Origin of the sequence: Tenacibaculum sp. AHE14PA (genome assembly GCF_019278465.1) — a bacterium.
In the GTDB taxonomy this organism is placed as follows: domain Bacteria; phylum Bacteroidota; class Bacteroidia; order Flavobacteriales; family Flavobacteriaceae; genus Polaribacter; species Polaribacter bernardetii.
The window spans coordinates 115,343-230,685 of the sequence record NZ_CP058983.1 but is presented as its reverse complement, the minus strand read 5'-3'; the positions used below and the strand labels follow the sequence as shown (position 1 = coordinate 230,685).

Genomic DNA, 115,343 nt, shown 5'->3' with positions numbered 1-115,343 from the left:
GGCGTTATTTCTCATGGTCGTTATCGTAAATTTAATAATTTACAAATTGAAGGAATGGATATTCTTCGGAATCTTCCTGACAAAAATGTATTATTCATTTCTAACCATCAAACTTACTTTGCGGATGTAGCTTCTATGTTTCATGTATTTAATGCTGCTTTAAAAGGGCGTGATGATAATATTAGAAACGTAGGTTATTTATGGAACCCTAAATTAAACTTATATTATGTTGCTGCAGGTGAAACTATGAGATCAGGTATACTTCCTAAAATATTTGCATATGTAGGTTCAGTTTCTGTAGAAAGAACCTGGAGAAGTGAAGGAAAAGATGTTAAGAGACAGGTAAAAATGTCTGATATTTCAAACATAGGTAAAGCCTTAGACGATGGTTGGGTTATTACTTTTCCGCAAGGAACAACAACGCCTTTTAAACCTATTAGACGCGGTACAGCTCATATTATAAAAACGTACAACCCAATTGTTGTTCCTATTGTAATAGATGGTTTTAGACGTTCTTTTGATAAAAAAGGATTGTTAATTAAAAAACGAAATGTTTTACAATCAATGGTTATAAAAGAGCCTTTAAAGTTTGATCATGAAACTGAAGATGTAGCTAGTATTGTTGAAAAAATAGAATATGCTATAGAACAGCATCCATCATTTTTAAAAGTACTAACTCCAGAACAAATTAAACAAGAGCAAGAATACCGTGAAAAACGACGTTTTTGGGGAGCTGACTCTTACAAAGAAGAAGAGGAATAATTATAACATTACAATTTATGACTAAAAATAAATCAATCTTAAACGATAAATCAATCGATTTCTTAACTAAATATTTAAATAATGCTGCTCCAACTGGATATGAATGGGAAGGACAGAAAATTTGGATGGATTACCTTAAGCCTTATGTTGATGAATTTATTACAGATACTTACGGGTCGGCTGTTGGAGTAATTAATCCAGATGCTAAATACAAAGTAGTTATTGAAGGACATGCTGATGAAATCTCATGGTATGTAAACTATATTTCTGATGACGGATTAATTTACGTGATTCGTAACGGTGGTTCAGATCATCAAATAGCACCAAGTAAAATTGTTAATATTCATACTAAAAACGGCATCGTAAAAGGTGTTTTTGGATGGCCAGCAATTCATACTCGTAATAAAGCAAATGAAGAACCTCCAAAGCCTGACAATATTTTTATAGATACAGGTTGTGCTACTAAAAAAGAAGTTGAAAAATTAGGAGTGCATGTTGGTTGTGTAATTACGTATCCAGATGAATTTCATATTTTAAATGGAGACAAATTTGTGTGTCGTGCTTTAGATAACAGAATGGGTGGATTCATGATTGCTGAAGTTGCTCGTTTATTAAAAGAAAACAAAAAGGAATTACCTTTCGGATTATACATTACAAACTCTGTACAAGAAGAAATAGGTTTACGTGGTGCTGAAATGATTGCTCAAACAATCAAGCCAAATGTAGCAATCGTTACTGATGTTACCCACGATACGACTACACCTATGATCGAGGAAAAGAAAGCGGGACTTTTAGAAATAGGAAAAGGACCGGTAATTGCTTATGCTCCTGCTGTGCAACAAAAGTTACGTGATTTGATTATTGATGCTGCTGAGGCTAACAATATTCCTTTTCAACGTTCTGCATTATCAAGAGCTACCGGCACAGATACCGATGCTTTTGCATACAGTAACGGTGGTGTCGCTTCTGCGTTAATTTCTTTACCATTACGTTATATGCATACAACGGTTGAAATGGTTCATAGAGATGATGTTGAAAATGTAATTAAAATGATTTACGAAAGTTTATTAAAAATTGAAGACGGAGAAGATTTTTCATATTTTAAATAAGCTATAAGTTTTATTGCGAACGTAGCGAAGCAATCTCTACTTCAAAAAAGAGACTCCTTCTTCATGCTTCATCGGAATGACATCTTTATATCAAAAAAAACCTCGAAAACAATATGTTTTCGAGGTTTTTTATAGTTGTATAACTATACTATTTTACAGCTTCATTTCTTTTTGTTTTACGTCATTCTCTTTGCCTACAGATAACATATTTGCAAATAATTTATACGCTCCTGAAACTCCTACAGGTAATTCTCTAAAGAAACTTAAGCCGGTGTATATATAATTTCCTTTTCCGTATTTAGCAATTAATAAACTACCTTCTTTAGCTGTTTCTCCTTTATCATTCATTAATAATATCGGAGTGTACTCTTTACTCCATTGATTCGGAAAATACAATCCACGTTCTTGAACCCAACCTTTAAAATCAGCTTCAGTAACTTTATTCGGGTAATTTAAAATAGAATGTTCTTTGGCTAATAAAGTAACTTTTGCATCCTCATCTGTTACCCTGTCTCTCGATAATTTCAACTCAAACGGTGCTTTTACGTCTACTCTTCTATTCGTGTTATACTGTACAATCATATTTCCTCCTTTCTTTACAAATTCTAGCAAATATTTTTGCTTAAACTGTAATTCTGGCAAGGTATTATATGCACGAATTCCTAGAACAATAGCATCAAAATCTTGTAAATTTTTATCATTTATATCTTTAGGATTTATTTCTGTTACCTCATACCCTATTTGACGTAAACTCTCTGGAATTGCATCTCCTGAGCCTTGAATATAGCCTATTTTATCTCCTCTTTTTTTAATGTTTAAACGAACAAGCTTTGCTTGTGATGGTAATAAAATAGATTGTTTAGGAATGTGATCGTAATTAATTTCGATCAACTCTTTACTATATGTTTCGTTACCAATTGTTGCTATTGCCTTTAAAACTTCTTCTGATTGATTTTTTGGTGGCGTAACTTTAAAATATACTATTTGTTTATCTCCTTTTTGTTCGATATTAAAATCAGCTGTTTTAGGAGAAACCTGCCACCCATTAGGAACCTGTAAAGAAACACTTCCTATTACATTTTTATCTCCAGAACGAACCTCTAAAGACACTTTTTGAGAAACATCATCAGAAAAAATAATAACCTTACTTTTTAATTTAGTCGTTACTTTAGGCAACACCTCAAAAGGTTCATAAATTTCGCCTTTATCGCTTTTAGAATACCTGTAAACAACCGGAATTTTAAATGATATCGGTTCATTTTCAATAATCAAATTATAAACGATGTTAATAGGTCTTTCGCTTTCCGGATTTCCTATTAGTTTTTTGTTATCAACAGTATACATTCCTAAATCCCATGGTTTTGTTAACCAATAAGGAGATGAATAACCAATGTTTTTAATCGCAATATTTTCTTTAAAATTTTGCTTTACATTGGGTGCTAATGCTAAATTTTTAGCAATTATATTTTCGTTAGGTAATGTTTTAATAGATACTAATTCTATTGAATTAACACTTCTATTTAACGCTTCAAAATTAACTTCAAAATTACTATTTGACGTGGTGCTAGATTTGTTTGCAGAAGCTTCTAAATACAAACCTGCACTAGCTTTAATTACCTCTTGTAATTCTGTTGTTTTTATGTTTTTCCAATGTGCATCTTTTAAGTTCTGAACCAACTTATAAGCTTTCATTAATTCAGGTAAATGCTTTGAAGGATTTACAAAATCGAAATTCTTTTCAATTTCATATAAAATATCACCAATTTCGCCTCCGCCTTCTACTCTGTTCCACGTAGTATTTATACCAGAAAAAATATCTTTTTTATCCTTTGGAAAATCACCTTTTAAAAATTCAACATATTCGGTTTGACTTCCACGAGTTGTTAGACGACCAAAACCTTGACATAAGTGTTGGCTACTAGCCATAGATGCCAATTCGTTGTTTGACAAGCCTTTTAACGGATAATAAGCACCAATATCAAAACTTAGCATCTTGCTTTTATCTGCTTTATCGAACTTTTCTTGACTACCATAAAACCACCAAGAAGTGTTAAAAAATAAGCGTTGTGGTTGCCAAATACTGGTATTTTTAAGCTGACTAGCATATTTTGTTTTATCATTTGCTAAATCAAAAGCTTCCATACTTAAAATTGCCGATGAAGTATGATGACCATGTGTGGTACCTGGAGTTCTGTGATTAAAACGATTTATAATTACATCTGGCTTAAAAGTTCTGATAGCCCAAACTACATCTGCTAAGACTTCCTCTTTATTCCAAATTTTTAAAGTTTCATCCGGATGTTTAGAATACCCAAAATCGTTAGCTCTAGTAAAACGCTGTTCTCCTCCGTCGACTCTTCTGGCTGCTAATAACTCTTGCGTACGAATTACGCCTAATAATTCTCTCATTTCTGAGCCAATTAAATTCTGACCTCCATCACCACGAGTTAATGATAAATAACCTGTTCTTGCTTTTTCATGGTTTGATAAATAAGCGATTAAACGGGTATTTTCATCATCTGGATGCGCTGCAATATATAATGCAGAACCTAAAAAGTTTAATTTTTGAATTTTCTCAAAAATCTGATTAGAATTTAATTTTTGAGGTTTTTGAGCATTTATTGTCGTTGAAATACAAAAAATACCAATAATAGAAAGTGCTCTTTTAAACATTATAAAGATTTAATTGAACAACAAATGTACTTTTTTTAGTACTAAAAAAATTTATAATATGTTAATTGTATGCAAAAATTATAATTTAATAGTCCATTGAAAAAAGTATAGGAAATCCATAAGAAACATTCACTTTTTTACCATTATGTTTTCCTGGAATAAACTTTGGAAGGGTTTTTATGATCCTGATAGCTTCTTTTTCCAAAATATTATTACTTATTTCATTACTTGAAGCTTTAATGTTTATTACTTCTCCGCTAGTATTAATTATAAAATTAACTAAAACAGAGCCTTCAATATTATTTACTAATGCTTGTTCTGGGTACTTTAATTGAACTTTAATATGTTCAGCCATTCTTTGATTAAAAGAAATATTATTATTTGGCATTGGAAATGAAGGTACATTTGATACTTCCGCAAAAGAAACTGTTCTTTTAAAATTAGTTAAGTTAATATCTTCTTTAACTTTCAATTCTGATTGAATTAACTCGTTATTAACTTTATTCGCAACTAAAGCTATACTTTTCACACTGTTTCTAATTAACTTTTCTTTATTAGAAATAACTTTAGGCTCATTAATTAGCATTACAAGATTTTCTATTTCACTTTTAGCTACCTTAAGTATTGTTTTATTTAATGGATTTTTTACCCTATTACTAGATCTTCTTTTCTTTAAATATCTTTTGCTAAATGTTTTTGATGTTGTTTCTGAGTTTTGAATAACAGCTCTAGATGATTTGTTTTCACATTTTTTTACAGATATACTATTTAAATCTACGTAGTTCGACTCAACTTTGTCTTCACAAACTTACTGAGCGATAACTACTTGAGTAAAAAAGACTAATAATGCTAATGTTATATTTTTCATGCTAAAAAATTTACATTCATATATTATAAATGTATCAATAACACAAGCATCTTCAGTTTGTTTTTCGATAAACGATCTTATATGTATAGATGAAAACCTTTTTTAATGATTTAAAGCGTATTTTATTAAAAAACAATTATTTACTCTAAAAAGCAATCGTCTTTAAAGCCTATTAAATATAATTTATCTTGCGCTCTGGTAACTGCAGTATATAACCAACGTAAATACTCAACACTTGGTCCGTCAGGCAAATAAGGCTGCTCAATAAAAACGGTATTCCATTGTCCACCTTGTGATTTATGACAAGTCATCGCGTAAGAAAACTTTACCTGAAGCGCATTAAAGTATTTATTATTTTTTACGCCCATAAACTGCTTATATTTCGATTTTTCATCAGCAAAATCTTCTTTTACAGCTTGGTATAACTTATTTGATTCTTCATAGCTTAAAGAAGGACTTTCACTAGAAAGTGTATCTAAAAGTAATACTGTTTCAAAAGGACTCATATCAGGATAATCAATCATACGAACCTCTACTTCAGCAAATTTAAATCCGTATAATTCTTTTATATTACTAATTCGCATCACTTCACAGATATCACCATTTGCTATAAAACCTGCGGAAGAAGAGTCTTTTAACCAAAAGTAATTGTTCTTAACAATCATTACATAATCTCCTGTAGAAATCTCATTTTCTTGACCACGGATTTTAGTTCTAATTTGATCGTTGTATTGATTAGCTCTTTTATTTGATCGTACAATAAAAGCGGTATCTTCTACCCCAATATCACCATCGTACGCCTGTGTAATAGCATCCTGTATGTCGTAACTGTCTTCTAGCCTGATGATATCTAGATAATTTATATCAAACTTAAAGTCGGTAACATTATTTTGTATTAATAAACGTAAATCAGTTGCATTAGCTAATATTCCTGAATTTTGTTGCTGACGCACTACTTCATCTAACTCAATTTCGGTAACATCTTTATTAAAATCAAAAGAAAGTTTATCTGCCTCTAAAGCAGGGCTCATTGTTAATTTAACCGGTGGCAACTGTGCTGTATCTCCTATAAAAACAATTTTACAGTTTTTACCCGAGTACACAAAAGATATTAAATCATCTAATAAAGAGCCGTTTTCAAACAGTTTAGAGTTTTGACGAGCATCTGATATCATTGAAGCCTCATCAACTATAAAAACCGTGTTAATATGCTTATTAGGCTGCATCACAAAGCTAACACCCCCATTACCTTCTTTTTTAGGAAAGTAAATTTTTTTGTGTATTGTAAAGGCTTGCTTTTTAGAATAACCAGAAATTACTTTTGCTGCCCTACCTGTAGGTGCTAAAAGAACAGCCTTTTTACCGGCTTTCCATAAATTATTAACTACGGTACTAATTATCGTTGTTTTACCCGTACCGGCATATCCTTTTAATAAAAACAAAGCGTTGCTATTAGTGTCAAACAAAAAGTCTGTTAACTTATCTAATAACTCATTTTGCTTCTGAGTGGGTTGGTACGGAAATTTCTCGAGAATTTCTTTATAAAACTTAGGTGCTGATTCTATCATATTTTAAATAATAGCCAAAGATAAATGTATTTATAGATAAAAATTTTCATGATTGAAAAAAAATTGTAGATTTGCGTATATCATATATTAAAACAAAAAAAATGAATTTATTATTAATGATTTTAGCAGCTGTTGTAGTTGCAATTCTTTTAGCTGTAATTATAGTTAAGTTTGTGCCATTGAAAATGAGATGGTTAGTCTCTATTTTATTATTAGCAGCTACTGTTCTCTTAGTGGTTAAAATTTATGGAGGTATCATGGAACCTATTCATTTTGCTAAAGAAAAAGAAGTACGTTTTGCTAAGGTTATTAAGAATTTAAAATTAATTCGTGATGCTGAAGTTAAATATAAAGAGGTTTATAGAACTTATACTAACAGTAAAGATTCTTTAATTAACTTTATTGAAAACGGTCAATTAGCTTTAATTGAAACTAAAAACATCGAAGAGAAAGTTGATAGAGGTGGTGGTATTTTTATTACTGTTTCTAAAAAACAAGTTGATACTATAGGGTACGAACCTGTAGCAAAATATTTTGAAGGTGAAGACTATAAAGGTATGTTTAATGTTCCTGGAACAGACAAGCAGTTTGAAATAGCTACTGGTGAAGTTGAAAAAGTTGCCGGATTATTAGTTCCTGTTTTTGAAGTTAAAGCAGATAAAACAGCTATCTTAAAAGGTATGAGTACTTCTTTAGTGAAACAAGAATTAGAAGCTTTAGAAACTGATCAAATTAAAGGTGCTTATGTTTCTGTTGGTTCTTTAGATGAAGTAACTACTGGTGGTAACTGGCCTCCTTCTTACGATAAAGGTGAAGCCGTTGTTAAAGAAGACTAAAAAAACTAGCGTAATAACGCAAAATAAAAATCTATCCATCCAATTTAGTTTGGATGGATTTTCTTTTTGTATCTCTAATTCAGATACAAGAGAAACAATTTTATTTACCGAATATATATTTGAGGCTTCATTGACTTCTCCTGAATATTTATTAGATAAAGTTATTAGTATTTTTGCTACTGATAAAGATTTACAGCAAGACTTTAAAAGTGTATTTGCTATTCATCAAAATAACTTAGCAACACTTGTACCCAACGAATATTTTGATAGAAGTTATTTAGAATCTTATTTAAAATACACCGTTAAAACCTTAACAACAGATTTTATTACATATGATGCTTTAGATATGATGGAAGCCAATACGGTATACATTCCTTATGTAAACATCAATAATTATCTGTTTCAAAATTTCGGAGAATTCGAATATAAACATCACTCAACTATTTTAATAGATAAGTTATTAAACTACTCTAAAGAAGATTCTGAAAAACAATTTTTCGTACACGTATCTCCTAATCAATTAGATATTGTTGTTTGCCAGCAAGGCATTTTAATTTTACATAATTCATTTTCTTACGCTACAAAAGAAGATTTTTTATATTACATTTTATTTGTAGCAGAACAATTACAAATGGATCCTGATAAATTTCAATTAACTTTCTTAGGTAATATTGAAAAACAGTCAGACCTTTATACGATTACCTTTAATTACGTACGTAATATTCATTTTTTAAAACCTATCTTAAACTTTTTTACAGATAGTGAAGAGTTTTCTAATCATTCTAATTTCATCTTAGTACACTAATGAGAATTATATCAGGAAAGTATAAAAGCAGACGACTTTCTGCTCCGAAAAAATTACCTGTTCGTCCTACGACCGACATGGCTAAAGAATCGTTATTTAACATCTTAAACAACAATTATTATTTTGATAGTATCGCTGTATTAGATCTTTTTGCAGGTACTGGTAATATCAGTTATGAGTTTGCTTCTCGCGGAACCTTAACAATACACGCTGTTGATGCTCATTTTGGCTGTATAAAATTCATTAACGAAACCGCTAAAGAGTTAGATTTTGATATAAGCACCTACAAAAGCGATGTATATAAGTTTTTAGAAAAAACAACTATAAAATCGGATGTTATTTTTGCAGATCCTCCATATGACTTTGAAGAAGAGCAGTTTTTAAAAATTGCTGATCTTGTTTTTGATCGTCAACTTTTAAGTGAAGAAGGAACTTTAATTATAGAACACTCTAAACACACCGATTTAACAAAACATCCAAAACATAGTTACGACAAACGTTACGGTGGTAATGTTTTTAGTTTTTTTGAAACAGAAACAGAAGAGTAAACATAAAAAAAGGAAGCTAATTAATTAGCTTCCTTTTTTTATGTGATAATATATCTATTAAGAATACATTTTCTTTCTTAATTCCTTAACCTTAGGATCAGATAAATAATCATCGAAAGTTGCGTATTTATCAATCACTCCTTTTGGTGTTATTTCAATAACTCGGTTTGCTACTGTTTGTGCAAACTCGTGATCATGAGTAGAAAACAATATGGTTCCTTTAAAGTTAATTAAAGAGTTGTTTAATGATTGAATAGATTCTAAATCTAAGTGGTTTGTTGGTTCATCTAATAAAAGAATATTAGCTCTTGTCATCATCATACGAGACAACATACAACGAACTTTTTCTCCTCCAGAAAGCACATTACTTTTCTTTAATGCTTCCTCTCCTGAAAAAATCATTTTACCTAAAAACCCTCTTAAAAACACTTCTTCTCTTTCCTCTTCTGTCTGTGCATACTGACGTAACCAATCTACTAAATCTAATTCGCCGTTTTGAAAAAATGATGAATTATCTGCTGGCAAATAAGATTGTGTCGTTGTTACTCCCCAATTATACTTTCCTGAGTCTGCTTCTTCATTTCCTGAAATAATTTCATAAAAAGTAGATACTGCTTTAGAATTCTTTGAAATAATTGCAACTTTATCTCCTTTGTTTAAGTTAATGTCAACATTGGCAAATAATGGACTTCCTTCAAAGTTTTTAGTTAATCCTTCTATATTTAATATCTGATCTCCTGCCTCTCTATCTCTATCAAATATAATAGCTGGGTAGCGACGACTAGAAGGTTTAATTTCATCAACATTTAACTTATCTATCATCTTCTTACGAGAAGTAGCTTGTTTAGATTTTGCCATGTTTGCAGAAAAACGACGAATAAATTCTTCTAATTCCTTCTTCTTATCTTCTGCCTTTTTATTTTGTTGTGCTCTTTGTTTCGCTGCTAACTGACTAGATTCATACCAGAAAGTATAGTTACCTGAAAAGTGATTTATTTTTGCAAAATCGATATCAGAAATATGTGTACAAACAGCATCTAAAAAGTGACGGTCATGCGATACAACGATTACCGTATTATCAAAATTAGCTAAAAAATTTTCTAACCAAGCAATTGTTTCAAAATCTAAATCGTTGGTAGGTTCATCCATTATCAGCACATCCGGGTTACCAAATAATGCTTGAGCTAATAAGATACGTACTTTCTTTTTAGATTCTAAATCTGCCAATAAAGTATAATGATCTTCTTCTTTAATACCTAAATTCGATAATAAAGTTGCAGCAGCAGCATCGGCATTCCAACCATCCATTTCTTCAAAACGAACTTGTAACTCCCCTATTTTTTCTGCATTTTCATCAGTATAATCTGCATATAAAGCATCTATTTCTGTCTTAATTTTATGCAACTCTTTATTCCCCATTAAAACAGCTTCTAAAGTAGTATACTCATCAAAAGCATAGTGATCTTGAGTTAAAACCGACATTCTTTTACCTGATTCTAAATGAACCTGACCAGATGTTGGTTCTTGCACTCCTGATATTATCTTTAAAAAAGTAGATTTCCCTGCTCCGTTTGCTCCGATAACACCGTAGCAATTTCCTTGAGTAAACTTTGTGTTTACTTCATCAAATAAAATACGCTTACCAAACTGAACTGATAAATTAGATACTGATAACATTTATGACTTTTTAAATTGGCTGCAAAAGTATAAAATATACTGACTTAAAAAGAATTTGCAAGGATAAATTTAACATCATACTTTTGGCGCTTTTAATTCTTTTAACAGCTAATTAACAACTAGATTATACAGAGATGTTTATTTTTGAGCATTATTTCTTTATAAAGAGAAAAACAAGATATGATTAAGTATTTAATACCTTTTATATTAATTTTATTCATTGGTTGTAATGAATCGGAAACCCCAAAAAACACTTATTTTGGAGGTAAGATTATAAACCCAAAATCTAGCTATGTAACTTTATCTGATAATTATGGTTTTAACGACACTATTTATTTGAAAAAAGACAATAGCTTTTTAGGCACTTTTAAAAAGTTTAAAGATGGATTATACATGTTTGGTCACGGGCCAGAACATCAATATGTATATCTAGAGGCTAATGACAGTTTGCTTTTTAGGTTAAATACTTGGAGCTTTGATGAGTCGCTTGTTTTTAGCGGTAAAAACGCCGAAAGAAATAACATCTTAATAGAATCATTCTTACAAACAGAAATAGATGATAAATATTTTTCTAAACATCAGAACCTAATACAAGAAAATTTTATAAAAAAAGCAGATTCTATAAAAAGAGTTAAGGAGAATATTATTAACACTTACAAAAACAATACAGATGATGTTTCTAGTGATTTTTTAGAAATACTAAACATTACGATGCTGTATCCTATTTATACCAATTTAGAAGAATATGCTATTTATAATTATAATAATAAAAAGTCTATTCCTTTAATTGATTCTTATTTTGATTATCGCAATAACATCAACACTAAGAAAGACTCTTTAATTTTTTACGAACCATATTATAAATATATGATGGATAAGTTATACAATGATGTATATCTTAAGAAAGAAAAATCAGAAAACTTTACTGTTGATTTACTTTATAGCATAGACGCAAATATTACTTCAGAAGAAATAAAAAACAAGTTACTATATAACACCGTTATGCGTCGCTTTTTTAAAGAGCCTAGTCAAAAAAATAACGACCAAGCATTTTTTACTTTCTTTAAATTAAATACTAGTATTGATCAGAAAAAAAATGTACAACGCTTAATTAACGATCTAAAATTATTAAACACAGGTGATAAATTACCTTCATTTAATTTAGTGAACGCTAAAGGAGAAGAAAAGAATATTTCTAAAATAGTAAGTAACAAGAATACTGTTATTTTATTTAAAGACTACAAACATGCATCTGATGAATGGATTGCTTCTCGTACTAATTACCTTATAAGAAACAACCCAGATGTTAATTTTGTTGTAGTTAATTTATGTACATCATCTAAAAGATATACCAAAAACATAGATATTAAACACCAATACACATTACCCAAAAAAAGCAGCTTGTGTGAGTTTTCTACTAGCAAGTTTCCGCGTGTTGTTTTAATTGATAGTAAAGGTATTATAACAAACGGATACACTAGTTTATCATCAAAAAGAATTAATGTAGAAGTGGGTAATTTACAAAAAAACAAATAATCTTCTATAATCTATTTAATTTATCATACCTTTGCGGGATTTTATTTTCGAAATAAAATGAAATTTAGATTATTAACTACCAGATTATTAGCCATATAATCTATTGTCCAAATTAAGAATCAGGTTTACAGATACTGGCGTCTGTGAATCTAAAAAGAACACAGACGTATATATGTCAACATTTTTAGATTTAGGTTTAAAAGAGCCTATCAACAAAGCATTAACAGATTTAGGTTACGAAAAGCCTACTGTAATTCAAGAAAAAGCAATTCCACAAATTATTTCATCTACGGCAGATTTAAAAGCATTCGCCCAAACAGGTACAGGAAAAACAGCTGCTTTTAGTTTACCAATTATCGAGCAAATAGACTACTCAGATAAAAACACACAAGCTATTATCTTATCTCCTACTCGTGAACTTGCAGTTCAGATAGGAAACAACATTAAAGAATTCGCTAAATACATACCAGACTTAAAAGTGGTTACTGTATATGGTGGTTCTAATATCGAAGAGCAAATTAGAGGTTTAAAAAGAGGTGCACAAATAGTTGTGGGAACGCCTGGTAGAACTGTCGATTTAATAAATCGTAGAGCTTTAAGATTAGGAAACGTAAAATGGTTAGTTTTAGATGAAGCAGATGAAATGCTTAACATGGGGTTCAAAGACGAACTTGATAAAGTATTAGACGCAACTCCTGAAACAAAACAAACTTTATTATTTTCAGCAACTTTTCCTAGAGAAGTAGAAGCTATTGCTAGAAATTATATGGATAATCCTGTTGAAATTACATCAGGAGAAAAAAATCAAGGTTCAGATAACGTTACTCACGAATACTATGTAGTAAACGAAAGAACTCGATACCAAGCATTAAAAAGAATTGCAGATGTAAATACTGATATTTACGCAATTATTTTCTGTAGAACAAGAAGAGAAACACAAGAAGTAGCCAATAACTTAATAAAAGATGGTTATAGCGCAGATTCTTTACATGGAGATTTATCTCAACAACAAAGAGATAGCGTTATGGGTAAATTCCGTAAGAAAACTATCCAAATTTTAGTTGCAACTGATGTTGCTGCTCGTGGAATTGATGTTAACGATTTAACACACGTTATTAACCATAAATTACCAGACCAAATAGAAAACTACAATCACCGTAGTGGTAGAACAGGTAGAGCTGGTAGTAAAGGTATCTCTGTAGTATTAGTAAATAACAAAGAGAAAGGTAGATTACGTTCTATTGAGCGTATCATCAAAAAGAAATTTGAATCTAAAAAAGTACCTACAGGTAAAGAAATTTGCCAAAATCAATTAATGCACTTAATTGAAAAGGTTAAAGCTACTGAAGTTAATACGGAACAAATTGAAGAATTCTTACCTAGTATCTATGAAAAATTAGAAGATTTATCTAGAGAAGAATTAGTTCAGAAATTCGTTTCATTAGAATTCAATAAATTTTTATCTTACTACAACAAGTCTGACGATTTAAACGATGTTTCTAATAGAGATAGTTCTAGAGCTAGATCTAATGATGAAAACATGACTCGTTTCTTTATCAACTTAGGTAGAAAAGACAAATTAAATCCTGCTGCATTAATCGGATTAATAAACGATCAAAAAATTGCAGATAAAATAGAAATCGGAGCGATTGATATTTTAGATACTTTCTCTTTCTTTGAAATTGATAAAAACTTTGAAAAAGAAACATTAGATGCTTTTGGAGCAAATGACGCTGACTTTAACGGACGTACTGTAAATATTGAAATTACTAAATCTAATCGCGGTGGCGGTGGAGGCGGAAGAAAACCTCGTGGTGGCGGTGGTGGATTCAGTGGCAAAAGAAGAAGCGGTGGAAATGATAGAGGACCAAGAAGCTCTAGTAGAAGAAGTGATTCTAGTAGAGGGGAATCTTCTAACAGAAGCGATTCTAGAAGACGTAGTAGCGATAGTAGTTCTTCTCCAAGAAGAAGCAGTGGTGACGGTAATGCTTCTGCTGGTTTTGGAAGAAAGCGTAAAAGAGACTAAGCAAAGAATCTTATATATTAAAAAAGCAACTCATTATGAGTTGCTTTTTTTTGCTTAAGTTTTAATAAAAATTATTGATCTCCTAAAATAATTGGCATTCCGCTTTTACCTGCTCCAATCAATACCACTTTACTGTTTGTTGACTGAGATAACTTTAAAGTAGCTTCAATACCTTTATCCTGTAAGATTTTATCAGTTAAAGAAGCACTTAAAATTTTATTTGCATCAGCTTTACCCTTTGCTTCAATAATCTGTTTCTCTGCTTCTTTTTGGGCAGTAACTAATCTAAATTCATACTCTAAAGATTCTTGTTCTTGCTTTAACTTACGTTCAATAGCAGTTTTAATTGTAGGAGGCAATGTTACATCTCTTACCAAAACTTCGTTTAATTGAATGTACTGCTTGTCTAAAATCTTTTTTGTTTCATCAAAAATTTCAGTTTGAATTATATCTCTTTTACTAGAATATAATTGCTCAGGTGTATAACGACCAACAACACTACGAGCTGCCGAACGAATAGCTGGCTGTATAACTCTAGAAACATAATTCTCTCCTTTTTCTTGATGTAGAGAACCTATTTTATCAGATTGTGGTTGAAACCAAATAGAAGCTTCTAATTGAATTTCTAATCCGTTTGATGATAAAACTTGCATTTTTTCATATATTTCTTGTTGACGCACTTCGTAAATAAAAACTTTGTTCCAAGGCGATACAATCTGAAACCCCTCACCCATTGGTGGTTCGTCTGTTACTACTCCGCCTCCAAAAGTTCTATACAAAACACCTGCTTGACCTGATTTAATAGTTACGGTTGCTTTTGTAAAAGCAATAATTACGATTACTGCTAAAACACCTAAAAGAATACCGCCTTTTGGTAATTGTAAATCTAATTGTCTATTGTTACTCATTTCTATGATTAAAATTTATAATTATTATATTCAAATGTACAGAATTAATCACAATTACCTTAATATAGTCTGATAACTCTGTTTTTGGTAATTATGATTCGTATTTTTTATAATTTAATTAAAATCCCTGTATTAAAAACAAATCCATCTGTAGGTGCCCAAATATCAGTAAAAATTGGATTGTTATGTGGTGCCTTTACCATTGATTGATAATTTTGCTGTTTGGTATCTGTAAAATTCTCAAAATTTGTATATAAACTAACTTTCCCAAAAGTACGCATTACCATAAACCCCATTGTCCAGTAATTTGGTGTAGCAGTTAAATCATTTCGTAACTGTGAACTTTTATAATACGCTTCATAACCAATTCGCCATTTATCGTGTACTTCATACATTAAAATACTACCAATACTATGTTTGGGTGTTAATGCTTTTTGTGTATCATTCAATTCTACATTATTATATGCGTAATTTGTAAACAGTATAAAATCTCTGTATTTAAACTTTAAATTAGTTTCTGCTCCATAACTATTTAACGTACTTGTAGCATTTACAAACTCATAATTAATTCCGGTTTGTTGTAATAAAAGCGAGTTTTTTAACTGAGTATAAAAAACTAATTGATTAAATGACATTGAAATATTATCATTAAATATTCTGGTTTTATAATTCACATCAGCATTAAAACCTATAGAGGTTTCTGCTTTAAAATCAATAACGTTTATTGGCATTACATTTTGATATGAACGCAACTCAGCATCTTCGGTAAAAATAGTTGGTATTTTATAACCTAATCCTCCCCCTATTCTACTTGAAACGGCATCATTATATTTTATAAATAATGATAATCGAGGTAATACAAAAGTTCCGTAGTTATTATTATAATCAGCTCTAAGACCACTTTCTAAAGTCATGTTCTCAGTAAACTTCCAATTATTTTGAGCAAAACCACCAAAGGTAAATTGATTATAACTACGATCTATATTTGTAGGTTTATCTTCTTTAAAATTTTCGGTGATAATATTACCTCCAAAAACCCAATCAGATTTATCCTTATATAAATTGTACGTTCCTTCTGTAAACGTTGCTATTTAACTTCCATCAAATTGAAATGTAGGTAAACTTAAATCACGTTTAAAATAACTTATACTATTTTTAAATGTTAGTGTTTTATCTTCAGAAATATCATTGCTATATGTTAATTGAGATGCATAACGTTGTGTTTTATTTTCTTCAAAGAAGTTATGTTCAGGTGAAGTATTATTGTCTATAGCGTCAATATCTCCTCCGGTTCTTTTTTCAACTGATGCGTTTAAACTTAACCGTAATTGTTCTTTTTCATTTGGATAATAAAAAAAAGAAGGATTAAAGCTAACACTTCTTACTTTGGGTATATCAGTAAAATGATCATTATTTACATCCGTAGCATTTTGATGATTAGCAGAGCCGTATAATGAAAGTCCAAATTTATCAAATCGTTGACTATAAAAAGCATTTAAAGTACTTCCGTTGCGAGATGTTTGATCGAACATTAAACTAACTTCTGGTAATAGCGTTGGTTTTTTTGACACTAAATTAACCAAACCTGCAATTGCGCCACCACCATATAATGTAGATGAGCTTCCTTTTATTATTTCAACTTGTTTTAAATCTAAAGGTGGAATTTGCATAATGCTCAATCCGCTTGAAAAACCTCCAAACAGCGGAAATCCATCTTTTAACAACTGCGTAAAACGTCCATCCAGCCCTTGTATTCTTATAGATTGGTTTGCGGAGTTGGCCGAAGTTTGTTGCATTTGTATTCCTGTACTTTCACGCAGAACCATAGCTATATTTGCCGAGTTCATAATTGCTTTTTCCCCTAGTTCTTCTGATGAAATAACTTCAATACGTGTTGGTAATTCAGCAATACTTCGTTTACTCCTTGTAGACTGAATTACAACTTCCTCTAAAGACTCTTCATCTTCATGAAGTTGGATAGTTAGTTGTTTGTTTAAGGTTGGGAATTGAATTACCTTCTCTACTGTTGTAAAACTTATAAAAGATATTATAAATGTTTGTTTACCTGAGGGAATATTATTTATAGTTGCTAATCCATCTAAATTAGTTTCGCTACCTATTTTTGTGTTTTTTATAAATACTGAAGCTCCTGGCAAAGGATCTTTTTCATCTGAAGTTACTTTAATCGTAATTGAATTCTGCGCGATTATATTTATCGCAAATAACCATAGAGATATGGTTAAAACTATATTTTTTATCATTTTTAAATGATTTAATTAATTATAATTGTAGGTGTGTAGTTAGACATCTTTTTATGTAAAAAGATGTGTTTTTTTCAATAAAATTGAAAAAAAATATAATTAATTAAACTCTAGGAGGCTGAAAAAGTTGATCTAAATAGCCAGATGTATTTAGAACTTTGTGGAAGTGATTTTTCTTTTTTACTTGAAAATATTTAATAAACCGAATTTTAAATTCCGAATTAATTATAGCACTCGATATTACTAAAGAAACACAGTGATGGTGGTGTTCTGTATTTTTTTCTTCGTCTGTATCATTTTGATGATGCTTATTTAAATGTGCTTCATCCATTATATCAACATGAACTTCTGTTGCATTATTATCATCAAAAATCACAGCATCAGCATGAGCTTGCACCGGTGGCACAAACAACAATACTATTAATATAAGGATGATAATATTTTTCAAATCATAGACTTATGAAATACAAAAGTATAAAAAAAATAGACAGGTTTATTATTTTAACCTGTCTTTAGCATACTCTACTTTTGTCTTTCCATGTGCAAAAGGGTTTCCAGCATCATCTAAACTAACCATTATAATTTTGTCGATTGCTATAATTGTTTTGTGAGTAATTTTATTACGCACTTCACAGTTTAAGGTAATAGAAGAGTTACCAAATTTTTCAACTTCTATACCAATTTCGATAATATCTCCTTGTTTTGCTGAGCTTACAAAATCTATTTCTGACATAAATTTTGTTACCGTTTTAGGAATTTCTAATTGAATAATAGCATATAAAGCTACCTCTTCGTCAATCCATTGTAATAAACGGCCTCCAAATAAAGTTCCGTTAGGATTTAAATCTTCTGGCTTTATCCACTTTCTTGTATGAAATTTCATATTTTATTGTTCTATGTTAATCGCTTCAAAAGCGGTTAGGTTATTATTTTCAAAATGAATTGTTAACTGTATTGGATTACAACAAGTTTCGCAATCTTCTATATAGGTTTGAGAAGCACTTGCATCTAAAATCATAGAAATTGTTTCCCAACAATATGGGCATTGAAAAAAATGTTCTAAAGTCATTTAAAGTTCGTTTTTCATATTGTTTTCTATACGTTATCAAAAAACATTTTTAAAAAAAAATCTTTTTTGATAACTTTTTACAAAGTTCAGAAACTATTACTCTTTAAACGAATAAAACCTATTTGTTTTTTAAATTTTACCATAATATTTTCTGATAAACCATTCTAAAGAGAATAAAGTAATGGTTAAAAACAACACCCATTTCCAATCTATTAAATTTTGATTTTTAGTACTAGATTTCTGAACAGTATAATAAGAAGTATCTGTTGTTAATTCTTGTAGTAAATTTTCTATTTTATCAGTATAAAATAATTTTCCTTTCGTTTTTACAGCTAATGAATTTAGTTTTTTATGATTTGCATTTGTAAACTGTTCTTCTATTTGATAATCGGTTATTTTAAATTTACCAAAGCTATTTATATTCTGATTTGCTACCGAAACTTTATATGAATATTCACCTGCTAAAAGACCTTCTACCGATACTTGATATGAATTATTTATTAACGAAAACGGAATTACCTTCTTACTCTTTGTTTTAGTATTTGTTACTGTTAATTCTAACGAAGCTCTATTATCAAACTGATAATTTTTATCAACATAAAAAGCCGATATATTTATTGGCGTATTTGCGGTGTATAAATTCTCGCTTTTAACCTCTAATCTTTTTCTTTTTTTATTTGATGCTAAATACTGCACTAAATTTCCTAAAAAAGCATCAAACGTTTCAAAGTTTTGTTCTTTTAAAAAACTAGCAGCTCTCCATTTCCAAATTCCTTCACCAAATAAAACAGCATGCTTTTTATCGTTTTTTTCAATCGTTGTTAATAATGGTTGTTTAGTTTCTACTCCCGCAAATTTTTGATACAGTAATGTTTGAGCATCATTTGTTAAGTCAACTGTTCCGAATTTATCTCGCAAAGGCGGAAATTCGTTAAAACCAATATCCTTTTGTAAAAAAGTTAAAAAATCGGTGTTATAAATCGCTAAATAATTTTCTGTTTGATTGATTGCATCTTTGGTAAATCCTAATTGCTGTGTATTTAAAAATCTCCAATCTGTTTTTGTTCCTGAAATCACCAAATAATTAGAAGGTATTTTTTCAAATACTTTTTTAAAATAACTATTAGGTTGATAAAAAACAAAAAACTGATAATCAGCATAATTGATTTTTTTATCATTAATTAAAGCAATTGTTACTTTGCGTTGCTTATTACTTTCTATTGCTTTTTTTATAGCACCTAAATCAGGGTGTAAAAACGAGCTTAAAACCAATACTTTCGTTTGCTCATCTATAACTTCTACCGAAAATTTTTGGTAATTATTTTTGGTGTTTTTCTCGTTTTCTATTTTACTAATTGCGCTACTATAATATTGAATTCCTTTTTTATCCGAAGTTAAATTTGTTAAAACCGTTTGTACAGGATTTGAAGGAGAAAATTGAAGTCTTTTTGAAAACACTTTTTTTCCGCCATTAGAAATTGAAAAAGTTGCACTTACTTTTTCCTTTCCTTCATAATAAAGCATGGCTTCTACAGGAAATTTATTTTTTATATAACTATATTTATTAACGTTTAACTGTGATATTTGTAAATCTTGATACAAAGTGGTATCACCAACTACTATTGGATATATTTTACTTTTAGCATTTATATATTCATAATCATTACCCGTAGTTTGATTTCCATCACTAATTAAAATACTTGCATTTAACGTATTTTTATTTAATTCGTTAACCGATTTTATTGCTTGTGAAATATCTGTTTGAGTTTCTGAAAAAGACAAACTATCTAAAACAACAATTTTAGCTCCAAAAGAAAAAAGCTGAACATTAAATTTATCTTGTAATTGTTTATGTTCTTGTATTTTTTTTAAAATAGATGCTACTTTTTTATCCTCTTTAAAATATTTTATAGAAAGTGAATTATCAGCCAAAACAGATAAAATAGGTTTATTATTTACTTTTTCTATCGTTTCTATTTGGGGATTTATAAATAATAAAATCAATAAAAAAAAACTCGTTGCTTTTAAAAAAAACAGTAAGATGTTTATTTTAGAATTATTTTTCGCTTTGTAGAAATATTGAAAAAAAGCAATAGCAATGCTTAACAAAATTGCGATGATAATATAAATAAGGGTTCTAGTTTCCAACAAAAGTATTTTAGATTGTGAAGATAAAAAAACTATCAAATAAAATGAATCAAACTTCTTTTTACTTTATGATTTAGGTCATAAAACAAATAACCAATTGGCATGTAACTTTGTAATAAAATAAATTAGGCATGGTAACAACAGAGCAATTATTCGTAAACAACACAACTTTTAAGTTTTCTAAATTTAATTTTATAAGTGTTATAAATAGTAAAATCGCACAAGAAGAAAGCAACGCTTTTGTAATTTCAATAGTTTTATTAATGGCTAGTAGTATGATTGCTTCTTTTTCTGCAGCATTGGCTGTTCATGGAGAAGTAAATTTATTTGCTTTGGTAATTACTTGTATTTCTGCTATGGGCGCAAATGCAGTAGCTATAAGTCAGCGTTCTTTAAAAACAGTAGTTTGGTCATTCTTTTTTGCTGTTTTAGCAAATATAGCGCTGATAATTTATCAGCTTATACTTTAGGTTTCGCGTCAAACATTCTAAAAAAGAGCATCGATGCAATATTCCTTGCTCTTTCTTTTGCTTCGTTTACTTTGGTTCCTACAAAAAGAGCATCTAAAGTTTCGAACCACAATTGCAACCATCTACCAAAATGCTCTTGAGAAATAGTGTGGTTAAAATTGCGATCTAAATCCTTATGTGCTTTCATCGGATTTCCTTTAAAATTCCTAACAAAAAAAAGATTTGTTTCCCAAAAATCAGTTAACTTTTGCAAGTGAGGCTCCCATTTTTCTTGGGGAATTGACTCTAAAAAAATAGGTCCTATAAAATCATCTTTTTTAATTTTATTGTAAAAAGTTGATACCAATAAATACACATCTTCTCTATTTTCTATTTCTTTTTTATCCATCTAAAAAACATTTTTATTCACAGCAAAAGTATATCTTTATACACTTGCAATTTATGACTTAAATCATAATGATACCAGAAGAACTTTTACGCAATTTTAACGCACATTATAAAGACTATAAAAAAGGAGAGGTTATTTTTACTGAGAATAACACAGCCTTTAATTATTATCAAATTAGTAGTGGCATTGTAAAAATGAACAATTATAATGATGCCGGAAAAGAATTTATTCAAGGTGTTTTTTATAAAGGCCAAAGTTTTGGTGAACCACCTTTATTTATTGATGTAAAATATCCTGCTAGTGCAGAAGCTATTTCCGAAAGTATAATATTAGTTATTTCTAAAGAACAATTATTTAAATTACTGCAAGAAAACCCTTTAATTCACTTAAAAATAACGCAAAGCTTAGCTAAAAGATTGTATTACAAAGCAATTATAGCATCAGAAATTTCTAGTCAAGAACCTGCACATAGAGTACTTCGTTTTATAGATTATTTAAAAAATGATGTTTATAAAACAACAGGTGATTATACTTTTAAAGTTGACTATACACGCCAACAAATAGCAGATATTTTAGGTTTACGAGTAGAAACTGTAATTCGAGTAATTAAATCATTAGAGAAGGATAAACAACTTAAAATATTAAAACGAAAAGTTTATCGTTAAAATTCCTCTAGCAATAGCCGTAAATAAAATAAGTATTCTCTATTTTTGTAGCTTACAACACAACATAACATGAACTTAACACAATTAAATGCCATCTCTCCTATTGATGGTAGATACCGTAATAAAGTTGCCAATTTAGCCAACTATTTTTCTGAAGAAGCTTTAATAAAATATCGAGTAAAAGTAGAAATAGAGTATTTTATTGCTTTATGTGAAATTCCTTTACCACAATTAGCTGACTTTAATAATGAGTTATATGCTAATTTACGTAAGATATATGAAGATTTCTCTACCGAAGATGCTCAAAAAATAAAAGATATTGAAGCGGTTACAAATCATGATGTAAAAGCGGTTGAATATTTTATTAAAGAAAAATTTGATGCTTTAGATTTACAGAAATACAAAGAATTTATCCACTTTGGATTAACCTCTCAGGATATTAATAACACTGCTATTCCGTTATCCATTAAAGATGCAATGGAAGAAGTGTATTATCCTGCTTTAGATGGTTTAGTATCTAAATTAGCAGATTTAGCCGAAGAATGGGATAATATCCCTATGCTAGCACGTACACATGGGCAACCGGCTTCTCCTACTCGTTTAGGAAAAGAGTTTTTTGTTTTTGTAGAGCGTATTAACAACCAAGCAATACACATACAACACACACCTCATGCCGCTAAATTTGGTGGAGCTACAGGTAATTTTAATGCACACAAAGTTGCGTATAAAGATATCGACTGGAAAAACTTTGGAACCCATTTTGTGGAAGATATTTTAGGTTTGCATCATTCTTTTCCAACAACTCAAATAGAGCATTATGATCATATGGCTGCTCTATATGACGGTTTAAAACGTGTAAATACTATTTTAATTGATTTAGATCGTGATATTTGGACATACGTTTCTAACGATTATTTTAAACAAAAAATAAAAGAAGGCGAAGTTGGTTCATCAGCAATGCCACACAAAGTAAATCCGATTGATTTTGAAAATTCTGAAGGAAACTTAGGAATTGCAAATGCTATTTTCGAGCATTTATCAGCAAAACTTCCAATATCTAGATTACAACGAGATTTAACAGACAGTACGGTTTTACGTAACGTAGGTGTTCCTTTTGGTCATACATTAATTGCCTTTGGTGCTACTTTAAAAGGATTGAATAAATTATTATTAAATGAAGCTAAGTTTGCTGAAGATTTAGAAAATAATTGGGCTGTTGTAGCCGAAGCTATTCAAACAATATTACGTCGTGAAGCATATCCAAATCCTTATGAAGCTTTAAAAGGATTAACACGTACCAACGAAAAAATAAACAAACAATCAATTGCTAATTTTATTGATACTTTAGAAGTTTCTGTTGAAATTAAAGAAGAATTAAAAGCAATTACACCTGCTAATTACACCGGAATTTAATGAAGTATTTACTTAGTTTTTTAGTCACTTTTTTAGTATTTTCTTGTACTCCTGAAAAAGAAGGAAATTCATTGCGTTTTAAAAAAGGAGTTTTTGAAATTAAGGCTACAGATGATTTTGTTAAAGAAACTATTATTAGAAAAGATAGTATCCAAATTAGCAAATATGGCAATGAAATAGATACTCTTTCTATAAAATGGAAGAATAACTTTTTTTATACGTTGCGTTACATCAATCCAAAAAATGATTTACAAAAAGATCCAATGTTTGTTCAAATCAATAAGGTAAGAGAAAACTCTTACGATTTTACTGTAAAAATTGGTTATTCAAATTACAAACAAAAAGGAACCATATATATAAAATAAAAAAAATGGAAATATTCTTACAACCAGACACTTGGATTGCATTATTAACCTTAACTTTTTTAGAAATTGTTTTAGGTATCGATAATATTATATTTATTTCTATAGCATCTAATAAGCTACCTGAAAGCAAACGAAAGAAAGCAACTAATATAGGGCTGATATTAGCTATGGTTTTACGAATTATATTGTTATTTGGTATTTCTTATTTAATAGCAATGAAAGCACCTTTTTTCCATATAGATTTATCATGGTTTAAAGCTGGTATTACTGGGCAAAGCTTAATTTTATTTATAGGTGGACTTTTTCTATTATACAAAAGTACACAAGAAATACATCATAAAGTTGAAGGTCATGAAGAAGATGATTTAGATGGTAAGCCCAAAAAAGGCTATACTATGAAACAAGCTATCTTACAAATAACTTTAATAAATATAGTTTTCTCTTTCGATTCTATTTTAACAGCAGTCGGAATGACAAATGGTGTTGAAGGAGCAATGCTTATTATGATTGTTTCAGTTATATTATCGATGTTAATTATGATGTTGTTTGCAAATCCTGTTGGTAAATTTGTAAATCAACATCCAACAATACAAATGTTAGGTTTAGCCTTTTTAATTTTAATAGCTTTTATGCTAATTGCAGAAGGAGCACATTTATCACACGCCGAAATTTTCGGCCAAACGGTAGGTATTATTCCTAAAGGATATTTGTATTTTGCTATTGCTTTTTCTTTAGGTGTAGAAATGCTTAACATGCGAATAAGAGGCGGGAAAAAGAAGTCTTAACAAAAAATTAAGAATTTAAGTAGATAGCTGATAGTATTAATACTATCAGCTATCTATTTTTTTTATACATTTGCGTCGAATGTTTAAATTTAGAACATACATATCTACTATTTTCTTGTTTGCCCTGTTATTACCATCAGCAATACAAGTCCTTCATGCTTTTGAAGAGCATGAGCACATAGCCTGTACTTCTAATATTAATCAACATTTACATGAGTTAGATAAAGATTGTGGTGAATTACATTTACAATTAAAGGTTTTTTATTATGAATTGTACAGTCCAAGTATTTTATTAAACAATAAAGTTTTTGCTAAAAATACGCTTCATAAACCACAGCAATTAAAAACTTATTACTTCTCTAATAAATCATCTAGAGGGCCTCCTATTGTAATAATTTAATTAAAATTATACATAATTATAAAATTACAATTAAACTCTTAGATGAATCTTAAAAGTATTATTTTAATACTTTTACTAAGCTGTTATGTTTCTTTAGTAAACGGTCAAAATTGTAGTTATACATTTTCTGGTATTGTAGAAGATTTTCATGATAAATCTGCGATTGTAAACGCTACAATTTATATTAAAAACCAAAATAAGTATACTACAAGTAATTTAGACGGAGAGTTTACTATCGATAATGTATGTGCTGGTAAAATTATTGTCGAAATTTCTCATGTATCTTGTGATAAACAAATCTTAGAATTAAATGTTTCAAAAAACATTTATAAAATTATAGATTTAGAGCATCACATAGAAGAATTAAATGAAGTTAATGTTAGGAGTACAACTGGTTTAAAAACCAAAACAGCTCAAGAAACGTTATTAAAAACTAAAACTCTAGATAACTATAGCGCAGCATCATTAGGCGATGCTATTAAAAACATCTCGGGTGTTTCTTCTATAAATACAGGTAGTACTATTGTAAAACCAATTATTAATGGCTTACATAGTAGTAGAGTATTAACTTCTTTTAATGGTGTTCGATTACAAGATCAAGAATGGGGAATAGAACATGCTCCAAATATTGATATAAACGCAGCTGGAAGTGTTTCTGTAATTAAAGGAGCAAATGCTTTACAATATGGTGGTGATGCTATTGGCGGGGTTATTATTGTTAATCCTTCAACTGTAATAACTAAAGACACCTTGTTTGGTAAAACAATTACATCACAACAGAGTAATGGTAGACTATTTTCTGTTTCATCAAGCTTAAATAAAAGTTACAACAGCGGTTGGTTTATTAATGGACAGGCTTCTTATAAAAGAGCTGGTGATTTTGAATCACCTAGTTATAACCTTACCAATACTGGTTTAAATTCTAGGGCTTTTACTATTCGTAGTGGGTTTAAAAAATTTAATAAAGGGTTTGAGCTTTTTTATAGCAATACATCTAATGAAACAGGCATTTTAAGAGCATCGCACATAGGTAATATTTCAGATTTAGTAAGAGCTATAAATAGTAATTTACCACTTGTTATAGATGAGTACAGCTATGCTATTAATAATCCAAAACAAGATGTTACACATCAACTATTTAAGGCTAAAGTTTATAAGCGACTAAAAGGTGTTGGTAAATTATCTTTTCAATACGACTATCAACAAAACAAAAGATTAGAGTTTGATGTTAGAAGGGGAGATAAAAAATTCGTTGCAGCAACAAATTTATTGCTAAGAACACATTCTTTTAAAAGCGATTTAGACATAGATGCTAATAAAGAAAATACTTATAAATTTGGTTTAAGCGGTGCTTATCAAAATAATTTTTCAGATCCAAAATCAGGAGTTAAGAGAATTATACCCGATTATAATAAGTTTAACCTAAACGGATATGCTATTACTAGCTTTAAATTTGACGATATTTATTTAAATGCTGGAATTAGATATGATTTTGAACAAGTTAACGCAAAGAAATTTTACGATAAATCAAGATGGAATTCTTTAAACTACCAACAAGAATTTGGTAGTCTTATTATTGAAGATTCGTCTACACAGTATTTAGTAAACCCAGTTTTTACTTATCATAATATTTCTGCTTCATTAGGCGGTTCTTATAGTCTTAACGATAATAGCACATTATTGGCTAATTATGGTTTATCTAACAGAGCGCCAAATGTTTCTGAATTATTTAGTGACGGTTTGCATCATTCTGCTGCAAGAATAGAAATTGGTGATTTACGAATGCAAGCTGAAACATCTAATAGATTTTCTACAACGTATAAATTTAATAACAACAAATTTGATATCGTTTTAGAAGGATTTTATAATTATGTAACCGATTTTATTTACATAGAACCTACAGGAGTAGAAACTACTTTAAGAGGTGCATTTCCTGTTTGGTCATACAAGCAAACAAATGCCCATTTATTTGGTTTAGATTCTAATGTTAGCTATAATGTAAACACAAATTTTAGTATTACCAATAAGATGTCGCTCATTAAAGGACGTGACTTAACAAACAAAAGAACTTTAATAGATATACCTCCTTTTAAAACCACAACAACTTTATTTTTTAAGAAAGAGAATTGGAAAAATTTTTATGCCTCTTTAGAAAGTGAGTTTAATGCGGAACAAAACGAGTATCCTAATAACAATTTCATGGCTTTTATTCCAGATACAAACACCAATGAACTTGTAGATATTAGCACTCCACCAAAGGCTTATCATTTATTAAATTTCTCTTCTGGATTCGAATTAAACATGTCTAAAACAAAAATTAATCTTAGTTTTTCAATAGATAATGTTTTAAATCAATCATACAGAAATTACTTAAACAGGTTGCGTTTATATGCAGATGATTTAGGGAGAAACTTTCAAATTCAAATTCAAATTAATTATTAAAAATTAAAAACATGAAAAATTTCAAAATTATAGCATTATTATTTATTTCTTCAATTATATCAATATCTTGTTCTGATGACAATCCAGAGATTATAAATGGCGAAGAAGTAATTACAACAATTAAAGTCGTGTTAACTCCAAAATCAGGAACAACTGTTACTTTAGAAAGTAAGGATTTAGATGGTGACGGACCAAATGCACCTGTGATAACAGGAGGAACATTAGCAGCAAATACTTCTTATAGCGCCGTTATTACTTTATTAAACGAAACAGAAAGCCCTGCTGAAGATATTACTTTAGAGGTTGCAGAAGAAGCTGATGAACACCAGTTTTTTTACAATGCTACTAATTTAAACTCGACTTTTAGTTATGCCGGTGAAAATGATTCTAACGGAAATCCTGTAGGAATTAACTTTACAGTATTAAGTGGTGATGCAGCTTCAGGTAGTTTTACTTTTACATTAAGACACGAACCTAGTAAATCTGCTGAAGGTGTTGCTTCAGGTGACATTACAAATGCAGGAGGAGAAACAGATATTGAAGTAACAATACCTGTTACAGTTGAATAAACTTAAATAAAATCTCTAAAAAAACCTCAAACTATTAAATAGTTTGGGGTTTTTTATTAACTAAAAATCTCCCTAATATAAATATTAAGGAGACACATATATAAACAAACTTCAACCTAACAATTTTTACCTCTAATTTTGTTTATTTAATCAATTCAGGAAACCTCTTTTTAAATCTATTTAACCTTGGTACAGATATATTTTGAATATATGGGTGTCGAGGGTGTAATTTTTCGAAATTTTGATGATATGCTTCCGCTACATAAAACGCATCTATTTTTTTAACCTCTGTTACTATTTTTCCATTATAAACTTCGCTATTTAGTTTATCAATTTTTTTATTGATAATTTCCTTTTCAGCAGCATCAGCATAAAAAGCTATAGATCTATATTGAGAACCATAATCTGGATATTGTCCATTTTTTGTAGTAGGATTATGTGAGCCAAAATAAACATCAACCAATGTTTTAAAACTTATTTTATTTGGATTGTAATATACCGCAACTGCTTCTGCATGACCTGTTCTGCCAGTATTACTACTTTCATACGTCGGGTTTTTAGTAAAACCTCCTGCATAGCCAGAAACAACATCCTCTACTCCTCTTACACTTTCAAAAATTGCTTCTACACACCAAAAACAACCGCTTGCAAAATAAGCTACTTTGGTAGTATTTACGGTTTTTGTATTTAAATCAAACTTATTGGTAGTAAAATTAGTAAAAATAAACAATGATAAAAGTGCAATAACTAAAGCTGTACGATTTGTAAATTTCATGATTTTTATCTCTTATATGCAGTTGGTCGGATAAAAAAACAACTTTTTACAATTGTTTACAACTTTAGGTTTTCCTTAAGAAAATAGTTTGTGAATTGTAAGCTGTTTTTCTATTTTTGTTAGCATAAAAAGTAAAGATTAATGGAGCATTTTATAGTATCGGCACGTAAATATCGTCCTCAAGTTTTTGAAGACGTAGTTGGGCAACAAGCCATAACAAATACGTTAGAAAATGCTATAAAAAATGACCATTTAGCACAAGCACTACTTTTTACTGGACCTCGTGGAGTTGGTAAAACATCGTGCGCACGTATATTGGCTAAACGTATTAACCAAGAAGATGCGACTACTGATGATGAAGATTTTGCTTTTAATATTTTCGAATTAGATGCGGCTTCAAATAACTCAGTTGATGATATTCGTAATTTAACCGATCAAGTCCGTATTCCGCCACAAACAGGAAAGTATAAAGTATATATTATTGATGAAGTTCACATGCTTTCTCAAGCTGCCTTTAATGCTTTTTTAAAGACTTTAGAAGAGCCACCGGCACATGCTATTTTTATTTTAGCAACTACCGAAAAACATAAAATTATACCCACGATATTATCTCGTTGTCAGATTTTCGATTTTAAGCGTATTGGTGTTTTAGATGCAAAAGAGTATTTAAAAACAATTTGTGTTAAAGAAAATATTACTGCAGATGATGATGCTTTGCATGTAATTGCTCAAAAAGCAGACGGAGCAATGCGAGATGCTTTATCTATTTTCGATAGAGTTGTTAGTTTCTCGGGAAGTAATTTAACTCGTGAAGCAGTTACTCAAAACTTAAATGTATTAGATTATGATGTGTATTTTAACATCACTGATTTATTATTAGAAAATAAAATTCCGCAAGTCTTAATGGCTTTTAACCAAGTTTTAGGTAAAGGCTTTGAAGGACATCATTTTATAAACGGATTAGCATCTCACTTTAGAGATTTATTAGTTGCTAAAGATGTTGCTACTATACCTTTATTAGAAGTTGGCGATACTACTAAAAAGAAATATTTAGAGCAAGCTAAAAAAGCGAATATGCAGTTCTTAATGCCAGCTATTGACAAAGCTAACGATTGCGATTTAAAATATAGAGCTAGTAAAAACCAACGACTGCTGGTAGAATTAACTTTAATGCAAATAGCCTCTATCAATTTTGATGGAGCAAAAAAAAAATCTAACAACTACATAATACCGGCTACCTTTTTTACTTCTTTATCACCTGTTGTGAAGAAAACCAAAGTAGCACCAACGGCTAAAGTTCTTAATAAAATTGAAGTAGAAAAAGTTGTTGTTAAAGCAACAGCTCAACTACCAAAAAAACCTATTTTAAAGAATATAAAGCGTCGGGCTTCAGCTTTATCTTTAAAAAGTATTCATCAGAAAAAGGAAATTAAAGTTGTTTCAGATGATGATGAAAGCTATGAAAACCATCCAAGAACACCTTTTACTCATGAAGAGTTAAAAGATGCTTGGAAAAAATATTATTTCAAACTACAAGAGCTTGGTGAACGCAGTATCGCTGCTATATTAGCTTCAGGTGAGCCGCAATTAGGAAAACCTTTTACAATTATATTTTCTTTACCTAACGACTTAATGAAAACCCAATTAGAACGTGGTAAATCTAAACTAACACGGTTTTTACGTGAAAAATTAAATAATTACGGTATTCAAATAGATGTTATCGTCAATGAAACTGTTGAGAAAAAATTCGCTTACACTCCTCAAGAAAAATATGAGAAGTTAAAAGAGAAAAATCCGTTTATAGAAAAACTAAAGACCACCTTTGGGTTAGATCTTTAAGTCTTTACCTATATAAACTAGTTTCCAATCTTCTATTACCGTTACATTTTTCTCAAATTCAGCAATTAATAAAATTTCGTTGCTATTGTTTTTAACAAAAACCGGTATTGATTTTACCTCTGAGTAAATTTCAGTAATCTTCTCCTTATATTCCTCTATAGAATTAATTTGTGTTTCATGAATTTCAGGAAACTCTCTTACCGCTTCCATTAAACTTAAATAATCATCTTTAATAGTAAATAACTGATCTTTATCCTCATATTCATTTGTAAGCACTTCTTGAGAACTTACTAAACGATAAGCACCTTGCTCTCCAAAAATTGGTGAAAAATTAGATATTGCATATTTATTTATAGAATCACTACCTGTTATAGCTAATAAATATCCAACATCATTTAACTCTATATTATTACTTAATGCATCATCATAAACATTAACTTCAAAAGATTCTAAGCCTTGTTTTTTAGCTTTATCTATATTGTCCTTATTAGAGTCAATCAAAACAACCCTTCTATTATTATTCTTTAAATAAACACCTATAAGGCGTGCTAAATCTGATGCTCCTATAATTATAATTGCATTAGATCGCTTTAAGAAAACACCTATTACTTTCGCAAATAATCTTGCCGTAGTTGCATTTAATAATACGGTTCCTAAAACAACCATAAAAACAAGTGGCGTTATGTATTCGGCTCCTTCAACACCTAATTTAATCAATTTACTACCAAATAAAGAAGCGATTCCTGCTGCAACAATACCTCTTGGACCAACCCAACTTATAAAAAGTTTCTCGTTGGTTTTTAAATTCGATTTATAAGTACTTATAAACACAGCTAATGGTCTTATAACGAAAACTATTAATGTAAAAAGAAGGGCTGTTTCCCATCTATATAATAACATTAACTCTTTAATGTCCATATTAGCAGCTAAAAGAATAAATAGCATTGAAATTAATAAAACACTTAATGATTCTTTAAAGTATAGTATATCTTTTAAGTTTTTTAATTTACTATTACCTAAAACCATACCCATAACTACAACAGCTAAAAGACCTGATTCATGAGCAAACAACTCAGATAATACAAATACTAAAAGAACTGTTGATAAAGAAACTACATTTAATAAGTAATGTGGCACCCATTTTTTGTTGAAAATAAATATTAAGGCATGTGCAAAGGTAAATCCGAAGGTAGAACCAAATAAAATAATCTTTAAAAACTCTAATAAAGCTGTTTGTGTAAAGCCTGCTCCACCACCAACACTTATAAACTCAAAAACCAATACAGCTACTAAAGCTCCAATTGGGTCTATTAAAATCCCTTCCCATTTTAAAACTGCTGATACGTCTTTTTTTAACGGTATATTTCTTAAAATAGGCGTAATTACAGTCGGACCTGTTACAATTATTAATCCTGAAAACAGAAAAGATAGTTCCCAACTCAAATTAAAAAGATAATGCGCTATGATACCCGCTCCGAAAAAAGTGATACTAGATCCTAATGTTATTAACTTGGTAATTACGGGACCAATATTTTTAATTTCATCTCTACGAAGCGTTAAACCTCCTTCAAAAAGAATAATACTTATGGCTAAAGAAACAAAATAATACAGTGCTTCGCCTGGGAAAAGTCCTTTTGTACCATTCCAAATAGGCTCAATCCACTTACTTCCATCTTCATTAAAAAATTCGGCAGCAATTGGCCCTACAAATAGCCCTATTAATATTAAAGGTAATATAGCCGGAATTTTAAATTTCCAAGCAAACCATTGCGCTAAAATCCCTAGTATTACAATTCCTGCTAATTCTATCATCTAATATTCTGTTTTGTGTAAAAGTAATATTTTTTAAACAACAAGAAAATTATATCTTCGAGCGTTTTAAATTTTTATACTTTGATAAAAAATATACTTATTGGTATTGCTTTCTCTCCAAATTTAAAAGCAAACTTATTTGAAACAATTCGTTTATCAAATATGTTTAATGCTCAGTTAATTGGAGTTCATGTTGGTCAAAAAACTAACGAAAAAGAAAAGCAATTGCATGAATTATTAAAAGATGCTCCTGAATTAAAATTTCCATTAAAAGTAATTTGGCAAGAAGGTAAACCTGTTGATGTTATTTTAGAAGTAACAAAACAAGAGTGTGTTAACTTATTAATATTGGGGGCACTACAAAAAGAAAAACTCTATAAATATTATGTAGGTTCTATTGCGAGAAAATTAACTCGTAAAGCACCTTGCTCGGTATTATTACTAATAAAACCATCAACAGAAAGAGTTCCTTGTAAACACATTGTTGTTAGTGGCTTACAAGATGAAAAAACAGAAGAAACAATTAAAGCTGCTTTTAATTTATCTAAAAACTTAGACTGCAAAAGAGTAACTATTGTTGAAGAAATTAGTCAGACTGAATTAAATGTAAAAGTAAATGATGATGTTTCGCTGCGTAAAGCAACTGACTTAAAAGAACAAATACAAAAAAGCGAAGATGCACGTGTTAATAAAATGCTACAATGCATCGACACGAGTGACATAACTGTAAAAACGCAAAGCATTTTTGGTCGTAGAGGATATTCTATTGGTCATTATGCAAAAGTAAAAAGAGCCGATGTACTAGTTATGAGCGCTCCTAAAAAAACAGGGGTTCTAGACAGAGTTTTTCCGCATGATTTAGAATATATTTTATCAGAATTACCAACCGATGTTTTAATTGTTAAGTAAAAAGTAGATGGGAAAAGGTTTTAAAACATTTTTAAGTGAAATGCCGCAAAATATATTTGCTGGTTTTGTAGTATCATTAATTGCCTTGCCATTAGGCTTTGGATTAGCGTTAGCTTCTGGTGCACCACCAATTTCTGGTGCTATTGCTGCAATTGTAGGTGGCGTTGTTGTTGCGATTTTAGGAGGTGCAAATGTAACTATTACTGGGCCTGGTAATGGTTTAGTAGTTGTAGTATTAGCCGCTATAACAACATTAGGTGCTGGCGATATGCAACAAGGTTATCTATATACCTTGGCTGCCATTGTTATTTCGGGTATAATTATGGTAATTCTTGGATTTCTTAGAATGGGATCACTGGGTGACTTCTTCCCTTCTTCAGCAATTCAAGGAATGTTAGCTGCTATTGGTATTGGTATTTTTGCCAAACAAATACATGTAATGCTTGGTAATTTAGATGCAAAAGGAAGTATTGTAGACTTACTGATACAAATGCCAAAAGGAATCATAAACTTAATTCAGACTGACAGTACTAGTGTTTTTTACGCCGGATCTGTAGGGGTTATTAGTTTACTAATTATGATTTTTTATAGTAAAATACGTAATAAATATTTTCAGTTAATTCCGGCTCCAATGTGGATTGTTGTTTTAAGTGTTGGTATGTATTATTACTATGATTTGGTATCATCATCTGCATATCCGATAGATAAAAGTCTCTTAATTAATTTACCTGAAGATGTTTTATCTAATTTTGCTTTTCCTGATTTTAGTAAAGCTTATAGTTTCGAATTTATAAATGCAGTAATTGCAATAACTTTAATTGCAAGTATAGAGAGTTTATTAAGTATTAAAGCAGTGGATAAATTAGACACCTTAAAACGACGCTCTAACGTAAATAAAGACATTCGAGCCCTAGGGTTAGCAACTGTAATTAGTGGTTTTTTAGGAGGGTTAAATGTTGTTACAGTAATAGCTCGTAGCTCGGTAAACGTAAATAATAAAGGAAGCAATCGTTCTGCTAACTTTTTTCATGCAGCTTTTTTGGTTATTTTTATTTTACTTTTTGCTACAGAATTACGTAAAATTCCTTTGCCAGCATTAGCCGCCATTTTAGTATACACAGGTTATAAACTAGCTTCACCAGAAAACATTAAAAAAGTATTTAAAATAGGTAAAGAACAATTAATTATATTTTTAGTAACCTTATTAACTACTATCACAACAAGTTTAATTACGGGTATTTTAGCAGGTATCTTTATAACATTTGTTATTCATGTTATTATTAATAAAAACCTAATGTTTTTCATTAAAAACGTATTAAAACCTAACGTTTTAATGTTTAAGGAAGATGATAAATACTATGTTTCTGTCGAGAATTTTTCTAGCTTTTTAAATTTTACAAAACTAAAAGCTAAACTAGATCAAATACCCGAAAATGAAGATGCTATTATCGATTTTTCTTTGTGTGACTTTATAGATCATTCTGTTATGGAGAATCTTAATAATTATGCTGAAAGCTTTAACAGAAAAGGCGGGCATTTTGAGGTAATTGGTTTAGATGGATATAAAACAGGAAGTGAACACCCGTTTGCTTTACGTAAAAATAATCCTATTCAAGTGGAAGAAAACACCAATTCTAATACTTTAACAAAAAGACAAAAATCTTTACAAAATATTTGCACAGAACTAGGCTGGAAATACGAAGCCACTCCTGAAGAAGAAGTTACTAAAATTCCGCATTTTGGGTATTTTAAAACCCGAAAAATAAGTAAAGTATCAAATATATTATCAAATGAAAATTGTTCTTTATTTGATGTTGAATTCTCTGAAGGTGAACTTATTGCCAAACAAGTAATTAAGGTAACCATGATGTATATTGATATTGAAAAATACACTCCTGAATTTACGTTAGATAAAGAAGGCATTTTCGAATATATATACCATTTTGCAGGTTTTAAAGATATTAACATCGCTAATCACCCTGATTTTTCTAAACGATTTTATCTCTCTGGAAAGAATGCTACTGAAATAAAGAAGTTTTTTACAGATGAACTTGTACTGTTTTTTGAAAGCAATAAATACTATCACATTGAAGGAAATAAAAAAGGCTTATTAATTATTGGTAGAGAACGATTGGCTGGAATTAAAGAAATTAAGACACTGGCTGATTTTGGAGTTCGATTGAAAAAAACGGTTTGTGATAAAAAAATAGCACTTTCTATGTATTAATAAAATTCCTAGCCCCAGATTGCAGCAATTGTTTGAGCTCCTCGCAGAGAGCGAGTGCGTAAAGCGGGAAATAGCTTCTGATAATTAATTTATAATATTTCTAAAAATCGGGTTTTCTCGTTTCCTAAATTATCAATCACAATAATTTTGTGATTACCACTTTTCGGAGTTATCGCTTGTTCGTGATATTGAGAAGTTTTACCTATAAAAACATCGTTTAAATACCAATACAAAACAGCATCTGCATTGGCATGAGTAACTTTTAATATTACAGGATTTACTCTATTATTTAATCCTTTGGTTAACGATATTTTAGATCGATATTTTGTTGGAAACACAAAATCCATCGTATTATTTTGCGCCTTATTACAATCATTTCGGTAGTTTGGCAACACACTATAACTTGCGTTTTTTTGTTGGTAATAATGTGCCATTAAAGGAGGTAATACAAACCATGTTTTCGTTTTCATATTTGTAATCGACTCACAATTAGAGTTCACCTGAAACTTTTCTGAAGTGTCAACAGTAATTTGTTGGTGATACGGACACGGCCTTGCTCTCACTCCGTTTTTGGGTATTCTTTTTTTAACAGATTTACAAATAGGCAATGCCAAATAGCCGCTTTTTTCACAAATACTTTCTTCTACCAAAGCCTCATAAGGCTCTAAAAACCAATCTGATTTTGGTAACACATCAAATACATTAAACATCAAGGGTGCCGCACTACCAACACCTGTTAAATCGGGTCTTCCTTCTCCGTCTGAATTGCCAATCCAAACTCCAACGACATATTTAGGAGTCGTACCAATTGCCCAAGCATCTTTATTACCAAAACTTGTACCTGTTTTCCATCCTATTTTTTGCGACGAATCAAAATATTTCCAAGCCTGATCGGTAAATGGTCTGTTAACTTCAGTTAGCGTATTTAAGGTTGTAAAAGCTACGCCGGCATCTATATGAGTTTCATTTTCCTGAACGTTTCCAAAAGATATTTTATCTGATTTCATATAACTAGGTTCGGTAAATTCATTCGAATAATAATTATGTTTTGTTTCTTCATAATGATTTATAACTCCGGCATAACTTGCAAAAGTTTTACATAAATCCCACAAGCTAGCTTCTGCGCCACCTAAAATTAATGACAAACCATAATAATCGGCCGATTTATTAATATCTCGAATCGAATATTCTTTTAAATCTGCTCTAAATTTCTCTAATCCGTATGATTGTAACATTCGAACCGCAGGAATATTTAACGATCGTGTTAAAGCCTGATTAGCCGGCACAGCTCCATCAAAAGTTAAATCGAAATTCTTAGGTGTGTATCCTGCTATTTCGGTAGGTACATCTGCCACTAATTGTGTTGGTAAAATTGCTCCCGTTTGTAACATTTGTGCATATAAAAATGGCTTTAAAGTACTTCCTGTACTTCTTGCAGAAACCACGTTATTTACATCTTTTTGATGCGCTTTATCTGTTGGTGAATTTCCTACATAACTTAGTACTTTTCTGGTTTTAACATCTAAAACTAAAACCGCTATGTTAAAAACTTCGTTTTGTTTTTGACGTAAATAATGTTGTTTTACTAAGTTATTTACTTGTGTTTGTAAATAAATATCAATAGAACTTTGTAGGTGTTTTCCTTCGTGTTTATTTGCTACTTCTTGTACAAAATGTGTTGCTAAAGTTGGTAAAGTATATGGTTTTTGTGGGAGTTCTTCTAATAATGATAGCTCAAAAGTAATTTTATCAATAATGGTTTCTTGATATAATTTTTTAAGTAATCGGTTACGCTTTTCTTTTAGTTTTTGTTGATTTTTACCCGGGTAAATTAACGAAGGAGCGTTTGGTAAAACTGCTAAGGTTGCTGTTTCTGCCCATGATAATTGATGTGGTTGCAAACCGAAATACCGCCAAGATGCCATTTCTAAGCCTACCACATTACCACCAAAAGGAGCGTGAGAAGCATATAAGTTTAAAATTGATTTTTTTGATAATCGAAATTCTAATCGCGTTGCCAAAATCAATTCTATTATTTTTTCTTGATAAGATCGTCCTTTATTTTTACGTGATAATCGAATTACTTGTTGCGTAAGTGTACTTCCGCCACGAATCACCTTTTTAGCTTTTATGTTTTCTAAAAATGCTTTTCCTATTGATATCGGATTAAATCCGAAGTGTTTATAAAAATGTGCATCTTCAAACTGTAAAATACATTGTTCGAATTTTGTTGGAACAGAATCTAATTCAGGAAAACGCCATTGCCCATCTTTAGCAATCACAGCACCTAACAACTCGTTGTTTTTTGCAGTAACAACAGTAGCTGTTGGTGTTACAAACAGTTTTTTAGGCAAACAATAATAGTATGCAATCATTAAAAAAAATATAATGATTGCCTTTATTTTATGCTTTTTTAAGAAGTTAAAAACACTTTTCATTAACAATTTATCTATTTCAAAAGTATAAAGTTTAACTTTAAAATATGAAGGATAAGTAAGTTATATTTGCAGCTTATTACATACTATGAGTTTTACTTTACTTTCATCACCTTTACAAGGCTTTACCGATTTTCGTTTTAGAAATGCACAGCATAAATACTTTGGTGGTATTGATACTTATTACGCCCCATATATCCGTTTAAACGGAAAAATGAAGATTAAATCGAGTTATGAACGTGATTTATTACCCGAAAACAATCATACCTTAACTGTAATACCGCAAGTAATTACAAACGATCCTGATGAGTTTTTGTTTGTTGCAAAGTACGTGCAAAGTTTAGGTTATAAAGAATTGAATTGGAACTTAGGTTGCCCATACCCAATGGTTACAAAATCGGGAATGGGATCTGGTTTGATTTGTAATCCTGCTAGAATTGACGAAGTTTTACATAAAGCGCATAACGAAACCGACATTTTAGTTTCTATGAAAATGCGAATGGGCTATGAAAATAGCGAAGAAATATTACACTCCTTCCCTATTTTAGAGAAATATCCGCTTAAAAATGTTGCTATTCATGCTCGAATAGGAAAACAATTATACAAAGGTGGCGTTGATTTAGACGCTTTTCAGAAATGTATCGACGTATCTAAACATCAATTATATTACAACGGAGATATTACTTCTGTGGCCGGATTTAAAGCGATGCAAGAACGTTTTCCGAGTATTACCCACTTTATGATTGGTCGTGGTTTAATTGGCGATCCGTTTTTACCACAAATGATTAAAAATAACACAACCGAATATCCGAAAGATAGATGGCAACGTTTTGGTGAGTTTCATGATGAAATTTATCATCAATATGATGCTGCTTTATCTGGGCCAACACCTATAAAAATGAAAATGTTAGGGTTTTGGGAATACTTTTCTAAGTCTTTTTCAGATCCTCGCAAAACATATAAGAAAATTAAAAAAGCTACCAATCCTAAAAAATATCAAGCAGCTGTTAAAGAAATTTTGAGTAGCGAAAAATAAAAAAAAGGGTATTTACAATTTGTAAATACCCTTTTTATTTTATCTATTTAGACTAAGCTAAAGTAATACGCACTTTTTTATTCTTTAAACGAGTATTATTTAGTTCTTCAATTAACTTTTTTGCTTCACTTACAGGCACTGCTATAAAAGCGCAATCTTGTTTTAATTCGATTACACCTAATTGTTCTTTTGTTAAATTTCCTTTTTTAAAGAATAAACCTGCAATATCTCCTTTTGATATTTTATCTTTTCTACCTCCAGAAATAAATAAAGTTTCCCAATAATGCGCTTTCAATTTTTCTTTCTGAGAAATATCTGTATTTGGAATATTAGCAAGAAATTCTGGCAAACTTTCTTTTTGCCATTTTAAAATATATGCCGTTCCTTTTGCATTTACTCTTGCCGTTCTACCATTTCTATGTGTAAACTCCTCTATTCTTTCTGGTAATTCATAATGAATAATATATTTCATTTCAGGAATGTCAATTCCTCTTGCAGCCAAATCGGTTGCAATTAAAACTTGACTTGTACCATTTCTGAATTTAATTAATGAACGTTCACGATCTCTTTGTTCCATCCCTCCAGAAAAACAACTATGTGCTATTTTATTTTTTGTTAAGAATTCACTTACGTGACTGATACTATCTTTTAAATTACAAAAAATAATCCCTTGATGATTTCCTATATGTTGTAACAAATTAACCAATGTTTGGTTTTTGTTTTTGATAGGAGAAACAACTGTTTTTAAAGTTAATTGCCTAGATTTTTTTCCTGTCAAGTAATTTAATACTGTAGGTTTATGTAAACCTACAAATGCAGGAATTTCAGTTTCTTGCGTTGCAGATGTTAAAATACGTTTTTTAAGATTTGGTAATTGATTTATAATACCTCTCATTTCAGATTCAAAACCTACTTCTAACGATTTATCAAACTCATCTAAAATTAAAGTTTTTATACTGTCTTTAGAAAAGCGTTCATTTGCAAAATGATCTAAAATTCTTCCTGGTGTACCAATTAAAATACTTGGTATATGTTTTAATTCGGTTTTATCTTTCGTCATCGAACGACCACCATACACTGCGTTTACTTTTAACCCAGTTCCCATTTCACGAATTACCTGCTCTATTTGAATTGCTAATTCTCTTGATGGTACTAAAATTAAAGTTTGAATTTCTTTATTTTCAAAATCTATTAATTTTAACGCAGGTAATAAAAAACCTAAGGTTTTTCCTGTCCCTGTTGGTGAAAGTATAACCGTATTTGCATTCGTATCAATTACCGAAATAGCTTTTTGTTGCATTTCATTTAACTCATAAATATTTAATTTTGCTAAAATATCTTCTTGTGTTTTCATTGTCATTGCCATAATATTTAAATATCTATGAAGTTTTTATCGACTGCAAAGATAAGTAGTCTTTTACAGCTTTTAAAAATAATAGAGCTAATCTATAAAAAGATATTTCAGCTTCATCAACTGAATTAAAACTATATATAACACATTATAAAAACAACACATATCAATCACTCGGTAAATCCATTTTTTAAAGCATAGACCGCTAAACCCACTCTCGATTTTAATTCTAATTTTTCAAATAAGCTATCTCTGTAATTTTCGACAGTTCTTGGGCTGCAAAACATCTTTTCTGAAATTTCTCTATAGTTCATCTCAGTAACTGAATATTTCAAAAATTCTATCTCACGATCAGACAATTTTATTTTTTCATTGTTAGAGTCATTGCCAATACTCGCAAATATTTTGCTAGAAGCCCATTCAGGAAAAAAACGTCCTTTTTCAATCAACCCTTTCAACGCTTTTTCCAAATCAGTAGGATATACATTTTTCAAGAGGTATCCTTTTGCGCCATTTTTAATCATTTTAATTAAGCTCGACTCATCATCTTGCATACTCAAAGCCATAATTAAAATAGTAGCATGTGTTTCTTTAATCCACTTCGCAGTTTCAAAACCATCCATAATAGGCATACTTATATCTAATAAAACGATGTCAGGAATCCCTTTTGTTTTTATTTTATTTTGAAAATCTACACCATTTTCACATACATATAGTACTTCAAATCCTTCAAAATTTGAAATAATATTACTCAATGCTTTGGCTATTAAAACATGATCGTCAACAATAACAATTGTCTTTTTCATTTAAATGGGGATTTCTATAATTAATTTCGTTCCTTTATTTTCTTGACTTTCTAATTTCATTTTTCCACCTACTAATTCTGTTCTCTTTTTTATATTTTTAAGACCGATACCATCAGGTTTTATCGTTTCAGAATTAAAACCAATACCATCATCTTCTAGAGTGAACTTGATAGCGTTATTAGTTGTATCTAAAGAAACTAAAATGTTTTCACAGGCAGCATGCTTCATACTATTTTGAAGGAATTCTTGGGTAATTCTAAACAGAATACTTTTAATTTGATACGATTGTAATTCCGTTTCAATAGTACTTGAAAAATAAACATTCCATTTTTTTAAATCATTAATTTTTTCACATTCCTTTTCAATTAAATATAAAAGAGTATTGTTTTTAATAGAATCGTCTGTCAACGATTTTGATAACTGTCGAAGTTCTTGTAAAGACTGATTTATAATATCATTAATCCCTTCAATAGTTTCGTTTACTTGAGGAGCCTTATTTTCAAAAATTAGCTGTTGCGTATATATACTAGCTAATGTTAATTTCTGACCAATATTATCATGAATTTCTTGTCCAATATATTGCATGGTCTGAGTTTGAATTTCAAGTTGAGTTTCTAGTAATTCTTCTTTATGTGTTTCGTCAATAGTAGAAATTTGATGTAAATGCGCTTTCTTTTTTATACGGTATTCACGAATAAAGATTCCTATCCCTACTAAAAAAGCAATAAAAATTATATTAAATAAAACTATTATTATTACGATTGATGTTTCCCCCATATAAAAGATGCTGCAAATAATAAATACATAATACTACTAGATATTAATAAATATAAATAGTAAGCATTCCATATATCTAGATATTGTATTTTTATTAATTCATTGTAAAAAGCAATAAAAGGATAAGTGCCTATATAAAATAATGTGACCCCAATATTTATATAAAACATTTTATTTTCCTTAAACTTTAAAATATTATCATTTTTTATTTGTTTTAAGAATTCTAAAATTATTAGAATAATCAATAAGACACTTCCTGTCGTTAAATTCAAAGAATATAGTGTTCTGACTTTATCTTTATAAATTTCCAAAGGAATAAAAGATATTAAATAAATAAAACAACAAAAGATAAATAACTTAACATTTTTTTGAGATCTATAAGCGTATAACCAATAAAAAAAAAAATATTGAATTGGGATACCAAAAAAAGCATAATAATCTTGTTTTCTTATTGATAAAAAGACGTGAAAAAAATTACCATACAGTTCTTGTATAAAAATAAATATTAAATAAATAGAAAACCATTTCCAATAATTATATTTAACTTTTTTATAGTAGAAAAAAGCAACTAGAGCAGATAAAAATTCTGCTACTAGTAATACTTTATTCATATATGGATATAACTCATGCATATATTAAAAACCTTCACCTCCTCCATCTACTGGAGGTATTAATCCTCCATGATTTTGAGAACCTATGCTATTAGAAGAACCTCCTGAATTTCTACCTCCACCTAATGCTGCAGTTCTAGTTTGAGAACCATTGTTTAGATATGCTTCGTTTTTCTTTAAACTTGTAGTATACGTTTTTTCGTCTAAAGGATTAAAATCGAAATCTGTTTCTCCCCTACGTATTGTTGGTATCATTACTAAAGTATGTAACTTCTCGTATTTTTCAGTGGTAGAGTTACCTAAAAAATCAGATAAATCAGTATACGGTCTTTTCCATGTTTCTTTTTCAGGATAACGAGAATAGTAGATACGTAAGCCTAAATCTTTACTTGATATCTTATGCTTTTTAGCATTCATTTCTGTGTGGTAGATAAATGCTTTCAAAGTTTCTAGCTCAAATCTTATAGAATGGGCATCGTCCATATTTAAACTACTATTAATCTTTGCCAGTTGATTGTTTTTGTAGCCATTTACCATTTCGTGAACTAAAGGCACACTGAGTTGGTTCATTGGTTCCGCAGAATAATCTAAACAAATGCTGTTTTTAGATGTGTCTGTTGGTTTTGTTGGTGGAAACTTATAAATATAAATTCCGAAAGCAATAACTGTAATTGCTAATAATAAAGGTGTAATCATGGTTCGTTAGTTTTAAGCGTTAAATATACTTTATTCAGCTACAAAGAAACAATTTTCTTCAAATTCCCTTCAAAATTATACAACCTAAGTTAAGAAGGTTAAACAACCCTAAAATCTCAGGTTGGTTTATATGGCTATTTACGTTAATCACACGTCTAAAAACCATGTATATATTTTAAAATTTGTAAACACAACAGTACATAACTGTCGTATAAATAGTAACCAAAAACATAATACATGGAAAATACTGTAATTATCAACTCTATAGGAACCGCTAATCCGAGTGTTTCAAAATTATTAGCCGACTCTTTTAAAATGCCACAAGAGTTCATTTTAAAAATGCTCTACAATGCTCCTGCTGTTTTATTTCAAAAAATAGATTTAGACTTAGCTGAAAAAGCAGCTTTAACATTATCTAAACTTGGTTTAGAGGTGCAAATTACTGATGAAAAAGAAAAAATAAATCTAGCTAAAGAACAAGTAGAAATCAGTATTTATTTTGAAGATATTTTAAAACTACCTAAAGTAATTAATCAACTGTCAGAATTTTTAGGTTGCAAACCATCAGAATCATTAAACATGTTATTGGCACAACCAGGTATTGTATTAGGTGGTGTTTCTGAAGCTACCGCAATTGCACTTCAAGGGCGTATAGATGCTTTAGTATGTTATTCTAATCCTAGAAAAGATGTGTTTACAATATATATTAACAATGATTTTCCTAAAAGTGATTTAAAAAGACTTATAGCTAAAATTAAGCAACCAATACAAACTTTAAAAGACGGAACAGTTATTATAAAAAATCTTAGTTATGCCGAAAGCAGTACTATTTGGAGAGAACATCAATCTAAAAAAACAATCCGTGTTATCAACCAAACACATCAGTTAATAAACATTCATTTAACTTCATTTGATATCAATAATAAAGAGCATACTTCTTTTTTAACTGAAAAAATTGGAATGCCTGATGCTATTCTTCCAGAGTTAAAGGAACATTTACCTATCACACTTTTTGAACGTATAAGTCATGAATCAGCAAAAGATATCATAGAAAATTGTGAAGGATTGGGACTTCAATTTTCTGTAGAACACAACTTTAAGGCAACTAGAAAATTAGCGATAAAGAAAATTAAAGAACATGCTGCCGTTAAAAACGTATTAGCGCAATTTATAGAGGTAAGCTCTTTTAAAGAAAACACTAGTGAGTGGGAAAGTAGTACTGAAATTCCTGATTTAATTGCCAATTACTTATATGCACAGTTAATACTATTAAACTGCGAACCAACAATCATTTAAATTATGGAAAATAAAAAAATGTTGCATTTCAGAATTGCTGAACGTGGTAAAATGCATGCGCTAGACAAAAACTATAAAGAGGCTTTACGACACTATAAAGAAGCTTTACGCTTAACTCAAACACAAAAAGATAGTGAATTATTTTTTCAACATTATAGCCAATGTGTTATGGAATCATTAGAGCAATTAGGTTCGTATGACGAGGTAATTTCTTTTTGCGAAAACTACAGAGCTTTTTTAAATGATAAAGAAACTAATGTGTTGGTAAAAAAACACAATGCTTTTGTTAGCGAACGACAAGCCATTCAGCATATACTTAAAGAAGAGCAAGAAGAAGCCAAAGCATTACTAACAAGTGTACAAAAAGAAATAGGAAAAGGCAAACATCCTATAACTGATGAATTGTTAAACTGGATTTTAAGAGGTTATAAGATCAATAAAGATCAAGTTACCCGATTACAGAAAAAACACAATTATTTTATAGTGAGAAAAGAATCTGTAAATCCAAAAATAGCCATGGATTTACCAGATGGAATTTCTCCTTTTTAACCATTAAAAACAATTAAATATGGCAGACATTAAAACACTTGACCAAGGCGCCAAAATACTTCAAAACGTAGACGTTGGAAGTATTGTAACAGGGCTAGCACTTGGTATTGCAGACGCTCAAGAGCGTTTAGACACCAACTCCGTTAAACAAATCACGAGACTTTCTGAAGTAGAAGTTGGTGGTAAATCATTATTAGAACTCGGGTTTCAACCTGCATTTTATGCCTTTGAATATGCAGATGTTTCTGCTTCTATCAATTTAAAAATGACAGTTCAAGAAGAACTAGAAATTGATTTTAGCTTAGAATATGACTCTACTAAAAAGAAAGGATATACAGATGTAAGCATTCAAGAAGTTGAAAACAATTATCAGGAAGAAAAGTACAAGGAATTTAAAAGTAGCCGAAAATATTGGACAACAGCATCTAATGAGCATACACTAAAGGTAAACCAAAGTACTGTAAATACAAGTAAAAAAACAGGCAGTATTGATAGATTAGAGGAAACTGCTGAAAACTTATCTTCTGACTCTGAAGTACAACGTGTAGATTCTAAAATAATTGAAACAAAAGATATTGTTAGTACAGACAGTACGAATGAGGTAAAAACGCATAACTATAATGGGTTTGGAATGTTGTCTTTACTAGATTATTATAAAGAAGATACTGGTATTCTTAAATTTAAAAACTATACCAATGTTAGTATTAAAATTAAAGGTACGAATACCGCTTCTACTATCTTATTAGATAAATCGAACCTCGCAGATAATTTGAATGTTATTACTAACAGCACTTTTAAATTTGGATTAAAAGACAGCGATAAATTAAATATATACTTTGATTTTTCAAAACACCACTCGTTAGATTTTAGTTATAACAAAGGAACAAGTCCTAATAATACAGAGTTACTTAAAGACAAATTAAGAGCTTTAGCCTTTATTCTGGTTCATGATACCGATGTAACAATTAAAATTATTGGTCATACAGATAGTGTTAGTGGTGATAAATTTAACGAAGATCTTGGTTTAAAAAGGGCCAACACTATTAAGAATTACTTAATCACTTTAGGTGTTAATGAATCTCAAATAATCGAAATTAATTCTGAAGGAGAGCTAAGTGCTAAAACGAATGTTGGTGATAATCAAAATAATCCTGATTATAGAAAAGCAGTAATTAATATTGATACCAACGGAAACGAATACATTTTTGTAGAAGGTGGCGATTTTAGTAATACGCAATCTGTTGCAATTGTAGCAGATTGGTCTATAACCAATTCAGGAATATTACAAAAACACGCAAAAACAACTGTTAGTATTACCAAAAAACTTAGTATCGAATCTGGCAGTGATACCTCTTTAAATGAAACAGTAAAGAGCCTATCCGAAATAAAAACAAAACTTGATAATAGTACAAAATTCTATTCTCAAATTTCTGGCGATGTTGTTTATCTTTTAAGAAAAGATGCAAAGATAGAGTACACGTTATTTTCTAATAATAATGAAGAAACGACTATAGAAGATAAATCTTCAAATACGCAAAACACATCTAATAATAACGATACTTTAAATATACATAAAGTAATTAACAGTAAATACTTTGCAAAATCAGACTTAAAAAGTATTAAAGATCCAAAAGTATCTGCTTGGAGCGGTTCTTTAGATGTGCGTTATGCCCGTCAGTTTGGTGTATCTGTAGAAGGAAATGCTTCTGTTTCTGCGCGTATGATTTCTGTGCCACCACCAACTGGTTTAGAAAACTATATTCAATCTTTAACTGGTAACACAACTTCTGGAAGCTAGAAATTATGAGCGCAGTACCACAAGTTATACAACAAATTACCAATGCTCCTCTACCATTTATGTTAGAGAAACTAGGCGCTTCTATTGCGAATGCACAAGCTGCTTTAGATGCCAATTCTATTCGCTTAGCAAATGAAATGGCAACGATTAAAATAGCTGTAGGTGATGAAGATTATAATTTAATTAGCCTTGGGTTTGCTCCTACTTTTTATGCTTTTACAGAAGCTTCTTTTGAAGTAAAAATGGAGTTTTCTGTTGCAGAATCTGAAAGTTATGGCGGTTCATTAAGTTTAAATTATGGGAACAGCTCTAGTTCAAATAATGCAACAAGTGGAAGTGCTAGTAATGCTAATAATAATTTTAGTGCGAATAATGATAATACAGAAACCCAAATGTTTGGTATTGCTATTTCTGCTCATTATGCACGTAAATTTTCTGTTTCTGTAGAAGCATCTTCATCTATAGCTGCAAAAATTGTATCACTACCTGCACCAGATATTTATTATGAATTTTTAAAATCAACAATAACAAAAGACAAATAAAAAATATGTTTAGAAAAAATCCTAGTATAGGACAAGAATTATTGGACGTTCCGATGGGCGACATGATTCGACAAATGGCTTTTTCTATAGCCGAAGCACAAATGGCATTAGACTCTAACTCTATTGAGGTTGCTGAAATGATGGGCGGACTTAAAGCTGTAAAAGAAGAATTGAATGGAGAAGAATTTATAAATTTTAAAGATAGTCGTGTATTCTTTGGTAAAGAAAAGGTACAATTAAGAGATGCTGTAGAATTGTATAACTCTAATACTGACCAAGCATATAGAGCAGCTATCGATGCTAAACTTGGTAATGACACCGAAGCTGGTTACGACAAAGAAGTTGTAGATGTAAATAAGCTTCCTGCTGTATCCGATAAAACCGTAATATTTACGCCTGATGACCAAAGAAACACAGAAGTATATTATAGAGATCAAACCAATATTAATTCTATTAAATGGTATAAGTATATTGGCGAGGTATATACTTTATTAGACGGTGTACCAGCGACTTCAACTGCTCCTCCAACACCAGTTCCTGGTAGAAAAATGGTTAAACCAGGTTTAGGTACACGTGAAGTAATGTTACCACAACGTTTATCTATGTTAGAATTAGGATTTTCTCCTACATTTTATCAGTTTGTAGATACGATGATACGTGTTAGTATTTCTATCAAATTTACCAGAGAAGGATCTTCTTCTTTTTCGGTTGATAGTAAATCAGAAAGTAAAGATAGAAGTATCGGTTTTAGTTGGCGTAAAGGATTAAAAGCAAATAAAACAGTAACAACTACACAGGTAAATGCTGGTTTTTCTCAAAAATATAGTTATTCAGCAGAAGGTTCTAGCATACTGCAAACAAAATTAGTTCCTATTCCACCACCAGCAATTTTAGAAGAACGTATCCAACAACAAATGGAAATTGCGCGACAAGAAGCTGAATCTTAAATTAATACCACATTAAAATGGGAAGTATTACTAGAGAAATTTTAAATGCACCTTTACCAGAAATGGTAAAAACACTTGGTGTCGGAATCGCTCAAGCACAACGCGCCTTAGATAAAGTATCTATGGAGTTGGCGAAAGAGTTGGTAGATACAAAAGTGGATATGGGAGGCGAAGAATATAGTTTGCTTTCCCTTGGTTTTACACCTACATTTTATCAATATGTAGATACTGTTCTAGAGATGAAAATGTCTGTTTCTATGAGTCAAACCAAAGAGTTTGGTGCTTCAGTTTCTGTAAGTGCTGGTGCTAGTGTTGGTTTTGTTGCAGTGAGTGCTTCTGTTTCTGCTAGTTATTCACAAAAATATCAATACTCAGCAGAAGGTAGTTCCATGCTACGAACAAAGCTAGTAGCTGTACCAAATCCGCCTGTATTTGAACAACGTTTACGTGCGATGATAGCAGCTGAACTAGAAGACAAAAGAAATGATTTAATTTAAAAAAACTCCTTAAAATGGCTAAACATTGGAAACAGCTTTTAAAACAAGAGGTTACTACTAAAAAACAAGTAAAGGAAGAAGAAAACGAAGACTTCTCTCTATCTGATTTAATACAACCTAATGTTACTAATGATGAACAATCATTAGACGATATTGCTGCATCTAATATTAATTTAAAAAGCTTATTAGAGGAGCAAAAAGAACTAGAACAAAATATGAATGCTCTTACTGGTAAAACAGCAGAGCATTCTTCTTCCAAGAAACAATATGATAGTGAGATAAAATCTGTTTATCAAAAAAGAAAAGACGCTAAAAAAGAAGAAGAAAAGAAAAATAAACTTCTTAAAAAAAGAAAAAGTAGCACTCAAGAAAACATCAATTGGAATAAAAAAGGGAAAAACTTTTTTAGTGTAGATACTACTAGAAAAACACAAAATAAAATTCCTAGTTTACTTCCTAAAAAGAAAAATATAGAAAAACAGTTTATCAAAAAACAACAACCCAAAACTGTTCTTAAAAATTTTGAAAAAGCAAAAAAAATAGCTAAAAATATAACGACACTTCCTGAAAAATTTTTACAAATAAACAGCAAGAAAACAAAAACGTCAAAAGAGTTAAAAAAAATAAACAACATATTAAATACTACTTCTAAAATAAGTAAAGAAGTAGATAAAAACATCACAAAATTCTCTGATGAGCTTGTTCAAATTAACAAAAGAAAAACAAAAGTATCCGAAGGAATAAAAAAAACAACGAACACAATAGATACTGCCTCTAAAACAATTAAAAAAGTAATTACTATAACTCATGATGCTTCTCAAGGCTTACATAAAATAAGTAGTTTGCTTTCTGATACTCTTGATAAAAAAGAAAAAACAACTGGTAATAAAAAAGATGTTTTAGAAAATAAAACTTTTTCTACCATCACTGAAACAGCTAGTAAAATTATTAAAACTGCTAAAAAGACACAAGTTACTTTTAATAAAATAGATTCAAAAAGAACAGCATTTATTAAAACTATAGCGCAACAAAAAGAAAACGGATTTAAAAACACGTTACCAACAATAAAAAGTGATATCAAAGACACAAATGCTTTGAGTGAAAACTTAAATAAAGTAAACAACTTTTACAACAACACGAAAAAACATTTAGAAAAAACAAACAAAACAGTTAAAACCGTTGACAACTTACTTACTAAAACAAATCAATTAAAAAAACCTGAAAAGAAACAAGATGTTTTAATGACTTTAAATTCTTTAGATAAAATTTTCACAAAAAAGGAAGAAAAAGAATCTAAAGGCTTTGATACTATCAATGTCTCAGAAATTTTTTCTGCTGCAAAAAAAATCAAAGAATTTGCAGATGAACTTCCTACTAAAAAGAAATCAGCATCAAAAAAAGATCCATTTTCATTATAATTTACATACCAAATGAGCACACAAAACACATCCATCACCTTAAAAGAAATATTACTCGGAATATCAGAGAGTTTAAATGAAGCGCAACATCAACTTCGTAATGCTGCTCCTTATGATGAATATGGTCGTCCTAATACATTATATACCTTACCTTATTTAGATTTCACCTTACAAGTAGAAACCGAATTAGAGACTTCTTCAACAACAGGCGGAACTTACGACCAAAGTAGTGGTTATGGAAAATATGCAATGGCAGAAATGCCATACTCTCCTGCTCCAATGATGACGTATCGTCCGGTAAGTAAAACAAGTAGCACAGCTGAAACTGATAAAATAACAAGTAGTATTTCTGGTCGTTTTGTAGCCGTTATGCCTAATGACGGTTTACCTCAATTAATTATTGAGGCAATTCCTAAACAAACCAATATTTCAAATATTTATGATATTGAAGTGGCTGTTTTTAATTCTGCTGGTGAAAAAATTCCAGGTGCTTTAGTAGAGTTTAATTATAATAGAGATAAAACTATTTTATTAAATACAAACAGTGTTTTAAACCACAATACCAACTTTGTAAAACAAGGAGAGGTTACTACCGATGTTAACGGACTTGCAATAAATACAATTCAAATAGATACTACAGATTATGATGCTAAAAACACCATACAAATAGATATCAATATAGGTACAGTTTTTACTAAAATTTCAATTCAAAAACACTAATTATGGCTACTAAATACCGCTCTTTACTTTTTAAATGTGACTTATTAGCTGCTAATAATACCTCTTTAAAATCCTATTCAATAGATATTGAATTTTTAGATATTAAAAACAGAAAATGGGAAAAACTTGTGATGGGAATTGAAACCAAAAAAGGACTACTATCGCATGCTTATGAAATTCCAGTAAGACTTGCTAAAGAAGAAGTTATTACCCGACTTGTACGTGATTGTATGAGTGAAGGTAGTTTACCTATGTTTAGAATTGTAAAATCTAATGAGCAAGAAACACTAATTCTTTCAGAAGCACCATCTTTATTTTTTGATGAAGAAAATTTAGAAATAGTAATTGACTTTAATAAATTATGGCTTTTGGATGATTCTTTAATCACTAAAAGAGGTGCGAGTACTATTATCGCTTCTCCTATTTACTTACATCATTTTCAAAAAGAGTTTTTTAAGTTACAAGAAGAAAATAAAAGCCTTACTTCATTAACCAAGCTACAAGAAATTAATTTTAAAAAAATCAATGAAAAATTTAGTATTCAACTTAAAGAATTTAATGCGCATTTAAATGAACATGAAGAAACAGAAGCTTTATTAAAACAATCTTTAGAAAATAGTCTTAATGAAATTACTAATTTAAAAGAACAGTTGAATTACTCTTCTAAAGATGATAATTCAGAAGAATTTAACCAACTTTTAAAAAAATTGGAAGATAAAACCAATGAAATTGAACAATTATTAGAAAAACTAAACAAGCAAGACGAACAGGTTTCAATTTTACAAGAACAATTAGAAATTTTAAAATCTTCTTCAATAATAAATGATGAATTAACTGTTCGTATTGCAGAATTAAAAAAATCAGTAACGGAATATGAAGAAAAAACAATTGTTCTTCAGCAGTATTTAGAAGAGAAAAATCAAGAAATAAACCTTCTTAAAGAAGCGTTATCTAAATTAAAAAATGACTCTATTGAAATTAATAAACTTAAAGAGTTTTTATTAGAAAAAACAAACGAAGTTAAAAATTTACAACAAACAAAAAACAAACTTGAACAAGAAAATAAAGCAATTATTTTTGAAGTTGAAAAAACAAAAAACGCCTTACAAACACAGCAAAATTCTATTGATGATTTAGTTGAAAAAGTAAAAACATCACAACAAATTGTTTCTGAAAAAAACAGTGAAATTGTCGCACTTGCTCAAAACACTTCCGTAAAAGAAAGTGAAATCACAAAACTACAAACTAAAGTAACAGAAATACAAAGTTTTGTTGATGCTGAAAACCCGAATAAATTAGATGCTAAAAAAGTATATAGTAGTATTATAAATGACATTGCTGTAGCGGATGCGGAAATGGATACGTCCAGATTTAAAATGGCAAACATTTCTTTAAACTTAAAGGCTACTATAGAAAAAGGTCCAGAAGGAACATTATTTGGTTTGGTTGATTTTGAATCTGCTAAAGATATAAATGCCGCTGCAATTAGCAATATTAGTATTGATGTTGTTCCGAATACAACAAGTGTAAAATATCAAAATAATGTTCCAAATATTATTGGTCTTACAGAAACAGCTGCTAGAAAAATCATTACAAATTACGGATTAAAATTAGACGTTATTTACCAGCCAACTGATAATCCAAATTTTATAGAAGGACAAGCAATTAAACAAATACCAGGAGCAGAATCAGAATTAATTCAAGGACAAGAAGTGATTGTAATTTTTGCAAAACCATTAAAAAACTAAAACCATGTCAAACAATTCAAATGATTATTTAAAAGATGCTTTTGCTGCACCTTTAGGAGATTTTATTGCTTCAATTGGCGAAGGCGTTGGCGAAGCACAAGCAGCATTAGATAAAGGTTCTTTAAGACAAACCTTAGAAATTTACAATACAAATCCAGATAATTCTGAAGCTTCTTTAAAATTATTGCGTGAAATAGGTTATCAACCTACATTTTACACGATTCCAAAAACCACTGCAAAAGCTAAAATATCTTTATCCTTATCACAACAATCGTCTAGTATTTTAAATGGCAGACAAGCTTTTCGTACTAAAATGTATGCTACTCCTGTAAATGCAACAAATACGAATAAATACAATATGAATTTAAATGCAAGTGCAGAAATTCAATTTGATATTGTTCCTGTTCCTCCTACTGATACTCAAATTATTCGTTTTTTACCTAACCTAATAGAAAAAACGATTACAGACAACGAAGGGAAAACAACAAATGAAAAGAGAACTTTTGGTGAAATAAAAACTCTATTAAGTGAATACAATTTAAATTATGCTTTTGGTGAAAACACAAAAGAAAGTGAGTTAAAAAATGAATCGACTTTTTCTGAACAAAAGCCTACTTATATTCCTGGTAGTACTCAAGTAATACGTGCCGAGGATGTTATTGTTTTGAGTATATAAAAAAATATTTTTATATAAGAATTGTATATAATAGGTATAAAAAATAAAATATTTTTTATACCTATTATTTCATATTTTAAAAATAATTATATTTAGTTGCGCTAATTAAATTAAGCCTAAAACCCTACTTATTAGTTGTTACTATTTTAAAATTGTACATCTTTTTATTCATTTTTATTAATTAGTTAAAAATTTTAACAAATAAAGTTGATAAATTAAATTATTTTTGCTCGGATTAAAAAAAATTAAAGGTTTGTTAAACTACTATTCTTACGAACATGCTGTTTCTACCCAATGGGTAACATTTGTACATGGTGCTGGTGGTAGTAGTGCTATTTGGTACAAACAACTTCGTGATTTTAAAAAACACTTTAATGTTTTAATTTTAGATTTACGTGGCCACGGAGATAGTAAATCTGTTATAAAGTCTACTTTTAATAAAAAATATACTTTTGATGCTATTACAGAAGATATTTTAGAAGTTATTGATTATCTAAAAATAAAAAAATCGCATTTTGTAGGTATTTCTTTGGGTACAATTTTAATACGAAATTTAGCTGAAAAGAAACCTAGTTTAGTGAGTAGTATGATTATGGGAGGCGCCATTATTAAATTTAATTTACGCTCTCGTTTTTTAATTTTTGTAGGTAATTTATTTAAATCAATTGTACCATATATGTTGTTATATAAGCTTTTTGCTTTTATAATAATGCCTAAAAAAAATCACAAAAATTCTCGCTTATTATTCGTTAACGAAGCAAAAAAACTATATCAAAAAGAGTTTTTACGTTGGTTTAAATTAACATCAGAAATTAATCCGTTATTGCGATTATTTAGAATGAAAGATCTAAAAATACCTACGCTATATATTATGGGTGACGAAGATCATTTATTTTTACCTTCTATAAAAAATGTGGTTGAAAAACATGTAAATTCTTCTTTGGTTGTTCTAAAAGAATGTGGTCATGTGGTTAATGTAGAACGTGCTACAGTTTTTAATAAAAAAACGATCACATATATAAATTCGATATCTTAAAAGTTATTCAAACTGGTAGTTAAAAATGAATTGAAGACCTTTTCGACTTGTACAACAGTTTAATCTAAAATTTCGTAATCTATATTTAGTTTTCGTAAAATTCTTAAAGCAGAACCTGAATTTTTATCTTCAATTTCAATATCAACTGCATCTCCTTCTAAAAGAATACTTGTAAGTTCATTTGCTAAAGACGCATCAATATTAAATGATACCTCAGCAATACAATTAGCTATTGCTCTTTTATCTGGCCTTTGAGCATCACAAGACAATAAATTTAATTTCATAATAATAGTTTATGAATGCAATATAGTTGAATAGAATTACCTCGTATCGTTCTTCTTCTTTTATTTAGTGAGGATTACTATTAACTCAAAAACTAAAAACCTCTTTAATCACAATAATACTTGTGTTATTTTCTATTTAAAGGACGACCTCTCGGTTCATTTGCTTCTTGAAGTACAGCATCTGAATGTAAAAATTTTACAGCCTCTGCAGACCCTTTTACTTTTGGTGCACTACGCACCAACATTTCTGTTTCAAAAGCTGTTAATACGCTTTCTCTAATTCCAATTTTTCTCCATTCTGATAAAGGCCTACATCCTTTAGATATTCCTCTAGCCAATGCCAAGGCATCTAATAAAGCCTGATTCGCTCCTTGCCCTTTAAACGGACTCATAGGATGTGCTGCATCACCAATTAGTGTTACTTTTTTTTCTTCGGATAATAAATCTGGTTTTAATAATTCTCTATCATACACCGGATATCCCGAAATATTACTTTCATCAGTAGCTTCTAAAATTTGTGGAATAGGATTATGCCACGGAGTTCTGCGACAAGCTTCTTCTTTAAGTGCTTTGGGTCCTTTTTTGCTTAATTGTTTTGCAGCTTCTTCTGACATCGGAAAACTAAGTTGCCACATAATAGCTTCTGATGTAAATGGCATCATATAAATTCGTTCATTACCATTCGCTGTTTGAAATACAGTAGCAGAATCTAACAAAGAGCTATCAATATTTTTAATATCTTTTAAAGGACAAATACCTAATATTACAATACAACCTAAGTAACGCAGCGGCGTAATATCATCACCTATTAAAAGCTTACGAACCGAACTACGAATTCCGTCAGCACCAATTACTAAATCTGCCTTTGTTTTTTTTATTTTTCCATCAACTTTAAAACTCAATTCAATAAATTCATCATCAGAATCATTAAAATTAATTAATTGATGTCCCCATTTTACAGATTTATGATCTCCTAATTGCTCTAATAATTCAAACCGTAAAGATTGTCGTGCTATATGCACATTTGTTCGTTTTGGGGAAGTTTTAACTTCAGAATCCATCCATTTTCTCATTCCCCATTCTCCGATAACTTTTCCTTCGGGATTATGAACCACATGCTTTGTTGAAACAACGCCTTCTTTCAACTTAAAAATACCCAATCCTTTAATAGCATTACTCGCTTGTTGTAGCGTAAGTCCGTAACCTTGTGATCTTGAATTAAAACTATCATCTCGTTCATAAAGTGTAAACGGAATTTGACGATGCAAACACGCCACAGCAAGTGCCACGCCACCAATACCGCCGCCAATTATAGCTAAGTGAGGATAATTTTCTGTATCTGCTATAGGATGCTTATCAGCTTCTAATAATCCTGAGCCTTTACATTTTAAACAAGAATATTGCACAGCCTTAGGTCGAACAGGCGAGGCTCCTTGCTTATCTGTTTTTTCATAAGCAGCTGATGCTGTTTGATAACGAAGTTTTACATTTTTACGTATTCTTTTGTTTCTTTTACCAAACCCTTGGCATTCTTTACAAATCGTAAAACTTGATGTAGTATTTTTATCCGCTTTCAATTATTTTTTATTTTTCAGGGAATTCTTAATTAATTTATAAGCTAATAATAACGGAATTAACGTTAAAAACCCTACGCTATTTTTTATTACGCTATAAATTATTATACCTATTAAAAAACCAATAAGTGCTGCATTGATTATTAAATTATGTTTTAACTTCTTACCTCCTTCTAAAAATTCTTTAGCTGTGAATTCTGATGGCTCTTTTTCTTTCATATTTTGAGTATTTTAATTTGTATAGAAGCCTTAATTATACTTCTATGTCCTATCAGTTTCATTTCTCAAATTATATATAATCTCTACTTCACTACTTTAATCCATTCGCCTTTTGTTCTGGCTATATAATCATTATCATACATAGCCTCTACTTGCACGCCTGGTAAATAATAGGTTCCTAAATACGATGCATTTAACAGCACTCTAAACGTTTTACTCTCATACTTTTTAAGTGTAAAATAGTTACTAATACTAGCATCACGAATATCTGTAAAATCTACTTGAGAGGATGTTGTGTTGTTTCCGAAGTCAGTAAAACGAGTATTTATAATTTCCCAACCTGAAGGAATAAACTGTGTTAATGCTAAGTTTTCTACGTTATCATTCGTAGTATTTTTCACTGTAACTTCTGCTACAAAATTTTTTCCTTGCGATAAATTATCAGGCCTTATACGATTACCATCCTTTGTTTTATAAATAATTGTTGTTTCTAAATTATTCTGAAATACTTTTTCTTCTCCGACAGGTAAAATTCCTTTATTAAAAATACGTACATAAAGTACTCCGCTATTTTTATTCGTTACTTTAAAAGTGTTTTCTTTATTAATATCTTCAATATCCTCAGCATACAATGCTTTTGATATTTCAATATTTTTTGAGTTTTCATTTAAAGTATAACTCGCATTAACCCCTGTACTTCCACCATTTTGAAGCGCATATTTACTCATCGCTAATAAACTATAAGCAGTTGTTTGTGTACTCATCCATTTATTGCTAGATAAACTTTCAGCGATTTCTTTTGCCAATTTAATAGCTTTTGTTTCTTCCTTTAATAATGTATAAGTAGCTAATGCCATGGCTTTATTACGAGTTTCAGATCCGTAATTAGAATAGCGCCTTTTACTATAATCATTCGCTGTTAAACCATTTAAAATTCCTTGGGCTATCGACTGTTTACCAATTAATGCATAGGCACTTGCCAATCGCATTTTTGCTTCGCTAGATATTCCTTTTGTTTCTCGTAAACGATTCATTGAAGCGATATCTGCACTGTTTGCCAAACTTAATGTATACAATCTGTATGCTTGTGATAAGGCATTGTTATAATAGGTTGAATTATTTCGCCAATTACGTGCTTGTTGTTTTTGGTAACCTATCCATTTCGATTTAAACCCTATTGGTAAAGCATATCCTTTTTTAGCTGCTTCAATCATAAAATGACCTGCATATGAAGTTCCCCAACTGTTTGCACTACCGTTTCCTTGCCAATAAGACAATCCGCCATTTGATACCTGAAAATCAGATAAACGCTGAATTGTAGCTTTTATATTTCGCTCTATATCTTGTTTTTTTTCTTCGGATAATTCAAAAATTTCTGCTAAATATAACTGCGGAAAAGCACTAGAAGTTGTTTGTTCTACACAACCGTGTGGATATTGAATTAAATATCCCATACGTTTGGTAAAGTTCATTGGTGGCAATGTAGATAATTCGATACTTGCTGTATTAGTACCTTTTGTGCCAAAGCTGTTAAAATTAAGCAACTTTTTTTCGTTTGATTTTAACACTAAATCTTTTACTTCTGTGGTTACAGGATTCGGATTTAAAACATCTATTTCTACTTCGTAGGATGCTTTTTCACGACCAGAAACGGCATCAATCTTTACTTTACCTATTCCTTTAAAATCATTTACTTTTAAGGTGAAATAAGCCATCTTTTCATCTGGTTCATTAAATGATAAAGTTTGAGTCTTATCGCCTACAATTGTAAACGATTCGTTTGGTTGTACTGTAACTTTCACCTTTTTTACTGAAGGTAACATCGCAAATACAGTTACAGGAAGTGTAACGGTTTCCTGTGGTGTAATCTTACGTGGTAATGATGCTAAAATCATTACGGGTTTGCGTACAAAAGCAGTTTTTTCATCACTACCGTAGGCATCATTTTTAGCATCCGTTGCTACCACCATCGCTCTTACAGAACCAACATATTTAGGTATTTTAATTTGATGCTCTTTTGTAGCTCCTTTTGCTAAGTTAAACGGTCCTAAATAGGTTACCATCGGTTTAAAACGATTGGCTTTTTTATTTTTACTTCCAGCTTCGGCTTCATCACCACCAATACTTAATATTTGGTTTACTTTTCCGCCATAGGCGCCAATTACATCATCAAAAACATCCCAAGTTTTTACACCTAATGATTGACGTGCGTAAAAGGTATTCCAAGGATTTGGAGTTTTAAAACGTGTTAAATCTAACAATCCATCATCAACCAAAGCAATTGTATAGGTCATTGCTTTTCCGTTTTTCTCTTTTACTTTAATATTAGCAATTGATTCAGGTCTTAACTCGTCTGCTAACTGAATTTCAGGTGCTAATTTCGTTGCAGGATCGTTTACCAACATGGGTATAGAACCGTACATACGAATTGGTAAATCGTTTGCTGTTTGACTGTGTTTTTGTAATAACGAAATATTTACAAATACGTTGGGTGTATAATTAGCCAATACTGGGAATTTAAATTCCGTTTGTTTTGCTGTTGTTGTTACCCAAAAGTGATTTAATACTTCGGTTCCGTTTTCAATTGTAATTAAAGCTCTTGCTACTTCAGAAGAAGGGAATTTTACCGTAGCTGTTTCATTTACTTCATACGATTCTTTATCTGTAGTAAAAACCAACATCGTGGCATTCGTTTTATCTTGACTTCCTTTTTTCTTTCCGTACCAAGATGGCCAATCGAAATAAGCAATATTAGAAGTAATGTGTTTACTTTTCTTATCGGTTACTTTTATAAGGTAACGTCCCCAATCATTTTCACTTATTTTTAAATCGAACGAACCTTTACCACTAGCGTTTGTTTTTACTTGTAGTGTTTTATACGTTTGATGATGGCGCGTACCATCGTAATTAGAAAGTCCGTTATCAGCAGTGCTCCACCACCAACGCCATGATAATTTATATACTTTTACTTCTAAATCATTTGCTACTCCTACTCCGTTTTCAGTAACTGTTGCTACATTAAAGGTGTATTTCTCATCTGTAAACAAATAATTTTTAGATTGTTGTTCAGCTGCATTTAATAACCCTACATAAGTTTTATATGGAGATACTTTTTTAGAAAAAACATCGGTACTAAAATCACCTCCGTTTTCATATACTTTAGTTATAAAACTAGCTTTTAGCATTCCAGGAGCTTTTTTATCTAACATTGGCTTTACAGAGAAGCTTGTTTTTCCTTCGTTATTTAAAGTTCCTTTTAATACTTTAAATTCTTCTGTACCAAACCTACGCGTAACATCATCAAAATTATAGTTTTTGAATTTTGAAAATTCGGTTTTCGATTGCGTAAATTTCCCATTAATGTCTAATTTCAAATCTCTAGCAATTGCTCCGTGTAACCATTTTACATCCACATCTCCTTCAATTGGTGTATTGGCTTTTATAAAGTCTGCTGCTGTTTTTAATTTTATCTTTAAACGATTTGGTTTTATTGTTTCTATTTTAAGTGTTTTATTAAAAACGGCACCACCAACGCTTACTCTTAATTTCCAATTTCCGGTAATTGCATCTTGATTCGTTTTTGGAGCATAAGCATACACATTATTCGTATTCTTAAAAAGTACTTTTCTTTCTATAATTTTTCCTTGCGGATTTAACAACTCAAATTTAATAGGGTGGTTTTCTGGTATTGGATTTGCATTGTCATTAAACACAAAAGTTAAAAATAATTGATCGCCTGGTCTCCAAACACCACGTTCGCCATAAATATATCCTTTAATTCCTTTTTGTAATTTTGTTCCAGAAACATCAAACTTACTCATAGAAAGTGCGTTTCCATCATTCAATTTAATGTAAGTTGTGTTTTTATCTTTGATAACTACGGCAAAAAAAGCATTTTTAATTCCTTCGAAATTAGCAATTCCATCTTTATCTGTTTTTACATTTACAATAGGTTGTTGTTGTAAATTATATAGCGTTACGTTAGCATCAGAAACCGCTTCGGTTGTTACTAAATTAGTTACCGCAATAAAAGTTGTGTTGTTATTCCCTTTTTTTACAATTGCTCCTAAATTTGTAGCTAAAATATTGGTGCTTTTATTTTTATTATAATAGTAAGAAGTTGAGCATGGATTATCTCTTTCATTCCATCGATAACTATAATAGTCGTTATTATAGTAATTAGGATTGTCGTACTGTTTGGTATCTATTTCTTTTTTACCATAAACTATTGTACTATTATTAGTAGTTTCATCACATGAATAATTAGAATATTTTTGGTTGAAAGAAAAATCAACTCGATACATTGCTCCGTCTTCAATTGTTAAAACTTCAGCCAAATCTATCGCAAAAGCGTTTTCTTTAGTTAAATCCACTCCCTGATTCGTAAGGTTTACCGTGTATTTAGCTTCAGGACGCCCAACATAGCGCAAATTACCTTGGTTGCCTAAATTATTATTTTGTAAAAACTGTAATACATTTTCTTTATAAATTTTAAATACCGTTACATCAACAGCTTTTAAATTAACTGCATTAAAATTGATTTTAAGATTTTTTGAATTTGGTAATATCGTTCCGCTTTTAATAAAGCTTACCGAAGGTTTTAATTGCTGAAAATGTAATGTTTTACTATATGATTTTTTTAAAACATAGTTTTCGGCATTTTTTATTCCTTTAAATATTTCGATATTTACCTTATCCTTAAAAGATGATTGCGGATAAATAGTTACTATATTGTTGGTGATTTTATAGGTGAATTTTCTTTTTTGAGTATCTGCAAACTGAATTAAACCTTTTAAATCTTGTGATTTTTTTATTGGGTCAGAAAAACTAATCTCTATTCGTTGTTTATCGGTATTGGCTACTTCTACATTTAAAACTTTAAAATTATTTTTTCCTGTAATTGTTATCTCTCGCTCTCCTTTTGAAGTAGATTTTATAGCATCACCAATCCAAGATACTTTTAAGTTTTCATCTTCAACAAATCGTTGTAAACTATCTATTTTAAAATATACTTTAGAAGCTAATTTCTCGAAGGTTTGAAACTTTACTTTTGCTTTGCTCCCTTTATAATTTATCTTTACTATTTCTGATAATTTTTCTTTTTCAACAACATCACTTGCCGTTAAAACTCCTTCTACAAAATACCAATCTTTACTATATACTGTTGGCGATTGTAAAGCCACATTAAAAAACAACTCTTTTGTTTTTACTTCGACGCTAAAATCTTTTAAAGCAACATCAATATCATCATATAACTTTGATAAATGAAGTGTTATTTTATATTCTTTATTGCTTTCTAATTTTTCATTCGGCACAAAGGAAACCACATTATTATTTAATGTTACCGATCCTTTAATATTTGGTGTAATTGTAATTAAATCATTAGTAACCCTGGCATCTTTTATATGCTTTTTTAAAAGAAAATCGAGTTTTGGAGTAACAGAAATTAGTTTTTCTGGAAAAACAGTAACATACTCATTGTAAGCGTTTACATCGCTTTCTTTATTTGTATTTTTCTTACAAGCATTACCAATAAACACCAGTAAAACTAAAATAATTAGTTTTATATTTTTTTTCATAGCAAAATATTTTTGAAATCCCTCAAAGTTAACATTTTTATATATTTCTATTCCTTTTTTAATAATCAAATACCTAAATAATAAAACAGTACTTATTTTAAGTAAAAAAAAGAGTACTAATACTTACTTAAATTTAATAATCGTTAGTTTTGCAAACGAAAAATGAATTTAGATTATGTTAGGATTACAATTCGAAACTAAAACCTCTTGGGCTGATATTGCTAAAGATAACTTACAGCAAATATTAACAGATCATGCTTTTTTAGAGCAAAAAGCGGCTTCAAACGCTGTTTCTATAATTATAAATTATTCTGAAGAAACCGAACTTGTACAAAGTATGAGTGAAATTGCTATTGAAGAAATGGAACATTTTAAAATGGTTCATGATTTTATGGTAAAACGCGGAATGGTTTTAGGAAGAGAGCAAAAAAACGATTATGCTATTCAACTACAAAAATTCTTTACAAAAACAAAAGACAGAACCAACGCACTTGTACAACGCTTATTAATTGCCGCTTTAATTGAAGCAAGAAGCTGTGAGCGTTTTAAAGTTTTTTCTGAAAATATGGAAGATGAAGAGTTGGCTAAGTTCTACAAAGAATTAATGATTTCTGAAGCCAATCATTATACTGTTTTTTTAGGTTTTGCGCGTAAATATCAAGACAGAAATATTGTTGATGAAAAATGGGAAGCTTTGGTTGCTTTTGAAGCTGAAATGATGAGAAATCGCGGTAATAGCGCTAAAATACACGGGTAATGTTTAGTAAAGAAGAATCAGCACAATTACGTAAAGAATTTTGGACAAGCTTCGGAAAATCATTCCCAAGAAAATGGCTGTTATATAACACTAAAATAAAAGGATTTGCTTTTAAATTTCAGGCAGATCGAAAAAAAGCGTCTGTTTGTTTAGATTTTGAACATTTAGATGAAGTTGCTAACGAGTTATTATACGATCAATTATTATCGTTAAAAACCATTTTAGAAACAGAATATTTACCAGAAGTAATTTATCACGATAATTTCGAATTAGATAATCGAAAAATTATCCGTCGTATATATGTTCCTTTTGATAAAAAATTTAGCATACACAATAAAGATACTTGGAGAGATTGTTTTGAGTTTTATGTAGAAAAAATGAATCAATTTGAATTATTTTTTTATGAATACGAAGACTTTATAAGACAAGCTATTTAGCATAGGAAAAATACCCTTTATACTCATAATCAGTAATTTAAATTTTTATTTTTATTGATTTAGTGTAAATTTGCAGTGTTTGTATTAAACCCCTAAACCCCCTAAGTAATGTATAACCATCACCTAAGGTTATTAATAGTGTTATGTTCACTAATTATAACTTCTTGTTCTTCAAACAACGAAATCGAACTAGCTGAAAACAATTCTGAAACAGCTATCACTTTTACTGAAAAAACTATCGAATTAAATATCTTAAACCTTGTTAATGATTATAGGGTTGCAAATGGTTACTCACTTTTAAATAAGTTAGAAGTAATTAAAACCCAAACAAGTAGTCATACTAATTATATGATAGATAATGATAAGATCTCTCATGATCTTTTTTATCAACGTAAAGATTTTTTAAACAAAAATACCAATGCTACAAGTGTTGGTGAAAATGTTGCTTATGGATATTCTTCTGCCGAATCTGTAGTTAACGCATGGTTAAAGAGCGATGGTCACAAAAAAAATATAGAAGGCGATTATACACACTTTGAGATTACCGCAGAGAAAAATACTGATGGAAAATGGTATTTTACTAACATTTTCGTAAAAAAATAACTTGTTTGTATATTAATTATTAATCCCTTAGTTTTAATTTTTAAACTTAGGGATTATTTTTTTTATTTAAAGTTGTTTAATATGATGAACTTCGAACCTCTGTTTTCTGAATGTTATTCTTCCGAACATTCTACATCACTCATACACTTATTTACTAATTATTCTTAAGTAACTTTTACTTCAATTAACTTATCACTATAGTTTTACATTAGATAATATAAAAATTATTATAATTCTAAATGTCTGAACCAAAAATACCTTCATTAAATTTTTCTTTAGACCTTTAATTAGAAAACAAGATTATTCATTTTTTTACGAATAAGAATATTTAACATAACAGCCTATTCAACTCAGGAAAAACACCCTTTATACTTATATTCAGGTGTTTAGCTTTTATTTTTCAATAATTTTAATTAATTTAGAGAAGTATTTATTAACCCTCTAACCCCCCTGAGAAATGAATAAAACCTACCTAAAGTTATTAATAGTGTTCTATACACTTTTTTTAACATCATGCACTTCAAACAATGATATCGAAAAATTAGAAAACAATTCTGAAATACCTATCTCTTTTGTCGAAAAACCAATTGAATTAGATATTTTAAACCTAATTAATGACTACAGAGTTTTAAATGGTTATTCTCTTTTGAGTAAATTAAAGATTATAAAAAGTCAAACTACTGACCATACTAATTATATGGTAGATAATAATGAGATTTCACATAAATTTTTTCAAAAACGCATGAATTTTTTAATTCAAAATACCGATGCAAAAGGTGTAGGTGAAAATGTTGCTTATGGATACTGTTATGCTGAATCTGTAGTAAAAGCCTGGCTAGATAGTGAAAGTCACAAAAAAAATATAGAAGGTGATTATACACACTTTGAGGTTACCGCAGAGAAAAATACTGATGGAAAATGGTATTTTACTAACATTTTCGTGAAAAAATAATTTGTTTGTATATTAATTAATAATCCCTAAGTTTTAATTTTTAAACTTAGGGATTATTTTTTTTATTTAAAGTTGTTTAATATGATAAACTTCGAGCGCATAATCTTCTGATGTTCCTCTTCTGTACAAGTTATATCATTTTTACATTTATTAACTATATTTTTTTCTCCGTAACCAATAGCGCTTTGTATTCTATTAGAAGTAATGGCGCACGAAATAATATGATCTCTTGCTGCTTTTGCGCGTTTATCAGATAATACTTCATTATATCTATCACTACCTCTACTATCTGTATGTGCTTCTATTTTTTTTAGCTTTAAGTTCAGTTTTACAATTTTTAACCTTAAGCTCTGAAGAATTTGAATCTTGTACATTAATTAAAAAAAAACATACACAGATACATAAAAAAGCAATAATTTTTCCAATAATTTTTATTTTTAATAATCTAAAATTTTAACCCTGGAAGTTGAATTACCAAGTTAATTTCTACAATTGGGAATAAAGGGAAATACAATAAAGGGTTATGTATACTACATATAACACAATAAATTGCGCTATTATACATTACTAAGTTTTTAGAGGAAAGAATAAAAAACTATTTAGGGATAGTATTATTCTTAGAGGCTTACCATTTTTATGTTCTTAAAATAGTTTTATCAAAAGTAATGTATATTTTTATTCTTATAAAACTAAAAACCAAAATAGGGGATTTTCCCCTTAGGCGTTATAGGAAAAAAAATCCTCTCCAATAAATGATATATTTTAATTGTTAATCGGTAATTTTGTAATATGATTCAAAACGATACAATTATTGCTATGGCAACTCCATCTGGTGTTGGAGCTATTGCTGTTATTAGACTATCAGGAGAAAATGCTATTACTATTGTCGATAGTTTTTTTAAATCTGTAACCAATAAAAAGTCATTATTGAATCAGAAAACACATACCATTCATTTAGGCCAAATTGTTAATAATACAACTGTCTTAGATGAAGTTTTAGTCTCTGTTTTTAAAAACCCACGTTCTTATACTGGTGAAAATGTAGTAGAAATTTCGTGCCACGGATCTGTTTTTATTCAGCAAGAAATCATTCAGTTATTTTTAAAAAATGGCTGTAGAATGGCAGATAATGGTGAGTTTACAATGCGTGCTTTCTTAAACGGAAAAATGGATTTATCGCAAGCGGAAGCTGTAGCAGATGTAATTGCATCAAACTCTGCTGCAAGTCATCTAATGGCTATTCAGCAAATGCGTGGCGGAATTACCAATGAATTAAAAGAACTACGTGTACAATTATTAGATTTTGCTGCTTTAATAGAACTAGAATTAGATTTTTCTGGTGAAGATGTTGAATTTGCTGATAGAACCAAATTTAAGCAATTAGTTGCTAAAATCACTTTTGTTTTAAAGCGATTAATCGATTCTTTTGCTTTTGGTAATGCTATGAAAAACGGAATTCCCGTTGCAATTATAGGAGAACCTAATGTTGGTAAATCAACTTTACTAAACACACTTTTAAACGAAGAAAAAGCCATTGTATCTGATATTGCTGGTACTACGCGTGATGCTATTGAAGACGAATTAATTATAGACGGTGTTGCTTTTCGTTTTATAGATACTGCAGGAATTAGAGAAACTGAAGATATTGTTGAAAACATCGGTATTAAAAAAGCATACGAAAAAGCAGAAAATGCACAATTGATTATCTTTTTAATCGATTCTAATAAATTTTCTCATGCTAGTGAAGAATTTTTGCAAGAAATAGAAACAATACAAAAACGTTTTCCTAACAAACGTCTATTAGTAATTGCAAATAAAATTGACACCTTGTCTTGTCATGACTCTGCTGTTCTACAATCAGAAATTGAAAACCTAATTTTACTTTCTGCTAAACAAAAAACAGGCATTGATGAGTTAAAGACAGAATTAACTTCTTTAGTTAATACAGGAGCCTTGAGTAATAATGAAACTATTGTTACCAACTCCCGTCATTTCGAAGCTTTAAATAATGCTTTAACCGCTATTACTTCTGTGCAACAAGGAATCGATTTAGAAATTTCTACCGATTTATTTTCTATAGATATTCGTGAATGCTTGCGTCATTTAGGTAACATAACAGGTGAGTATGATGTCGACAAAGATATTTTAGGGCATATATTTGGTAACTTCTGTATTGGGAAATAGCAACTATATTTTTTCACTATTTACCTTTACATTTTTATTAATATACTATTTACTAAACGTTTAGTATCTTTGTTATTCATATGAAAAAAATTCTCCATAAAACAATATCTTTTTTAATGGCTTTGGTAGTCTTACTATCTACAATGTCGTTTACTATAGATATGCACTTTTGTGGCGATACTTTAGTCGATACTGCATTATTTCGCAAAGCAAAAACATGCGGAATGAAAATGCAAAAAGCACCTATTAAAGAATGCTCTATTACAAAGAAAAATTGTTGTAACGATAAACAAATTGCTTTTGAAGGTAAAGATAACTTACAAGCATCTTTTAACTCTCTTAGCTTTGAGCAACAGCAATTTATTACTTCTTTTTTATATACATACATTAACCTTTTTAAAGGGTTTAATAATAACATTTCTCCTTTTAAAACATACAAACCACCACTCGTCACAAAAGAGTTATTTAAATTAGACGAGACGTACTTAATTTAATTTTTAAAACAATAAACTGTATTGTCCTATGATTTTATCATTAGGATAATTTCTTGTATTCGGTATTCTTATAAATACCATTATCTAATTGTTTTAAATATTAAGTGTATGCTAAATAAAAGCATTAAGTTTCTAATAGAAAATAAACTCGTAGCAGTATTATTACTAATTCTTTTTATAGGTTGGGGGACTGTAAACGCACCGTTTAATTGGAATATTGGTTTTTTACCAAGCAATCCTGTTGCTGTAGATGCGATTCCTGATATTGGTGAAAATCAACAAATTGTATTTACCAAATGGGATGGTCGATCTCCTCAAGATATTGAAGATCAAATTACCTACCCTTTAACCACTTCCCTACTCGGTATTCCTGGCGTAAAAACCATTCGTAGCTCGTCTATGTTTGGCTTCTCGAGTATCTATATTATTTTTGAAGAAGACATTGAGTTTTACTGGAGCCGCAGTCGAATTTTAGAAAAACTAAATTCACTACCAAATAATTTATTACCAAATGGCGTAAACCCTGCATTAGGACCTGATGCCACAGGACTGGGTCAGATTTATTGGTATACGCTAGAAGGTCGTGATGAAAAAGGTAATGTTACCGGTGGTTGGGATTTACACGAACTTAGAAGTATACAAGATTACTATGTTAAATATGCCTTATCATCTGCAATTGGTGTTTCAGAAGTTGCTTCTATTGGAGGCTATGTTCAGGAATATCAAATTGATGTAAATCCAGAATTAATGCGTCAATACAATATTGGCTTAAATCAAGTTGTAAAAGCTGTTAAAAGTAGCAATCAAGATATTGGAGCACAGACTTTAGAAATCAATAAAGTAGAATATTTAGTTCGCGGTTTAGGATACGTAAAATCCGTTGAAGATATAGAAAATGCAGTGGTAACATCCGAAGAATATACCGCTATTAAAATTAAAGACATTGCTAAAGTCTCTTTAGGTCCAGCAACCAGAAGAGGTTTATTAGATAAAGAAGGTGCAGAAGTTGTTGGAGGTGTTGTAGTAGCTAGATACGGAGCTAATCCGATGGAAGTAATTACCAATGTAAAAGAAAAAATTACAGAACTTAAAGGTGGTTTGCCTACTAAAGTATTGGCAGACGGACGCACCTCTCAATTAACAGTTATTCCTTTTTACGACCGAACTGAACTTATTGAAGAAACCTTAGATACCCTTAACGAAGCTTTAATATTAGAAATATTGATTACCATTTTAGTAATTATTGTGATGGTTTTTAATTTAAGAGCCTCTTTATTAATTTCTGGATTATTGCCTGTTGCTATTTTAATGGTTTTTATTACCATGAAACTATTTAATGTTGATGCTAATATTGTGGCATTATCAGGTATTGCAATTGCTATTGGAACGATGGTAGATGTCGGCGTCATACTTGCCGAAAATATGATTCGTCATCTCGACGATAAAAAATTATGTCTTCGTAAAGACGGTACAACATATACAATAAACGAAGTAGTTTATAATGCTACATCAGAAGTTTCAGGCGCTATCTTAACTGCTGTTTTAACAACCATTATAAGTTTTGTACCTGTATTTACAATGATTGGTGCCGAAGGAAAACTTTTTAGACCTTTAGCTTTTACAAAAACAATGGCCTTAGCAGCTTCTTTAGTAATTGCTTTGTTTTTGATTCCGCCATTTGCAGCGTATTTATTCAGAAAAACAACACTTAAAAATTCGTTTAAACATATTATAAATGGAGCATTAATTATTGTAGGATTTGCAGTTATTATAAGTGGTAATTGGTTAGGTATTGTTGTAATTGCTTTCGGAGTTACAGGTTTACTTGGTGTTCTAGAAAAATTAGATACAAAAAAAGTTAACCTTACAAACATCTTAATTTCTTCGGCAGCTATTGTGTTTCTGCTTGCAGCATATTGGAGACCATTAGGTTTTAATCGTAGCATTTTAATTAACCTAGTCTTTGTTGCTATTATTTGCTTCGGAATTTTAGGCGTATTTTCTGTTTTAAGAATCTATTACGAACAAATATTAAGGTGGGCTTTAGCTAACAAACTACTTTTTTTAATCATTCCAACAACCGTTCTTATTTCAGGAGCTTGGATAATGAATAATACAGGTAAAGAATTTATGCCTTCTTTAAATGAAGGTTCTTTTTTACTGATGCCTACTTCTTTACCACATTCTGGCGTAGAAGAAAATAAACGTGTATTGCAACAATTAGACATGGCTGTTGCTACCATTCCAGAAATTAAAACTGTAGTAGGAAAAGCTGGTAGAACAGCATCTGCTTTAGATCCAGCTCCTTTATCGATGTATGAAAACATGATTCAGTATAAATCAGAATACATGCGAAATGACAAAGGAAAAAGACAGCGTTATAAAGTAAATAATGATGGTTTTTTTGAATTGAAAAATGGAAACCTAATCCATAATAAAAATCTAGCTATCAGTTCGATCGCAGTCGAGAAGAAAGCAACAAATATCTCGACTGCACTCAATGTGACAAACGATCAACTTATCGAAGATACTAATGGAGAATACTATCGTAATTGGCGACCAGAAATTAAGAATCCAGATGATATTTGGAATGAAATTGTAAGAGTTACCAAATTACCAGGAGTTACTTCTGCTCCAAAACTACAACCTATAGAAACACGATTAGTCATGCTACAAACTGGTATGCGAGCACCTATGGGAATTAAAGTAAAAGGACAAGATTTAAAACAAATTGAGGCTTTTGGTTTGCAACTAGAAAGTCTTTTAAAACAAGCTGAAGGTGTTAAAGTAGAGGCTGTTTTTGCTGATAGAATTGTTGGTAAACCTTATTTATTGATTGATATTGATAGAAAGAAAATAGCGCGTTACGGAATTTCTATTGAAGATGTACAAAGTGTCTTAAAAGTTGCCATTGGTGGTATGGCTTTAACACAAACAGTTGAAGGCAGAGAGCGTTATGCTGTTCGTGTTCGCTACCCTAGAGAGCTACGTGGTAACCCCGAAAATATAAAAGATATTTATATTCCTGTAGAAAAAGGAAATCCAGTTCCTTTAAGTGAATTGGCTACGATTCGTTATGAGCAAGGTCCGCAAGTTATTAAAAGTGAAGACACTTTTTTAGTTGGTTATGTTTTGTTTGATAAAATAGATGGTTTTGCAGAAGTAGCTGTTGTTGAAAATGCACAAGCTTTATTTCAACAAAAAATAGACTCAGGAGAATTAATAGTCCCAAAAGGGATCAGTTATAAATTTACAGGAACTTACGAGAATCAGTTACGGGCAGAAAAAACATTATCTGTGGTGGTTCCGTTAGCATTAGCCATCATCTTTTTAATCCTCTATTTTCAGTTTAAATCTGTAACCACATCATTAATGGTGTTTACAGGAATTACCGTTGCTTTTGCAGGTGGTTTTATTATGATTTGGTTATATGGCCAAGATTGGTTTTTTAATTTTAATCTCTTTGGCGAGAATATGCGGGAGCTTTTCAATATGAAAACCATTAATTTAAGTGTGGCTGTTTGGGTAGGTTTTATTGCTTTATTTGGGATTGCTACAGATGATGGTGTGGTGATGGCAACTTATCTAACACAAACTTTTATACGTGAGAAACCTTCAGATAAAAAGAGTATTAGAGTTGCTGCTTTGCATGCTGCCGAAAAACGTATTCGTCCGTGTTTAATGACTACCGTAACTACAATTTTGGCATTATTACCTGTACTAACATCTACAGGAAAAGGAAGTGATATTATGATACCCATGGCAATTCCTATTTTTGGAGGAATGGTAATTGATGTTACCTCGTATTTTATTGTTCCTGTTTTATATAGCTGGAGAGAAGAGATAAAATTAAAGAGATTAGAGAAAAAAAGAGCTTCTAAAATAGATTAAAAAATATACCATGAAAAATATATACATTATACACAAAGCTGTCTTGCTTCTTGGTTCTTTTTTCTTTGTTCTAAATACTCAAAGTCAAGAATTAGAAACCTATATTAATAAAGCTTTAGATAATAATCCGGAAATTCAAAAGTTTGAATTGCAATATTCTATTGCTTCCGAAAAAGTAAATGAAGTAAATACATTACCTAATACTGAGTTTGGTGTTGGGTATTTTATTAGTGAGCCAGAAACAAGAACAGGAGTACAACGTTTTAAGATTTCTGCAAAACAAATGATGCCTTGGTTTGGAAGCATTACAGTAAGAGAAAATTATGTAAGTACTTTGGCTGATGTTAAATTTGAAGATATTGTAATAGCTAAAAGAAGACTAATTTCTTCGGTTTCGCAATCCTATTATACTTTATACGCAAATAAGGCAAAACAGTCAATTTTAATTGAAAACATTAAACTGCTTAAAACCTACGAAACATTAGCTTTAACATCTGTTGAAGTTGGTAAAGCATCTGTGGTAGATGTATTGCGATTGCAAATGCGTCAGAATGAAATGCAACAATTATTAGAAATATTAAAGCAACAATTTTTGGCTGAACAAACTAAATTTAATAAACTATTAAATCAGGATAAAGCGATTAAAATTAATGTTATAAATAAATTGAATTTACCTTCTGAAGATTTTGAAATAAATTCTAAAAATTTAGCATTACATCCTGAGTTATTAAAGTATGATAAGTTGTATCAATCTATAGAAAAATCGGAATTATTGAATCAAAAGGAAAGTAGTCCAATGATTGGTTTTGGATTGGATTATATAAACGTTGAAAAGCGCACAGACATGAACTTTAATGACAACGGAAAAGATATTATTATGCCAATGGTTTCTATTTCTATTCCAATTTTCAACAAGAAATACAAATCAAAAAGTAAGCAAAACAAACTGCAGCAACAAGAAATAGCGACTCAAAAACAAGAACGGTTCAATAGTTTAGAAACAATTTTAGACAAAGCTTTAAAGGATAGAATCTCTGCAAGAATTAGTCATAAAACACAAACTAAAAACTTAAAACAAGCTAAAAATGCTGAAACGATTTTAGTAAGAAGCTACGAAACGGGAACAATTAATTTTAAAGATGTTTTAGACATTCAAGAACTACAATTAAAGTTTCAAATAAATCAAATAGAATCCATCAAAAAATATTATTTACAAACTACAATTATTAACTATTTAACAAATTAAAATTCAATTATTTAATAACTATAAAATCAATTTAAAATGAAAACAGTAAAAACAATTTTAGGAGTATTCGTATTAGGTATTATGCTAACAACAATAGCTTGTAAAGATGCAAAAAAAGAGACTAAAACTACCGAAACAGAACAAGTAGAAAAGAAAGGCAAAGAATATACCTCTGCATATATTTGCCCAATGCATTGTGAAGGTAGCGGGAGCGACATGGAAGGTAAATGTCCAAAATGTGGAATGGATTACAAAAAAAATAAAAACTATAAAAAAGAGAACATATCCTTGAATACCAATCAAGATGGAAGTTCAGAAATAATTTTAAAAGATTACTTCAACCTAAAAGATGTTTTGGTAGGTGATGATGAAAACAAAGCAAAAGAATTTGGAATTGTATTGAAAAAAAGTTTAGGGAATTTAGACGTTTCTAAATATACAGAAGAGCAACAAACAGCATTAAATGAAATCATCGAAGATGCAGTAGAACACGCTGAACATATTTCAGTAAGCCCAATGACACATCAAAGAGAGCATTTCAAAATATTAAGTAAAGATGTTACAGATATGGTTGCAATTACTGGTACCGAAAATACTTTATACGAGCAATTTTGCCCAATGTATGACGGAGGTAGTGCTTGGTTAAGCATGAGTAAAGATGTTAAAAACCCTTATTACGGAAGCAAAATGTTAACTTGTGGTAAAGTTCAAAAAGAAATTAACTAAATGAAAATTGTTAAAATCATAACAATTATTATACTGGTCGTTTTTGTGGGCATACAATTTGTGCCCACAGAACGTAACCAAAGTGACGTTATACCAATAACCGATTTTATACTGGTTAATAATGTGCCTAACGACATTAAAAAAAAATTGCAAGTATCTTGTTACGATTGCCACAGTAATAACACAAATTATCCTTGGTATAGTAAAATACAACCTGTTGCTTGGTTTTTGGATGATCATGTTAAAAATGGAAAAGATGAATTGAACTTTAGTGAATGGAATTTGTTATCAAATCGAAGAAAATCGAGTAAAATTAAATCAATAATTAAACAAATTGAAAATAACAAAATGCCTTTAAGTTCATATACTTTCATTCATAAAAACGCATCATTATCAGGAGTTGAAAAACAGCGTATTCTTAAATATTTAAATCAATTAAAATGATTTTATTAAACAATAATAAATTTAAAAATAGAAAAATCATGGCAAAATTAATAAAAACAATTTTAGGAGTATTTATATTAGTTCTTATGCTAACAACCGTTTCGTGTAAAAATGCAAAAAAAGAGATTAAAAATACCGAAACCGAACAAGTAGAAAAGAAAGGAAAAGAACATACCTCTGCATATATTTGCCCAATGCATTGTGAAGGTAGCGGAAGCGATATAGAAGGTGAATGCCCAAAATGTGGAATGAATTACGTGAAAAAAGAAGACCATAACGCTAACGGACACAAGCATTAATTATAAATTCTAAAACATAAAGGAATGAATCAAACTCTACACATTAAAAACATGGTTTGTAATCGTTGCATTTCAACAGTTTTATATGAATTTAATATGTTGAGACTTGATGTAAACCATATTGAATTAGGTCAAGTAGAGTTTGTTAAAACTGATGATTATAAAAAACTAGCAAAACTAGAAACGGTTTTAAAATTACATGGTTTTGAAATCATTAAAGAAGAATCAAAAGCATTAATTGAAGCCATAAAAATTGCACTTGTTAAAAAAATAACTTCTAATAGTACAGAAAATTTAACTCAGTTTTTATCAAAACGTTTTAATAAAAATTATGCTATTTTAAGTAAAGCGTTTAGTAAAAGTGAAGGTGTTACTATTGAGAAATATGAAATACTTCTCAGAATTGAAAAAATAAAAGAGATGATACAACTTGGGCAATTAAATTTTTCTGAAATAGCCTATAGTCTTAATTATAAATCGAGTAGTCATTTAGCGAGGCAATTTAAAACTGTAACAGGAATGTCGATGAGTAATTATAAAAATTTACAAGAATGGAACCGACAAGAACATGACCAAATTGTATCAAAATAAAACCTAATTGTGAAAACAGATAGAATCATGAAGCTGTAATTTTGTTATCAACTTAAAAATTAATAAAAATGAAGCACACATATATCGTATCTAAAATGACCTGCGGCGGTTGTAAAGCATCTGTTGAAAAAAGTTTAAACGCTTTAGAAGAAGTAACATCGGCTGTTGTTAATCTTGAAAAAGGAGAAGTAGAAGTTAGCATGAGTAGCCATATCGCTATAGATCAATTACAAAAAGCATTGCCTTCTAAATATACTATTTCAATGAAAGAAGATGAAAAGCACTTAGTTTCTTCTCAACCTTCAAGCTTTACAACTGAAGGAGAAAAAACGAAAATCCAACAACTAAAACCATTGTTGCTTATCTTGTTTTATATCACCGTTGCAAGTGTATTATTACATTATAAAAATTGGAGCTGGAGTGAATTTATGCTCGATTTTATGGGTTTATTTTACATTGTATTTAGCTTTTTTAAAATGTTAGACTTAAAAGGATTTCCCGAATCTTTTAAAATGTATGACCCTTTAGCAAAACGTATTCCTATTTATGGATGGATTTATCCTTTTATCGAAACCATTTTAGGTTTAATGCTCTTGATGAGATTTGAAGTAAACATCGCTTTAATCATTACGCTTGTTGTATTAGGAATAACAACAATTGGGGTAACAAAAACATTATTAGATAAAAAATCAATACAATGTGCTTGTTTAGGAACCGCTTTAAAATTACCGATGACAGAAGCAACGTTTATAGAAAATACAATTATGATTGTAATGACATTATTAATGCTATTAAATATATTTTAAAATGAATAAAACTATCTTTAAAATATCAAAAATGGATTGTCCTTCAGAGGAAAACCTGATTAAAATGAAGTTATCTGATGTTGATGGTATTAAACAACTTGATTTTAACTTAAAAGATAGAATTTTAACAATATTTCACACAAATAATGCCACCTATATCGAAGAAGCGATAAAGGACTTAAACCTAAAAGAACATAAAATTAGCTCAGAAAAAACAAGCATTACTCTCAATGAATCCAAAACGAGTCAGTCAAAAACTTTATGGACTGTACTCTTAATAAACTTTTTATTTTTTTTAATAGAAATGTATACCGGTATTATTTCAAAATCGATGGGTTTAGTTGCAGATAGCTTAGACATGCTTGCAGATTCTTTTGTGTACGGATTAAGTCTTTTTGCTGTTGGAGGCACTATTTTAAAAAAGAAACGCATCGCAAAATATGCTGGTTATTTTCAAATATTACTTGCTACCATAGGTCTTATAGAGGTTGTACGAAGGTTTATAGGTTTTGAAATACTGCCAATCTTATCTACAATGATTACAGTGTCTGTTTTTGCCTTAATAGCAAATGGTATTTGCCTTTACATTTTACAAAAATCAAAAAGTAATGATGCACATATGAGAGCAAGTATGATTTTTACCTCTAATGATGTTATCATAAACATTGGAATAATAATAGCGGGTCTATTAGTAAATTGGTCTAACTCTGGTATTCCTGATTTAATAACAGGAATCATTGTATTTGTGTTTGTAATTCAAGGAGCAACAAGAATTTTAAAATTAAGTAAATAAAAAATTACTGTAATGAAAAAATATATAATTTATATAGGGGTATTAGTAATAGGGTTATTATTTGGGTGGTTATTATTTGGTAATTCACCTAATAAAGATACTTCTCATAATCATTCTCAACCAGCTAAAGAAACGAACCAAAAGTGGACCTGCTCTATGCATCCACAAATTATGCAACCCGAAGCTGGCGACTGCCCTATTTGTGGTATGGATTTAATTCCTGCTGAAACAAGTGCCGAAGGTTTAAATGCTGATGCGTTTAAATTAACAAAAAACGCCATGGCGTTGGCAAATATTCAAACATCAGTTGTTGGTAATAATTCTAATGAAGCCGCTACCTATAAATTAACAGGAAAGATTAGCGAAAATGAAGATGCAAACGTAATACAAGCGAGTTATTTTTCAGGAAGAATAGAACGTTTAAATATTAGCTCAATAGGAGAAGAAATTAAAAAAGGAAAACTATTAGCTACTATTTATTCACCTGAGTTATTTGCAGCGCAACAAGAATTAATCACTGCTTCAACATTAAAAGAATCGCAACCCGAATTATATAAAGCTGTACGCAATAAATTAAAGCTTTGGAAAATTTCTGAAAGTCAAATTAATCAAATTGAAGTATCAAAAAAAGTAAAAAAAAATCTTCCTATATATGCAAATGTTTCTGGTACTGTATCTGAAAAACTAGTAGCACAAGGCGACTATGTAAAACAAGGACAAGCTTTATTAAAAATAACAAACTTAAATACCGTTTGGGCTTTATTTGATGTGTATGAGAATGAAATCTCGTTATTTAAAAAAGGGCAAGATATTACGGTTACCACCAATGCTTATCCAAATAAAAAGAATAACAGTAAAGTCGCTTTTATCGATCCAACATTAAACGCCACCTCAAGAACGGTTAAACTTCGCGTAGTTTTAAATAATAAAAATAGAGAATTTAAAACAGGAATGTTTGTTGAAGGAAATATTAAGAGTGCAACCTCTAAAAAGAAACAACTTTTAATGATTCCTAAATCGGCAGTATTATGGACAGGAGAACGCTCTGTTGCCTATTTAAAAACAAATCCTAATAAACCAATTTTTGAAATGAAAGAAATTACAATTGGTAAACAATTAGGCGAAAAATATGAGGTTATTGACGGACTTGTACATGGTGACGAAATTGTAACCAATGGTACTTTTACTGTTGACGCTTCTGCGCAATTACAAGGCAAAAAGTCGATGATGAATAAAAAAGACAACCAAACTAGTACTGATCATAAAAAGCATCGTAAAACAGCACCGTTAAATACCACAAAAAAGGAGCGACTTAAAGTTGCTGTTGAATTTCAAGAACAATTAAAAGTTGTTTTTAATAATTATATCGAACTAAAAGACGCTTTAATTAAAGAGAATGTTACTACTGCTACTGAAGCTACAAAAAAGACGATAGCTAATCTAACCAAGGTTGATATGAAATTACTGAAAACAAACGATACACATTTAAAATGGATGTTTTTTGATAAAGAAATTAAAGCAGCACTTAGTTCAATTTTTAAAGCCGCCGATATAAAAGAACAAAGAAGTCACTTTAACCATTTATCGTTATACTTAATAAGTGCTATTGAAACTTTTGGAATAAACGAGAAAGTCTATAGTCAATTTTGTCCGATGGCAAATAGTGATAAAGGAGCCTATTGGTTAAGTAAGGAAGAAAAAGTACTAAATCCATATTTTGGTGATGCCATGCTTAAATGTGGTAGCGTAAAAAAGGTGATTGAATAATTTACTACTTTTGAAATAAAAATTGTAATAAAAATGCTTACTTTTCTCCCCCCACTACTAATACACCTTTTTTTCAGTATAGCGATAGATCAATAAGTTACAAATTTATAAACTAAATAATAGATGAGTAAAGAATTTAAAACTTTATTACTCCAATATTAATGGCAAGCCAAATAAGATATATTAAAATTATATATTTCATCTGCATATAACCTTAACAAATAAAAAAATGATATTTTTTTATTATTTTGCTTTTATAAAATTGTGAGACTAAGAAGCATAAACTAAATATAAAGTTTATACTTACAGTTTACAAGACAAAAATAATTCAAGGTTGTAATCAGAGCTCTCTTAATAAAATAAGTACTTTATTTATCTTATAATAATCTACTATTTTTAAACGACAAAGTTACAAATCATATTTGTTAATCTAATAAATTGCAAAAGCAGCTAGCTTAAACTAATATCAATAAAACTAAATTAAGTTCTTTTATTTATTTTAAGATAAAGTATTAATATAGTTTTAAACACAAGTTAACACACCCTATTATAAGGAATACACCTATAATTTTACAACAATATTTGTATTAAAAAAAATAGAGGAGAAACATTTTTTTCTTAAAAAACTATGAAATTTCATATTAAGTGAAATTTTGAAACTATTTTTGTTCCGGCACACTTGCTTTGTATATTTCTACCCCTTTAGATGAGATTATTTTATAATTCGTATTTGCTTTTATTAAAATTGATTGTCCTTTATCTATATTTATACGGTTAAGGTTTTGTATTACAGTAGCTGATCCTTCTAAAATTATTAATATTTCTACAGATTTTGATTTTGATTTGTATTTTAAATCTTTTGCTAATTCAATTTTACTTAGTTTAAAATCCTTTGCTTTTGTTCTATAAACTAGTTCATTATTTGCATAGTTTTTAACCCCATATAGAACATTAGGTATTGTCTCTTCAAATTTTGTATTCTTTAAAAGCTCTTCAACATCAATGTACTTGCTTGTTAAACCTCCTCTTAATACATTATCAGAATTAGCCATTAACTCTATGTTTTTCCCTTCTAAATAAGCATGAGGAAGACCTGCGTCTTGAAAAACAGCTTCTCCTTTAGATAAGTTTACAATATTAAAAAAATAGATAGAAAATATTCCTCTATCAATGTTTTTAGAACTTTTATTAACTAATGCTTTTGCTGCCCAATACTCAGGAGATGTTTTTTCTAACTCATTATTTAAAAATTTTGGTAAAATTCTTTCTGCCAATGGTTTTAAAATTGTATTTACACGTTCTTGAGAAAACTCCATAACCATTTTATATAACTCAAAATAATTATTTTCTTTAAAAGTATCTAACAAAAAGTTTAATTCACTTGTTTCTTTTAAATTTCTTATCAATTTACCTCTTTGTAAGAAACCGTGTAACAACCAGAAATCACTTAAAGCTACCATTACTTCTGGCTTATGATTTCTATCTTTATAATTTCTGTTTTTTGCTGTTAAAGCAACACCTCTTTTATTTTCAAGATCAAACCCTATTTCTGCTGCTTTTTTAGTTGGGTGTACTTGTATAGATAGCATTTTATTTACATCTAACACTTTAAATAAATAAGGTAATTTACCGAAAGTATTTGCGACTCTTAATCCTAAAAATTCAATTGGCTTTTGTTTTAAAAAGAAATCTAAAGAAAAATTTCCTCTTTTAGTTCTAATAGTTGAAGGAGCTTTTAAATGCGCTCCTAACCAATACTCAGCATAGGTAGCCATGCTTTTCTTTTTACTAATTAAGTTTGGGATAAACTTTTTTCCACCCCAATCATAATTTTGTACTTTTCCTTCTATTAAAAAAACATTCTTAAAATTTTGGTCTAGAGTAATCATAACATTTATTTTTTAACAGTTAATTATTTCGTTAATCGAATACACTCTTCTTAGTAATACTCTTTCTTCTTTTTTATTAAATAAATCCTTTTCTGATATATTTAATATTTTATTTATAAAACTGATATTTAACATACTCATTGGTTTTGTATGTATAATTAAACCAATATTATTTATTGTTGATAAAAAACGTACACCTGCCTTTACAGCTAACATTGCTTTTTTCTCTTTTCTCAAAGTTAAAATTGAAATGTCTTTTTTTGAATATTCTTTCAATGCACATAAAAGTTCAATTATTGCTTGATGATTACCATTGTTAATTAATAATATTTTTATTCCTTGATTAATAAATGATTTTAAAAAAGAAGTTTTTAAAATATTAATATCACTTTTATTAAAAATTATGATTATTCCTTTCTTCATATTTATACTTGAGATAAAGATTGATTCAGTTTTATTGATGTCTTTGTAACTGAATTATTCTTATTACTTTTTGTTTTATTATAAAACCATGCTATTTTACCTAATTGCCCTATTATTTTTACTGAATCTTTCATAGATAATTTAGAACCATCAGCATGAATCCATCTTTTTAATGGTTGCTCGCATAATATTTCTTTTGCTCTCTTTAATCCAAAATGAAGTGTTATCCTTCTAAAAATTTCTACATCAAATATCCATTGTGTTATAAATTTCTTTCCAAATGAGATTTCAATAATATCTTTCTTAAAAATTTTAGCTCCACACTGTGTATCATTAAAATCCATTGAAAGAATTTTTCTAATAACAAAGTTTATTGTTAAACTTATTATCTTTCTTGCTGATTCTTTTGTAATATTTGCTCCCATCCTACTCATTCTTGAGCCGCTTACTATTTTATATTCAGAATTTTCTATGGTTGAAACTAAATCATCGAAATCTGTTAGGTCTGTAGATAAATCTGCATCTAAAAAACCGATATAATCTAAATCTTCTTGCTTAGCCATATATAACATTCCTTGTCTTACGGCTTCAGCCTTTCCTCCATTCTTTTCACAATTGTATACTGTTATAAAGTCTTCTCTTCCTTTTCTCAGCCTATTTAATACTTCTAAAGTTTTGTCTTTACTTCCGTCGTTTACAAAACATAAATGATACCCTGAATTTTTATCAATAAAATTTGTAAACTCTTTACTTAACAATCTTTTCTCTTCGTTATAACAAGGTATTACTACACCAACACATCTTTGTTGTATAATTACCCTATCATATTTCACAGCTTTATTAGTTGTTTCCGGAACCCCTATTAACCTTTTTACTCTAGCACAAACCTCACTTAAACTTAAAGGTTTTTTCATATAATCATTAATACCTAATTCAAAACCTTCAGTTATTATTTGATCATCAGTATTCCCAGACAAAATCATAATAGGTGTAGAAGATTTTTTCACTTTTCTTACATGTTTTACTACTTCCATTCCAGAAACTAGAGGCATGTTAATATCTACAATTACTAAGTCTGGTTGAAAAGAATTATACAAGGCTATTCCTTTTAACGCATTAGATTCTGTAATAACTTCATACCCTAGTTTTTTTAATCTATTTTCTAAAGGGATTAAAACTAATTTTTGATCATCTATTGCTAATACTTTCATAATTGATAGTTTTTATTGCTTAATTACATTTCAAAAATAGCGCAACTAACTATTAAAAAGTAAGTTACCCCCTTTAGGGGATGTTTTGTTTAGACGAGCGGATGTTTACTTCTGTTAAATAAAATATAAACCATCATTTAATATATATATATTTACATTATTGAAAAAAAGTGCTTTATTTTATGAAAGAAACTTCTAATAAATATTTAATTACTGCCATACTGTTAGCTATTGCTTTTCATGGAAGCAGTATTTTTTTTACTTTAGAAACTACCTATGATGCCTTAATTCATTTATTTTTTGCAGATCATTATGCCAATAGCTGGTTTGAGCCATGGAACTACAAATGGTACACAGGTTTTACAGTAATGAGTTATCCTCCTTTAGTGCATCAATCAATAGCTTTATTGTCTTTTGTTGGTGGCTTAAAGTTTGGAATGTTTACCGTAGCACTTATTGCTATTATTTTGTTTATTACAGGAGTATATCGGTTTTCATTGTTAATAACCGCACATAGAAAGTCTGCTGGTTATGCAGCAGTATTAGCTGTATTTTCCTCTTCATTTATAGAAACCCTGCATATTTTTGGTCAATTACCAAGTATTATTGGTATTTCCATATTAATGCATGCCTTACCTGAAATTTATTTATGGTTAAAAACTGGTAAATATTGGTACTTGGCTACTTCGCTTTCTTTAATTTCAGTAACAGTTACCTCACACCATGTAACACCAATATTTGGGATGATCTTTTTCATTTTCCCTTTAATTGGTTTGGTTATTATGGATGCTTGTAAAGAGGAGGTTAAAACCATGAAAGCAGTACGATTTAGGCTTTTTTTAAAATATTTTGCAAAGCTCTTTAAACGTATGATTGGTTTTGGAGGCCTCTCTTTAGTTATTATTATAGGCTGTTTACTCCCTTATTGGATCAATTCTAAAAAAAACCCAATTACGCAAGTACCTATTCCGCATGGATCTCGTGATAACTTTTTAGAAATAACCTCATCTGGGCTAGTCTTTTTTACTATACCATGGGGGATATTATTAATTCTTTTACCTTATTTTTTTTATAGATATTATAGTAAGCGATATTTATTTTTTGGTTTATCTTTTACCATTTGTGTTGTTTTAGGTACAGGTGGTACAACCCCAATTCCTAGAATGGTTTTAGGAGAAACCGCTTTTAATATTTTAACTTTAGATCGCTTTACTTTATGGGCATCTATTATGGCATTACCTTTATTAGGTGAATTTACTTTTCGGTTTGTAAATGGTGATTTAAAAACAATGATTCAAGATAAATTCGGTGCAATATATCATCGTATTATTGGTGGCATTTTAGCAGGTTTATTTGTATTAATCGCTATTTTTACAATGAGTTTAGGATACTTTAGACCGTCACAACCTCAAAAAATAAAAATGCTTCCCATTGTTAACTTCTTAAATCAAGACGATCATGATAAGTGGAGGTTCTTAACTTTAGGATTTGGTGATCAAATGGCTTGGTTAAGCACTTTAACCAATGGTTTATCTGTAGATGGAAACTATCATTCTGCAAGACGATTACCAGAGCTAACTACACGACCTATTGAACGTTTAGAAAACTCAAAATTTAAAGGTGTTGCAGGTATTGGTTCTTTACAGCAATTTTTAACAACTCCAGCTAAATATAATTTAAAATACATATTTTCTAATGATAAATTTTACGATCCAATCCTATACTTTTGTGGATGGCAACGCTTGCGACAATTAGAAAACGGAATTATGGTTTGGGAGCGTTTAAACATACCTCCCCTCTCTTCTATTTTACCAAAAGAAGACGTAAATAAATGGCAAAAAATTCTTTGGGGATTAATGCCTTTTATAACCGTACTTATTGCTTTTGTTTTAAACATACAAATGTTGTGGGTAAATACTTTAAAATCTAGGCTTAAGAAAGCTCCTGAGTTTTTAAAATTCCAAAATAACTACACAAAATTCTCTAAAGGGCTTTTAAAAGTAACTCATATTTGGGTTATTATTTTGGCAATTATTTTAGGCTACGGTTTTTACGAATTTTACGTAAAAAATGATTCCCATAGAAGTCCTGAAAATGCTATTATGGCATATTATGACGCGTTAGATTTTAAAGAGTTTGAAAAAGCTTATAATTTAATAGATCCGAATAGCGAAGTAACTATTACACAATTTATGCTAGAAACCTCTGTTACCGATGGTTTATTAAGTAGTTATGCAAAGCTAAACGCTATTGTAACTACAATACTTCATAAAACAGATAGTTCTGCTACTTTAAAAGTTGCCACTGATTGGATTACACCTCTTGAAAAAATTAATAAGAACGAATACAAGTATCTCATAAAAGAGAAAGGTAAATGGTATATACAACCATTAGAATTAAATAATGATTTACCTCCTGATCAATTGTATGCCAATAATACTACCAGTTATTTTAACCAAGGTAGAAGACGTATTACTACTGAACAAACATTACATGAAGATGTATTAAAGCAGCCTGTTTTAGAAGTACTATCTGCTAAACTCATTAAATTTAAACAGCACTACGCTATTATTGGAGAAATACAAAACATAGACAATGTTCCTGCTGATGTTGTTTTAAAAGGAACCTTGTATAACGATGCTAATAAACAACTAGCAACCTATGATGCGAAATACCATGTTAAACATAAATTAATGCCAAAAGAAACAAGTTCTTTCAAAATTAATTTTGAAGGTATTGCCTGGTCTAACACCAAAGATTCTATTCCAAAAACTTTTAACCCTGATGAATTTACGCCAATTGCTTTTGAAGAACAACCAACCAAATTCAATTTACATATTGCTGGAAATGTTTCTGGATCTGATTTATATAAAAATAGTGTTTTAAGCGATATTGAAGTACAAGAAAAAAGTATTAATGGAACTATTTTTAACAGTGGTTTACAAGAAATAACAGTACCTCAACTTTTGGTTAGTTATTACAACGAAAATAAAGACTTACTTTGGGTTGATCATCTATTTGTTAAAGAAGGTGTTCGACAACAACGAAAACAACCTTTTGAGTACAGTATATTAGCTTGTGATTCTATTAAAACTATTTATACAGATATGAAGAATGTTTTCGTAAATGGTTTGCCTAATGAAACAATAGCTAATAAAATAGTAGGTAAAAGAATAAAAAAGCACACTTCTAAAGAACTACAAATAATACAACACTCATATTTTAAGTACATAAATATTGAAATAAACACCTATATTGGTAATCCGAATTAATGAATATTAAACATACATACCTTTTTTTTTTAGGGTTGATACTTTTATCATCCTTTTCACTGCTACAAGAAACAGAAATACCTTCTGAAATAAAACTAATTACTACCACTACTAATTTTCAAGCAGGAAATACTATTATCCTAAAGTTTTCAACATCAGAAACTGTTAAACCTTTTTTATATTGTACTAATAGTTATGGTACGGTACTTATTGAACCTATTTTAAAAAACAAGTTACTCTGCTATGTTATACCTAAAACTATATCTAAAAAAAGAGGGGTTATATATTGGGAATTAAACGGAACCTCACTTACAGGAAAACTAATCGTTAAACCTATACAGAAAGTAGCGACTATGGAGACTTATGTTGGACCACCAAGTATTGAAGCTGGTAGAAAAGATTATAGTATGCTTATTATTATACCTACTGACTCTTTAGATAATCCTTTAGCTGAAAAAACTTTAGTTACTACTAAATACCAATTTTTAAATCAGCAAAAAGAAGAACCTATTCATATTAAAAACTTAATTTCACATAAAAATTTATATTCTCCACTAAAAAGTGGACGTATATTAGTCTCTTCTGAATGTTTAGATGAAAACTCTAAAGAGTTTACCGTTATTGTATATCCTGCTAATCCTAGTGATTTTAAAATTACTGCAGAAAGACATCATTCGTATGCTGACGGAAATCAAATCACTACTTTTTATTCTTCTGTTATAAAAGACACTTATAATAATATTGTAAGTGACGGTACCTTTGTTAATTTTTTCATCAGAAATAAAAAAGGAAACATTTTAAAAACATTTGGAACGACCATTAAAGGTATTGCTACCGCTAAAATGATTCATCCTGATTGTAAAACAACCTGGAGGGTAAAAGCTTATGTAGAAGGTATGGCAGAAAGTAATACTATTACCATTGAATACGAGCAAGTTTTAAAAGATTTTGAAGTTGATTTCTCTAAAAATAATAGACTCATCACAATAGGACCTTTACAAAGTTTTATGAAACAAATCATACCTGATGGACTCGAGGTTCGTTTGTTTGTATATAAAAATAATGTACTATTAAATTCTGAAATAAAAACTTCTTATAAAGGGTTTGTTAATTTTAATTTGAATACTGCTGCTTACAAAAAAGATACCTACACTATAAAAATTGTAATCGCTGGCTTAGAAAAAAAGTTTAAAACAAAAACACTATGGTAGGTCTTAATAGAAACATAATTCGTTCCATTTTAATAGCTTCATATATTATGATTATAGCTACCATTATAGCTGGTATTAGCGCATTATTTAGTTACTTAAATACAGGTGCTGATAGAAGTACGATGCTACATACCGAAATTGCAAAAGAAATATTATATACTCCCAATATTAAATGGACTCCTTTACTAAATGAAGGCAGGCTAATGGACACAGAAAATCTAAAAAATTTAGAACGTGATTATTTAAATGCTTGGTATGTAAGACATATTGCGAACAAAACAAATACAACTATTGGTATTGAAGATTATTATACAAATAATTCACGCCAAAACTTGTATGATATTATAGCTATTAATAAAAAACAACAAACTACTATTGATGCTACTACTTTAGAACATCAACCTACTTTAGATTTTTTTAGTGAAGACGGCCAATTAGCAGTAATAACAGATACTAATATTGAATACAAACGTATTTTAAAAAACAATAAACTTATTACTGAAACTACTGAACAAGCCACTTACAAAATTGTATTCCTATTAGAAGATGGTTTTTGGCGTATTAGACATTTAGTAAAAGAAAACAATGAAAGGTATAACGTTAATAAAAAACCCATTGCTACAGATAGCTTACACATAAAAGGGATAAATTATTACCCACAAGATACTCCTTGGAATATGTTTGGAAACGCTTTTAATAAAGATACTATTAACAAGGATTTTAAAATTATTAAAGAAGCTGGTTTAAATTCGGTTCGTATTTTTATACAGTATGAAGACTTTGGAAAGGCAATAGTAAAAAAAGAAAAACTAATTAAACTAAAACAAACATTAGATGTAGCAAATGTAAATAACTTAAAAGTGGTACTAACATTGTTTGATTTTTATGGTAATTATTCAGTATTAGATTGGACTTTGAATCAACAACATGCTGCAACAATTATTACTGCTGTAAAAGACCATAGTGCATTACTTGCTTGGGATATTAAAAACGAACCAAATTTAGATTTTAAATCTAGGGGTAAAAAAATAGTTACAGCATGGTTAGACAATATGATAAGCTTAGTAAAATCTATAGACTCGAAACATCCTGTTACCATTGGTTGGTCTGATACACAAAGTGCCTTAATTTTAAAAGATAAAGTTGATTTTATATCCTTCCATTATTATGAAGATTTAGCTAATTTAACAACATCTGTAGAAAAACTAAGAAAAAAAACACCTAACAAGCATTTAGTAATGCAAGAGTTTGGAATTTCTTCTTATAGTGGTTTTTGGAAACCCTTTGGCAGCTCCAAAGAAGACCAAGCTAATTACCATAAAAAAGCCCAAGAATTAATTGAAGCGAATAACTTGCAATTTATGTCTTGGACTTTATATGATTTCGAAAAAGTTCCTAAAAATGTCGTTGGAAATCTTCCTTGGAGAAAAAATCCCCAAAAGAAATTTGGTTTTATAGATAAGAAAGGAAATACAAAGCCAGCATTTAAGTTTATTTCTAAATAGATAAAGAGTCTGAAAATATACTTTCAGATGCTTCTTTGTTAAAAATAATTTCTTGAAATTTATTTAAATACATGTTTGTGATTCTTTCCATTGGAAATGCTGTCGCAGCTTTATAGTTTGCTTCTCCCAATGCTATTCTATATGCATCATTTATAACAATAGCTTCAATTGCATCTGCTAAACTGGCTACATTTTCTGGTTCAAAAAACTCACCTCTATAGCCTTCATCCTTAACTAAAGTAGCTAAATCACCTAAGTTAGGCATTACCACTGCTTTACCATAACTACCTGCCTGATGCAAAACACCAGAACTACCTGTTGTAGAAGTATAAGGAAATACAACAACAGCACTTTCATTAAATAACGGTTCTACCTCACATTCTTCTACATAACCAGTAAAATTAATTTGAGAAACATTTTTATACTTTTCTTTTACAGAAGCTAAATACCCTGGAACATTAGGGTTATCCGTTCCTGCAATCACTATTTCTAAGTTTAAACCTGTTGATGCTCTAATTTTTTCTACAGCCTCAATCATAGGTTCTACTTTTTTATAAGTACCAAACTTACCAAAAGTCATTATTTTTAAAGGTCCCTTCGCTAATATATGAGATGGTTTTTTAGGGATCTCAAAAGTTCCATGAGGAATCATTTTTATATTATTCACTTTATATTTTTCTTGTAAAGTTGTTACATATTTATCCATAGTAACAGCTACTAAATCTGCTTTTAAAATTAGCTTTGTTAGACTTGTTCCTATAAAATAATATGCTTTTTGTAGAAATTTACTTGATGTGAAACCAGCGCATTCTAAATCTGTTTGTTCTAAAATATTATGTAATAGTACAATTGTAGGGATTTGCTTTAATTTACAAATTAAAGGTAAAAATAAACCTAAAGCTGCTGCCACTTTTTTATCTCCAAACTTCATAAATTGTAAATTAAATAATATTGCGTCTGGCCTTACTATATTAATTGCTCTTACAACATTTATAACGTTTGCATAACTATTAAACCTCCAACATTCTTTCACTGTAACTTTACATCCATTTTCTGTAAAATTAATTTCTTTTCCTTCAGGAGTTTCATCTGTTAATAAAACTAATTCAGTTACTTTTTCATTCTGTCTAAAACTTTTAACTAAATGATATGCATATTCATTTAAAGTTACTTTACTTGGCGGGTATGATGTTACAATTGCTAATTTCATGATCTTTTAAGTTTAATTATAGTTCAAATCTCGGGTAAAAGAAGAAGAAAAAAAGACTCATTGCGCTGAACAACAATTAACTATAGACCAAATGAGTAAAGCTTTAGTTTTGTATTTTACATGCCCATTTAACGTTCGTTAAACAGAAAATATATAAATAGTAATGATGTGTCTATTTATACATTTAAGTACTAAATTAAAGAAGTACATAGAATAAAGTAAGTAATACTATTTGATAGTGTTATAGAGTAGGAAAATTTTAATGATCTACTTTTTAAGTAGATCATTAAAATTTGTAAAAAAGAAATATAATAATTGTACCAATAACAATATTACCATTGCTAGTATTTGCATATGTACAATTTGCTCTAGAGTTTCATGAAATAAAACAATAAATACTATTTGTAAGATTCCAAATACACCTGAAATAATAACAGGAATATATTTATCTAAAGAAAGATAGTAATATGCAAAAATATTTGAGATTGCAAAGATACCAGTAGCCAGTGCGTATTTCCATAATAAAGGAGCTATTTCAAAATAATCGCTACCAAATAAAATAGTTATAATTTGTTTTGGAAAAATAAAACATCCTATTATAATTGAAACAGCGATAATAGCAATATAACCAACATATTTTAATAAAATTGGTAAAGTAGGTTTCCCTTCTTTTTTTAATTTAACAACAGTTGGTAATAACAACATTACAAACATCCAAGCTATAAAATAAACTACTCTACCTATTAATGCTAGAGAAGCATATAAACCAGCTTCATAAGACTCGAAATAATGTTTTACTAATAATATATCGCTATTATTTATAATAATTTGTGTTAGCTCATAAAATGCTGTAATTATAAAAAAATTACGAACCATTTTTTTATGATTTCTATCTAAAGAAATACTATTTGAAAAAGATATATTTTTAAACTTAAAAGGAATTAGTCCAAAAATAAAAGACCCTAAAATACCTATAGCTATTAATATAGAAGATTCAATTTTAAAGAAATATAACAAACCAAATGTGATTAATAAACGGCTTACCATTTCTAATTGATAAGTAATTGATAAAGCTGTTAATTGTTTCTTCCCTTGAAAAACGCCTCTATTTACGCTCATTAAAAAATAAAGAGGAACTCCTACACCAAATACTATAAACATACTAGAAGAAGTTGTTCTAAAAAACTCTTGTAGTTCTTTAGAATAAATAACAATTATTAATCCTAAAAATATACTTGTAATAAAAGCATTTTTATAGATTTTTGATATAAATTTTTTAAAAACTAAGCCTTCAAAGATTACAGAAAATTTCGCCGTAACCAATTGAAAAGTCATTGCTATAAATGAAAGTACTAATAAAAAAGTTATCATAATAGCAGCATCTGCGAACTTATCTGGTCCTAAAATCCTACCCAATAATAAATTATATAAATAATTACCACCATTTACAAGCAAAACACTTATCATAAATAATTGCTCTGACGAAATTCTTTGTTTTACTTGTTTTAAAATTGCTATCATCTTCTAATTCTTTTTAAGCTATTACGCTACATTCATTTGATTAAAATCGTCATAAATTTCTTTACAACCATAACCTGTAACTGAAAATAACTTATCGTTTCTTAAAGCAATTGCCGTTAGTGTACTTATTGCTTCTAAGCCATCTCTACTAATTTCATTTACATTATCAATATTTATAGTTACGCTTTCAAGTTGTTCAATATTATGTTCAAAATAGATAATAAAAAATCTAGATGTTGTGCTATTTAATTTTCCGTTTAAAAAAAAGTTTCCGTTTTTCTGTGAGATCTGTAAAGCCATAATTTTATGTTTTAATAATTAATAATGATACAAATATCTCGTTGTAAGCACTAGAAAAGTATCTATTATCGATGAAAAGCAATTTTCTTTAGTCCAATGATGAATGCTATTCCGTAACTTGCAAATAACAAAAAAAAGCTATATGAAAATTAAAAATACTATCCTTTTGCTACTCTTCCTTATCACTACCACTATGTATTCTCAGGATATGAAAGAAGGTTTTACTTTTTTAGAAACAGGAAAATATAAACAAGCAGAAACTTTCTTTAAAACAACTTTAAAATCATACCCCACCAATAAAACAGCACGTCTTTGCTATGGTAGAGCTGTTGGCTTAAGCGGAAATGCTAATAAAGCAGTAAAATTATTTACTGCTCTTTTAAAAGATTTTCCTACAGATTTTGAAGTAAAATTAAATTATGCTGAATCTTTACTTTGGGATAAAAAATATGTAGAAGCTGAAAAATATTATAAAAACCTACTAAAAGAAGATGCTAAAAGTTTCCCTACTCTTTTAGGATATGCAAATACCTTATCTAATTTAAAAAAATATGACCAAGCAATTGGTTATGTTAATCAAGCGTTGATTGTTATACCTAAAAATCCAAATGCCTTAATTTCTAAAAAGTATATGCGTTTAGGTTTAGCTAATAATAAAGTTAATAACCAGAATTACCTAGAAGCTGAGAAAATTTTAAAAGAAAATTTTAAAGATTTTAAAAACGACAAAGAAACTTTACTCAATTTAGCGAACCTATACTTAATATCAAACCAAATAGCTAAAGCTAAAAAGACTTATAAAATTATTGGAGAAAACCCTGAAAATAAATTAACCTCTTTAAACGGAATTTCTTTAGCACATCATCTAAATAGTGATAATAAAGAAGCTTTAATTGTTAGTAAAAACGCAGTTTCTCTTTTAAATGAAGCTACACCTAATAATATTAGAGATAGAACAAGAGAACGCTTTATACAGGCTTTAATTTGGAACAAGAAGTATTCTTTAGCAAAAAAAGAAATCGACTCTTTAACATCAAACAATAAAACTCCAGAAAACTGGACATTATCATTAAGAGCAACATTAAATATTTACAAAAGTGACTTTAAAAAAAGTATTGATGATTATAATTTAATCTTAAAAAAAGATAGCGCTTCTTTTGATGGTAATTTAGGTAAAGCCAATGCCTTAAAAGCTGCTGGTTATTTTGATAATGCTTATAAAAGTGCTAAAAACACATTAATCTTTTATAAAAATCAAAAAGATGCTACTAATTTTATAAAAAAATTAGACAGAACCTTTACTCCTTTTGTTGAAACTAAAGCTTCTTACTCTTTTGATAACGGTAAAAATGAAGCCTATTTATTCTCTGCAAATTCAGAATTTTCGTTTACAACAAAACTTAAATTACTTGGTAGTTATAATTATAGAACTACAGCTAACTCTGTTAGTAACGTAAGTGGTAACTCTAATAATTTTTTAATTGGAATATCGTATCAATTATTAAATAACGTAACTTTTAAAAGTAGTTTAGGTATTACCGCTTCAAATACTGAGACCAAAAATTATAAGCAATTACTAGCAGATGTATCATTAAATATAAAGCCTTTTAAACTTCAAAATTTAGAATTAGGTTATAAGAGAGAAATTCAAAATTTTAATGCTGACTTGTTAGATAGAGAAATTGTTCAGAACAATTTTTTAATAAACTATAGTTTAAATACAAATTTTAATTTAGGTTGGTATACACAATATTATTATACTTCTCAGAATGATGATAATACACGAAACCTTCTTTTTACTTCTTTGTATTATAATATATTAGAAAAGCCTTCTTTAAAAGCAGGTTTTAATTACCAAAACATCTCTTTTAAAAATCAAGTTCCTTTAATTTATTTTAGCCCTAGTAGATTTAATGCTGCAGAAATTTTCGTTAATATTATAAAAGATGAAGCTATTGCTAAAAATAAAGAATGGTTTTATGAATTAACTGCTGCAACTGGTTATCAATTTATTGAAGATGATAAAAAACAGAGTACTTATAGAATACAAGGAAAATTAGGTTATAAATTCTCTGAGCATAGCTTGTTAAATATTTATGGTACACAAAGTAATATCGCTTCTGCAACTGCAGCAGGTTTTACTTTTACAGAAATTGGCTTGCGTTTTAAATGGTACTTTTTAAAGAAACCTTTCTTTAAAAGACAAAAATAAAAGAAGTAATTTTTGCTCTTAATCACTTACAAATTTACAAGCTGCTACAGATTCTAAAAACACAAAAAGAATAAAAAAACGATTATACTTAGAGCTAAAAACAGCTAATTCCCTCTTGGTTTTTTATTAGAAAAGACGAACTTCGCTAACGCTGAATATAATTCATTAAAACGAAACCATATTCTTAACACGTTAGAGAAGATGAAAAAATCAAGATTACTTCTTGAAGAGTAACCAGACAAAGATAAGAGCAAAAGTTAATTCTTTTGCTCTTAATAGTTTTATATTATAGGGGAAAGATATATGTTTTTTTTCATAGAAAGTATAACTACTTATAATATACCTTCTCTAATACAAATAAACTAATTTCTTATTTTAATTCACCAATAACTTAACATGTCTATAAATTAATTTATCACTTAATATTTTACAGAAATACAACCCTACTTGTAACGATTCTCTATTTAAAATTAGTTTATTTTTACCTATTACTGCTTTAAAATTAGTTTGATATACCAATTTACCTAATTGATCATATACTACAAATTTTAAATTTTCTTCTTCCTTTGCATTAAAGTAAAAACTAGTTTGTACAGTCATAGGGTTTGGTGCTAGTGTAACAACATTGTATTTAATATCTTCCACTAATTCTTCAAACTTCTCTTCTTTAGAAAAACGAATGTCTAATAAATTCATTTCTTTAGTTACAACAGTACCTCCTTCAGAAGCCATAGTAAACACAATTGTTACTACATCGTTTAATACTAATTCATTTCCACTTGATGAGATAAATTCTTTAAAAGGTATTACATAATTTACTAAAGAATCTTTTAATACTATTGTCGCTTTATGTTGTTGTTCCCATGAAGAAATACTTTTCTTTACAAACGTAACTTCTAAATTACCGGTTCCTTTTGCTTTTAGTTTAAAACTACTATAATCTGATAAATCTACCGCTTTAAAACGTGGTGTTAAAGCTCTGTAAGCTGCAAAGTAAGTACTTGTTGTTGCTGATAGTTGAACATTTCTTTCTATAGGAAAATCATTATCTTCAAATGTAAAGTTGTTAGGTGATATGTTATAATTTATTACTTCGGTTGATGTTTGAGAATCATCTACTCCCCAAGGTCCATCTGACATGAATAAATCATCTGGAGTAGCTACACCATCACCAATTCTAAAACCAATATCAAATAAGTTACCGGTTGGTACTTGTAAATGTGTTATATAACTTTCATTTAAATCTATTGTTAAATTTGTTTTATTAAAATCACTTGTTTCTGTAACTCTAAAACCAGCATCAAAATTTACATTATTACTTTTATTTGTGTTTACAATTTGTAAATCTAATGATCCGTTATTATACTTTCCTTTTCTTACAAATACTGTAGGTGGTGTTGATAATTCATAAGCTAATATTGGCTTCTCTATAGCTAATAAATTCACTACTTCTTTTCCTAATAAATATAAATCATCTAAAGAGTTTGACCATATTTGAAAATTATAAAAAGTAACACCTAATTGGTATTTATCTAAATTCCAGTGGCTTTCTATTGAGAAATTGGCTTCGTTGTTTACTATTTTAGCTGAAAGACTTAATACAAACTCTACCGTATTGTCTGCATTTCTAATTAATGATTTAATAAACTGCTGTCCGTTTATCTCTATGGTTGATACAGAAATTAGTTGAGCTCCAAGCAAACGATCACAAATATATTTAGTGTGTTCATATACTCCATTTTCAGTTTTTAAGGCTATAATTGATGCTACAGCTGTTCCGCTTTTCATATAATCTACAGCGTAAATATCTGTTGCATTTGTTATTGCGACTAAATCTGTAGGTGTAGATTCTATTGTTTCATCTTCTTCTATAACTTCTAAAGGAATGAAATCTTTTAACTCAAAACCAAATCCTTTTTTTCTTCTATAGTCGTTAGATTTTGCAACTCTTTTTGCCTTGCTACGATTAAACTTATAATTGATTTTTGTACGATTATAGTTTCGCTTATTTATTTGTTCTGATAATCTACTATTACTTTCTAAACCTCCATCATTTCCTCCTGAAGTTGGTGGTAAAATAACATCACATTTTCCATAACCAGAACATGAAGGATCTTCACAATCAATTAATCCATCACCATCATCATCTATTCCATTATCACAAATCTCTTGAGCGACTGGGGCTGTCGGACAACGCGCACCGTCATTACTAGCACTCGATGGTCCAAAAGCAAATAAGTTTGAATCCATATCATCTGCAGTATTTACATCTTGAACACTCTGAATTACATATATAGTACCTGTTTGATTTGCTGATACATAAAAACGACCAGAAAGATCAAAATAAACAGCTCCATATGTATAATTCAATCCTGATAAGATTGGTACTTCTCCTAATGATTCTACAATATTTGTTCTTGGATTAATTCGATATAAAACATTTGAATTTTTCTCTACTGCATATAAATTTCCATCTACAGCGTTAAAAGCCCAATCATGAATATTTATATTCTGTGATAATGTTTCTGTTGATATGTGTTGAGTGTATGTTGCTGAAGCAGGATCTACATCTATCTTATAAAAGGTTGTTCCACCTCCTTTTAAATAATAAACTCCTTCAGAGCTTATATCTCCAACATATCTATTATTACTAGGTAATTCATCAATATAAAAAGAGGTTGTTAAAAAATCTTCTCCTATTCGTACTATTGTTTTTTCAGGCGTACTTAATGAACCCCAAATAAAACCATCTGCAGGGTTATAAGCAGTTGCATTTATACTTCCTGGGGTAATATTTTCAGCTACAAGGTATGAATTACCTGAAGCTAAATCGATAGAATACACATCGTTGTATTGAAACAAATATGCGTCGTAAACACAATTAAAAGGAGTGTTTTGTGCAGTATTTGTAAGAGAAAATACTAATAAAAATAGTAAGATAAGCTTGCCTTGTAATGTAGTTTTTCGATTCATAGTAAAAGTTTTATACTACAAAACTATGTACTAATTAAGGCTTTATTTTTAATATTCGGTATTTACAAATTTAGTGTAGATGAAATGCCTATTAAGTATAGATGAATATTATAATAGATTTAATCGTTTCATTAATTCTGGTCTATTAGAACGACTTACCGGAATTACATCTCTTTTTATAAGCACACTATTATCTTCAATATCAATAATTTTTTTAAGATTAATAATATATGAACGGTGTACTTTTAAAAATAACGAATCTGGTAATTTTTCTTCTATCTTTTTTAAGGTAGAATGTACTATATAATTTTTCTCTTCGGTTTTTATATGAATATAATCTCCTTTAGCTTCTACAAGGTAAATACTTGGTAAATCAATCTTTATAAGACGCCTATCTATATTTACATAAAAATCATTCTCAACTTCTAAATCTGCTTTTTTTGAGCTCGTTTCTTTTTCTGAAACTCTTGTACTCTCATGTTTTTGAGCTTTCTTAATCGCTTTTTCAAACCTTGGTAGCTCAACGGGTTTCAATAAATAATCTACTATAAAGTCATACTCAAAAGCCTCAATAGCAAATTTAGAGTCAGAAGTAGTTAAAATTATTCTGGGAGGGTTTTTAAGCGTTTTTATAAAATCTAAACCATTAAAACCTGGCATATGAATGTCTAAAAAAATAAGATCTACTTCATTAGAGTTCAAAAACTTAATAGCATCTATCGCATTAGAAAATTCATCAACTACTTTTAAATAGTCTATTTTATCACAAAGAGTTTTAATAATAACTCTTGCCATTTTTTCATCATCTACAATAATACAATTCATAATCCTAAATAGTTTTCAAGTACGCTGAAATAACTATTAATATTTTCTCAAAATCTTCAGCCTTATCTAAATTAAGCTCTCTTAGATTATGTTCAAATTTATTAGCTATTTTGTAACTTTTTTCAAGTCCTAAAATACTAATTTTATGTTTAAGTCGATGAACATTTTCTTCTATTTTTTTATAATTATAATTTTTTAAACTATTATAATAATCTTTTTTCTCTTCTGGAAATTCTGTTTTTATAACATCTACAAGCATTTTCCTTACAGATTCGTCTCCATTAGCTAACTTATCTACATATTCTAAATTTGGTTTTTCCATAATTATTTTTTAATTGTAAAATAAAAAGTAGATCCTTCGTTTAATTCAGATTCTATCCAAATATCTCCTTTATAAACGTCTACAATTTTTTTAGCAATAGATAAGCCTATTCCAGCAGATTTGTAATCATTCTCTAGCTTGGAAAAAGCTACAAATATTCTCTGGAAATATTTTTTATCAATACCTTTTCCATTATCTTTTACGTAAAATTTCCAAAAAGTATTTTCATCTGAAAAACCTATCTCTATATTTATATTTTCTTTATCATTAAACTTAATAGCATTATCTATTAAATTAAAAAACAACTGTTCCATTCTATCTTTATCACTCTTTATGTTTGGTAATTTTTCTGGAATATGAACATTTATATTTTCAGATAAATTAAATTCTTTTAAAATAGTTTTTAATAATTTATCTAAATCTAAATTAGATCGCTTTTGCTTTTCTTTGTCAATTGTAGAATATGTATGAATAGCTTTTACTAAAGTATCTATTTTTTGTGTATTTTCTCTTATCAGTTCTATTCTTTCTTTACCTTCACTATCTAATACTTTCTGTGAATCTTCTTTGAGCCAAACCGATAAAGCTTCTATATTTTGTATTGGTGTTTTTAAATCATGAGAAATCATATGAGCATAATCATTTAACTCTTGATTTTGTTGTTCTAAGCTTTTTAAAAGTGAGTCCTTTTGTTGATTTATTTTTATAATCTCTTTAGTTTGGTTATCAATAAAATCAACAAGTTTTAATGAATCTGAATTTTCTGTAGGATTATTTTGCTCTAATCCATAAAATTTAAGTGTATCAATTACACTTTTAAGTTTATTTATAACTTTTCTTTGAGAATTGGTTTCTTCTTTTAGTTTTTCATTTGCATCAAAAAGTTCTTCAGAACTTATGACTGTGGCTCTTTGTAACATTGCAAATTGATTATCAGCTGTAGTGTAAGACCTACCAACTGCATCTAAAAAAATTTCTAATTCTTTATTAGACTGTAAATTGTCAGGTAAATATTTTCTAATTTGTCTTTTTAAAAGTGAATTCATTATTCGCTAATTAGTGTTACTGTCATTGTTTGATTATGTAATTGACAATTATTTTCTCCATTAAACGGAGCTATCTCACCATAAGAATACAATCCACAAAAAGTAGTTTGATCACCGATAACTTCTATTACCTCCTCTACTTCTTCTTCTATTCTTTGATCTAACACTAATTTTCTACCAATACAGCTAACTAAAATCGCAAGTTCTGGTTTATTTTTTCTAAATTCATTTGCATTTATTGCTGCTAATTCTGCAGCATTAACAATACTATCTACATTAGTCATCATTAATTGTACTTTAGAATTTTCTAAAATATCTCCTGCCAATATCATTGAATTATCCTCTTCATTAATATTTAAAATTGTTCTTACAATAGATTGTTTATCGTTTGTAGATTTTACTTTCAGTGGATATAATAAGGCAGCTCCTGGTAATTCTTTTGACTTTTCACCTAAGTATTTTTTATATAAATCTAGCGCAAATAAGTTATCCAATTCGTATAAAATATTTCCTTTAGATTTTGTTACTGTTCTTTCTGGTCCAAAAGGAGTCCAACCACCATTAATAGAAAAAGTTACTTCTAAAGATTCACCATATAAACCAATAGCAACTATTTCTCCCTGTTTTGGATTCTCGTTATAAGACGATATCGTTTTTTCAAACCTTGCATCATCACCACATAAAGCACCTGTAATTAAAAAGTTATCATTTGTAGCCAAATTCATTCCTTTTGTTAATTGACTACCATTAATAAAACTTCCTTCCGAAAGAACAAATACATGTTTTAATTCTTTTTCAGAAAATTGACTAATTAGCTCTTTCCCTACTGCAAAACTATCTATTTTTTGATCTAAACCTGGTTTTAAAAAATTAGTCGTCTTAATTACAAAACTACTTTTTTCAAACTCTATAGCGGTTATGGTTATAGTATTTTCATCAATAGATTCTGAAGAAATATCTCCACAAGAAGAACCAAACACAATATGACCATCTTTAAAAATAGCTCTTATCTCATCATAAATTGTTTCGCTCTCTAATAAAAATCTATTTCCAAAAACTAAAACTAAAGGTTCTTTAAGTTTTAGTTCTTCTGATAAATATTTCCAAACAGAATTATTTTTTCTTTTAAGTTGTACTGTTTTCATTTAGTTTTTTTTTATAGTAAAGTAAAAAGTAGTTCCCTTATTAAGTTTACTCTCTAGCCAAACATCTCCTTCATGTAAATCAATTATTTTTCTAACTATAGATAAACCAATACCTGTAGAATCTTCTCTTTTATTTAATGAATGAAATACTTGAAAAATTTTATCATGATATTTTTTTTCTATTCCTATACCGTTATCTTTAATCGAAAATTGATGAAAATTTTTATTTTCCTGGTAATCAACCTCTATAATTCCAATTTCTTTATCACAAAACTTAATAGCATTACTAATAAAATTCTGAAATAACTGCTGAAACTTCGTTTTATCCCCCTTAATTATCGGTAATTTTTTTAATATAGTAACAGATATGTTTTTTGGTATAAATAATATCTTTTTTAAATCATTTAAAGTAATATTTAAATCTACGTCTTCCTTTTCTTTTGTAATTGAACCTGCACTTGAATATTCCAAAACATTAGAAATTAACTTTTCCATTGTTTCTAATGTAGTACTTATTAAGTTAAAATTCTCAAGTGTTGTTTCATCAAACTTACCGTTATTATCTGTTTTAATCCAAGAAACTAAAGCATCAATACTTCTTAATGGCGATTTTAAATCATGAGAAACTATATGTGCATATTCATGTAGTTGATTATTACTTTTTTCTAATTCTTTTAAAATTTGTTCTTTTTGTAATTGTAACTTTTTAGTTTTAGTAATATCTAAACCTAATGCTATAGTTCCTACATTCTCTCCAAGGAGGTTATAATTTGGTGCTGTACTTACATGCCAATATTTAGTTTCTCCTTTTTTATTCTTTGTTTTAAATTCATAAAAACTAGATACTCCTTTAATACGTTTTTCTTTTTCATTGTCAATAAAATTAGAATTATCGTTATCATTAAAAATATCATGTGCAACTTTACCTATTAACTCTTCTTCATTATAACCTGACATTTCAATAAAACGTTGGTTTATCATAGTAATCTGATTATCTCTATTGATTTCCACTAATCCTAAGTTCATATTAGCTATAATATTACTATACTTCTCTTTTTCAGACTCTAAACTTAAATTGTATTTTTTTTCTAAAGTAATATCTGTAAATGTCCACAAATAACCTTTAATTTTACTATCAACAATTATTGGCGTGTAATTTCGTTCAAGAATCTTACCGTCAATCATTTCTAGTTGTTCTCTATAAACAGGAATCTTAGCTTCGACTACATCATCCATTCTTCGCACAAAATCAGACGAATGTTTAAATAAAACTTTATTCTGTTCTGATGCCAACTTACAATCCATGCCTATTAGATCATCAGGCTGGGAATCTATTTTAAACAATTTACAAAATTTTTTATTAGATAAGACTATTTTTCTGTTTTCATCCTCTAAAACAATACCACTATTAAGGTTCAATACAAGTGCCGATAGTCTATTATTATATTCTAAAAGTTTTTCTTCGGAAGTTATTTGTTTTGTAATATCTCGAACAATTCCTTGAGCTGCAATTTTTTTTCCTATTTTATCGTATATTAAACTGGCGTTTATCTGAACCCATTTGACTTCTTTTTCTTTCGTTAAAATTCTAGCTGTATAGTTTGAAAAAGATCCAGTTTGATATAATTGACTAAAAGATTGAAAAGCATAAACATTATCTTCAGGGTATATTAAGTTTATTACGCTTAATTTTTCTTTTGAAATATCATAACCAAAAAATTCGATCGCTGCATTGTTCATTTTAAGAACATTTCCAGCTAAGTCCATTATTAAATAAGAATCATTTATGTTTTCAAAAACCCCTTTAAGTTGTAACGACTTATCTTCTAATAATTCTGCAAGTTTTATATTGCTGTCTTTTAATTCTTCGGACATTGAATATAATTCTCTTGATTTGTCTTCTAATATTTTCTCAGCAATTTTCCTAGCTTTTTTTTCTCTTTTTAAAGCACGTTGAAGTATATCTATTTTAGTGGAGGGACACATAATGTTGTATAATTAAATTAGAAAATTTTCCTTTTTATTAATAATTTATCGTTTTAATCAAATTTATAAAAAACAATTAATATAAATAAATAAAATCATAAAACACTAATAATATAATACATACACTTACTAAAAAGGTCTTAACCTATTTTTTAAAATTAAATATAAGCAAAATTTATTATTCAATTTTTTTTATGATAAATTTCACTTCCGTTCCATCTTCTCTAATTTTTTCTAAAATAATACTTGCTTTAGAATTAAAATGATCAAAAGTTTTATTCATTAATCCAAGTCCAAAATGATGCATAGCCCTACTCGATTTATAAATCATAATTAATGAATTTTCTGTTCTCTCTTCAATAATAAAAGTAGGTAATTCTGCTTCAGGATAAATCTTCTTTACTTCTATATGGATATGATTTTCAATAGAAGCTAGCATTTCTATAGGGTCTCTATATGTTGCTAAAAGCCCTGGATAACTCTTTTCTATAACATTAAAAAAGTGTTCTGCATATACTAGCAACAAATCATCTATAGAGATTGAAGTGTTTCTACTTAAATGTTGCAGTAATTGTAACATTTCAGAAAAGCTATAAGTTCCTATTGATGTATATATACCTTCAGATTCTAATGTAGATTGAGAAATGATTTTATCCACCATCTCTAAACCAAACTTATCCTCTACTAAATCTAAAAACTCAGTAAAAACTATGCCTTTCATATTTAATATTTTTTTAATTCATTTATACTCCAATAAGATAAAACTGTTTCTATTTTATTAACATAATCTTCATGTTTTAAAGGTTTTAAAATATAACCAGAAACTCCAATTCTATAACATTCTTCTAAATCTTTTTGATTATCAGAAGTTGTTAAAATTACTGTTGGAATATGTTTTAAATCATCGTTATTTTTTAATATTGATAAAAATTCTATACCATTCATTTTTGGCATGTTTAAATCTAGTAAAATTAAATCAGGTAAATTACTTTTATCTTCTAAAATTTCAAGTGCCTCTTCTCCATTTTTTGCTTCACTAAAATGATGCTTAAATTCTAAAGAAGAATTAGTCCTTTTCATTTTCATTATTTCAATAATGTTATCTTCAATTAGTAAAATATTTAGTCTTTTTTTCAAAATATATGGAATAATAATTTATGCCATAAAAATACCTTTTTTATTAAAGATTAATAATTTGATCTGTTTAACTAATCTTATCTATCGGTGAAAGACTTTTAAGTGTAGATGAATAGTTTTTTATTTCGGTTAAGTTTATTAATAAAGGGATAAATACTTTTAATAAATATAAAAGTAGAATATGTTAATCTTCTTTCTAACCTCTTTTGTTCTCTATATAAAATAGAGTAATTTTACTTTTTATTAAAGAAAAATGACGATTCAAGATTTAGTTGGGAATTACAATATTATTGGTAACAATCAAGACGCTGAAAAGCATACTTACAAAGGTGTGCTTTCTTTAATGTTAGATATTAATAATAGAATTATTGCTAAATGGTTTATTAATAATGAGCAGGAGCAAAATGGAACAGGTTTCTTTAATGATAATATATTAGTCATTAATTTCAACTATCAAGGCACAGATTACAAAACTTATAAAGGTGTTGTTGTTTATAAATGTATTTCTAAAGATATTTTAGATGGTTTTTGGTCTGAGAAACATGGAAATCCTTTGTATTTAGGAAAAGAACGTTGTTTTAAAATTCATAAAGAAAAAGAACTTTTAAATTAATTTTTTTATTATGCAATGCCCTTGTAATCCGTCTAACAAATATAGTGATTGCTGTGAAAAAGCACATCAAAACATACAAACCGTCTTAACTGCTGAGGTATTAATGCGATCGAGATACAGTGCTTTTGTGCTGGCTAATATTAATTACTTAAAAAAAAGTCATCACTCAAGTATTCGACCTTCTGATAAAGAAAATAAAGAAATTTCACAATGGACAAAATCTGTTGAGTGGATTAAATTAGAAGTACTAAATACTACAAAAGGAGCACAAACTGATTTAACAGGAACTGTTGAATTCAAAGCTTTTTTCATAGAAAATGGCAATATTGATATTATACACGAGAATTCTTCTTTTTGTAAAGAGAATAATCATTGGGTATATCTTAAAGCAGATTAAAATAGCTAACTAATAAAAACAACTTGTTTTTTTAAACTTATTTTTTATAGATTTATGCCAAACTAATTTATATGCATAAACCGATACAGGTAACACGTCTTTTCGACTTTCCTTATTATCAACTTAGCCAATATCCACAAGAAAAATGCTTTGTTTCAAAAGAAAAGAATACTTGGATTCATACATCTACAAAAGATTACATTAAAAATGCAAACACCGTTAGTAGCGCTTTATTAAACTTAGGAATAAAGCCTGGAGATAAAATAGCAGTTATTACCAATACCAATCAACCAAAATGGCATATTTTAGATATTGGTATATTACAAATAGGAGCCATTAATGTGCCGCTTTACCCAACTTTTTCTGAAAAGGACTATGCATATGTTTTAAATCATTCAGATAGTATTTATTGTTTTGTTTCTGATAATGATTTATATGAAAAAGTACTTGCAGTTCAAGATCAAACACAACTTAAAAAAGTTTTTACGTTCGAAGATATCGCTACAGATTATAGCTGGAACTCTTTTTTATCTTTAGGAGAAAATGAAGAAAATCAGCCCCTTATTAACAAAAAAAAGGATTCGGTAAAAGCCACAGATTTAGCTACAATAATATATACATCAGGTACAACAGGCACACCTAAAGGTGTTATGCTTTCTCATGAAAATGTAGTTAGTAATATTTTTGCAGTAGCCGAATCACTAGATTTACATGAACATAAAAAAAGAGCTATTAGCTACCTTCCTATTTCCCATATTTTCGAAAGAGCAGCTTCTTACTATTGCCAATACATGGGATTTGAAATTTATTTTGCCGAAAGCATCGATAAAATCGGAGAAAACCTAAAAGAAGTACAACCTAATTTTATGGCTGTAGTGCCTAGGTTATTAGAAAAAGTTTTTGATAAAATTGTTGATAAAGGAAGTAATTTAACTGGTTTAAAAAAACGTTTATTCTTTTGGTCTTTGAAATTGGCAGAGCAATACAAACCGTATAAAGAAAACGGATGGTGGTATGAATTTCAATTAAAAATAGCTCGCAAACTTATTTTTTCTAAATGGAAAGAAGCTTTAGGAGGAAAATTAGATTTTATGCTTGCTGGAAGCGCACCAATGCAACCTCGTTTAATAAAAACGTTTACTGCCGCAGGTATACCTGTTTTTGAAGGCTACGGAATGACAGAAACGTCACCCGCTGTTTCTGTAACAGATATGCGTAATAAAGGTTTTAAAATAGGTACTGTTGGTAAAGCAATTAAAGATGTTAGTATAAAAATTGCGGCAGATGGTGAAATTTTAGTTAAAGGCCCTAATATTATGATGGGCTATTATAAAAACGAGACGCAAACAAACGAAACTATTAAAAACGGGTATCTACATACCGGTGATATTGGAGAAATAGACGATGATGGTTTTTTAAAAATTACTGATAGAAAAAAAGAAATTTTTAAAACCTCGGGCGGTAAATATATTGCCCCTGCTGTATTGGAAAGCGAATTAAAAAAATCTCGTTTTATAGAGCAAATTATGATAATTGGAGAAAGTGAAAAAATGCCTGCTGCTCTAATACAAGTTTCTTTCGATTTTGTAAACGAATGGGCAAAAAGACACAGTTATATACTTAATGATGTAGCTATCAATCAAAAATTAATTGACCGAATTCAAAGAGAAATTGATTACTACAATAAAAAATTTGGAAAATGGGAACAAATAAAACGCTTCGAAATAACTAGTGATGAATGGACTGTTAATGCTGGTCATTTAACGCCTACATTGAAAATGAGACGGAAAATTATCTTAGAAAAATATAAAAATTTATACAAAAAAATATATAATTCTCAATAAATCAACCACTAAGCTAAAACTTGTACAATCGGGGTATTTTACCTATTTTGCAAGGCGCAAAAACATTAACTTTATGTCAATTAAAATTACCCGTCTTTTTGATTTCCCTTATTATCAACAAGAAACTTATAATTTAGAAAAAGCCCTTACCACCAAATACAACGGTAAATGGGAATCAATATCTACCAATGAATATATAGATAAAGCGAACACCATTAGTAGAGGTTTATTGCGTTTAGGTATACAACCTAATGATAAGATTGCTGTAATATCAACAAACAACCGTACGGAATGGAACATATGTGATATAGGTATTTTACAAACAGGTGCACAAAATGTACCTATCTATCCTACTATTTCGAAAGAAGATTACGAATATGTTTTAAATCACTCTGAGGCTATTTATTGCTTTGTTTCTGATGAAGTTGTCTTAGAAAAATTAAATCAAATTAAAGGGAACACTAAATTAAAAGGGATTTTTACTTTTGATGACATTGCTAATGAAAAAAGTTGGAAAGAAATTTTAGAATTAGGTAAAGATACAAGTAATCAGAACGAAGTTGAAGCACGTAAAAATGCAGTTACTTCTGATAGTTTAGCAACCTTAATCTACACCTCTGGTACTACTGGAAGACCAAAAGGAGTTATGCTTTCTCACGGAAACATTGTTTCTAATGTTTTAGCTAGCGAAAAGAGAGTTCCTCTATTATATGGAAAAGAACGCGGATTAAGTTTTTTACCTATCTGTCATATTTTTGAACGCATGATATTGTATTTATATCAATACTGTGGTGTTTCTATCTATTTTGCAGAAGGAATTGATAAACTAAGTGAAAATGCGCAAGAAATTAAACCACATGTAATGACTGCAGTTCCTAGACTGTATGAAAAAATTTATGATAAGATTTATGCTAAAGGAGCTGATTTATCAGGAATTAAAAAAGCATTATTCTTTTGGGCTATCGATTTAGGTTTAAAATACGAACCATACGGAGCTAACGGATGGTGGTATGAGAAACAATTAAGTGTTGCGCGTAAATTAATTTTCTCTAAATGGCAAGCTGCCTTAGGTGGTGAGTTAAAATTAATGGTTTCTGGTTCTGCCGCTTTACAACCGCGTTTAACAAGAATATTTGCTGCTGCAGGAATGCCGGTTATGGAAGGTTATGGTCTTACCGAAACCTCTCCTGTTATCTCTGTAAATGACGTTAGAAATGGCGGATTTAGAGCAGGTACTGTAGGTAAATTAATTGACGGATTAGAATTAAAACTTGCTGAAACTGGTGAAATTTTAGTAAAAGGACCTAATGTAATGTTAGGGTATTATAAAGATGCTGAAAAAACAGCTGAAGTATTAAAAGATGGTTATTTCTATACAGGTGATAAAGGAGAACTAGATAAAGATGGGTTCTTAACAATTACTGGTCGTACTAAAGAAATGTTTAAAACTTCTGGTGGAAAATATGTTGTTCCGCCATTATTAGAAGGTGAATTAAAACAATCTCGTTTCATAGAACAGGTTATGGTTATTGGTGAAGGAGAAAAAATGCCGGCAGCTTTAATTCAGCCTAATTTTATTTTTGTAAAAGAATGGGCAAAAAGACATAATCTTAAATTCGAAAATAATACCGATTTAATAAATAATCCAAAAGTAATTGATCGTATTCAAGAAGAAGTTACGCTTTGTAATTCTAAATTTGGAAAATGGGAAGCTATTAAGCGATTTGAATTAACCGCTGAAGAATGGTCTATAGATGGAGGACACCTTACTCCTACTATGAAAATGAAACGTAAAATTATCAAAGAAATTTATAAAGATTTATACGATAAAATATATAGATCTTAACTTTATAAAGTGTTGTGAAAGCAACACTTTTTTCTTTTTATCATGAATAAATTCATCTCTTTTATTGCTGAAGTAGGTAAAGTATCACAACCTAAAAAATTTGATTACCCGCATAATTATACACCACATTTTTTAGCTAAAACAGCTGCTAAAGAATTGCAAGAATATTTAGAAAATCAAACAGATTTTAATCATAATTTTGGATTAAAAAAACCGAATAGCAAAGATGCTTTGGGTAAAATGTTTGGCGTATTGGTCGTTAAAAAAAATGATGGAGAAATAGGCTATTTAGCTGCTTTTTCAGGTAAAATTGCAGAAACTACTCATCATAAAAAATTCGTACCACCGGTATACGATGTTTTAGTTGAAAACGGAGTGTTCTTAAAAACAGAAGAGAAAAACAATCAAATTAATCTTCTACTTTCTGAACTAGAAAGTAATATTGATTATTTAACAATTAAAAAATCATATTTAAAAAGGGTTTCTAGAAATGAAACTCTTTTAAGTGAAGAAAAAAAAGTAATTAAAGCACGCCGAAAATTAAGAAAAGAGCTGTCTAAACAAGACAATCAACTTAATATTAATGAGGAGTTTTATTTACGTGAATATGAAGTTTATTTAAACACTCAAATAGCTTCTCTGCAAGAAGAATACAATAATTACTTATTACAAATACAGCAACTAAAACAACAACGAAAAGAACTTTCTGCAGCTGGTCAGCAAGAAATATTTAAACAATACCAATTCTTAAATGCTAAAAATGAAAAAGAGAATTTACTAACTATTTTTAAAGATTCATCTCAAAATATTCCTGCCGGTGCTGGTGATTGTTGTGCACCGAAATTATTACAATATGCTTTCTTAAACAACCTCACTCCTATTTGTATGGCAGAGTTTTGGTGGGGAAAACCGTCGGCTACTGCTGTTCGAAAACACCAACATTATTATTCGGCATGTACCGGTAAATGTAAACCTATCTTACACCATATGTTACAAGGATTAACTGTTGATGACAATCCGCTAATAGCGCAGTTTCAAGTAAAAAAAGAAATAGAGGTTATATTTGAAGATGAGTATCTGCTTGTAATCAACAAACCACACGAATTATTATCTGTAGCAGGAAAAGAAGTTAAAGACTCGGTGTATAGTCGAATTAAAAAGAAATATCCAAATGCTACCGGCCCATTGATTGTTCATCGCTTAGACATGTCTACTTCCGGCATTTTATTGATCGCTAAAAACGAAATTATTCATAAAAATCTACAAGCGCAGTTCATCAACAGAACTATAAAAAAACGCTATGTTGCTTTATTACATGGCTCTTTATATAAAAAAAACGGTGAAATAAACTTACCGCTAAGAGTTGATTTAGATGATAGACCTAAACAATTAGTATGCTACGAACAAGGTAAAAAAGCTCTTACTAAATGGGAGGTTATTGAAGTTGTAGATAGTAAAACAAAAGTATATTTTTATCCTATTACAGGTCGTACACATCAGTTACGAGTACATGCAGCACATCAGTTAGGCTTAAACATACCTATTGTAGGTGATGATTTATATGGAACAAAAGCTAACAGGTTATATTTACACGCAGAAAACTTAAGTTTTAGGCATCCTATTAGTAAAAAAGAAGTACAATTTACTTCTCCTGCTACATTTTAAAATTAGGCTACGTATTTAGTTCTCTTTAGCGTACTTAAAATAATGAATGATATTAAAAAGAAAATAGCTAAACATAAAACTGACCATTGCATAGAATCGGTAATTGCATATAACGCTCCGTAAACAGAAGTTCCTAAAACAATTGCTATTTTTTCTGTTACATCATAAAAACTAAAATACGTTGCGTGGTCTTCTGTTTCTGGTAATAATTTAGAATACGTAGATCGTGTTAGCGACTGTATAGCTCCTTGTACCAACCCCAACATACCTCCTAATCCGTAAAAATATAGCGCCACATTTTCTTGAGATTTATCTAATGAAAATGCAAAAAAGCAAACAAGCATCCATATAGCAATCGTCAATTTTAAGGCTTTAAAATTTCCGTACTTATCTGAAAATCTAGAAAAAATTAAGGCTCCGAAAATAGCTACAACTTGCACTAGTAATATGGTAGCAATCATATTTGTTGATTCTAAGCCTAATTCTGATGACCCAAAAATAGCCGCCATTAAAATGATGGTTTGCACACCAATACTCAAAAAGAAAAAAGCTAATAAAAATCGTTTTAAAGTAGGATAATTTAAAACTTCTTTAAATACAATTTTAAGCTCTCTATAGCCTTTCCATATATAATCATTATCAGGTTGTTTATTATAAATATCTCCTGGTAAACGGCGAAAGGTTATTTGGGCAAAACCAATCCACCAAATACCAACCATCACGAAAGAAAGTCGAGATGCCATACCAGATGTAATTCCTAATGTTTCAGGAAACATAATCATTCCTAAATTTATTATCAATAAAACAACTGAACCAATATATCCATAGATAAAACCTTTTGCACTCGCTCTATCTTGTTGTTCTGGCAAAGCTATTTCTGGTAAATATGCATTATAAAAAACCCAACTTGCCCAAAAACCGATACTTGCTAAAATGGTAAACCAGATACCGATCCAAACCGTATCTATGCCTTCAAAGAAATACAATGCAATTACAGATAAACCTCCCATCCAACAGAAAAATTTCATGAATTTTTTCTTACTCCCAGTATAATCAGCAATTCCTGATAAAATTGGAGAAATAAATGCTACTACTAAAAAAGAAAATGACAATGCATAACTGTACAAGCTATCTGGGTGCTCCCAATCCATTCCTAAAAAACGAACTGTTTGTCCTTTTGTTACCGCACTATAATACAACGGAAAAACAGCAGTACTAATTACTAAAGAATATACTGAGTTTGCCCAATCGTAAAATGCCCATGCATTAATTAATTTCTTATCTCCTATTTTATACATATATCTAATATCTTATAATAAAAAAACCGCTCATAAAATGAACGGTTTGCAATATAATATAATTTACTCTCTAATTATTTTCCAGGTACATTAAATTTTGCTGCTAATTTTTTTGCTTCTGGTAAATACGATCTAAGTGTATTAATACGTGTTTGATTAGAAGGGTGTGTGCTCATAAATTCTGCCGGAGCTTTTTGTCCTTTTGTTCGTTGACTCATCCTAACCCAAACCTCGGCAGCTTCCGAACCATTATAACCCGCCATTAACATAAACACTAAACCTAATTTATCTGCTTCTGTTTCGTGACTTCTACTAAAAGGCAACATTACACCTACTTGAGTTCCCAAACCATAAGCTGTATTAAAAATAGCTGAATTTTTACTATTTCTAGTACCTAAAGCTACTGCTGCACCACCTAATTGTTGTAATTGCCCAGTAGACATACGTTCTTGACCATGCTTTGCAAAAGCATGTGCTACTTCGTGCCCCATAACCGCAGCAATACCGTCTTCGTTAGCACAAATTGGTAAGATACCTGTATAAAAAACAACTTTACCTCCTGGTAAACACCAAGCATTTACAGTTTTATCTTCTACTAAATTAAACTCCCATTTATAGGAATCTGCTTCAGATTTCATTCCGTTTGCTCTCATGAAACGATCTACAGCTTCCGAAATATTTTTACCTACTCTTTTAATTTGATTAGATTTAGAAACGTCTTTAGATAATTTATTTTCTTCTAAAAACCCTTTATATTGTGCAAAACTAGCAGGTAACACTTCTGCGTCACTTACAAAGTTAAGTCGTTTTCTTCCTGTAATAGGCACTGTACTACACTGTATTAAAAATATTGCAACAATTCCTATGGCTATAATTCTTTTCATTTATTATTGTTTTTATTTATTTTTGATTGTTTTAGTTAAGACACACTAAAAAATAGTCTCACAAAAGTAGTAAACAATTTGTACGTTTAAACTTACAAATTCTATCTTTATCTTAAAAATTATTTACATGAATTTTAAAAATTCAATATTATTTCCTCCAAGTTTAAGTATTCCTAAACCAATTATATTAGTAGCGAAAACTACTCAGTTTTTCTCAACCAGTTTAACAGCTAAGCTTGGCATAAAATTATTTAGCACTCCTATAAAATTTACTATCCCGAAAAGAGAAAAAGTAATGCTAAAAAGCGCACAGAAGAAAACAATAACCATACCTAATATTTCTAAAAAAGTAGAAATACTATCTTATGGATATTCTAAAAAGAAAGTTTTACTAGTACACGGTTGGGCTGGAAGAAGCACACAATTATTTATGATTGCTGATAAACTTTTAGAAAAAGGATATATGGTTATCTCTTTTGATGGTCCTGCTCACGGTAACTCTGAAGGAAAAACAACGATGATGCCCGATTTTTTAGACACCATTACCGAAATAGACAATCACTTTGGACCTTTTGATGCTGCCGTAGGGCATTCTTTTGGTGGTATGTGTTTATACAACAGTGTGGCTGATAATTTTAAAATTAATAAGTTGGTAACTGTTGGTGCTGCTGATAAAATTTCTGACGTTATTTTAAACTTTACTAAAAACTTAAAAGTAAAGTCGGTTGTTGCTTCTAAAATGAAAAGCATTTTTGATAAACAATGGAATACAGACATAGATCTTCATTCATCGAGTATTGTTGCTAAAAATATAAACATTCCTGTTTTAATAGTTCATGATTCTAATGATGGCGATGTTCCTGTAAGTTGCGCAATAAATATTCGTCAAAATACAAAAGAAGGAAAACTTTTAATCACCAAAGGCTTAGGTCACACTAAAATACTTCGTAACAAAAAGGTAACTTCTGATATTGTTGATTTTATTATTCAGTAATTATGAAAAATAGTATAATAGCTTTATTTTTAATAACATTTGTTAATTGTTCGGGGATTGCTCAAGACAAAAAAACATATAAAGTTTCAAAAACAGCTAAAGAATGGAAAAGTATTTTAACACCAATACAATATTACGTTCTTAGAGAGGCTGGTACCGAACGTCAAAACTCTAGCTCTTTAAATAATAATTATAAAAAAGGGTTATATGTTTGCGCCGCTTGCAATACACCTCTGTATAAATCTAAAAACAAGTATGATTCTCGTTCTGGTTGGCCTGCTTTTGATAGGGCGATAGAAAAAAATGTTGAATTAGATGTTGATTATAAAATAGGTCATGCACGTACCGAGTTAAAATGCAATACTTGTGGCGGTCATTTAGGACATGCATTTAATGATGGCCCAACAAAAACAACAGGCATTCGTCATTGTATTAATGGCGCTGCACTAAATTTTATCCATAAAAAATAATTCAATTAAAAATAGTACATTAGAGCTGATATAATCAGCTCTTTTTTTATGGATGCATCTTACTTACCAAGTGCAATAAAACAGTTTGAATATTATAAACTTTTAGGAGATAAAACATTTGCGCAATTAAATCGTGATCAGTTTTTCTGGAAACAAAATAAAGAAGACAGTTCTATAGCTATTATTGTAAAACATATATCAGGCAATATGCGTTCTCGTTGGACCTGTTTTTTAACAGAAGATGGAGAAAAAGAATGGCGTAACCGAGATGATGAATTTATAAATTCTTTTACCTCACAAGAAGAAGTAATCGCTTATTGGGAAATGGGTTGGCAATGTTTATTTAACGCACTAAATACTATAACTAAAGAAAATTCTGATACTATAGTTTATATCAGAAACCAAGGTCATAGTATAACTGAAGCCATAAATAGACAATTATGTCACTATTCGTATCACGTAGGTCAAATCGTTTTTTTAGGTAAATTATCAACTGGAGATGATTGGAAATCTTTATCTGTAGCAAAAGGAAACTCTAAAGAATATAATGCTGAAAAGTTTAGTAAAGAAAAATCTCGTAAACATTTTACAGACGATTTATGAAAAACAAATCCGTTTACTTGAATAAATTTCAGGTTTGCAAAAAAACTATTTTATAATGGAAAAAGAAACTATAATTTCTTTATTAGAGGATAAACATCAAGAATTATTTAATTGGATACATAAACAACCTGAAGATTCTTATGAAAAGGGTCCTGAAGGAAAATGGACTACCGGACAACACATTGTTCATTTAGTAGCTTCAATAAAGCAAGTAAATAATGCATTGAGTTATCCTAAATTTTTATTAAAATATAAATTCGGAAGTTCAAACAGAGAAGTTCGTTCTTATGATGAAGTTGCAAAACGCTATCAAGAGAAGCTTTCTAAAAATCAAGAAAGAGCCAGGAAATTTAATATTGAAATAAAAACACCTTCAAAAATTAAATTTAACCAATTATTAGCAACTCTTCAAGTACAAAATAAAAAACTACAACACAAAACGAAACGTTGGAAAAACAAAGATTTAAATTCCCTAATTCTTCCTCATCCATTAATGGGTAAAATGCCAATTAGAGAAATTATTATGTGGACTGGTTATCATACCGAGCATCACACTACTATTTTAAAAGAGAAGCATTAGTTTTTAATTTTTAACCTTCTTGAAAAATTACTTAATTTTATTTATCATCTATTTTTCTTAAAAAAAGACTAAAAATCTAGCATCTAAAGTCTAACATCTAAAGTCTAATTACTATATTTGTGCCTCTAAAAATGAAGCCGATACATGTTTAATAATTTAAGTGAAAAGTTAGATAAAGCGTTACACACGCTTAAAGGACACGGAAAAATTACTGAAGTTAATGTTGCAGAAACGCTAAAGGAAGTTCGTAGAGCTTTATTGGATGCCGATGTTAACTTTAAGATAGCTAAAGATTTTACAAAAAGAGTTCAGAAAAAAGCGATAGGTCAAGACGTATTAACTACGTTAAACCCTGGCCAATTAATGGTAAAGTTAGTTAAAGACGAACTTACTGAATTAATGGGAGGTGATACTGTTGGTGTTAACTTAGGCGGCTCTCTTAGTGTAATTTTAATGTCTGGTTTACAAGGATCTGGTAAAACTACCTTTTCTGGTAAATTGGCTAACTTCTTAAAAACTAAAAAATCTAAAGAAGTATTATTAGTAGGTTGTGATGTGTATCGTCCTGCCGCTATTAATCAGTTACAAGTTGTTGGAGAACAAATTGGTGTTGATGTATATGCTGAAGTAGAAAATAAAAATCCTGTTGAAATTTCTTTAAATGCTATTAAGCATGCAAAAGCAAACGGTAAGAATGTAGTTATTATTGATACTGCCGGTCGTTTAGCTGTTGATGAAGAAATGATGAATGAAATTTCTAACATTCACAAAGCTGTTAATCCGCAAGAAACATTATTTGTTGTAGATGCTATGACAGGGCAAGATGCTGTAAATACTGCAAAAGCCTTTAATGATATTTTAAACTTCGATGGTGTTGTATTAACCAAATTAGATGGTGATACACGTGGTGGAGCTGCTTTATCGATAAAATCGGTCGTAAATAAACCAATTAAGTTTATTGGTACTGGTGAAAAGATGGATGCAATTGATGTATTCTATCCAGATCGTATGGCAGATCGTATTTTGGGTATGGGAGACGTTATCTCTTTAGTAGAACGTGCTCAAGAACAATACGATGAAGATGAAGCTAGAAAATTACAAAAGAAGATTGCTAAAGATCAGTTTGGTTTTGATGACTTTTTAAGTCAAATACAACAAATCAAAAAAATGGGTAGCATGAAAGATCTTGTAGGTATGATTCCTGGTGCAGGAAAAGCCCTAAAAGATGTTGAAATAGAAGACGATGCTTTTACAGGTATCGAAGCAATTATACAATCTATGACTCCGCTAGAAAGAAGTACACCTTCTTCCATAAACGCAAGTCGTAAGAAAAGAATAGCAAAAGGTTCTGGTACCTCTGTTCAAGAAATAAACCAGTTAATGAAGCAGTTCAATCAGATGAGCAAAATGATGAAAATGATGCAAGGTGGTGGCGGAAGAAAAATGATGCAAATGATGAAAGGAATGAAATAATATAAAAGAGAAGCTGCTGTGGCTTCTCTTTTTTTTTACATATAAGTTTA

At 29.6% G+C, this 115,343-nt stretch carries 100 protein-coding genes (1 of these 100 cut by a window edge); 59 read left to right on the top strand and 41 right to left on the bottom strand.

From position 1 onward, the window contains the following. Together H0I30_RS01035 and H0I30_RS01030 are read left to right on the top strand one after the other, a co-directional pair. Positions 1 to 762 carry the 3' portion of a 1-acyl-sn-glycerol-3-phosphate acyltransferase gene (locus tag H0I30_RS01035; protein ID WP_218772462.1) on the top strand. The gene continues 69 nt to the left of window position 1, outside the view, so the window shows 762 of its 831 coding nt (coding positions 70-831); the start codon falls outside the window, past its left edge; the stop codon is at positions 760 to 762. Positions 763 to 779: 17 nt separating this feature from the next. Continuing rightward, on the top strand, positions 780 to 1,871 hold the full coding sequence (locus tag H0I30_RS01030; RefSeq protein WP_218772461.1) for a M42 family metallopeptidase: 1,092 nt from the start codon (positions 780 to 782) through the stop codon (positions 1,869 to 1,871). A 153-nt stretch (positions 1,872 to 2,024) separates the two neighbouring features. Here H0I30_RS01030 and H0I30_RS01025 read toward each other — a convergent pair whose 3' ends face one another. From H0I30_RS01025 to H0I30_RS01015, 3 genes are all read right to left on the bottom strand, one after another. Further along, positions 2,025 to 4,544: a PIG-L family deacetylase gene (locus H0I30_RS01025; RefSeq protein ID WP_218772460.1), complete on the bottom strand. Its 2,520-nt coding sequence runs from the start codon at positions 4,542 to 4,544 to the stop codon at positions 2,025 to 2,027. A gap of 85 nt (positions 4,545 to 4,629) precedes the next feature. Next, complete coding sequence (locus H0I30_RS01020; RefSeq protein WP_218772459.1) at positions 4,630 to 5,130, bottom strand: energy transducer TonB; 501 nt, start codon at positions 5,128 to 5,130, stop codon at positions 4,630 to 4,632. 422 nt (positions 5,131 to 5,552) lie between these two features. Then, positions 5,553 to 6,980: an ATP-dependent RecD-like DNA helicase gene (locus tag H0I30_RS01015; RefSeq protein WP_218772458.1), complete on the bottom strand. Its 1,428-nt coding sequence runs from the start codon at positions 6,978 to 6,980 to the stop codon at positions 5,553 to 5,555. Positions 6,981 to 7,081: 101 nt separating this feature from the next. On the opposite strand from H0I30_RS01015, the gene H0I30_RS01010 reads away from it, so the two are divergent. From H0I30_RS01010 to H0I30_RS01000, 3 genes are read left to right on the top strand one after another with little or no spacing between them, the layout of a single operon-like run. Then, a complete protein-coding gene (locus tag H0I30_RS01010; protein WP_218772457.1) occupies positions 7,082 to 7,816 on the top strand; it encodes a hypothetical protein in 735 nt (244 codons plus the stop codon). Then, positions 7,761 to 8,621 (top strand): DUF3822 family protein, encoded by an 861-nt coding sequence (locus tag H0I30_RS01005; protein ID WP_370624106.1) that lies wholly within the window; start codon positions 7,761 to 7,763, stop codon positions 8,619 to 8,621. Before H0I30_RS01010 ends, H0I30_RS01005 begins: the two co-directional genes overlap by 56 nt. Continuing rightward, on the top strand, positions 8,621 to 9,169 hold the full coding sequence (locus tag H0I30_RS01000) for an RsmD family RNA methyltransferase (RefSeq protein ID WP_218772455.1): 549 nt from the start codon (positions 8,621 to 8,623) through the stop codon (positions 9,167 to 9,169). The genes H0I30_RS01005 and H0I30_RS01000 overlap by 1 nt, the downstream gene beginning before the upstream one ends. Before the next feature lie 57 nt (positions 9,170 to 9,226). Here H0I30_RS01000 and H0I30_RS00995 read toward each other — a convergent pair whose 3' ends face one another. Continuing rightward, a complete protein-coding gene (locus tag H0I30_RS00995) occupies positions 9,227 to 10,846 on the bottom strand; it encodes an ABC-F family ATP-binding cassette domain-containing protein (RefSeq protein WP_218772454.1) in 1,620 nt (539 codons plus the stop codon). 180 nt (positions 10,847 to 11,026) lie between these two features. On the opposite strand from H0I30_RS00995, the gene H0I30_RS00990 reads away from it, so the two are divergent. Together H0I30_RS00990 and H0I30_RS00985 are read left to right on the top strand one after the other, a co-directional pair. Next, complete coding sequence (locus tag H0I30_RS00990) at positions 11,027 to 12,382, top strand: hypothetical protein (RefSeq protein ID WP_218772453.1); 1,356 nt, start codon at positions 11,027 to 11,029, stop codon at positions 12,380 to 12,382. Between the two features lie 172 nt (positions 12,383 to 12,554). Continuing rightward, the gene (locus H0I30_RS00985; protein ID WP_218772452.1) at positions 12,555 to 14,408 is read left to right on the top strand and encodes a DEAD/DEAH box helicase; all 1,854 of its coding nucleotides are present in this window, start codon (positions 12,555 to 12,557) and stop codon (positions 14,406 to 14,408) included. Positions 14,409 to 14,479: 71 nt separating this feature from the next. On the opposite strand, the gene H0I30_RS00980 is transcribed toward H0I30_RS00985, so the two are convergent. The 7 genes from H0I30_RS00980 to H0I30_RS00955 form a co-directional block, all read right to left on the bottom strand. Continuing rightward, positions 14,480 to 15,316, bottom strand: a complete 837-nt coding sequence (locus H0I30_RS00980; RefSeq protein WP_218772451.1) for a prohibitin family protein — start codon at positions 15,314 to 15,316, stop codon at positions 14,480 to 14,482. Positions 15,317 to 15,423: 107 nt separating this feature from the next. Then, entirely contained in the window at positions 15,424 to 16,335 is a 912-nt protein-coding gene (locus H0I30_RS13015) for a TonB-dependent receptor plug domain-containing protein (protein WP_370624108.1), read from the bottom strand. 72 nt (positions 16,336 to 16,407) lie between these two features. Continuing rightward, a complete protein-coding gene (locus H0I30_RS13010) occupies positions 16,408 to 17,577 on the bottom strand; it encodes a TonB-dependent receptor (protein ID WP_255554329.1) in 1,170 nt (389 codons plus the stop codon). Positions 17,578 to 17,680: 103 nt separating this feature from the next. Then, positions 17,681 to 17,983 carry a hypothetical protein gene (locus tag H0I30_RS00970; RefSeq protein WP_218772450.1) on the bottom strand — a complete coding sequence of 101 codons (303 nt, stop codon included), beginning with the start codon at positions 17,981 to 17,983 and terminating at the stop codon, positions 17,681 to 17,683. A 90-nt stretch (positions 17,984 to 18,073) separates the two neighbouring features. Beyond that, the gene (locus H0I30_RS00965; RefSeq protein ID WP_218772449.1) at positions 18,074 to 18,460 is read right to left on the bottom strand and encodes an acyl-CoA thioesterase; all 387 of its coding nucleotides are present in this window, start codon (positions 18,458 to 18,460) and stop codon (positions 18,074 to 18,076) included. 3 nt (positions 18,461 to 18,463) lie between these two features. Then, positions 18,464 to 18,646 (bottom strand): CPXCG motif-containing cysteine-rich protein, encoded by a 183-nt coding sequence (locus H0I30_RS00960; RefSeq protein WP_218772448.1) that lies wholly within the window; start codon positions 18,644 to 18,646, stop codon positions 18,464 to 18,466. Positions 18,647 to 18,775: 129 nt separating this feature from the next. After that, positions 18,776 to 20,794 carry a VWA domain-containing protein gene (locus H0I30_RS00955; RefSeq protein ID WP_255554330.1) on the bottom strand — a complete coding sequence of 673 codons (2,019 nt, stop codon included), beginning with the start codon at positions 20,792 to 20,794 and terminating at the stop codon, positions 18,776 to 18,778. Between the two features lie 131 nt (positions 20,795 to 20,925). On the opposite strand from H0I30_RS00955, the gene H0I30_RS00950 reads away from it, so the two are divergent. Further along, positions 20,926 to 21,264, top strand: a complete 339-nt coding sequence (locus H0I30_RS00950) for a hypothetical protein (RefSeq protein WP_218772447.1) — start codon at positions 20,926 to 20,928, stop codon at positions 21,262 to 21,264. Here H0I30_RS00950 and H0I30_RS00945 read toward each other — a convergent pair. Further along, positions 21,254 to 21,652, bottom strand: coding sequence for a group III truncated hemoglobin (locus H0I30_RS00945; protein WP_218772446.1), 399 nt, complete (start codon positions 21,650 to 21,652; stop codon positions 21,254 to 21,256). The two genes, H0I30_RS00950 and H0I30_RS00945, sit on opposite strands and share 11 nt — an antisense overlap. Before the next feature lie 68 nt (positions 21,653 to 21,720). Here H0I30_RS00945 and H0I30_RS00940 point away from each other — a divergent pair, with 68 nt between their 5' ends. From H0I30_RS00940 to H0I30_RS00910, 7 genes are all read left to right on the top strand, one after another. After that, positions 21,721 to 22,317, top strand: coding sequence for a Crp/Fnr family transcriptional regulator (locus tag H0I30_RS00940; protein WP_218772445.1), 597 nt, complete (start codon positions 21,721 to 21,723; stop codon positions 22,315 to 22,317). Between the two features lie 69 nt (positions 22,318 to 22,386). Continuing rightward, positions 22,387 to 23,730: an adenylosuccinate lyase gene (gene purB, locus H0I30_RS00935; protein WP_218772444.1), complete on the top strand. Its 1,344-nt coding sequence runs from the start codon at positions 22,387 to 22,389 to the stop codon at positions 23,728 to 23,730. After that, complete coding sequence (locus H0I30_RS00930; protein ID WP_218772443.1) at positions 23,730 to 24,095, top strand: hypothetical protein; 366 nt, start codon at positions 23,730 to 23,732, stop codon at positions 24,093 to 24,095. Before purB ends, H0I30_RS00930 begins: the two co-directional genes overlap by 1 nt. A 5-nt stretch (positions 24,096 to 24,100) precedes the next feature. Next, entirely contained in the window at positions 24,101 to 24,880 is a 780-nt protein-coding gene (locus H0I30_RS00925) for a TerC family protein (protein WP_218772442.1), read from the top strand. 79 nt (positions 24,881 to 24,959) lie between these two features. Further along, complete coding sequence (locus H0I30_RS00920) at positions 24,960 to 25,280, top strand: hypothetical protein (RefSeq protein ID WP_218772441.1); 321 nt, start codon at positions 24,960 to 24,962, stop codon at positions 25,278 to 25,280. Between the two features lie 42 nt (positions 25,281 to 25,322). Beyond that, the gene (locus H0I30_RS00915) at positions 25,323 to 27,722 is read left to right on the top strand and encodes a TonB-dependent receptor domain-containing protein (RefSeq protein ID WP_218772440.1); all 2,400 of its coding nucleotides are present in this window, start codon (positions 25,323 to 25,325) and stop codon (positions 27,720 to 27,722) included. A gap of 11 nt (positions 27,723 to 27,733) precedes the next feature. Next, entirely contained in the window at positions 27,734 to 28,291 is a 558-nt protein-coding gene (locus tag H0I30_RS00910) for a type 1 periplasmic binding fold superfamily protein (protein WP_218772439.1), read from the top strand. Positions 28,292 to 28,433: 142 nt separating this feature from the next. On the opposite strand, the gene msrA is transcribed toward H0I30_RS00910, so the two are convergent. After that, positions 28,434 to 29,066: a peptide-methionine (S)-S-oxide reductase MsrA gene (gene msrA, locus H0I30_RS00905; protein WP_218772438.1), complete on the bottom strand. Its 633-nt coding sequence runs from the start codon at positions 29,064 to 29,066 to the stop codon at positions 28,434 to 28,436. A 141-nt stretch (positions 29,067 to 29,207) separates the two neighbouring features. Here msrA and dnaX point away from each other — a divergent pair, with 141 nt between their 5' ends. After that, on the top strand, positions 29,208 to 30,905 hold the full coding sequence (dnaX, locus tag H0I30_RS00900) for a DNA polymerase III subunit gamma/tau (protein ID WP_218772437.1): 1,698 nt from the start codon (positions 29,208 to 29,210) through the stop codon (positions 30,903 to 30,905). On the opposite strand, the gene H0I30_RS00895 is transcribed toward dnaX, so the two are convergent. Then, positions 30,894 to 32,717 (bottom strand): sodium:proton antiporter, encoded by a 1,824-nt coding sequence (locus H0I30_RS00895; protein ID WP_218772436.1) that lies wholly within the window; start codon positions 32,715 to 32,717, stop codon positions 30,894 to 30,896. The two genes, dnaX and H0I30_RS00895, sit on opposite strands and share 12 nt — an antisense overlap. Positions 32,718 to 32,798: 81 nt before the next feature. Between H0I30_RS00895 and H0I30_RS00890 the strand changes: the two genes are divergently transcribed. Together H0I30_RS00890 and H0I30_RS00885 are read left to right on the top strand one after the other, a co-directional pair. Beyond that, the gene (locus H0I30_RS00890) at positions 32,799 to 33,626 is read left to right on the top strand and encodes a universal stress protein (RefSeq protein WP_255554331.1); all 828 of its coding nucleotides are present in this window, start codon (positions 32,799 to 32,801) and stop codon (positions 33,624 to 33,626) included. Between the two features lie 7 nt (positions 33,627 to 33,633). Beyond that, positions 33,634 to 35,853, top strand: coding sequence for a SulP family inorganic anion transporter (locus H0I30_RS00885; RefSeq protein ID WP_218772435.1), 2,220 nt, complete (start codon positions 33,634 to 33,636; stop codon positions 35,851 to 35,853). An 89-nt stretch (positions 35,854 to 35,942) separates the two neighbouring features. Here H0I30_RS00885 and pbpC read toward each other — a convergent pair whose 3' ends face one another. Then, on the bottom strand, positions 35,943 to 38,291 hold the full coding sequence (gene pbpC / locus H0I30_RS00880) for a penicillin-binding protein 1C (RefSeq protein WP_218772434.1): 2,349 nt from the start codon (positions 38,289 to 38,291) through the stop codon (positions 35,943 to 35,945). 85 nt (positions 38,292 to 38,376) lie between these two features. Between pbpC and H0I30_RS00875 the strand changes: the two genes are divergently transcribed. Next, complete coding sequence (locus H0I30_RS00875; RefSeq protein WP_218772433.1) at positions 38,377 to 39,324, top strand: tRNA-dihydrouridine synthase; 948 nt, start codon at positions 38,377 to 38,379, stop codon at positions 39,322 to 39,324. 52 nt (positions 39,325 to 39,376) lie between these two features. On the opposite strand, the gene H0I30_RS00870 is transcribed toward H0I30_RS00875, so the two are convergent. The 5 genes from H0I30_RS00870 to H0I30_RS00850 all read right to left on the bottom strand — a co-directional run bounded on the left by H0I30_RS00870 (position 39,377) and on the right by H0I30_RS00850 (position 43,565). Then, positions 39,377 to 40,690, bottom strand: a complete 1,314-nt coding sequence (locus H0I30_RS00870; RefSeq protein ID WP_218772432.1) for a DEAD/DEAH box helicase — start codon at positions 40,688 to 40,690, stop codon at positions 39,377 to 39,379. A 155-nt stretch (positions 40,691 to 40,845) separates the two neighbouring features. Beyond that, positions 40,846 to 41,481, bottom strand: coding sequence for a response regulator transcription factor (locus tag H0I30_RS00865; RefSeq protein ID WP_218772431.1), 636 nt, complete (start codon positions 41,479 to 41,481; stop codon positions 40,846 to 40,848). Beyond that, on the bottom strand, positions 41,482 to 42,258 hold the full coding sequence (locus H0I30_RS00860) for a sensor histidine kinase (protein WP_218772430.1): 777 nt from the start codon (positions 42,256 to 42,258) through the stop codon (positions 41,482 to 41,484). Further along, a complete protein-coding gene (locus H0I30_RS00855) occupies positions 42,237 to 42,869 on the bottom strand; it encodes a hypothetical protein (protein WP_218772429.1) in 633 nt (210 codons plus the stop codon). Before H0I30_RS00855 ends, H0I30_RS00860 begins: the two co-directional genes overlap by 22 nt. A 24-nt stretch (positions 42,870 to 42,893) precedes the next feature. After that, complete coding sequence (locus H0I30_RS00850; RefSeq protein ID WP_218772428.1) at positions 42,894 to 43,565, bottom strand: hypothetical protein; 672 nt, start codon at positions 43,563 to 43,565, stop codon at positions 42,894 to 42,896. Positions 43,566 to 43,802: 237 nt separating this feature from the next. Between H0I30_RS00850 and H0I30_RS00845 the strand changes: the two genes are divergently transcribed. The 11 genes from H0I30_RS00845 to H0I30_RS00795 all read left to right on the top strand — a co-directional run bounded on the left by H0I30_RS00845 (position 43,803) and on the right by H0I30_RS00795 (position 54,792). After that, a complete protein-coding gene (locus tag H0I30_RS00845; RefSeq protein WP_218772427.1) occupies positions 43,803 to 44,861 on the top strand; it encodes a hypothetical protein in 1,059 nt (352 codons plus the stop codon). A 3-nt stretch (positions 44,862 to 44,864) separates the two neighbouring features. Then, a complete protein-coding gene (locus H0I30_RS00840; protein WP_218772426.1) occupies positions 44,865 to 45,410 on the top strand; it encodes a hypothetical protein in 546 nt (181 codons plus the stop codon). A 19-nt stretch (positions 45,411 to 45,429) separates the two neighbouring features. Next, a complete protein-coding gene (locus H0I30_RS00835) occupies positions 45,430 to 47,208 on the top strand; it encodes an OmpA family protein (protein WP_218772425.1) in 1,779 nt (592 codons plus the stop codon). Positions 47,209 to 47,213: 5 nt separating this feature from the next. Further along, a complete protein-coding gene (locus H0I30_RS00830; RefSeq protein ID WP_218772424.1) occupies positions 47,214 to 47,750 on the top strand; it encodes a hypothetical protein in 537 nt (178 codons plus the stop codon). A gap of 5 nt (positions 47,751 to 47,755) precedes the next feature. Further along, on the top strand, positions 47,756 to 48,697 hold the full coding sequence (locus tag H0I30_RS00825) for a hypothetical protein (protein WP_218772423.1): 942 nt from the start codon (positions 47,756 to 47,758) through the stop codon (positions 48,695 to 48,697). Positions 48,698 to 48,714: 17 nt separating this feature from the next. Next, positions 48,715 to 49,194, top strand: a complete 480-nt coding sequence (locus tag H0I30_RS00820; RefSeq protein ID WP_218772422.1) for a hypothetical protein — start codon at positions 48,715 to 48,717, stop codon at positions 49,192 to 49,194. Positions 49,195 to 49,208: 14 nt separating this feature from the next. Next, positions 49,209 to 50,612, top strand: coding sequence for a hypothetical protein (locus tag H0I30_RS00815; protein WP_218772421.1), 1,404 nt, complete (start codon positions 49,209 to 49,211; stop codon positions 50,610 to 50,612). A 12-nt stretch (positions 50,613 to 50,624) separates the two neighbouring features. Beyond that, positions 50,625 to 51,332, top strand: a complete 708-nt coding sequence (locus H0I30_RS00810; RefSeq protein ID WP_218772420.1) for a hypothetical protein — start codon at positions 50,625 to 50,627, stop codon at positions 51,330 to 51,332. Positions 51,333 to 51,334: 2 nt separating this feature from the next. Next, positions 51,335 to 53,080 carry a PASTA domain-containing protein gene (locus H0I30_RS00805; RefSeq protein WP_218772419.1) on the top strand — a complete coding sequence of 582 codons (1,746 nt, stop codon included), beginning with the start codon at positions 51,335 to 51,337 and terminating at the stop codon, positions 53,078 to 53,080. A gap of 4 nt (positions 53,081 to 53,084) precedes the next feature. Next, complete coding sequence (locus H0I30_RS00800; RefSeq protein WP_218772418.1) at positions 53,085 to 53,756, top strand: hypothetical protein; 672 nt, start codon at positions 53,085 to 53,087, stop codon at positions 53,754 to 53,756. 253 nt (positions 53,757 to 54,009) lie between these two features. Then, complete coding sequence (locus tag H0I30_RS00795) at positions 54,010 to 54,792, top strand: alpha/beta fold hydrolase (protein ID WP_218773444.1); 783 nt, start codon at positions 54,010 to 54,012, stop codon at positions 54,790 to 54,792. Positions 54,793 to 54,851: 59 nt separating this feature from the next. Here H0I30_RS00795 and H0I30_RS00790 read toward each other — a convergent pair whose 3' ends face one another. The 4 genes from H0I30_RS00790 to H0I30_RS00775 form a co-directional block, all read right to left on the bottom strand. Beyond that, positions 54,852 to 55,076 carry a hypothetical protein gene (locus H0I30_RS00790; RefSeq protein ID WP_218772417.1) on the bottom strand — a complete coding sequence of 75 codons (225 nt, stop codon included), beginning with the start codon at positions 55,074 to 55,076 and terminating at the stop codon, positions 54,852 to 54,854. Between the two features lie 125 nt (positions 55,077 to 55,201). Next, positions 55,202 to 56,653 carry an NAD(P)/FAD-dependent oxidoreductase gene (locus H0I30_RS00785; protein WP_218772416.1) on the bottom strand — a complete coding sequence of 484 codons (1,452 nt, stop codon included), beginning with the start codon at positions 56,651 to 56,653 and terminating at the stop codon, positions 55,202 to 55,204. Beyond that, a complete protein-coding gene (locus tag H0I30_RS00780) occupies positions 56,654 to 56,869 on the bottom strand; it encodes an FUSC family protein (protein ID WP_218772415.1) in 216 nt (71 codons plus the stop codon). 83 nt (positions 56,870 to 56,952) lie between these two features. Next, positions 56,953 to 62,448, bottom strand: coding sequence for an alpha-2-macroglobulin (locus H0I30_RS00775; protein ID WP_218772414.1), 5,496 nt, complete (start codon positions 62,446 to 62,448; stop codon positions 56,953 to 56,955). Positions 62,449 to 62,623: 175 nt separating this feature from the next. Here H0I30_RS00775 and H0I30_RS00770 point away from each other — a divergent pair, with 175 nt between their 5' ends. From H0I30_RS00770 to H0I30_RS00755, 4 genes are all read left to right on the top strand, one after another. Then, a complete protein-coding gene (locus H0I30_RS00770; RefSeq protein ID WP_218772413.1) occupies positions 62,624 to 63,205 on the top strand; it encodes a tRNA-(ms[2]io[6]A)-hydroxylase in 582 nt (193 codons plus the stop codon). Next, a complete protein-coding gene (locus H0I30_RS00765) occupies positions 63,205 to 63,642 on the top strand; it encodes a DUF4268 domain-containing protein (protein WP_218772412.1) in 438 nt (145 codons plus the stop codon). The genes H0I30_RS00770 and H0I30_RS00765 overlap by 1 nt, the downstream gene beginning before the upstream one ends. A gap of 108 nt (positions 63,643 to 63,750) precedes the next feature. Next, a complete protein-coding gene (locus H0I30_RS00760) occupies positions 63,751 to 64,245 on the top strand; it encodes a CAP domain-containing protein (protein ID WP_218772411.1) in 495 nt (164 codons plus the stop codon). Positions 64,246 to 64,732: 487 nt separating this feature from the next. Further along, on the top strand, positions 64,733 to 65,197 hold the full coding sequence (locus H0I30_RS00755; RefSeq protein ID WP_255555869.1) for a CAP domain-containing protein: 465 nt from the start codon (positions 64,733 to 64,735) through the stop codon (positions 65,195 to 65,197). 62 nt (positions 65,198 to 65,259) lie between these two features. Here H0I30_RS00755 and H0I30_RS00750 read toward each other — a convergent pair whose 3' ends face one another. Then, a complete protein-coding gene (locus H0I30_RS00750; protein ID WP_218772409.1) occupies positions 65,260 to 65,571 on the bottom strand; it encodes an OmpA family protein in 312 nt (103 codons plus the stop codon). A gap of 415 nt (positions 65,572 to 65,986) precedes the next feature. Here H0I30_RS00750 and mnmE point away from each other — a divergent pair, with 415 nt between their 5' ends. The 11 genes from mnmE (at position 65,987) to H0I30_RS00695 (ending at position 78,438) form a co-directional block, all read left to right on the top strand. Next, entirely contained in the window at positions 65,987 to 67,381 is a 1,395-nt protein-coding gene (mnmE, locus tag H0I30_RS00745; RefSeq protein WP_218772408.1) for a tRNA uridine-5-carboxymethylaminomethyl(34) synthesis GTPase MnmE, read from the top strand. An 80-nt stretch (positions 67,382 to 67,461) separates the two neighbouring features. Beyond that, entirely contained in the window at positions 67,462 to 67,875 is a 414-nt protein-coding gene (locus tag H0I30_RS00740) for a hypothetical protein (RefSeq protein WP_218772407.1), read from the top strand. A gap of 108 nt (positions 67,876 to 67,983) precedes the next feature. Beyond that, positions 67,984 to 71,766, top strand: a complete 3,783-nt coding sequence (locus tag H0I30_RS00735; RefSeq protein ID WP_218772406.1) for an efflux RND transporter permease subunit — start codon at positions 67,984 to 67,986, stop codon at positions 71,764 to 71,766. Positions 71,767 to 71,776: 10 nt separating this feature from the next. Continuing rightward, positions 71,777 to 73,012 (top strand): TolC family protein, encoded by a 1,236-nt coding sequence (locus tag H0I30_RS00730; protein ID WP_218772405.1) that lies wholly within the window; start codon positions 71,777 to 71,779, stop codon positions 73,010 to 73,012. A 36-nt stretch (positions 73,013 to 73,048) separates the two neighbouring features. After that, positions 73,049 to 73,738 (top strand): DUF3347 domain-containing protein, encoded by a 690-nt coding sequence (locus tag H0I30_RS00725; RefSeq protein ID WP_218772404.1) that lies wholly within the window; start codon positions 73,049 to 73,051, stop codon positions 73,736 to 73,738. Then, positions 73,739 to 74,182, top strand: a complete 444-nt coding sequence (locus H0I30_RS00720; RefSeq protein WP_218772403.1) for a heme-binding domain-containing protein — start codon at positions 73,739 to 73,741, stop codon at positions 74,180 to 74,182. A gap of 38 nt (positions 74,183 to 74,220) precedes the next feature. Continuing rightward, positions 74,221 to 74,481: a heavy metal-binding domain-containing protein gene (locus tag H0I30_RS00715; RefSeq protein ID WP_218772402.1), complete on the top strand. Its 261-nt coding sequence runs from the start codon at positions 74,221 to 74,223 to the stop codon at positions 74,479 to 74,481. Positions 74,482 to 74,505: 24 nt separating this feature from the next. Then, complete coding sequence (locus tag H0I30_RS00710) at positions 74,506 to 75,072, top strand: AraC family transcriptional regulator (RefSeq protein ID WP_218772401.1); 567 nt, start codon at positions 74,506 to 74,508, stop codon at positions 75,070 to 75,072. Between the two features lie 68 nt (positions 75,073 to 75,140). Further along, on the top strand, positions 75,141 to 75,878 hold the full coding sequence (locus H0I30_RS00705) for a heavy-metal-associated domain-containing protein (protein ID WP_218772400.1): 738 nt from the start codon (positions 75,141 to 75,143) through the stop codon (positions 75,876 to 75,878). A gap of 1 nt (position 75,879) precedes the next feature. Next, complete coding sequence (locus H0I30_RS00700) at positions 75,880 to 76,671, top strand: cation transporter (RefSeq protein WP_218772399.1); 792 nt, start codon at positions 75,880 to 75,882, stop codon at positions 76,669 to 76,671. Between the two features lie 12 nt (positions 76,672 to 76,683). Next, a complete protein-coding gene (locus tag H0I30_RS00695) occupies positions 76,684 to 78,438 on the top strand; it encodes an efflux RND transporter periplasmic adaptor subunit (RefSeq protein WP_218772398.1) in 1,755 nt (584 codons plus the stop codon). 659 nt (positions 78,439 to 79,097) lie between these two features. Here H0I30_RS00695 and manA read toward each other — a convergent pair. From manA to H0I30_RS00680, 3 genes are read right to left on the bottom strand one after another with little or no spacing between them, the layout of a single operon-like run. Then, on the bottom strand, positions 79,098 to 80,327 hold the full coding sequence (gene manA / locus H0I30_RS00690; RefSeq protein ID WP_218772397.1) for a mannose-6-phosphate isomerase, class I: 1,230 nt from the start codon (positions 80,325 to 80,327) through the stop codon (positions 79,098 to 79,100). 12 nt (positions 80,328 to 80,339) lie between these two features. Further along, the gene (locus H0I30_RS00685; RefSeq protein ID WP_218772396.1) at positions 80,340 to 80,750 is read right to left on the bottom strand and encodes a hypothetical protein; all 411 of its coding nucleotides are present in this window, start codon (positions 80,748 to 80,750) and stop codon (positions 80,340 to 80,342) included. Positions 80,751 to 80,752: 2 nt separating this feature from the next. Next, positions 80,753 to 81,961 carry a response regulator gene (locus H0I30_RS00680; RefSeq protein WP_218772395.1) on the bottom strand — a complete coding sequence of 403 codons (1,209 nt, stop codon included), beginning with the start codon at positions 81,959 to 81,961 and terminating at the stop codon, positions 80,753 to 80,755. A 182-nt stretch (positions 81,962 to 82,143) separates the two neighbouring features. Here H0I30_RS00680 and H0I30_RS00675 point away from each other — a divergent pair, with 182 nt between their 5' ends. Genes H0I30_RS00675 through H0I30_RS00665 form a run of 3 tightly spaced genes read left to right on the top strand, consistent with a single transcriptional unit; the run spans position 82,144 to position 87,949 of the window. Further along, entirely contained in the window at positions 82,144 to 85,233 is a 3,090-nt protein-coding gene (locus H0I30_RS00675) for a hypothetical protein (protein ID WP_218772394.1), read from the top strand. Further along, on the top strand, positions 85,233 to 86,444 hold the full coding sequence (locus tag H0I30_RS00670; protein WP_218772393.1) for a hypothetical protein: 1,212 nt from the start codon (positions 85,233 to 85,235) through the stop codon (positions 86,442 to 86,444). The genes H0I30_RS00675 and H0I30_RS00670 overlap by 1 nt, the downstream gene beginning before the upstream one ends. Next, on the top strand, positions 86,438 to 87,949 hold the full coding sequence (locus H0I30_RS00665; RefSeq protein ID WP_218772392.1) for a glycoside hydrolase family 2 TIM barrel-domain containing protein: 1,512 nt from the start codon (positions 86,438 to 86,440) through the stop codon (positions 87,947 to 87,949). The genes H0I30_RS00670 and H0I30_RS00665 overlap by 7 nt, the downstream gene beginning before the upstream one ends. On the opposite strand, the gene H0I30_RS00660 is transcribed toward H0I30_RS00665, so the two are convergent. From H0I30_RS00660 to H0I30_RS00650, 3 genes are all read right to left on the bottom strand, one after another. Further along, positions 87,942 to 89,159, bottom strand: a complete 1,218-nt coding sequence (locus H0I30_RS00660) for a glycosyltransferase (RefSeq protein WP_218772391.1) — start codon at positions 89,157 to 89,159, stop codon at positions 87,942 to 87,944. The genes H0I30_RS00665 and H0I30_RS00660 overlap by 8 nt on opposite strands. A 267-nt stretch (positions 89,160 to 89,426) precedes the next feature. Further along, a complete protein-coding gene (locus H0I30_RS00655) occupies positions 89,427 to 90,680 on the bottom strand; it encodes an oligosaccharide flippase family protein (protein WP_218772390.1) in 1,254 nt (417 codons plus the stop codon). 21 nt (positions 90,681 to 90,701) lie between these two features. Next, positions 90,702 to 90,980 carry a hypothetical protein gene (locus H0I30_RS00650; protein WP_218772389.1) on the bottom strand — a complete coding sequence of 93 codons (279 nt, stop codon included), beginning with the start codon at positions 90,978 to 90,980 and terminating at the stop codon, positions 90,702 to 90,704. 142 nt (positions 90,981 to 91,122) lie between these two features. Between H0I30_RS00650 and H0I30_RS00645 the strand changes: the two genes are divergently transcribed. Continuing rightward, positions 91,123 to 93,192, top strand: a complete 2,070-nt coding sequence (locus H0I30_RS00645) for a tetratricopeptide repeat protein (protein ID WP_218772388.1) — start codon at positions 91,123 to 91,125, stop codon at positions 93,190 to 93,192. A gap of 375 nt (positions 93,193 to 93,567) precedes the next feature. Here the strand turns inward: H0I30_RS00645 and H0I30_RS00640 are convergent, their stop codons facing one another. The 8 genes from H0I30_RS00640 to H0I30_RS00605 all read right to left on the bottom strand — a co-directional run bounded on the left by H0I30_RS00640 (position 93,568) and on the right by H0I30_RS00605 (position 102,626). Continuing rightward, positions 93,568 to 96,165 (bottom strand): T9SS type A sorting domain-containing protein, encoded by a 2,598-nt coding sequence (locus tag H0I30_RS00640; RefSeq protein ID WP_218772387.1) that lies wholly within the window; start codon positions 96,163 to 96,165, stop codon positions 93,568 to 93,570. Positions 96,166 to 96,273: 108 nt separating this feature from the next. Further along, entirely contained in the window at positions 96,274 to 96,990 is a 717-nt protein-coding gene (locus tag H0I30_RS00635; protein WP_218772386.1) for a LytTR family DNA-binding domain-containing protein, read from the bottom strand. Positions 96,991 to 96,994: 4 nt separating this feature from the next. Then, positions 96,995 to 97,312: an Hpt domain-containing protein gene (locus tag H0I30_RS00630; RefSeq protein ID WP_218772385.1), complete on the bottom strand. Its 318-nt coding sequence runs from the start codon at positions 97,310 to 97,312 to the stop codon at positions 96,995 to 96,997. 2 nt (positions 97,313 to 97,314) lie between these two features. Beyond that, positions 97,315 to 98,358 carry an ATP-binding protein gene (locus H0I30_RS00625; RefSeq protein WP_218772384.1) on the bottom strand — a complete coding sequence of 348 codons (1,044 nt, stop codon included), beginning with the start codon at positions 98,356 to 98,358 and terminating at the stop codon, positions 97,315 to 97,317. Further along, positions 98,358 to 99,503 carry an FIST signal transduction protein gene (locus H0I30_RS00620; protein ID WP_218772383.1) on the bottom strand — a complete coding sequence of 382 codons (1,146 nt, stop codon included), beginning with the start codon at positions 99,501 to 99,503 and terminating at the stop codon, positions 98,358 to 98,360. The genes H0I30_RS00625 and H0I30_RS00620 overlap by 1 nt, the downstream gene beginning before the upstream one ends. Then, positions 99,504 to 101,489: a PAS domain S-box protein gene (locus tag H0I30_RS00615; RefSeq protein WP_218772382.1), complete on the bottom strand. Its 1,986-nt coding sequence runs from the start codon at positions 101,487 to 101,489 to the stop codon at positions 99,504 to 99,506. It abuts the gene before it with no gap. A gap of 178 nt (positions 101,490 to 101,667) precedes the next feature. Next, positions 101,668 to 102,210: a heme NO-binding domain-containing protein gene (locus tag H0I30_RS00610; protein WP_218772381.1), complete on the bottom strand. Its 543-nt coding sequence runs from the start codon at positions 102,208 to 102,210 to the stop codon at positions 101,668 to 101,670. A gap of 2 nt (positions 102,211 to 102,212) precedes the next feature. After that, positions 102,213 to 102,626 (bottom strand): response regulator, encoded by a 414-nt coding sequence (locus tag H0I30_RS00605; RefSeq protein WP_218772380.1) that lies wholly within the window; start codon positions 102,624 to 102,626, stop codon positions 102,213 to 102,215. Positions 102,627 to 102,879: 253 nt separating this feature from the next. Between H0I30_RS00605 and H0I30_RS00600 the strand changes: the two genes are divergently transcribed. From H0I30_RS00600 to H0I30_RS00580, 5 genes are all read left to right on the top strand, one after another. Beyond that, the gene (locus H0I30_RS00600) at positions 102,880 to 103,239 is read left to right on the top strand and encodes a hypothetical protein (RefSeq protein ID WP_218772379.1); all 360 of its coding nucleotides are present in this window, start codon (positions 102,880 to 102,882) and stop codon (positions 103,237 to 103,239) included. 10 nt (positions 103,240 to 103,249) lie between these two features. Continuing rightward, complete coding sequence (locus H0I30_RS00595) at positions 103,250 to 103,636, top strand: YchJ family protein (RefSeq protein ID WP_218772378.1); 387 nt, start codon at positions 103,250 to 103,252, stop codon at positions 103,634 to 103,636. Between the two features lie 71 nt (positions 103,637 to 103,707). Next, positions 103,708 to 105,480, top strand: coding sequence for a long-chain fatty acid--CoA ligase (locus H0I30_RS00590; protein ID WP_218772377.1), 1,773 nt, complete (start codon positions 103,708 to 103,710; stop codon positions 105,478 to 105,480). Positions 105,481 to 105,553: 73 nt separating this feature from the next. Then, positions 105,554 to 107,326, top strand: coding sequence for a long-chain fatty acid--CoA ligase (locus H0I30_RS00585; protein ID WP_218772376.1), 1,773 nt, complete (start codon positions 105,554 to 105,556; stop codon positions 107,324 to 107,326). Between the two features lie 42 nt (positions 107,327 to 107,368). Continuing rightward, the gene (locus H0I30_RS00580; RefSeq protein ID WP_218772375.1) at positions 107,369 to 108,991 is read left to right on the top strand and encodes an RluA family pseudouridine synthase; all 1,623 of its coding nucleotides are present in this window, start codon (positions 107,369 to 107,371) and stop codon (positions 108,989 to 108,991) included. A gap of 2 nt (positions 108,992 to 108,993) precedes the next feature. On the opposite strand, the gene H0I30_RS00575 is transcribed toward H0I30_RS00580, so the two are convergent. Then, positions 108,994 to 110,289, bottom strand: a complete 1,296-nt coding sequence (locus H0I30_RS00575) for an MFS transporter (protein WP_218772374.1) — start codon at positions 110,287 to 110,289, stop codon at positions 108,994 to 108,996. A 74-nt stretch (positions 110,290 to 110,363) separates the two neighbouring features. Next, a complete protein-coding gene (locus H0I30_RS00570; protein WP_218772373.1) occupies positions 110,364 to 111,173 on the bottom strand; it encodes a M48 family metallopeptidase in 810 nt (269 codons plus the stop codon). A gap of 127 nt (positions 111,174 to 111,300) precedes the next feature. Between H0I30_RS00570 and H0I30_RS00565 the strand changes: the two genes are divergently transcribed. The 5 genes from H0I30_RS00565 to ffh all read left to right on the top strand — a co-directional run bounded on the left by H0I30_RS00565 (position 111,301) and on the right by ffh (position 115,293). Further along, positions 111,301 to 112,167 carry an alpha/beta hydrolase gene (locus H0I30_RS00565; RefSeq protein ID WP_218772372.1) on the top strand — a complete coding sequence of 289 codons (867 nt, stop codon included), beginning with the start codon at positions 111,301 to 111,303 and terminating at the stop codon, positions 112,165 to 112,167. Between the two features lie 2 nt (positions 112,168 to 112,169). Continuing rightward, a complete protein-coding gene (gene msrB, locus H0I30_RS00560) occupies positions 112,170 to 112,637 on the top strand; it encodes a peptide-methionine (R)-S-oxide reductase MsrB (protein ID WP_218772371.1) in 468 nt (155 codons plus the stop codon). Positions 112,638 to 112,685: 48 nt separating this feature from the next. Then, positions 112,686 to 113,240 carry a DUF1572 family protein gene (locus tag H0I30_RS00555; protein WP_218772370.1) on the top strand — a complete coding sequence of 185 codons (555 nt, stop codon included), beginning with the start codon at positions 112,686 to 112,688 and terminating at the stop codon, positions 113,238 to 113,240. A gap of 55 nt (positions 113,241 to 113,295) precedes the next feature. Beyond that, positions 113,296 to 113,820, top strand: coding sequence for a DinB family protein (locus tag H0I30_RS00550; RefSeq protein WP_218772369.1), 525 nt, complete (start codon positions 113,296 to 113,298; stop codon positions 113,818 to 113,820). Positions 113,821 to 113,964: 144 nt separating this feature from the next. Further along, entirely contained in the window at positions 113,965 to 115,293 is a 1,329-nt protein-coding gene (gene ffh / locus H0I30_RS00545; RefSeq protein ID WP_218772368.1) for a signal recognition particle protein, read from the top strand. The last annotated feature ends 50 nt before the right edge of the window (positions 115,294 to 115,343 follow it).

Coding starts and splice junctions, on each gene's coding strand:
- H0I30_RS00810 (WP_218772420.1), top strand. CDS start 50,625: ATGAGCACACAAAACACATCCATCACCTTAAAAGAAATATTACTCGGA.
- H0I30_RS00830 (WP_218772424.1), top strand. CDS start 47,214: ATGAGCGCAGTACCACAAGTTATACAACAAATTACCAATGCTCCTCTA.
- H0I30_RS00920 (WP_218772441.1), top strand. CDS start 24,960: ATGTTTAAATTTAGAACATACATATCTACTATTTTCTTGTTTGCCCTG.
- H0I30_RS00850 (WP_218772428.1), bottom strand. CDS start 43,565: ATGATTACACCTTTATTATTAGCAATTACAGTTATTGCTTTCGGAATT.
- H0I30_RS01000 (WP_218772455.1), top strand. CDS start 8,621: ATGAGAATTATATCAGGAAAGTATAAAAGCAGACGACTTTCTGCTCCG.
- H0I30_RS00805 (WP_218772419.1), top strand. CDS start 51,335: ATGGCTACTAAATACCGCTCTTTACTTTTTAAATGTGACTTATTAGCT.
- H0I30_RS00965 (WP_218772449.1), bottom strand. CDS start 18,460: ATGAAATTTCATACAAGAAAGTGGATAAAGCCAGAAGATTTAAATCCT.
- dnaX (WP_218772437.1), top strand. CDS start 29,208: ATGGAGCATTTTATAGTATCGGCACGTAAATATCGTCCTCAAGTTTTT.
- H0I30_RS00845 (WP_218772427.1), top strand. CDS start 43,803: ATGGAAAATACTGTAATTATCAACTCTATAGGAACCGCTAATCCGAGT.
- H0I30_RS00685 (WP_218772396.1), bottom strand. CDS start 80,750: ATGAAGAAAGGAATAATCATAATTTTTAATAAAAGTGATATTAATATT.
- H0I30_RS00730 (WP_218772405.1), top strand. CDS start 71,777: ATGAAAAATATATACATTATACACAAAGCTGTCTTGCTTCTTGGTTCT.
- H0I30_RS00620 (WP_218772383.1), bottom strand. CDS start 99,503: ATGAAAACAGTACAACTTAAAAGAAAAAATAATTCTGTTTGGAAATAT.
- H0I30_RS00875 (WP_218772433.1), top strand. CDS start 38,377: ATGAGTTTTACTTTACTTTCATCACCTTTACAAGGCTTTACCGATTTT.
- H0I30_RS00800 (WP_218772418.1), top strand. CDS start 53,085: ATGTCAAACAATTCAAATGATTATTTAAAAGATGCTTTTGCTGCACCT.
- H0I30_RS00635 (WP_218772386.1), bottom strand. CDS start 96,990: ATGAATTGTATTATTGTAGATGATGAAAAAATGGCAAGAGTTATTATT.
- H0I30_RS00910 (WP_218772439.1), top strand. CDS start 27,734: ATGAAAAATTTCAAAATTATAGCATTATTATTTATTTCTTCAATTATA.
- H0I30_RS00735 (WP_218772406.1), top strand. CDS start 67,984: ATGCTAAATAAAAGCATTAAGTTTCTAATAGAAAATAAACTCGTAGCA.
- H0I30_RS01030 (WP_218772461.1), top strand. CDS start 780: ATGACTAAAAATAAATCAATCTTAAACGATAAATCAATCGATTTCTTA.
- H0I30_RS00885 (WP_218772435.1), top strand. CDS start 33,634: ATGGGAAAAGGTTTTAAAACATTTTTAAGTGAAATGCCGCAAAATATA.
- H0I30_RS00865 (WP_218772431.1), bottom strand. CDS start 41,481: ATGAAAAAGACAATTGTTATTGTTGACGATCATGTTTTAATAGCCAAA.
- H0I30_RS01015 (WP_218772458.1), bottom strand. CDS start 6,980: ATGATAGAATCAGCACCTAAGTTTTATAAAGAAATTCTCGAGAAATTT.
- H0I30_RS00915 (WP_218772440.1), top strand. CDS start 25,323: ATGAATCTTAAAAGTATTATTTTAATACTTTTACTAAGCTGTTATGTT.
- H0I30_RS00950 (WP_218772447.1), top strand. CDS start 20,926: ATGGTAACAACAGAGCAATTATTCGTAAACAACACAACTTTTAAGTTT.
- H0I30_RS00775 (WP_218772414.1), bottom strand. CDS start 62,448: ATGAAAAAAAATATAAAACTAATTATTTTAGTTTTACTGGTGTTTATT.
- H0I30_RS00670 (WP_218772393.1), top strand. CDS start 85,233: ATGAATATTAAACATACATACCTTTTTTTTTTAGGGTTGATACTTTTA.
- H0I30_RS00820 (WP_218772422.1), top strand. CDS start 48,715: ATGGGAAGTATTACTAGAGAAATTTTAAATGCACCTTTACCAGAAATG.
- H0I30_RS00695 (WP_218772398.1), top strand. CDS start 76,684: ATGAAAAAATATATAATTTATATAGGGGTATTAGTAATAGGGTTATTA.
- H0I30_RS00585 (WP_218772376.1), top strand. CDS start 105,554: ATGTCAATTAAAATTACCCGTCTTTTTGATTTCCCTTATTATCAACAA.
- pbpC (WP_218772434.1), bottom strand. CDS start 38,291: ATGAAAAGTGTTTTTAACTTCTTAAAAAAGCATAAAATAAAGGCAATC.
- H0I30_RS00700 (WP_218772399.1), top strand. CDS start 75,880: ATGAATAAAACTATCTTTAAAATATCAAAAATGGATTGTCCTTCAGAG.
- H0I30_RS00565 (WP_218772372.1), top strand. CDS start 111,301: ATGAATTTTAAAAATTCAATATTATTTCCTCCAAGTTTAAGTATTCCT.
- ffh (WP_218772368.1), top strand. CDS start 113,965: ATGTTTAATAATTTAAGTGAAAAGTTAGATAAAGCGTTACACACGCTT.
- H0I30_RS00940 (WP_218772445.1), top strand. CDS start 21,721: ATGATACCAGAAGAACTTTTACGCAATTTTAACGCACATTATAAAGAC.
- H0I30_RS00680 (WP_218772395.1), bottom strand. CDS start 81,961: ATGAAAGTATTAGCAATAGATGATCAAAAATTAGTTTTAATCCCTTTA.
- H0I30_RS00710 (WP_218772401.1), top strand. CDS start 74,506: ATGAATCAAACTCTACACATTAAAAACATGGTTTGTAATCGTTGCATT.
- H0I30_RS00630 (WP_218772385.1), bottom strand. CDS start 97,312: ATGGAAAAACCAAATTTAGAATATGTAGATAAGTTAGCTAATGGAGAC.
- H0I30_RS00750 (WP_218772409.1), bottom strand. CDS start 65,571: ATGTACAAGATTCAAATTCTTCAGAGCTTAAGGTTAAAAATTGTAAAA.
- H0I30_RS00665 (WP_218772392.1), top strand. CDS start 86,438: ATGGTAGGTCTTAATAGAAACATAATTCGTTCCATTTTAATAGCTTCA.
- H0I30_RS00960 (WP_218772448.1), bottom strand. CDS start 18,646: ATGACTTTAGAACATTTTTTTCAATGCCCATATTGTTGGGAAACAATT.
- H0I30_RS01025 (WP_218772460.1), bottom strand. CDS start 4,544: ATGTTTAAAAGAGCACTTTCTATTATTGGTATTTTTTGTATTTCAACG.
- H0I30_RS00930 (WP_218772443.1), top strand. CDS start 23,730: ATGAAGTATTTACTTAGTTTTTTAGTCACTTTTTTAGTATTTTCTTGT.
- H0I30_RS00985 (WP_218772452.1), top strand. CDS start 12,555: ATGTCAACATTTTTAGATTTAGGTTTAAAAGAGCCTATCAACAAAGCA.
- H0I30_RS00615 (WP_218772382.1), bottom strand. CDS start 101,489: ATGTGTCCCTCCACTAAAATAGATATACTTCAACGTGCTTTAAAAAGA.
- H0I30_RS00835 (WP_218772425.1), top strand. CDS start 45,430: ATGGCAGACATTAAAACACTTGACCAAGGCGCCAAAATACTTCAAAAC.
- H0I30_RS00600 (WP_218772379.1), top strand. CDS start 102,880: ATGACGATTCAAGATTTAGTTGGGAATTACAATATTATTGGTAACAAT.
- H0I30_RS00990 (WP_218772453.1), top strand. CDS start 11,027: ATGATTAAGTATTTAATACCTTTTATATTAATTTTATTCATTGGTTGT.
- H0I30_RS00725 (WP_218772404.1), top strand. CDS start 73,049: ATGAAAACAGTAAAAACAATTTTAGGAGTATTCGTATTAGGTATTATG.
- H0I30_RS00645 (WP_218772388.1), top strand. CDS start 91,123: ATGAAAATTAAAAATACTATCCTTTTGCTACTCTTCCTTATCACTACC.
- H0I30_RS00655 (WP_218772390.1), bottom strand. CDS start 90,680: ATGATAGCAATTTTAAAACAAGTAAAACAAAGAATTTCGTCAGAGCAA.
- H0I30_RS00715 (WP_218772402.1), top strand. CDS start 74,221: ATGGCAAAATTAATAAAAACAATTTTAGGAGTATTTATATTAGTTCTT.
- H0I30_RS00625 (WP_218772384.1), bottom strand. CDS start 98,358: ATGAATTCACTTTTAAAAAGACAAATTAGAAAATATTTACCTGACAAT.
- H0I30_RS00740 (WP_218772407.1), top strand. CDS start 67,462: ATGAAAAAAATTCTCCATAAAACAATATCTTTTTTAATGGCTTTGGTA.
- H0I30_RS00550 (WP_218772369.1), top strand. CDS start 113,296: ATGGAAAAAGAAACTATAATTTCTTTATTAGAGGATAAACATCAAGAA.
- H0I30_RS00595 (WP_218772378.1), top strand. CDS start 103,250: ATGCAATGCCCTTGTAATCCGTCTAACAAATATAGTGATTGCTGTGAA.
- H0I30_RS00945 (WP_218772446.1), bottom strand. CDS start 21,652: ATGGATAAAAAAGAAATAGAAAATAGAGAAGATGTGTATTTATTGGTA.
- H0I30_RS00840 (WP_218772426.1), top strand. CDS start 44,865: ATGGAAAATAAAAAAATGTTGCATTTCAGAATTGCTGAACGTGGTAAA.
- H0I30_RS00815 (WP_218772421.1), top strand. CDS start 49,209: ATGGCTAAACATTGGAAACAGCTTTTAAAACAAGAGGTTACTACTAAA.
- H0I30_RS00650 (WP_218772389.1), bottom strand. CDS start 90,980: ATGGCTTTACAGATCTCACAGAAAAACGGAAACTTTTTTTTAAACGGA.
- H0I30_RS00720 (WP_218772403.1), top strand. CDS start 73,739: ATGAAAATTGTTAAAATCATAACAATTATTATACTGGTCGTTTTTGTG.
- H0I30_RS00705 (WP_218772400.1), top strand. CDS start 75,141: ATGAAGCACACATATATCGTATCTAAAATGACCTGCGGCGGTTGTAAA.
- H0I30_RS00570 (WP_218772373.1), bottom strand. CDS start 111,173: ATGAAAAGAATTATAGCCATAGGAATTGTTGCAATATTTTTAATACAG.
- H0I30_RS00770 (WP_218772413.1), top strand. CDS start 62,624: ATGTTAGGATTACAATTCGAAACTAAAACCTCTTGGGCTGATATTGCT.
- H0I30_RS00860 (WP_218772430.1), bottom strand. CDS start 42,258: ATGGGGGAAACATCAATCGTAATAATAATAGTTTTATTTAATATAATT.
- mnmE (WP_218772408.1), top strand. CDS start 65,987: ATGATTCAAAACGATACAATTATTGCTATGGCAACTCCATCTGGTGTT.
- H0I30_RS00675 (WP_218772394.1), top strand. CDS start 82,144: ATGAAAGAAACTTCTAATAAATATTTAATTACTGCCATACTGTTAGCT.
- H0I30_RS00765 (WP_218772412.1), top strand. CDS start 63,205: ATGTTTAGTAAAGAAGAATCAGCACAATTACGTAAAGAATTTTGGACA.
- H0I30_RS00925 (WP_218772442.1), top strand. CDS start 24,101: ATGGAAATATTCTTACAACCAGACACTTGGATTGCATTATTAACCTTA.
- purB (WP_218772444.1), top strand. CDS start 22,387: ATGAACTTAACACAATTAAATGCCATCTCTCCTATTGATGGTAGATAC.
- H0I30_RS00895 (WP_218772436.1), bottom strand. CDS start 32,717: ATGATAGAATTAGCAGGAATTGTAATACTAGGGATTTTAGCGCAATGG.
- H0I30_RS00555 (WP_218772370.1), top strand. CDS start 112,686: ATGGATGCATCTTACTTACCAAGTGCAATAAAACAGTTTGAATATTAT.
- H0I30_RS00575 (WP_218772374.1), bottom strand. CDS start 110,289: ATGTATAAAATAGGAGATAAGAAATTAATTAATGCATGGGCATTTTAC.
- H0I30_RS00610 (WP_218772381.1), bottom strand. CDS start 102,210: ATGAAAGGCATAGTTTTTACTGAGTTTTTAGATTTAGTAGAGGATAAG.
- H0I30_RS00870 (WP_218772432.1), bottom strand. CDS start 40,690: ATGGCAATGACAATGAAAACACAAGAAGATATTTTAGCAAAATTAAAT.
- H0I30_RS00640 (WP_218772387.1), bottom strand. CDS start 96,165: ATGAATCGAAAAACTACATTACAAGGCAAGCTTATCTTACTATTTTTA.
- H0I30_RS00780 (WP_218772415.1), bottom strand. CDS start 56,869: ATGAAAGAAAAAGAGCCATCAGAATTCACAGCTAAAGAATTTTTAGAA.
- H0I30_RS13010 (WP_255554329.1), bottom strand. CDS start 17,577: ATGATAAAAAATATAGTTTTAACCATATCTCTATGGTTATTTGCGATA.
- H0I30_RS00580 (WP_218772375.1), top strand. CDS start 107,369: ATGAATAAATTCATCTCTTTTATTGCTGAAGTAGGTAAAGTATCACAA.
- H0I30_RS00760 (WP_218772411.1), top strand. CDS start 63,751: ATGTATAACCATCACCTAAGGTTATTAATAGTGTTATGTTCACTAATT.
- manA (WP_218772397.1), bottom strand. CDS start 80,327: ATGATTACTCTAGACCAAAATTTTAAGAATGTTTTTTTAATAGAAGGA.
- H0I30_RS00980 (WP_218772451.1), bottom strand. CDS start 15,316: ATGAGTAACAATAGACAATTAGATTTACAATTACCAAAAGGCGGTATT.
- H0I30_RS00660 (WP_218772391.1), bottom strand. CDS start 89,159: ATGAAATTAGCAATTGTAACATCATACCCGCCAAGTAAAGTAACTTTA.
- H0I30_RS00855 (WP_218772429.1), bottom strand. CDS start 42,869: ATGAATAAAGTATTACTAGTAGCAGAATTTTTATCTGCTCTAGTTGCT.
- H0I30_RS00590 (WP_218772377.1), top strand. CDS start 103,708: ATGCATAAACCGATACAGGTAACACGTCTTTTCGACTTTCCTTATTAT.
- H0I30_RS01010 (WP_218772457.1), top strand. CDS start 7,082: ATGAATTTATTATTAATGATTTTAGCAGCTGTTGTAGTTGCAATTCTT.
- H0I30_RS00825 (WP_218772423.1), top strand. CDS start 47,756: ATGTTTAGAAAAAATCCTAGTATAGGACAAGAATTATTGGACGTTCCG.
- H0I30_RS00790 (WP_218772417.1), bottom strand. CDS start 55,076: ATGAAATTAAATTTATTGTCTTGTGATGCTCAAAGGCCAGATAAAAGA.
- msrB (WP_218772371.1), top strand. CDS start 112,170: ATGAAAAATAGTATAATAGCTTTATTTTTAATAACATTTGTTAATTGT.
- msrA (WP_218772438.1), bottom strand. CDS start 29,066: ATGAAATTTACAAATCGTACAGCTTTAGTTATTGCACTTTTATCATTG.
- H0I30_RS00995 (WP_218772454.1), bottom strand. CDS start 10,846: ATGTTATCAGTATCTAATTTATCAGTTCAGTTTGGTAAGCGTATTTTA.
- H0I30_RS01020 (WP_218772459.1), bottom strand. CDS start 5,130: ATGCTAATTAATGAGCCTAAAGTTATTTCTAATAAAGAAAAGTTAATT.